The organism is Gracilibacillus phocaeensis (assembly GCF_900626275.1).
In the GTDB taxonomy this organism is placed as follows: domain Bacteria; phylum Bacillota; class Bacilli; order Bacillales; family Amphibacillaceae; genus Gracilibacillus; species Gracilibacillus timonensis.
Genome location: NZ_LR131143.1, coordinates 1 through 115,343 on the forward strand (window position 1 = coordinate 1; position 115,343 = coordinate 115,343).

Annotated in this window: 125 protein-coding genes, 11 tRNA genes, 1 rRNA gene, 1 pseudogene and 2 riboswitches (1 of these 140 running past the window's edge); of the genes and pseudogenes, 26 read left to right on the plus strand and 112 right to left on the minus strand. The window is 40.2% G+C overall.

Features of this window, described 5'->3' with window-relative positions; translation table 11 throughout:
- From E0E32_RS04420 to E0E32_RS04480, 13 genes are all read right to left on the minus strand, one after another.
- A 16S ribosomal RNA gene (locus E0E32_RS04420) occupies nt 1–92 on the minus strand; the annotation flags it as partial.
- A 97-nt stretch (nt 93–189) separates the two neighbouring features.
- Nucleotides 190–266: transfer RNA gene (locus E0E32_RS04425), tRNA-Ile, on the minus strand.
- A gap of 9 nt (nt 267–275) precedes the next feature.
- Nucleotides 276–349, minus strand: a tRNA-Gly gene (locus E0E32_RS04430).
- Nucleotides 350–374: 25 nt separating this feature from the next.
- Nucleotides 375–451 (minus strand) — tRNA-Pro (locus tag E0E32_RS04435).
- A gap of 3 nt (nt 452–454) precedes the next feature.
- Nucleotides 455–531: transfer RNA gene (locus E0E32_RS04440), tRNA-Arg, on the minus strand.
- Nucleotides 532–656: 125 nt separating this feature from the next.
- A tRNA-Leu gene (locus tag E0E32_RS04445) sits at nt 657–740 on the minus strand.
- 28 nt (nt 741–768) lie between these two features.
- Nucleotides 769–844: transfer RNA gene (locus tag E0E32_RS04450), tRNA-Lys, on the minus strand.
- Nucleotides 845–974: 130 nt separating this feature from the next.
- A tRNA-Gln gene (locus tag E0E32_RS04455) sits at nt 975–1,049 on the minus strand.
- Between the two features lie 4 nt (nt 1,050–1,053).
- Nucleotides 1,054–1,130 (minus strand) — tRNA-Asp (locus E0E32_RS04460).
- A gap of 17 nt (nt 1,131–1,147) precedes the next feature.
- Nucleotides 1,148–1,219 (minus strand) — tRNA-Glu (locus tag E0E32_RS04465).
- A 12-nt stretch (nt 1,220–1,231) separates the two neighbouring features.
- Nucleotides 1,232–1,322: transfer RNA gene (locus tag E0E32_RS04470), tRNA-Ser, on the minus strand.
- A gap of 3 nt (nt 1,323–1,325) precedes the next feature.
- Nucleotides 1,326–1,400, minus strand: a tRNA-Asn gene (locus E0E32_RS04475).
- A gap of 155 nt (nt 1,401–1,555) precedes the next feature.
- Nucleotides 1,556–2,026, minus strand: a complete 471-nt coding sequence (locus E0E32_RS04480; protein ID WP_066185562.1) for a SprT family protein — start codon at nt 2,024–2,026, stop codon at nt 1,556–1,558.
- A 67-nt stretch (nt 2,027–2,093) separates the two neighbouring features.
- Here E0E32_RS04480 and cmpA point away from each other — a divergent pair, with 67 nt between their 5' ends.
- Complete coding sequence (gene cmpA, locus E0E32_RS04485; RefSeq protein WP_130859106.1) at nt 2,094–2,210, plus strand: cortex morphogenetic protein CmpA; 117 nt, start codon at nt 2,094–2,096, stop codon at nt 2,208–2,210.
- Here the strand turns inward: cmpA and E0E32_RS04490 are convergent.
- The 15 genes from E0E32_RS04490 to acpS form a co-directional block, all read right to left on the minus strand.
- Complete coding sequence (locus tag E0E32_RS04490) at nt 2,207–4,375, minus strand: Tex family protein (protein ID WP_392388576.1); 2,169 nt, start codon at nt 4,373–4,375, stop codon at nt 2,207–2,209. The two genes, cmpA and E0E32_RS04490, sit on opposite strands and share 4 nt — an antisense overlap.
- A 989-nt stretch (nt 4,376–5,364) precedes the next feature.
- A complete protein-coding gene (locus tag E0E32_RS04495) occupies nt 5,365–5,994 on the minus strand; it encodes a SpoIIE family protein phosphatase (protein WP_130859107.1) in 630 nt (209 codons plus the stop codon).
- On the minus strand, nt 5,994–6,785 hold the full coding sequence (gene sigB / locus E0E32_RS04500; RefSeq protein ID WP_130859108.1) for an RNA polymerase sigma factor SigB: 792 nt from the start codon (nt 6,783–6,785) through the stop codon (nt 5,994–5,996). Before sigB ends, E0E32_RS04495 begins: the two co-directional genes overlap by 1 nt.
- The gene (rsbW, locus tag E0E32_RS04505; protein ID WP_066187426.1) at nt 6,757–7,230 is read right to left on the minus strand and encodes an anti-sigma B factor RsbW; all 474 of its coding nucleotides are present in this window, start codon (nt 7,228–7,230) and stop codon (nt 6,757–6,759) included. The genes sigB and rsbW overlap by 29 nt, the downstream gene beginning before the upstream one ends.
- Nucleotide 7,231: 1 nt before the next feature.
- Nucleotides 7,232–7,561 (minus strand): STAS domain-containing protein, encoded by a 330-nt coding sequence (locus tag E0E32_RS04510; protein ID WP_066187428.1) that lies wholly within the window; start codon nt 7,559–7,561, stop codon nt 7,232–7,234.
- A 73-nt stretch (nt 7,562–7,634) separates the two neighbouring features.
- Nucleotides 7,635–8,639 carry a PP2C family protein-serine/threonine phosphatase gene (locus E0E32_RS04515; RefSeq protein WP_066187437.1) on the minus strand — a complete coding sequence of 335 codons (1,005 nt, stop codon included), beginning with the start codon at nt 8,637–8,639 and terminating at the stop codon, nt 7,635–7,637.
- A 101-nt stretch (nt 8,640–8,740) separates the two neighbouring features.
- Entirely contained in the window at nt 8,741–9,145 is a 405-nt protein-coding gene (locus E0E32_RS04520; protein ID WP_066187442.1) for an anti-sigma regulatory factor, read from the minus strand.
- Nucleotides 9,145–9,501 (minus strand): STAS domain-containing protein, encoded by a 357-nt coding sequence (locus E0E32_RS04525; protein ID WP_066187446.1) that lies wholly within the window; start codon nt 9,499–9,501, stop codon nt 9,145–9,147. Before E0E32_RS04525 ends, E0E32_RS04520 begins: the two co-directional genes overlap by 1 nt.
- A 13-nt stretch (nt 9,502–9,514) precedes the next feature.
- Entirely contained in the window at nt 9,515–10,378 is an 864-nt protein-coding gene (locus tag E0E32_RS04530; RefSeq protein WP_066187449.1) for an RsbT co-antagonist protein RsbRA, read from the minus strand.
- A gap of 1,029 nt (nt 10,379–11,407) precedes the next feature.
- Nucleotides 11,408–11,758: a type II toxin-antitoxin system PemK/MazF family toxin gene (locus tag E0E32_RS04535; protein ID WP_066187451.1), complete on the minus strand. Its 351-nt coding sequence runs from the start codon at nt 11,756–11,758 to the stop codon at nt 11,408–11,410.
- A gap of 3 nt (nt 11,759–11,761) precedes the next feature.
- On the minus strand, nt 11,762–12,043 hold the full coding sequence (locus tag E0E32_RS04540) for a CopG family ribbon-helix-helix protein (protein WP_066187458.1): 282 nt from the start codon (nt 12,041–12,043) through the stop codon (nt 11,762–11,764).
- A 176-nt stretch (nt 12,044–12,219) separates the two neighbouring features.
- Nucleotides 12,220–13,392 carry an alanine racemase gene (gene alr / locus E0E32_RS04545; protein ID WP_130859109.1) on the minus strand — a complete coding sequence of 391 codons (1,173 nt, stop codon included), beginning with the start codon at nt 13,390–13,392 and terminating at the stop codon, nt 12,220–12,222.
- 161 nt (nt 13,393–13,553) lie between these two features.
- Entirely contained in the window at nt 13,554–14,573 is a 1,020-nt protein-coding gene (locus tag E0E32_RS04550; RefSeq protein ID WP_130859110.1) for a LolA family protein, read from the minus strand.
- Between the two features lie 53 nt (nt 14,574–14,626).
- Complete coding sequence (locus E0E32_RS04555; RefSeq protein WP_130859111.1) at nt 14,627–16,135, minus strand: NAD(P)H-hydrate dehydratase; 1,509 nt, start codon at nt 16,133–16,135, stop codon at nt 14,627–14,629.
- Nucleotides 16,136–16,179: 44 nt separating this feature from the next.
- A complete protein-coding gene (acpS, locus tag E0E32_RS04560; protein ID WP_066188955.1) occupies nt 16,180–16,548 on the minus strand; it encodes a holo-ACP synthase in 369 nt (122 codons plus the stop codon).
- 168 nt (nt 16,549–16,716) lie between these two features.
- Here acpS and E0E32_RS04565 point away from each other — a divergent pair, with 168 nt between their 5' ends.
- Nucleotides 16,717–17,475 (plus strand): rhomboid family intramembrane serine protease, encoded by a 759-nt coding sequence (locus E0E32_RS04565; protein WP_130859112.1) that lies wholly within the window; start codon nt 16,717–16,719, stop codon nt 17,473–17,475.
- 240 nt (nt 17,476–17,715) lie between these two features.
- On the opposite strand, the gene cshA is transcribed toward E0E32_RS04565, so the two are convergent.
- Nucleotides 17,716–19,170, minus strand: coding sequence for a degradosome RNA helicase CshA (gene cshA, locus E0E32_RS04570; protein ID WP_066187474.1), 1,455 nt, complete (start codon nt 19,168–19,170; stop codon nt 17,716–17,718).
- Between the two features lie 566 nt (nt 19,171–19,736).
- On the opposite strand from cshA, the gene E0E32_RS04575 reads away from it, so the two are divergent.
- Entirely contained in the window at nt 19,737–20,642 is a 906-nt protein-coding gene (locus E0E32_RS04575) for a DMT family transporter (protein ID WP_066187477.1), read from the plus strand.
- A gap of 72 nt (nt 20,643–20,714) precedes the next feature.
- Here the strand turns inward: E0E32_RS04575 and E0E32_RS04580 are convergent, their stop codons facing one another.
- The 16 genes from E0E32_RS04580 to E0E32_RS04655 all read right to left on the minus strand — a co-directional run bounded on the left by E0E32_RS04580 (nt 20,715) and on the right by E0E32_RS04655 (nt 32,505).
- The gene (locus tag E0E32_RS04580; RefSeq protein WP_130859113.1) at nt 20,715–21,428 is read right to left on the minus strand and encodes an alpha/beta hydrolase; all 714 of its coding nucleotides are present in this window, start codon (nt 21,426–21,428) and stop codon (nt 20,715–20,717) included.
- A 97-nt stretch (nt 21,429–21,525) separates the two neighbouring features.
- Nucleotides 21,526–21,867: a YppG family protein gene (locus tag E0E32_RS04585; protein WP_165444958.1), complete on the minus strand. Its 342-nt coding sequence runs from the start codon at nt 21,865–21,867 to the stop codon at nt 21,526–21,528.
- A 144-nt stretch (nt 21,868–22,011) separates the two neighbouring features.
- Complete coding sequence (locus tag E0E32_RS04590; RefSeq protein WP_130859115.1) at nt 22,012–22,251, minus strand: thioredoxin family protein; 240 nt, start codon at nt 22,249–22,251, stop codon at nt 22,012–22,014.
- A gap of 158 nt (nt 22,252–22,409) precedes the next feature.
- Nucleotides 22,410–22,880: a MarR family winged helix-turn-helix transcriptional regulator gene (locus tag E0E32_RS04595; protein WP_066187487.1), complete on the minus strand. Its 471-nt coding sequence runs from the start codon at nt 22,878–22,880 to the stop codon at nt 22,410–22,412.
- 204 nt (nt 22,881–23,084) lie between these two features.
- Nucleotides 23,085–23,273 carry a hypothetical protein gene (locus E0E32_RS04600; protein WP_066187490.1) on the minus strand — a complete coding sequence of 63 codons (189 nt, stop codon included), beginning with the start codon at nt 23,271–23,273 and terminating at the stop codon, nt 23,085–23,087.
- Nucleotide 23,274: 1 nt separating this feature from the next.
- Nucleotides 23,275–23,631: a hypothetical protein gene (locus E0E32_RS04605; RefSeq protein ID WP_066187493.1), complete on the minus strand. Its 357-nt coding sequence runs from the start codon at nt 23,629–23,631 to the stop codon at nt 23,275–23,277.
- Nucleotides 23,632–23,649: 18 nt separating this feature from the next.
- On the minus strand, nt 23,650–24,252 hold the full coding sequence (locus E0E32_RS04610; RefSeq protein ID WP_130859116.1) for a hypothetical protein: 603 nt from the start codon (nt 24,250–24,252) through the stop codon (nt 23,650–23,652).
- Nucleotides 24,249–24,932, minus strand: a complete 684-nt coding sequence (locus tag E0E32_RS04615; RefSeq protein ID WP_130859117.1) for an ABC transporter ATP-binding protein — start codon at nt 24,930–24,932, stop codon at nt 24,249–24,251. The genes E0E32_RS04610 and E0E32_RS04615 overlap by 4 nt, the downstream gene beginning before the upstream one ends.
- Nucleotides 24,933–25,074: 142 nt before the next feature.
- A complete protein-coding gene (locus E0E32_RS04620) occupies nt 25,075–25,320 on the minus strand; it encodes a hypothetical protein (protein ID WP_130859118.1) in 246 nt (81 codons plus the stop codon).
- 146 nt (nt 25,321–25,466) lie between these two features.
- Nucleotides 25,467–25,787 (minus strand): thioredoxin family protein, encoded by a 321-nt coding sequence (locus tag E0E32_RS04625; protein ID WP_066187501.1) that lies wholly within the window; start codon nt 25,785–25,787, stop codon nt 25,467–25,469.
- 73 nt (nt 25,788–25,860) lie between these two features.
- Nucleotides 25,861–26,673: a DUF368 domain-containing protein gene (locus E0E32_RS04630; protein WP_130859119.1), complete on the minus strand. Its 813-nt coding sequence runs from the start codon at nt 26,671–26,673 to the stop codon at nt 25,861–25,863.
- A 2-nt stretch (nt 26,674–26,675) separates the two neighbouring features.
- Nucleotides 26,676–27,830: a CapA family protein gene (locus E0E32_RS04635; protein ID WP_066187509.1), complete on the minus strand. Its 1,155-nt coding sequence runs from the start codon at nt 27,828–27,830 to the stop codon at nt 26,676–26,678.
- Nucleotides 27,831–27,978: 148 nt separating this feature from the next.
- Complete coding sequence (locus E0E32_RS04640; protein WP_316245309.1) at nt 27,979–28,248, minus strand: YkvA family protein; 270 nt, start codon at nt 28,246–28,248, stop codon at nt 27,979–27,981.
- A gap of 283 nt (nt 28,249–28,531) precedes the next feature.
- Nucleotides 28,532–30,358: a translational GTPase TypA gene (typA, locus tag E0E32_RS04645; protein ID WP_130859120.1), complete on the minus strand. Its 1,827-nt coding sequence runs from the start codon at nt 30,356–30,358 to the stop codon at nt 28,532–28,534.
- 102 nt (nt 30,359–30,460) lie between these two features.
- Complete coding sequence (locus tag E0E32_RS04650; RefSeq protein WP_130859121.1) at nt 30,461–31,819, minus strand: sensor histidine kinase; 1,359 nt, start codon at nt 31,817–31,819, stop codon at nt 30,461–30,463.
- The gene (locus E0E32_RS04655; RefSeq protein WP_130859122.1) at nt 31,816–32,505 is read right to left on the minus strand and encodes a response regulator transcription factor; all 690 of its coding nucleotides are present in this window, start codon (nt 32,503–32,505) and stop codon (nt 31,816–31,818) included. The genes E0E32_RS04650 and E0E32_RS04655 overlap by 4 nt, the downstream gene beginning before the upstream one ends.
- A gap of 219 nt (nt 32,506–32,724) precedes the next feature.
- Here E0E32_RS04655 and E0E32_RS04660 point away from each other — a divergent pair, with 219 nt between their 5' ends.
- On the plus strand, nt 32,725–33,948 hold the full coding sequence (locus E0E32_RS04660; RefSeq protein WP_066187522.1) for a S1C family serine protease: 1,224 nt from the start codon (nt 32,725–32,727) through the stop codon (nt 33,946–33,948).
- Between the two features lie 238 nt (nt 33,949–34,186).
- A complete protein-coding gene (locus E0E32_RS04665) occupies nt 34,187–35,068 on the plus strand; it encodes an NAD(P)-dependent oxidoreductase (protein WP_130859123.1) in 882 nt (293 codons plus the stop codon).
- Nucleotides 35,069–35,124: 56 nt separating this feature from the next.
- On the opposite strand, the gene E0E32_RS04670 is transcribed toward E0E32_RS04665, so the two are convergent.
- Both E0E32_RS04670 and trhO read right to left on the minus strand, forming a co-directional pair.
- Complete coding sequence (locus tag E0E32_RS04670; RefSeq protein ID WP_165444959.1) at nt 35,125–35,487, minus strand: hypothetical protein; 363 nt, start codon at nt 35,485–35,487, stop codon at nt 35,125–35,127.
- Nucleotides 35,488–35,529: 42 nt separating this feature from the next.
- Entirely contained in the window at nt 35,530–36,501 is a 972-nt protein-coding gene (trhO, locus tag E0E32_RS04675; RefSeq protein ID WP_130859125.1) for an oxygen-dependent tRNA uridine(34) hydroxylase TrhO, read from the minus strand.
- Nucleotides 36,502–36,696: 195 nt separating this feature from the next.
- Here trhO and E0E32_RS04680 point away from each other — a divergent pair, with 195 nt between their 5' ends.
- Nucleotides 36,697–37,170 carry a glutathione peroxidase gene (locus E0E32_RS04680; RefSeq protein ID WP_130859126.1) on the plus strand — a complete coding sequence of 158 codons (474 nt, stop codon included), beginning with the start codon at nt 36,697–36,699 and terminating at the stop codon, nt 37,168–37,170.
- Nucleotides 37,171–37,225: 55 nt separating this feature from the next.
- Here the strand turns inward: E0E32_RS04680 and ribH are convergent, their stop codons facing one another.
- From ribH to ribD, 4 genes are read right to left on the minus strand one after another with little or no spacing between them, the layout of a single operon-like run.
- Nucleotides 37,226–37,690 carry a 6,7-dimethyl-8-ribityllumazine synthase gene (gene ribH, locus E0E32_RS04685; RefSeq protein WP_066187537.1) on the minus strand — a complete coding sequence of 155 codons (465 nt, stop codon included), beginning with the start codon at nt 37,688–37,690 and terminating at the stop codon, nt 37,226–37,228.
- A 19-nt stretch (nt 37,691–37,709) separates the two neighbouring features.
- Nucleotides 37,710–38,903: a bifunctional 3,4-dihydroxy-2-butanone-4-phosphate synthase/GTP cyclohydrolase II gene (locus E0E32_RS04690; RefSeq protein WP_130859127.1), complete on the minus strand. Its 1,194-nt coding sequence runs from the start codon at nt 38,901–38,903 to the stop codon at nt 37,710–37,712.
- A gap of 11 nt (nt 38,904–38,914) precedes the next feature.
- Nucleotides 38,915–39,541: a riboflavin synthase gene (gene ribE / locus E0E32_RS04695; protein WP_130859128.1), complete on the minus strand. Its 627-nt coding sequence runs from the start codon at nt 39,539–39,541 to the stop codon at nt 38,915–38,917.
- Nucleotides 39,541–40,629 carry a bifunctional diaminohydroxyphosphoribosylaminopyrimidine deaminase/5-amino-6-(5-phosphoribosylamino)uracil reductase RibD gene (gene ribD, locus E0E32_RS04700; protein ID WP_130859129.1) on the minus strand — a complete coding sequence of 363 codons (1,089 nt, stop codon included), beginning with the start codon at nt 40,627–40,629 and terminating at the stop codon, nt 39,541–39,543. The genes ribE and ribD overlap by 1 nt, the downstream gene beginning before the upstream one ends.
- Nucleotides 40,630–40,859: 230 nt before the next feature.
- Nucleotides 40,860–41,013: riboswitch (FMN riboswitch) on the minus strand.
- Nucleotides 41,014–41,536: 523 nt separating this feature from the next.
- Here ribD and istA (E0E32_RS04705) point away from each other — a divergent pair.
- Genes istA (E0E32_RS04705) through E0E32_RS04720 form a run of 4 tightly spaced genes read left to right on the plus strand, consistent with a single transcriptional unit; the run spans nt 41,537 to nt 44,530 of the window.
- The gene (gene istA, locus E0E32_RS04705) at nt 41,537–43,087 is read left to right on the plus strand and encodes an IS21 family transposase (protein WP_130859130.1); all 1,551 of its coding nucleotides are present in this window, start codon (nt 41,537–41,539) and stop codon (nt 43,085–43,087) included.
- Nucleotides 43,084–43,866, plus strand: coding sequence for an IS21-like element helper ATPase IstB (gene istB / locus E0E32_RS04710; protein ID WP_130859131.1), 783 nt, complete (start codon nt 43,084–43,086; stop codon nt 43,864–43,866). Before istA (E0E32_RS04705) ends, istB (E0E32_RS04710) begins: the two co-directional genes overlap by 4 nt.
- Nucleotides 43,867–43,898: 32 nt before the next feature.
- Entirely contained in the window at nt 43,899–44,225 is a 327-nt protein-coding gene (locus tag E0E32_RS04715; RefSeq protein WP_130859132.1) for a MerR family transcriptional regulator, read from the plus strand.
- Entirely contained in the window at nt 44,225–44,530 is a 306-nt protein-coding gene (locus tag E0E32_RS04720; RefSeq protein ID WP_165444960.1) for a hypothetical protein, read from the plus strand. Before E0E32_RS04715 ends, E0E32_RS04720 begins: the two co-directional genes overlap by 1 nt.
- Nucleotides 44,531–44,536: 6 nt before the next feature.
- Here E0E32_RS04720 and tnpB read toward each other — a convergent pair.
- Nucleotides 44,537–44,617 (minus strand): annotated as a pseudogene (gene tnpB, locus E0E32_RS22795) (IS66 family insertion sequence element accessory protein TnpB); the annotation flags it as partial.
- Between the two features lie 165 nt (nt 44,618–44,782).
- Between tnpB and istA (E0E32_RS04730) the strand changes: the two are divergent.
- Together istA (E0E32_RS04730) and istB (E0E32_RS04735) are read left to right on the plus strand one after the other, a co-directional pair.
- Nucleotides 44,783–46,285, plus strand: a complete 1,503-nt coding sequence (gene istA / locus E0E32_RS04730; RefSeq protein ID WP_130859134.1) for an IS21 family transposase — start codon at nt 44,783–44,785, stop codon at nt 46,283–46,285.
- Complete coding sequence (istB, locus tag E0E32_RS04735; protein WP_130859135.1) at nt 46,282–47,001, plus strand: IS21-like element helper ATPase IstB; 720 nt, start codon at nt 46,282–46,284, stop codon at nt 46,999–47,001. The genes istA (E0E32_RS04730) and istB (E0E32_RS04735) overlap by 4 nt, the downstream gene beginning before the upstream one ends.
- A gap of 337 nt (nt 47,002–47,338) precedes the next feature.
- On the opposite strand, the gene E0E32_RS04740 is transcribed toward istB (E0E32_RS04735), so the two are convergent.
- The 9 genes from E0E32_RS04740 to E0E32_RS04780 all read right to left on the minus strand — a co-directional run bounded on the left by E0E32_RS04740 (nt 47,339) and on the right by E0E32_RS04780 (nt 55,829).
- Nucleotides 47,339–47,806: a hypothetical protein gene (locus tag E0E32_RS04740; RefSeq protein ID WP_130859136.1), complete on the minus strand. Its 468-nt coding sequence runs from the start codon at nt 47,804–47,806 to the stop codon at nt 47,339–47,341.
- 15 nt (nt 47,807–47,821) lie between these two features.
- Nucleotides 47,822–48,724 (minus strand): DUF1430 domain-containing protein, encoded by a 903-nt coding sequence (locus E0E32_RS04745; protein WP_130859137.1) that lies wholly within the window; start codon nt 48,722–48,724, stop codon nt 47,822–47,824.
- Nucleotides 48,725–48,860: 136 nt separating this feature from the next.
- Nucleotides 48,861–49,115 carry a hypothetical protein gene (locus tag E0E32_RS04750; RefSeq protein ID WP_130859138.1) on the minus strand — a complete coding sequence of 85 codons (255 nt, stop codon included), beginning with the start codon at nt 49,113–49,115 and terminating at the stop codon, nt 48,861–48,863.
- Between the two features lie 25 nt (nt 49,116–49,140).
- Complete coding sequence (gene istB / locus E0E32_RS04755; protein ID WP_130859139.1) at nt 49,141–49,896, minus strand: IS21-like element helper ATPase IstB; 756 nt, start codon at nt 49,894–49,896, stop codon at nt 49,141–49,143.
- Nucleotides 49,893–51,440, minus strand: a complete 1,548-nt coding sequence (gene istA, locus E0E32_RS04760) for an IS21 family transposase (RefSeq protein ID WP_130859140.1) — start codon at nt 51,438–51,440, stop codon at nt 49,893–49,895. Before istA (E0E32_RS04760) ends, istB (E0E32_RS04755) begins: the two co-directional genes overlap by 4 nt.
- A gap of 161 nt (nt 51,441–51,601) precedes the next feature.
- Nucleotides 51,602–52,900, minus strand: coding sequence for an FtsX-like permease family protein (locus tag E0E32_RS04765; protein WP_130859141.1), 1,299 nt, complete (start codon nt 52,898–52,900; stop codon nt 51,602–51,604).
- 537 nt (nt 52,901–53,437) lie between these two features.
- A complete protein-coding gene (locus E0E32_RS04770; RefSeq protein WP_130859142.1) occupies nt 53,438–54,724 on the minus strand; it encodes an IS110 family RNA-guided transposase in 1,287 nt (428 codons plus the stop codon).
- 135 nt (nt 54,725–54,859) lie between these two features.
- The gene (locus E0E32_RS04775; protein WP_130859143.1) at nt 54,860–55,483 is read right to left on the minus strand and encodes an ABC transporter ATP-binding protein; all 624 of its coding nucleotides are present in this window, start codon (nt 55,481–55,483) and stop codon (nt 54,860–54,862) included.
- Nucleotides 55,484–55,553: 70 nt separating this feature from the next.
- The gene (locus E0E32_RS04780; RefSeq protein ID WP_130859144.1) at nt 55,554–55,829 is read right to left on the minus strand and encodes a hypothetical protein; all 276 of its coding nucleotides are present in this window, start codon (nt 55,827–55,829) and stop codon (nt 55,554–55,556) included.
- Nucleotides 55,830–56,215: 386 nt separating this feature from the next.
- Between E0E32_RS04780 and E0E32_RS04785 the strand changes: the two genes are divergently transcribed.
- Nucleotides 56,216–57,094 (plus strand): hypothetical protein, encoded by an 879-nt coding sequence (locus tag E0E32_RS04785; protein ID WP_130859145.1) that lies wholly within the window; start codon nt 56,216–56,218, stop codon nt 57,092–57,094.
- A 30-nt stretch (nt 57,095–57,124) separates the two neighbouring features.
- Complete coding sequence (locus E0E32_RS04790; RefSeq protein ID WP_130859146.1) at nt 57,125–57,847, plus strand: hypothetical protein; 723 nt, start codon at nt 57,125–57,127, stop codon at nt 57,845–57,847.
- A gap of 752 nt (nt 57,848–58,599) precedes the next feature.
- Here the strand turns inward: E0E32_RS04790 and E0E32_RS04795 are convergent.
- The 25 genes from E0E32_RS04795 to E0E32_RS04900 form a co-directional block, all read right to left on the minus strand.
- Nucleotides 58,600–58,932 carry a hypothetical protein gene (locus E0E32_RS04795; protein WP_130859147.1) on the minus strand — a complete coding sequence of 111 codons (333 nt, stop codon included), beginning with the start codon at nt 58,930–58,932 and terminating at the stop codon, nt 58,600–58,602.
- Between the two features lie 268 nt (nt 58,933–59,200).
- Nucleotides 59,201–59,638 (minus strand): NUDIX hydrolase, encoded by a 438-nt coding sequence (locus tag E0E32_RS04800; protein WP_130859148.1) that lies wholly within the window; start codon nt 59,636–59,638, stop codon nt 59,201–59,203.
- Between the two features lie 160 nt (nt 59,639–59,798).
- Nucleotides 59,799–59,990, minus strand: coding sequence for an N-acetyltransferase (locus tag E0E32_RS22800; protein WP_130859493.1), 192 nt, complete (start codon nt 59,988–59,990; stop codon nt 59,799–59,801).
- A 164-nt stretch (nt 59,991–60,154) separates the two neighbouring features.
- Entirely contained in the window at nt 60,155–60,277 is a 123-nt protein-coding gene (locus E0E32_RS22580) for a hypothetical protein (RefSeq protein ID WP_286171730.1), read from the minus strand.
- Between the two features lie 40 nt (nt 60,278–60,317).
- Complete coding sequence (locus E0E32_RS04810) at nt 60,318–60,782, minus strand: GNAT family N-acetyltransferase (protein ID WP_066187561.1); 465 nt, start codon at nt 60,780–60,782, stop codon at nt 60,318–60,320.
- Between the two features lie 103 nt (nt 60,783–60,885).
- Nucleotides 60,886–61,722: a GNAT family N-acetyltransferase gene (locus E0E32_RS04815; protein ID WP_130859149.1), complete on the minus strand. Its 837-nt coding sequence runs from the start codon at nt 61,720–61,722 to the stop codon at nt 60,886–60,888.
- 51 nt (nt 61,723–61,773) lie between these two features.
- Entirely contained in the window at nt 61,774–61,971 is a 198-nt protein-coding gene (locus E0E32_RS04820; protein ID WP_130859150.1) for a hypothetical protein, read from the minus strand.
- Between the two features lie 155 nt (nt 61,972–62,126).
- Entirely contained in the window at nt 62,127–62,546 is a 420-nt protein-coding gene (fosM, locus tag E0E32_RS04825) for a FosM family fosfomycin resistance protein (RefSeq protein WP_434059203.1), read from the minus strand.
- A gap of 75 nt (nt 62,547–62,621) precedes the next feature.
- On the minus strand, nt 62,622–62,954 hold the full coding sequence (locus E0E32_RS04830) for a MazG nucleotide pyrophosphohydrolase domain-containing protein (RefSeq protein ID WP_130859152.1): 333 nt from the start codon (nt 62,952–62,954) through the stop codon (nt 62,622–62,624).
- Nucleotides 62,955–62,983: 29 nt separating this feature from the next.
- Entirely contained in the window at nt 62,984–63,718 is a 735-nt protein-coding gene (locus E0E32_RS04835; RefSeq protein WP_207302268.1) for an SDR family NAD(P)-dependent oxidoreductase, read from the minus strand.
- A gap of 19 nt (nt 63,719–63,737) precedes the next feature.
- Nucleotides 63,738–64,253, minus strand: coding sequence for a ClbS/DfsB family four-helix bundle protein (locus tag E0E32_RS04840; RefSeq protein WP_130859495.1), 516 nt, complete (start codon nt 64,251–64,253; stop codon nt 63,738–63,740).
- 88 nt (nt 64,254–64,341) lie between these two features.
- Nucleotides 64,342–64,485: a hypothetical protein gene (locus tag E0E32_RS22060; RefSeq protein ID WP_162840588.1), complete on the minus strand. Its 144-nt coding sequence runs from the start codon at nt 64,483–64,485 to the stop codon at nt 64,342–64,344.
- Nucleotides 64,486–64,660: 175 nt separating this feature from the next.
- Entirely contained in the window at nt 64,661–64,924 is a 264-nt protein-coding gene (locus E0E32_RS04845; protein ID WP_130859153.1) for a hypothetical protein, read from the minus strand.
- A 275-nt stretch (nt 64,925–65,199) separates the two neighbouring features.
- Nucleotides 65,200–65,733: a bifunctional transcriptional activator/DNA repair enzyme AdaA gene (locus tag E0E32_RS04850; RefSeq protein ID WP_130859496.1), complete on the minus strand. Its 534-nt coding sequence runs from the start codon at nt 65,731–65,733 to the stop codon at nt 65,200–65,202.
- Nucleotides 65,734–65,771: 38 nt separating this feature from the next.
- On the minus strand, nt 65,772–67,025 hold the full coding sequence (locus tag E0E32_RS04855; protein ID WP_130859154.1) for an APC family permease: 1,254 nt from the start codon (nt 67,023–67,025) through the stop codon (nt 65,772–65,774).
- 141 nt (nt 67,026–67,166) lie between these two features.
- Complete coding sequence (locus E0E32_RS04860; RefSeq protein WP_130859155.1) at nt 67,167–68,336, minus strand: MFS transporter; 1,170 nt, start codon at nt 68,334–68,336, stop codon at nt 67,167–67,169.
- Nucleotides 68,337–68,530: 194 nt separating this feature from the next.
- Complete coding sequence (locus E0E32_RS22065; RefSeq protein ID WP_165444961.1) at nt 68,531–68,683, minus strand: hypothetical protein; 153 nt, start codon at nt 68,681–68,683, stop codon at nt 68,531–68,533.
- Nucleotides 68,684–68,754: 71 nt separating this feature from the next.
- Nucleotides 68,755–69,402, minus strand: a complete 648-nt coding sequence (locus E0E32_RS04865) for a hypothetical protein (RefSeq protein WP_286171734.1) — start codon at nt 69,400–69,402, stop codon at nt 68,755–68,757.
- Between the two features lie 95 nt (nt 69,403–69,497).
- Complete coding sequence (locus E0E32_RS04870) at nt 69,498–69,974, minus strand: GNAT family N-acetyltransferase (RefSeq protein WP_130859497.1); 477 nt, start codon at nt 69,972–69,974, stop codon at nt 69,498–69,500.
- 199 nt (nt 69,975–70,173) lie between these two features.
- Nucleotides 70,174–71,085, minus strand: coding sequence for a UDP-N-acetylmuramate dehydrogenase (murB, locus tag E0E32_RS04875; RefSeq protein WP_130859157.1), 912 nt, complete (start codon nt 71,083–71,085; stop codon nt 70,174–70,176).
- Nucleotides 71,086–71,452: 367 nt separating this feature from the next.
- Nucleotides 71,453–72,355 carry an ornithine carbamoyltransferase gene (gene argF / locus E0E32_RS04880; protein ID WP_066188964.1) on the minus strand — a complete coding sequence of 301 codons (903 nt, stop codon included), beginning with the start codon at nt 72,353–72,355 and terminating at the stop codon, nt 71,453–71,455.
- Nucleotides 72,356–72,384: 29 nt separating this feature from the next.
- Nucleotides 72,385–75,618 (minus strand): carbamoyl-phosphate synthase (glutamine-hydrolyzing) large subunit, encoded by a 3,234-nt coding sequence (carB, locus tag E0E32_RS04885; RefSeq protein ID WP_130859158.1) that lies wholly within the window; start codon nt 75,616–75,618, stop codon nt 72,385–72,387.
- Nucleotides 75,611–76,696, minus strand: a complete 1,086-nt coding sequence (locus E0E32_RS04890) for a carbamoyl phosphate synthase small subunit (RefSeq protein ID WP_130859159.1) — start codon at nt 76,694–76,696, stop codon at nt 75,611–75,613. The genes carB and E0E32_RS04890 overlap by 8 nt, the downstream gene beginning before the upstream one ends.
- Before the next feature lie 371 nt (nt 76,697–77,067).
- On the minus strand, nt 77,068–78,501 hold the full coding sequence (gene argH / locus E0E32_RS04895; RefSeq protein WP_130859160.1) for an argininosuccinate lyase: 1,434 nt from the start codon (nt 78,499–78,501) through the stop codon (nt 77,068–77,070).
- Nucleotides 78,498–79,757, minus strand: coding sequence for an argininosuccinate synthase (locus E0E32_RS04900; RefSeq protein WP_130859161.1), 1,260 nt, complete (start codon nt 79,755–79,757; stop codon nt 78,498–78,500). Before E0E32_RS04900 ends, argH begins: the two co-directional genes overlap by 4 nt.
- A gap of 272 nt (nt 79,758–80,029) precedes the next feature.
- On the opposite strand from E0E32_RS04900, the gene E0E32_RS04905 reads away from it, so the two are divergent.
- Entirely contained in the window at nt 80,030–80,968 is a 939-nt protein-coding gene (locus E0E32_RS04905; protein ID WP_130859162.1) for a DUF4349 domain-containing protein, read from the plus strand.
- Between the two features lie 540 nt (nt 80,969–81,508).
- On the opposite strand, the gene E0E32_RS04910 is transcribed toward E0E32_RS04905, so the two are convergent.
- From E0E32_RS04910 to lepB, 10 genes are all read right to left on the minus strand, one after another.
- Nucleotides 81,509–81,874, minus strand: coding sequence for a hypothetical protein (locus E0E32_RS04910; RefSeq protein WP_130859163.1), 366 nt, complete (start codon nt 81,872–81,874; stop codon nt 81,509–81,511).
- 156 nt (nt 81,875–82,030) lie between these two features.
- Nucleotides 82,031–82,459 (minus strand): DUF4064 domain-containing protein, encoded by a 429-nt coding sequence (locus E0E32_RS04915; RefSeq protein ID WP_130859164.1) that lies wholly within the window; start codon nt 82,457–82,459, stop codon nt 82,031–82,033.
- Between the two features lie 162 nt (nt 82,460–82,621).
- Complete coding sequence (thiD, locus tag E0E32_RS04920; RefSeq protein ID WP_130859165.1) at nt 82,622–83,416, minus strand: bifunctional hydroxymethylpyrimidine kinase/phosphomethylpyrimidine kinase; 795 nt, start codon at nt 83,414–83,416, stop codon at nt 82,622–82,624.
- Nucleotides 83,417–83,498: 82 nt separating this feature from the next.
- Nucleotides 83,499–83,975 carry a DUF456 domain-containing protein gene (locus E0E32_RS04925; protein WP_130859166.1) on the minus strand — a complete coding sequence of 159 codons (477 nt, stop codon included), beginning with the start codon at nt 83,973–83,975 and terminating at the stop codon, nt 83,499–83,501.
- Between the two features lie 107 nt (nt 83,976–84,082).
- Entirely contained in the window at nt 84,083–84,607 is a 525-nt protein-coding gene (locus tag E0E32_RS04930) for a type 1 glutamine amidotransferase domain-containing protein (RefSeq protein WP_066187621.1), read from the minus strand.
- A gap of 56 nt (nt 84,608–84,663) precedes the next feature.
- Entirely contained in the window at nt 84,664–85,302 is a 639-nt protein-coding gene (thiE, locus tag E0E32_RS04935; RefSeq protein ID WP_066187624.1) for a thiamine phosphate synthase, read from the minus strand.
- Nucleotides 85,299–86,090 (minus strand): hydroxyethylthiazole kinase, encoded by a 792-nt coding sequence (thiM, locus tag E0E32_RS04940; RefSeq protein WP_130859167.1) that lies wholly within the window; start codon nt 86,088–86,090, stop codon nt 85,299–85,301. Before thiM ends, thiE begins: the two co-directional genes overlap by 4 nt.
- Complete coding sequence (thiD, locus tag E0E32_RS04945) at nt 86,087–86,911, minus strand: bifunctional hydroxymethylpyrimidine kinase/phosphomethylpyrimidine kinase (protein ID WP_130859168.1); 825 nt, start codon at nt 86,909–86,911, stop codon at nt 86,087–86,089. Before thiD (E0E32_RS04945) ends, thiM begins: the two co-directional genes overlap by 4 nt.
- Nucleotides 86,904–87,599, minus strand: coding sequence for a thiaminase II (tenA, locus tag E0E32_RS04950; protein ID WP_066187633.1), 696 nt, complete (start codon nt 87,597–87,599; stop codon nt 86,904–86,906). The genes thiD (E0E32_RS04945) and tenA overlap by 8 nt, the downstream gene beginning before the upstream one ends.
- Nucleotides 87,600–87,724: 125 nt before the next feature.
- Nucleotides 87,725–87,831, minus strand: a riboswitch (TPP riboswitch).
- A 49-nt stretch (nt 87,832–87,880) separates the two neighbouring features.
- Nucleotides 87,881–88,429 (minus strand): signal peptidase I, encoded by a 549-nt coding sequence (lepB, locus tag E0E32_RS04955; RefSeq protein ID WP_066187636.1) that lies wholly within the window; start codon nt 88,427–88,429, stop codon nt 87,881–87,883.
- A 200-nt stretch (nt 88,430–88,629) separates the two neighbouring features.
- Here lepB and E0E32_RS04960 point away from each other — a divergent pair, with 200 nt between their 5' ends.
- Together E0E32_RS04960 and E0E32_RS04965 are read left to right on the plus strand one after the other, a co-directional pair.
- The gene (locus E0E32_RS04960; RefSeq protein WP_130859169.1) at nt 88,630–89,829 is read left to right on the plus strand and encodes a CynX/NimT family MFS transporter; all 1,200 of its coding nucleotides are present in this window, start codon (nt 88,630–88,632) and stop codon (nt 89,827–89,829) included.
- Between the two features lie 88 nt (nt 89,830–89,917).
- Nucleotides 89,918–90,226: a hypothetical protein gene (locus tag E0E32_RS04965; protein WP_130859170.1), complete on the plus strand. Its 309-nt coding sequence runs from the start codon at nt 89,918–89,920 to the stop codon at nt 90,224–90,226.
- 502 nt (nt 90,227–90,728) lie between these two features.
- Here the strand turns inward: E0E32_RS04965 and E0E32_RS04970 are convergent.
- The 8 genes from E0E32_RS04970 to E0E32_RS05005 all read right to left on the minus strand — a co-directional run bounded on the left by E0E32_RS04970 (nt 90,729) and on the right by E0E32_RS05005 (nt 96,405).
- A complete protein-coding gene (locus E0E32_RS04970) occupies nt 90,729–91,151 on the minus strand; it encodes an organic hydroperoxide resistance protein (protein ID WP_066187642.1) in 423 nt (140 codons plus the stop codon).
- A 151-nt stretch (nt 91,152–91,302) separates the two neighbouring features.
- Nucleotides 91,303–91,464, minus strand: a complete 162-nt coding sequence (ytzI, locus tag E0E32_RS04975) for a YtzI protein (protein ID WP_130859171.1) — start codon at nt 91,462–91,464, stop codon at nt 91,303–91,305.
- A gap of 249 nt (nt 91,465–91,713) precedes the next feature.
- The gene (locus E0E32_RS04980; RefSeq protein WP_066187645.1) at nt 91,714–92,061 is read right to left on the minus strand and encodes a DUF1360 domain-containing protein; all 348 of its coding nucleotides are present in this window, start codon (nt 92,059–92,061) and stop codon (nt 91,714–91,716) included.
- Nucleotides 92,062–92,154: 93 nt separating this feature from the next.
- On the minus strand, nt 92,155–92,529 hold the full coding sequence (locus E0E32_RS04985; protein ID WP_066187646.1) for a DUF4870 domain-containing protein: 375 nt from the start codon (nt 92,527–92,529) through the stop codon (nt 92,155–92,157).
- A 145-nt stretch (nt 92,530–92,674) separates the two neighbouring features.
- Entirely contained in the window at nt 92,675–94,060 is a 1,386-nt protein-coding gene (locus tag E0E32_RS04990) for a DUF4179 domain-containing protein (RefSeq protein ID WP_165444962.1), read from the minus strand.
- On the minus strand, nt 94,038–94,577 hold the full coding sequence (locus E0E32_RS04995) for a sigma-70 family RNA polymerase sigma factor (protein WP_066187652.1): 540 nt from the start codon (nt 94,575–94,577) through the stop codon (nt 94,038–94,040). The genes E0E32_RS04990 and E0E32_RS04995 overlap by 23 nt, the downstream gene beginning before the upstream one ends.
- A 94-nt stretch (nt 94,578–94,671) precedes the next feature.
- Nucleotides 94,672–95,607 carry a bile acid:sodium symporter family protein gene (locus tag E0E32_RS05000; protein ID WP_130859173.1) on the minus strand — a complete coding sequence of 312 codons (936 nt, stop codon included), beginning with the start codon at nt 95,605–95,607 and terminating at the stop codon, nt 94,672–94,674.
- Between the two features lie 21 nt (nt 95,608–95,628).
- Entirely contained in the window at nt 95,629–96,405 is a 777-nt protein-coding gene (locus E0E32_RS05005) for an ABC transporter ATP-binding protein (protein ID WP_066187658.1), read from the minus strand.
- A 138-nt stretch (nt 96,406–96,543) separates the two neighbouring features.
- Between E0E32_RS05005 and E0E32_RS05010 the strand changes: the two genes are divergently transcribed.
- A complete protein-coding gene (locus tag E0E32_RS05010) occupies nt 96,544–96,885 on the plus strand; it encodes a hypothetical protein (protein ID WP_066187660.1) in 342 nt (113 codons plus the stop codon).
- Nucleotides 96,886–97,062: 177 nt separating this feature from the next.
- Complete coding sequence (locus tag E0E32_RS05015) at nt 97,063–97,503, plus strand: cell wall hydrolase (RefSeq protein ID WP_066187664.1); 441 nt, start codon at nt 97,063–97,065, stop codon at nt 97,501–97,503.
- 132 nt (nt 97,504–97,635) lie between these two features.
- Here the strand turns inward: E0E32_RS05015 and E0E32_RS05020 are convergent, their stop codons facing one another.
- From E0E32_RS05020 to E0E32_RS05045, 6 genes are all read right to left on the minus strand, one after another.
- Nucleotides 97,636–98,307, minus strand: coding sequence for a hypothetical protein (locus E0E32_RS05020; protein WP_066187669.1), 672 nt, complete (start codon nt 98,305–98,307; stop codon nt 97,636–97,638).
- 1,199 nt (nt 98,308–99,506) lie between these two features.
- Nucleotides 99,507–100,928 carry a glycoside hydrolase family 32 protein gene (locus E0E32_RS05025; protein ID WP_130859174.1) on the minus strand — a complete coding sequence of 474 codons (1,422 nt, stop codon included), beginning with the start codon at nt 100,926–100,928 and terminating at the stop codon, nt 99,507–99,509.
- A gap of 211 nt (nt 100,929–101,139) precedes the next feature.
- Complete coding sequence (locus E0E32_RS05030) at nt 101,140–102,120, minus strand: LacI family DNA-binding transcriptional regulator (RefSeq protein WP_066187674.1); 981 nt, start codon at nt 102,118–102,120, stop codon at nt 101,140–101,142.
- Nucleotides 102,121–102,336: 216 nt separating this feature from the next.
- The gene (locus tag E0E32_RS05035; protein ID WP_130859175.1) at nt 102,337–102,696 is read right to left on the minus strand and encodes a YxeA family protein; all 360 of its coding nucleotides are present in this window, start codon (nt 102,694–102,696) and stop codon (nt 102,337–102,339) included.
- A 1-nt stretch (nt 102,697) separates the two neighbouring features.
- A complete protein-coding gene (locus E0E32_RS05040) occupies nt 102,698–104,548 on the minus strand; it encodes an ABC transporter permease (protein ID WP_130859176.1) in 1,851 nt (616 codons plus the stop codon).
- Entirely contained in the window at nt 104,535–105,302 is a 768-nt protein-coding gene (locus E0E32_RS05045; RefSeq protein WP_066187682.1) for an ABC transporter ATP-binding protein, read from the minus strand. Before E0E32_RS05045 ends, E0E32_RS05040 begins: the two co-directional genes overlap by 14 nt.
- Before the next feature lie 437 nt (nt 105,303–105,739).
- Here E0E32_RS05045 and E0E32_RS05050 point away from each other — a divergent pair, with 437 nt between their 5' ends.
- The 7 genes from E0E32_RS05050 to E0E32_RS05080 all read left to right on the plus strand — a co-directional run bounded on the left by E0E32_RS05050 (nt 105,740) and on the right by E0E32_RS05080 (nt 113,322).
- Nucleotides 105,740–106,450, plus strand: a complete 711-nt coding sequence (locus E0E32_RS05050; protein ID WP_130859177.1) for a response regulator transcription factor — start codon at nt 105,740–105,742, stop codon at nt 106,448–106,450.
- A 19-nt stretch (nt 106,451–106,469) separates the two neighbouring features.
- A complete protein-coding gene (locus E0E32_RS05055; RefSeq protein WP_066187686.1) occupies nt 106,470–107,861 on the plus strand; it encodes a sensor histidine kinase in 1,392 nt (463 codons plus the stop codon).
- A gap of 425 nt (nt 107,862–108,286) precedes the next feature.
- On the plus strand, nt 108,287–109,756 hold the full coding sequence (locus E0E32_RS05060; protein WP_066187690.1) for a catalase: 1,470 nt from the start codon (nt 108,287–108,289) through the stop codon (nt 109,754–109,756).
- Between the two features lie 699 nt (nt 109,757–110,455).
- Nucleotides 110,456–110,962, plus strand: a complete 507-nt coding sequence (ectA, locus tag E0E32_RS05065; protein ID WP_078059965.1) for a diaminobutyrate acetyltransferase — start codon at nt 110,456–110,458, stop codon at nt 110,960–110,962.
- 123 nt (nt 110,963–111,085) lie between these two features.
- The gene (gene ectB / locus E0E32_RS05070) at nt 111,086–112,357 is read left to right on the plus strand and encodes a diaminobutyrate--2-oxoglutarate transaminase (RefSeq protein ID WP_066187692.1); all 1,272 of its coding nucleotides are present in this window, start codon (nt 111,086–111,088) and stop codon (nt 112,355–112,357) included.
- A gap of 51 nt (nt 112,358–112,408) precedes the next feature.
- Nucleotides 112,409–112,795, plus strand: a complete 387-nt coding sequence (locus E0E32_RS05075; protein ID WP_066187695.1) for an ectoine synthase — start codon at nt 112,409–112,411, stop codon at nt 112,793–112,795.
- An 89-nt stretch (nt 112,796–112,884) separates the two neighbouring features.
- Complete coding sequence (locus E0E32_RS05080; protein WP_066187697.1) at nt 112,885–113,322, plus strand: YueI family protein; 438 nt, start codon at nt 112,885–112,887, stop codon at nt 113,320–113,322.
- A 289-nt stretch (nt 113,323–113,611) separates the two neighbouring features.
- Here E0E32_RS05080 and tnpA read toward each other — a convergent pair whose 3' ends face one another.
- Both tnpA and E0E32_RS05090 read right to left on the minus strand, forming a co-directional pair.
- Nucleotides 113,612–114,082 carry an IS200/IS605 family transposase gene (gene tnpA, locus E0E32_RS05085; RefSeq protein ID WP_036573920.1) on the minus strand — a complete coding sequence of 157 codons (471 nt, stop codon included), beginning with the start codon at nt 114,080–114,082 and terminating at the stop codon, nt 113,612–113,614.
- Between the two features lie 180 nt (nt 114,083–114,262).
- A protein-coding gene (locus tag E0E32_RS05090; protein WP_130859178.1) for an aminotransferase-like domain-containing protein crosses the window boundary here: on the minus strand, nt 114,263–115,343 show its 3' portion. The gene runs 107 nt beyond the window's last position; the window shows 1,081 of its 1,188 coding nt (coding positions 108–1,188); its start codon lies beyond the right edge, outside the window; its stop codon occupies nt 114,263–114,265.

A 115,343-nucleotide genomic window follows, 5' to 3' on the forward strand; every position in this document is an offset into this window, starting at 1 on the left:
CCGAAGAGTTCCGCTGCCTTCCCGCGCTCGACTTGCATGTATTAGGCACGCCGCCAGCGTTCGTCCTGAGCCAAGATCAAACTCTCAATATAGTTTGTACTTGTGCTCGCTTTTGACAAGCTAGCTTATTGCTTTTCTTCTTACACATACTGGTTGTTTTGTTCAGTTTTCAATGATCAATGGTATAAATGGTGGGCCTGAGTGGACTCGAACCACCGACCTCACGCTTATCAGGCGTGCGCTCTAACCAGCTGAGCTACAGGCCCATTTATGAATGGAGCGGGTGAAGGGAATCGAACCCTCGACATCAGCTTGGAAGGCTGAGGTTTTACCACTAAACTACACCCGCAATATAATAAATTAAATCTATCGGCTGGTCGGGAAGACAGGATTCGAACCTACGACCCCTTGGTCCCAAACCAAGTGCTCTACCAAGCTGAGCTACTTCCCGAAATGGCGCGCCCGAGAGGAGTCGAACCCCTAACCTCTTGATCCGTAGTCAAACGCTCTATCCAATTGAGCTACGGGCGCTTATTAAAGCGACGTCTATTAATATAACATATTTTTATTATATAAGTCAATAACTTTCAATGAAAGAAATACATCAGTGACGCATACTCTATGCTGACAGATACTCAGATCTTTCAAACAATCAATGCGGTCGAGAGGACTTGAACCTCCACGGGTTATTCACCCACTAGGCCCTCAACCTAGCGCGTCTGCCATTCCGCCACGACCGCTTTATACTAATACTATATCAGCAAAAAATGGTGAGCCATGGAGGATTCGAACCTCCGACCCTCTGATTAAAAGTCAGATGCTCTACCAACTGAGCTAATGGCTCCCAATGGAAATGATCCTATATTCAAAAGCTTATACGAACCGTTTTGACCAACTGAATTTACGTTTGTGAAAAGTCGATCAAGTCAATCGAATAGTATATTCGTCCAAAGACGAATAAATGAAAAGAAAAATGGCTGGGCTAGCTGGATTCGAACCAGCGCATGACGGTACCAAAAACCGTTGCCTTACCGCTTGGCTATAGCCCAACAATGGCGGTCCGGACGGGACTCGAACCCGCGACCTCCTGCGTGACAGGCAGGCATTCTAACCAACTGAACTACCGGACCTATGTAATTGTCTGTTATGACCCGTACGGGATTCGAACCCGTGTTACCGCCGTGAAAGGGCGGTGTCTTAACCACTTGACCAACGGGCCAATAAAAAATAATGGCGGAGAAGGAGGGATTTGAACCCTCGCGCCGCTTACACGACCTACACCCTTAGCAGGGGCGCCTCTTCAGCCACTTGAGTACTTCTCCGTCTGGCTCCACAGGTAGGATTCGAACCTACGACCGATCGGTTAACAGCCGATTGCTCTACCACTGAGCTACTGTGGATTAATGTAATTGTTATCAGCGACGTTAAATATATTACAATATTCCGTCAAAGTTGTCAATAGTCTTTCTCAAAATCGATTGATATCACTTTAAACAGCTAATATTCGCAATTCAAAGTGACACCAATACAATTTATCACAACTTATGCTCGCTCGTCAATACTTCTGTTCATTTTTTATCATAATTAATCGGCCATTACATTTACCACAGCGATATCGCTTGGTATCAACCTTTTTCTGTCGTTTATAAACATGCTGGCAGCTTTCACACTGATATAAATGTTTATACCGATTTTTTATCGAAGGGAGCATCTGACAAAACCTAGGCGAACCTGTCTGTTTTAATAATTGCTTAAACGAAGCGTCACGATGCTGATAACCTTTTCCTTCTATATGAAGATGATAATGACATAATTCATGTTTAATCACACCAACCAATTCTTCATATCCCAACTCTACATAGTATTTCGGATTTAACTCAATCAAACGTTTGGCAGGAATATAACGCCCACCTGTTGTTCGTAATCGTGGATTGAAGGTCACTTGATCCAGAAATGGTTTCTCAAAAAAACGACAAGATATATCCTTGGTTAATTGTTCTAACTCCGTTTGCGTCATAGGACTCATCTATTCACACCCACCTTTTATTGTGCATAGACTAAGTTATCCATCATTCATATAAGGAGGAATATTTATGCCTTCTTGGTTAAAAAAACAGTTGAGGAAGGCCTTTTACACCAAAAATAAATATCAAATATGTTTACTCAATCAATGCTGGTATTTTTATCGTGATAAGGAAGAAGGGCATTAACCTTTTTCTATCATTGACAGGGCAATTCGCTGCTTGTCGATATCGACCTGATCCACCCATACCGTAATGACATCACCGACAGACACTAGGTCCATTGGGTGTTTGACATAACTGTTGGACATTTTAGAAATATGCACGAGTCCATCCTGTTTGACACCAATATCAACAAACACGCCGAAATCAACGACATTTCGAACCGTACCTTGTAACTCCATACCTTGCTGCAAATCTTCCATCGATAATACGTTTTTCTTTAATAAAGGTTTTGGTAAGTCGTCACGCGGATCACGGTTGGGACTGATTAATGCCTTTAAAATATCCTGCAAGGTAGGCACCCCTATAGCTAGTCGTTCAGCTATTTCCTTTGTATCCAGCTGACGAACGGCCTCTTTTAACTGATCGGTCCCTAAATCAGCAACGGAACAATGAATGGTTGTCAGGATATTCTTTACTGCCGAGTAAGACTCTGGGTGGATTGGCGTTCGATCTAACGGCTCCTCCCCATCTGGAACACGTAAGAAACCAATACTCTGTTCGTATGTCTTTGCTCCAAGTCTTGGAATATCTTTTAATTGCTTTCGATTAGTAAACTTACCTTGTTCATCCCGATACTTCACAATATTATTCGCTACCGTCTTATTAAGCCCAGATACATATTGCAATAAGGAAGAAGATGCTGTATTTACATTTACCCCAACCTGATTCACAGCGGTCTCCACCACAAAAGTCAGTGATTCGGTTAAACGTTTCTGGCTAACATCATGTTGGTATTGTCCTACTCCAATTGCTTTTGGTTCAATTTTTACTAATTCGGCCAATGGATCTTGAATACGTCGGGCAATGGATACGGCACTTCTTTCTTCCACTTGCAGGTCAGGAAATTCTTCCCGTGCTAATTTGGAGGCAGAATACACGCTTGCCCCGGCTTCATTCACAATGATATAGGATTGATCTAATTGATGTTCCTCCAGCAAATCGGCAATAAATTGTTCTGTCTCCCTAGAAGCTGTACCATTCCCAATCGCAATTAATTCAATTGGAAAAGTTTGGATATATTCCAACACTTGCTTGGTTGCCCCTTTTATATCTTTCCGGGGTGCTGTTGGATAAATCACATTAATGGCCTTGACTTTACCGGTGTCATCCACAACCGCCAGCTTACAGCCTGTACGAAAAGCCGGATCGACTCCTAATACATATTTTCCTTTCAGTGGTGGCTGCAGGAGCAAGCTCTTTAGATTCTTGGCAAAAATATCGATGGCTTGTTCTTCCGCTTTTTCGGTTAAATGGGTACGTATCTCTCGATCAACAGATGGCTGGATCAGACGTTTATAGCTGTCCTCGATCACTTGGATGAGCCATTCTTTCACTACAGCGTCAGCCATTTGTGTGATGATTTGTTTCTCCAGATAGGCCTGAATCTGTTCTACCGGTGGCTGAATCGTCACTCGTAATACATCTTCTTTTTCACCCCGGTTTAAGGCTAAAATCCGATGGGCCACAATCTTATTGACGGATTCGCTGTATTCATAATACATCTCAAAGACTTTTTTCTCGTCCAATTCTGCTTTCTTCAAGATAGAAACAATCAAACCTTTTTGCTGTGTTTGCTTACGTATTTGTTCACGATAGGCTGGCTCGTCGGCGATAAGCTCTGCGATAATATCCTGTGCTCCTTGCAAGACATCCTCCGTCGTATGCAATTCATGCTCTTCAGATAAGTAGGCTTGTGCCGCTTGTTCCATATCGATGGCTTGTTGCTCCCATATTTCCGTAGCTAAAGGCTCTAGGCCCTTTTCTTTGGCAATCGTTGCCCTTGTACGACGCTTTTGCTTATATGGACGATATAAATCTTCTACCTTCTGCAGTTGTGTCGCTTGTTCAATATCTTGTTTTAGTTCAGGGGTTAACTTCCCTTGTTCTTCTATGAGGCGAATGACCTCTTGTTTACGGTCGGCTAATGTGTTGACATAGCTCCACGCGTCTTGAATATCTTTTATTTGTACTTCATCTAATGAACCTGTCTGTTCTTTACGATACCTTGCAATAAAAGGCACGGTATTTCCTTCGTCTAATAAACCGATAACACTTTGTACGGTTTGCTGCTTAATTTGTGTTCTTTTTGTTACATGATTGATTAATTGTTGATATGCTTCTGTATTCACCAACCTAGTTCCTCCTTCAAGTGCGTGCTCCAATCGAACTTCTTTTATTCTATCAAAAACTGCCGCAAAGAACAAAAGCAGTGGATGGATTGGTTCATAGATGTGTCTTTTAATATTTAGAAAAAAGGATATCGTTTTATCTTTTTATTATTAATGAAAAGAAGATACGGAACTACCGATAAGATAGATTATGTTAAGTATCTAGTTCCATTATTCCATGTAGTAAAGTTGATTGTTTGTCAGTGCTAGGAAACGCTCCGGAAATAGGTTTCGCTTTCCGCGAGCTTGGCTCAGCCTCCTCGTCAGCCAAAACCGCTTCCTGCGGGGTCTTCACACTGCGCTTTTCTCGCAGGAGTCTCCACCTATTTCCTCCGCTGGGTAGTGGTACTACAATCGAATGACTGCTAGGATGAAGCGTTCCAGGCACTATATTTCTGCCAATAAGTAAACCGCATAACCTTTTTCTGAGAACGATTCGATCCTACGTTATGACTTTTATATTTATACCATGGAATCAGTTGACGATCTTCTTCTTTTGCTACAACATTGTCTAGGTACCTAGAATGCTTCCTCCTTGCAGTAACAACCATTGTTGTACTCCATCTAGCGGAGGGAATATGCGGAGACTCCTGTGGGACCAGGACGAGCTGAAGATCCACTTGTAAAAGTGCTCTTCTTTTGCAAGTTAGCTGAAGCCGGCCCCACGGTATAGGAAACACGGCGAGAGTGTTCTTTACTCGAGTCGCTTGTTGACTTATGCCCTGTGGGTAAAAGCGCAGCATATTCCCGGAGCGCTCGCTTAGCACAAAAAAACGGACAAAGTCAACTGCCACATAAGGAGTCTACTTAACATAATCTATCTTATCGGCACCCTTGTTCATTCAAGGTCAAAATCATTCCAAATCCTATTATGCCTAGGATTCTATGCTTTTCTAATCATACAAAAAAGAGGAGAGATCGTTCCTCTCCCCCTTTTCTTTATCATTCTTCTACTTTAAACGTTTGGCAGTGTTGTTTTTTACACTACCTGTATATTTCATTGCAATTAATGTGGTATCATCATCTAATTTGTGCTGATATAGGTTGTCGTATGTCTCTGTTATACGTTGCACCTCTTTATGTAAGAAATATGGAGTCGTTAACTCTTTAGCGGTAACACCATCCGAGAACATAATAAAAACCATATCCTCTTCCAGATCGTCTGTCATGACTTTAAAAGGTCGATGATAACCACTTAGATAACCTACTTGTGGGATATTCCGCTTTTTAATAGCATCAGCAGTCACCGTCATTAAACCGATATTCCCAATGGAGGAATAGGTATAACTCCCACTTACAAAATCAAGTTGCAACACTCCTAATACAGCACCTCGTTTTCCTAATAACTTTTGATTACTTTTCTTCATAATCTCATTTACGGAGGCATGTTCATTCGCCTCTATCACATCCATAACGATTTGTGAGGATTCCTGAGCATATTCTCCACTGCCCAAACCATCGGCCAAGGCACAAATAAAACGATCAGGAAATTCTTTATAATAGTAGCTATCGCCACAATAAAAGTTTCCTTGCTTCGGCTTCTGAAAGATAGAAACCTCGACATGCTGACCGTAATTCATTAACGAATGACCCCCATATTTTCAGACTGTAAGGCCTCTCGCAATTTCTTAAGTGACTGACGCTGGATACGAGACACATGCATTTGAGAGATACCAAGTAGTTCTCCTGTTTCCTTTTGGCTCTTATTCTCAAAGTAGGTGTAAGTCAAAATCTGTTGTTCTCTTTCACTTAAAATAGGCAGTATTTTTTCTAACAGCAGCTTACGATCGACAGAGTCATAACCAGCTTCGTCATTTCCTACTAAATCAAGGATAGACACTTCACTTCCATCCGAGTCGGCCTCGATTTTCCGATCTACGGACAGGGCATTATAGCTTTGACTCATTTCCATCGTTTCTAACATTTCTTCTTCCGAAACCTCTAAGTAATCCGCAATTTCCTTTACCGTTGGAGATTCTTGGTTGGCTGCGGTCAATTCTTCTGTCGCTTTCTTAATTCTTGGCCCTAACTCTTTGATTCTCCTAGGAACATGGACACTCCATGTCTTATCCCGGATAAATCGTTTAATTTCACCTATAATCGTGGGGATCGCAAACGATTCAAATGATTTACCTACTTCTGGATCATACCTTCTAATCGCTGCCAGCAACCCTAACATACCGACCTGTTCGAGATCTTCGTAAATGATTTCATTTTTAGCATATTTACGAGCGAGGGATCGAACCAACTTCTGGTAGGTTAAAACAATCTTCTCTTGAATCTCTTGATTATCAGGATTCTCCTGGAATTCTTGGATCCATTGGTAAATCTCATCCTCACGATTATTGTGTGGTCGAGATTTGGTCGTCATTAATATCCACCTCATTTTCATGGAGGTATTTAGTCATTAATACAATTACACCATAGTCATTTTTGATTTCTACTTTATCCATTAGTGCCTCAATTAAGAACAGACCGAAACCTCCTTCACGCAAATCTTCGATCGAAGGAACAGCTTGATGGGGGCCTACGTTTTTTTTCACTTCTTCCATATCAAAGCTTTCCCCCCGATCAGCTATCATAACCTCTAAACGATCTTTATATAAACCAAACCCTACCGTAATTTCTCCTTGTTCCTCTCCGTACGCATGCTCCGCAGCATTGGACATCGCTTCCGATATAGCAACCTTTAGATCCTCGATATCTTCATACCGAAAACCCATGCGATTAGCAATACCGGATGTGGTTAATCTCACTACACCTATATACTCTGCCTTTGCCGGAACTTTTAGTTCAATGAAGTCAAACGGTTCCATTTTATTCCCCACCTCGTACTGTTGAGTCAATAGTAATGATGCTGTCTAGCCCTGTAATATCAAATAAACGGCGAACTCGATCTTGCAAGGATACCAGGCGCAACTCACACTTATGCTCATTTGCTGATTTCAAGGCACTAATAAATACCCCTAATCCTGTACTATCCATATAATTCACTTGCGCTAAGTCTACTAACACCGTCATTCCTTCCTTATGCGTCAATGGTAAAATTGTTTCCTTTAAATCTGGAGCAGTATAAGCATCAATTTCACCAAATAATTTTAATTCTTGTATTTCACCTTTATCGTGCACTTCCATATTTAAATTCACAAGCAACCTCCTTTAGTAACACACCACGAACTAGGCTTCTTTCATCATTACCCTTGTACTCCAGTCAGTAAACTTACTTCTTCAAAAAAATCAGTGTAAAATCATCCCTTAATTGGAATTCTTGCAATCGCTCAAAATGACGAAATACACTATCCACCGCTTCTTGTGCCGGTAAGTGCATATATTGTCTGATCACCTCAAGCACTTCATTGGATTCAATAAAGTTATCACCCAAACGGCATTCCGTGACACCATCTGTTAATAACACCACCATGTCCCCGTCCGACATCTCCACTTCAAATTCTTCATAATTTGTTTGATCCAGGACACCTAACACAATTCCGTTTCCTTTGATCTCCATAAATTCATCTTTCGCTGCACAATAATAAAAACCTGGCTCATGGCCAGCTGACGAATAGGATAATACATTCGTTTCATAATTAAATAATCCATAAAACATCGTAATAAACATACTCGAATCGACATTCCGTTCTACCACTCGATTTAGATTCTCCAAGGTAATGCTCGGACTGCGCATCGTGTCAGGAAAACTGTCTAGTGAATATTTGATCATAGACATGGCCAATGCTGCCGGAATGCCTTTCCCAATTACATCGGCAATGGCAATTCCAATGTTTTTGGAACCATCTGTAACAAAATGAAAATAATCACCATTCATTCGATGAGCGGGTACACTGACGGCCCCGATTTCTAGCCCTTCCACATCTGGTACTGTCGTGGACAGCAGTGTTTGTTGCATATTCGCAGCAATCGATATCTCGGATTCCAATTCCACTTGTTTCTCACGCAAAGATTGGAATTCTTGATAGGCAAGTCCATAAGAAATCATCGTTTCCAATAGAAAGTTCATTGCCGTATGAATATCTCCAGGCATATCAGGATAAATTTCCTGTAATGCCTGGATGTGAATATTAACAATCTCTTCCGGAGAAATGTTGTGTTGCATGGATAACTTGCTAAATTGTTCCGCCTGATATAACGATGATTCATCTTCTGTTTCAATATATTTCTTCAATAAGCTGCGATAATTGCTAAAATTCATTTGATAAGGTTCCATTTATGACCTCCTAACTACTACTATCCTGAACCACTGCAAAGTATCTTCACTTTGCTAAACTAGGAGTAAAATGAAAAGACGGAATCTCTTTTTGCGTTATGCTAACGAACCCATTTTACAGTAATGATATTCGTCCCTCTCCCTGGAACAGAGTCGATATCAAAATAATCCATTAGCCGTTTTACACCAGGCAGTCCAGCTCCAAGTCCCCCCGAAGTGGAAAAGCCGTCTTCCATTATCTTGCTGACATCTTGTATTCCTGGTCCATCGTCTGTAGCAATTATTTTTAATCCTTTTTTGTTGATGTCTTCTATAATTTCGTAAATAATCTGACCTTTCTCAGCATAAAGGTATATATTACGCGCTAACTCTGACACTGCTGTAGCTATTCGTGCTTGATCGACCGTTCCGAATCCAACATCTTTGGCAAGTTCTCGTCCCATTTGTCTGGCACCAACAATATCCCACTCTTTTCTAATCTGAACATTCGACTTAGTTATCGTCATCACTCCTCAAGCTCCTGATGAAGTTTCATTAAGCCTTGTTCTAAGTCAAGAGCTGTAGGAACATTTTGTAAATGTATACCTAAATCGATCAGCGTTACTGCAACAGCAGGCTGTATACCGGTTAAAACAACTTTCGCTCCCATTAAATCTGACATAGACACAACATCGCCTAATACTTTTGCTATAAAGGAATCAATGATTTCTACAGATGTTAAATCAATTACCACTCCCGTTGCGCCACTTTTATGTATCCTATTGAGTAAATCTTCTTGAAAATCAATTGCCGTTTGATCGTCCAAGTCTATTTGAATGGATACCAATAGATAATTGTGTAACTTTAATATTGGTATTCTCATAGTAGCACCCCCCTTATTTCAATGAGTTTAGAATCTTCGTAACATCTTCATTCGAATCTTCTAAGTTAACAATTTCCCGATTCGTTTCCTTCAGTGCTGTCGCAAAACCTTTTCTTAACGTGCTTTTAGTTGGAAACTTGGTTAAATCTATCCCTAAATTAACAATGGTCTGGGCTATCTCCGGACGAATACCTACTAATATACATTTGGATCCAATCAATCGCACTGCCTCTGCTGCTTGAATAATATGATGAGCTACCATTGTATCTACTACAGGCACACCAGTAATATCAATTAATACCACCTCTGCATGATGTTTCATCACACCCTCCAGCAAGTTTTCCATAATCGATTTTGCCCTTTCCGTATCTATCGTTCCTACCAGTGGCATCACCGTAATGTTATCCATTACTGGAATTAAAGGCGCCGATAATTCTCTTAACGCTAATCTTTGTAAAGATACCGTATGTTCCCAACTGCCGGAATATTGGTTGACCAACTGATTGATTATCGGCTCCACCCAGTTCTCTACAATATTCAAAATACGAGAGAATTCTTCGGTATCCACCTGTTCCGACTGGCTCAGTATAAAATCAATCGTTACCCTGCGAAAGGTCTGTAAACCATCCGTGATATAGCTGAGTGGCCAGCCAAGGTTAATCAATCGCTCAGCAAAATCGTCCATGGCACCCGTATTCCCTTGGCGGTTGATACTAGAAAAAATCACATTAATAAACTCTTGATTCGTCGTGTGATACAAGCTATCTGAGATACTAGTTGTATAATCTGATTCTCGTTTTGCCTTTATCTCCTCCAGCCAATTTTTCGAGATGACGTCACTATTAGATATAACAATCTTTCGTAAAACTTCTGGCATTTCATAACCTCCATCATGATTCTATATCTCTAATTTTACAACAAAAAATGCATTTTGACGATTGATAGGATAGCAATCCTTCTAATTCCCTATATTTCGAGTGTTTTATTTTATTGTTTTCTTCCGTTATTCTACAAAATATGCCGTTTCATGATAGCATTTCGTTTACCCCCAGTGTTTTGTGACGGCATCCCTCCAAGCTTTTCCAAAAATGACACATCTTCCACCAGCTTAGGTCCCTTTCAGTAATCCTCATGAACCATAAAAATTTTGGGAGTATCTATCAGCTATAACAATCCTCCCTTTCTATTTTAGATTCACTGCTATCTATTGACCCCCAATAAAATCAAAAGCAGCAGTTGAACTACTTTCATTGTTATAGGCAAAATAAGAAACTAAAATTACGGCACGATATGGTTTCTTTAGATTGTTGCTTTCCTGGATGTTTGAATTAATTATCTCTTCTTCTTTTTGTTGCTATGCACATGCTGGACGTATCAACATACATCAAGCACTTGAACTTGTCCATAAGGATCATAAGATATGCTTTATATGAATTACACATGTTGGATAGTACCTAGTAAGGGGATCGGCAAAGCGGTTTCATAAATTCTTTCACTAATGAAACTTCGTTAGTAGAGAATGCCCTTTGCAGCCCCTAAAGAATGTTAGCTAGATTATTCGGTCATTATTAACTGTTAGGTTTATCACCTAACATGTTCAAAACTTTTCTATTGTTGAACTATTGATAAAGTTGCCTCGAGATAACGAAAAGCGCAAAGCGCCCTCTTAAAAACGTAGAGATTGGAGCGACGCAACTGAGATAAAGGAAACACGGCGACGTGAGGAGTCGATGTTGACTTATCGTAGGGCGTGTCGTGAAATCTCCTAGTTTTTGGCGCTTGGAGCTGGACACGGCTGTTCCTGAATAAGAATTTATTCATGCAAAATGATATACTTTCCTATCTGATAAAAAAAACACCCTTGCCTTTCATCATTTGAAAGCAAGGGCCTCTAGTTGTCGTTGGCTTAAAAATCAGTTAGGCCTAAGCTGATTTCTAAACCTTTATCAATTTTTTCCATCATGGTATTGTCTAATTGTGTAATTTTATCTGTTAATCGTTGTTTATCAATCGTTCTTATTTGTTCCAATAAGATTACGGAATTTCGCTCAAATCCGTATTTTTCTGCGTCAATTTCTACATGCGTCGGTAGTTTCGCTTTTTGTATTTGAGCCGTGATAGCCGCCACAATCACGGTAGGACTAAAACGGTTTCCAATATCGTTTTGCAAAACTAATACAGGACGTACACCGCCCTGTTCAGATCCCACCACGGGAGAGAGATCGGCGAAATACACGTCGCCTCTTTTAACCTTCAATAGCTACACCCCGCTCACTAAGCGCTCTAGGGTGTTTTCTGCCTCCTCTTCCGCTTGAAAAGCTTCCGAAGCAATATTCAAATTGATATGGGCCATCTCCATATAACCTTTTTGCATGGATTCTTGAATGTGACGCTTTTTTGTTTCCTGCAAGTAAGTTTTGGTTGCTTGGCAAATAAAATCACTTAAATTACTATTTTCACTCTTCATTAAGCCATCCACCTCATTCAGCAGGTTTTTTGGTAATCGTACCGCAACTTCTTTCAGATCTTCAGACAAAACCATCCACCTCCACCGACATAAACATACCTAATTCATTCAATAATTTTATGATACCATTGAAAAACAGGCATTGCAAAGGGGATTTTCAATTTTTTATTGATTTTTCTACAGATTCTTCAATTGCCAACTATTTATCGATTTATTTCGACACTTTTTTCGATTTTGATTGGGTGGTATCCTTAGCTAAGGCTGGAATTTACATCCTCGGAAGCAAGACTTTCATGGTTGCGAGCTTCAGAATAAATTCTTGGAATACGATAACTGATCATACAAGCAATTTCATAATTAATGGTTTCTAAGATATCCGCCCATTCATCCATTTCAACTATTTCTTTCCCTTGTGTACCAATTAAGGTTACTTGATCGCCCACCTGAGCAGGACGTGGCAGCCGAACCATAAATTGATCCATACAGATACGTCCCACGATCTCACAACGTTCTCCATTGACTAATACGTCTGCCCCTTGCAAGGCACGCTTGATTCCATCCGCATACCCTAGTGGTACCGTACCTATCCATTCTTTTTCCTCTGCTACATAAGTCGCTCCATAGCTAATGGCTGCCCCTGCTTCCACCGTTTTGACGTGAATTAGGCGGCTATGCAAGGATAGGGCAGGCTGCAGATCGATTGGTCTTTCTGCTTTAACCACAGGCGATGGGTATAAACCATACATGCTAATCCCAAAACGAACATAATCAAACATTTTTTCTGGAAAACGCATGCTTGCTGCGCTATTCCCGGTATGCACTAATACACTTGACCCCTTCCATTCCCTTTGAAAGACATCCCATAAAACTTGAAACTGCGTTCGTTGTGCTTCAAAGTGTTCCGTACTAACCTCATCCGCTGTCGCAAAGTGGGTAAAAACCCCCTCCAGCTCAATACCATCTTGTGCAAGGTATGGCAAAATCTCAACCAGTTCCTCTTCCTCGCGAATGCCAATACGGCCCATCCCAGTATCCCATTTCAAATGTACCTTTAGTGGAACAGGTAAGGCATACTGCTGTATTTCCTGCAACCATTCTTTTTGAAAACATGTAACCGTGATGTCATCGTTAGCAGCTATTATCGCATCCTCTGGACGAATCCAGCCCATGACAAGGATAGGTGCCGTGATTCCCGCTTCTCTTAAATGTAAGGCCTCATCCAGCAAAGCTACAGCCAGTCGATCTGCTCCTCCTGCCAAGGCAGCCCTCGCTACTTCCACATCTCCATGCCCATATCCATTCGCTTTAACAACGGCATAAATGTTTGTTTTGTCTGGTAATCGATTTTGAAGCTGCTGTATATTATATATAATATGATCCAAATTCACTTCTACCCAAGAATCTCGGTAAAATTTCTTATTCATTGTATGTCTCCTCTGTTTAAGTTAGCACGTCTTTCATTATAAACCGATTATCCAGCCAGCGCAAAGAAAGGGGAATGAATCATAGTGTTTATGAAAAAAATAGCTGTTGAGATTATTATTTCCCAACAGCTTCACGACAGATGTATGTTATCAAAGACATGTTATTTCATCGCTTCCTCAGTCGACATCGAGCGTGCAACCTCACGCATCTCTTCCTTCGTCAATTCTTCACTGGCCAGAAAATAATTGACACCTTGGTGATGCCATTCAATCGAGTTCTCTGAAAATGCTCCAACCGTAAATCCAAGGTCAACCGGATTGCCTGAAACGGTCTCTGGTACGACAGCACTGGTTGGGTAAACATCCAGTGTTTCTTGGATAATAGTAAAGTTTTTCTCTCCTTGATAGGACAACATCACTCGTTTTCCATTCTCCGTATCCATTTGATTTTCTTCTACTAACTCAGACCCGAAATGCTCAGATGGATACAGCACCTTTAACTGACTAGGTAATTCATCTTGCGCCATAACAGGTACACCAAAGATACTGCTTGTCATGTTTGTCTCCATGTCAAACGTATTATCAGGTAATTCTGGATCTATTTCAAAGCTGCTGAACTCCACTTTCACCAATGAATTTTTGTCTTGATCCATTACTTCAACCAACACTGGGGTGTACGTCTTCTTGTCGAAGTAAATCGTTTGAAATGGCAGGTTACTATTGTTCTCATAACTTGTCTTTGTTTCAAATACAAAATAGTTCTCCGTCGTTTTAAATTGGGCGTCGCTATCATTGATAATATCTTGTATCAACGATTGAAATAAATATGGCTGGCTATTATTGCTTGGCCACTCACTCTGAAACTTAAAGCTCTTATTTAAAGCAGGAGTTAACACAAATACCCCATCATTATTACGCAAAATAATCTGACTACCTTCTTCATCTTGTTCATTCTTTAGCAGAACTCGATATAAGTCATCTTTCTGGTGAGAGACTTCTACAAGATAAACTTGTTCCTCCTTACCTGTTTCCAAGGTCATCATCGCTTGTGACTGATAGCTCGTTAAATCCTCTGCTATCTCTTCCAGTTTTTCGACAACATTCTCTTGTGACTTCTCCCCACATGCGGCCAATACCAAACTTAAGATGATTGCCATCATCAGAACGATATATTTTTTCATCGCGCTACCTCTCCTTTGTCTCCTCTAAAGTGGACAAAGGGAACAATCACACGCTAAGATAATGTACGAAACACCTGCGACAAACCTTCAATGACATCGGAAGCTAGCAAATCAACCTCAGAGTGCTGCTGTTCGACCAATATTTCTGCTGAACGACCATGCAGATAACAGCCATTTGCCAAGGCAGTCATCACGTTCTCCTGCTGCATAAGCATGGTTAACAGAACGCCTGACAATACGTCACCTGTCCCTCCTTTGGCTAAGCTGGCATTGCCTTGACTGCTGACAATTTGCTGGCCATCGGGACTGGTAATAATCGTATGCTTGCCCTTCAATACGATATAGACTTGGTGCTCCTCCGCAAATTGTTTACTCAAGGTAAACGGTGCCTGTTTCACCATTTCCAGTCTTTGATCGGTCAACATAGCCATCTCCCCATAATGAGGGCTAATCACAACTGGGGCCGTTCGTTTCCACTTCGATGACAGCAATGTTTTTAAATGATACAACCCATCGGCGTCAATCAATAATGGCTTATCCGTATCATATAACAAACCGGGCAATAACTGAGAGTTATTCCTGCCCATTCCCATTCCAACAGCTATCGCGTCATGGCTAGCAAGAGCAGATAAAGCCTCTTCGGATAATGCTTCTGTCATATTAGCTAGGGGTTGATAGGTCGCTTCCGTGCAGTAATTGGCCACTACTGGAATATTCGCTACTACTGTAGCAGCTGTTATCAAACCCGCACCAGAACGAAGTGCCGCCCTCGCTGCTAAGGCAATTGAACCAGGCATTGTCTGCTGTCCACCAATCACCACACCTTTGCCATGCGAGCCCTTATGGGAAAAAACACCTCGTCTCGGCAAGGTAGCTAGTACATCCTGTTCTTGCCATACCCCTTTTTTTATCGGGACATAAGCCTGATTCGGAATAGCAATGGATAGTACCTGCCAACTGCCGTAGTAACCTTGAAGCGGCTCACAGAAAAGAGATACTTTGGGAGCGGCAATGATATAGGTATGATTTGCCTGAATCGCCATATCAACAGGTTCGCTATCTGTAGCTGGAAGTCCGCTTGGAATATCAATTGAAATCGTTGGTCGTGGCGTTTGGTTGATGCTGTCAATGATACCATGTATAGGCTGACGAATATCTCCTTGAACGCCAATTCCCAGGATGGCGTCCACGATGATATCAAACGTTAGCAACTGTTCTTTTAGTTGGCTAACTGCATCCACATGGACAAGTGTAACGCCGGATTGAAGCGACAATTGCTTATGATAGGCGGCATCCCCCTTGATTTTTTTATCCTCCACCACCTGAAAAAGCGTTACTTTCAAGCCACTTTCCTGCAAATAACGGCCAACAACAAAGCCATCTCCTCCATTATTACCACTTCCTACAACAATAGCTACCTGGTGACAATGTTGATAATCACGCAACAACGCACCTGCTACCTTGGATCCGGCATTTTCCATTAGGATCTTCCCAGCTATTCCCGTTTCTTCTATCGCATACCGATCTATTTCGTACATTTCTTTCGCGGTTACGATGTACATCTTGTTCCCTCCTACCCGCATTAAATAGTATGAGACAACCTCTCTTAATATGCAGATTCCCTTTCAATTATCACTTGGGCAATTGCATATTCTTTGCTGTGAGAGATAGATACAAAGCAAGAAGCACCCGCTAAAACAGCCGATGTTAAGATTGGTGCTCCTTGATAATCCGTCCCAATTTCTATGTCAGTAAAACTAATTTTTCCTATTCCGGTTCCCAGCGCCTTTGAAAAAGCTTCTTTTGCCGCAAACCTGCCTGCTATAAACTCAATTTTTCGTTGAGCAGAATGCATGCCAGCCAAGCGAGTTTGTTCTCTTTCTGTCAACAGTCTGCTCACGATTCGCGGCTGTCGCTCAAGGATAGCACGGATTCTATGTAATTCAATAATATCGATACCAATTCCCTCTATCATTCCATCATTCATTCCCATCTAGTTTTCCTATCGCTAGTATAGCTTATTATCAAAAAAATGAAAAATGATCACAATCAGCCTTCCCCTACAGTTTTAAGTGTTTAAAATAACAGCCAGTATGCTAAAATAAAGAGAGGTTTATCAATGAAAAAGTAAAAGGAGTATGCTATGTTTATTCGGACAGAAGGTTTTAAGGATTTTATACGTTTTTATCCTGTCGTTTCCATTATTGTTGCATTGCAAGTCGTTATATGGTTATTCACCTCGCTTGTACCGGGCTGGGGGGAATGGCTCTACTATACAGGCGTCGGGTTCAATTATGGCATCGAACAAGGGGAATATTGGCGGCTTGTCACCCCCATTTTTCTACATGGAGGGATCGCTCATCTGATTTTCAACTCTTTTTCGCTTATCTTATTCGCGCCTGCGTTAGAGCAAATGCTTGGTAAAGTTAAATTTCTGTTCGTTTATTTTGCAGCAGGAATCGCTGCCAATGTTCTTACTTTTTTTGTAGTGTCCGATCCATTTTATGCGCACGTCGGGGCTTCTGGAGCGATATTTGGACTATTTGGTTTATATATATTTATGATTTTCTTTGAAAAAAAGCTCATTGACCAACAAAGTGCACAATTGATTTTTATTATTTCTGCAGTGGGCCTTGTGATGACTTTCCTACGCCCCAATATCAATATCACCGGCCACTTATTTGGATTTATCGCCGGTTTCGCGCTCGGACCAATCGTGCTGCAAAATGTAAAAGCCTTTGTTCCACGCCCTCGAAGACCCAGAGTTCGACCAGGCGGTGTCGGATTTGACCCAAATCGTTGGAATAAAAAACGCTATCGCTGGCAGCCTTATATACGTAAAATCATTTTTTGGTTCTTTATCATACTCGTAGCCCTCGGTGTGATTGCCAGATTTTTCTGACGATTTTTCGATAAAATGGGTGGAAGTTAGGCAATTCTTATGGAGCCCGGAGTGGATTTAGCGCTTTCCAGTCCGTTCTTATGGACTGTAGAACAGGATTTGCTCTCTTCAGTCCGCGAGATCCATTCTTATGGACTGTGGAACCCGATTTACTCTCTTCAGTCCGCGAGATTCTTTCCTCCCATCAAAAAAAGGTAGAACTCATCCAAAGTGATGAGTTCTACCTTTTTAATATCCGACTTAACGATTATTATTACGTTTATTTTGGAACTTGCGATTGCGTCCGCCACCTGGCTTACCGCCTTTTCTTCCATACCCACGCTTGTCATTGCGGAATTTATTATTACCGCCCTTTTTGTTGTGGGACTTCTTCACACTAACTGGTTGTACTGAAGAAAGTGTTACCGGTGCTTGGCGTCTTTCTTTTGTTAACATTTTTAACGCAGCGGCAACCACTGTTACAGAATCATATTCTTCTAAAAATTCACTTGCAGACTCACGATAGTCCTGTAAATCTTTCTTTTCAATGGTTTTCATCAGCTTTTGAACGGTAAGCTGTTGTTGACCTCTCTTCGCTTCATCGAAACTAGGAGGAGTCATACGCTTCATTTTACTTTTGGTTACTTTTTCAATCAATTGTAAATGTGGCGTTTCGCGCGGTGTTATAAAGGAAATAGCTTCTCCTGTTTTCCCTGCGCGCCCCGTACGTCCAATACGATGGACATAACTTTCAGGATCTTGCGGAATATCAAAATTATATACGTGTGTAACCCCGGAAATATCCAAACCTCTTGCGGCAACATCTGTCGCCACGAGGATTTCAATTCTGCCAAACTTAAATTTATTCAAGACTGACGTACGTTTGCCTTGTGTTAAATCACCATGAATCCCCTCTGCACGAAATCCACGAGCCTGCAATCCTTCTGTCAATTCGTCAACACGCTTCTTCGTACGACCAAAAACAATGGCTAATTCCGGCACGTGAACATCTAATAAGTTGGTTAACGTATCAAATTTTTGCTTTTCATGAACTTCTACAAAAAACTGATCAATATTAGAAACGGTCATTTCTTTTGCTTTTACCTTTACTTCTTCCGGTTGTTTCATCAAGGTAGTGGCAATATTACGGATTTCCTTTGGCATCGTTGCTGAAAATAGTAAGGTTTGTCTTTCCTCAGGGATGGCCTTCAAGATATCACGAATATCGTCAATGAAACCCATGTTAAGCATTTCATCTGCTTCATCTAAAACCGCCGTATGCACTTCATCTACACGAATTGTACGACGACGCAAGTGATCCAATAAACGTCCAGGTGTTGCGACGACAATATGTGGACGATCTTTTAAGGCACGGATTTGACGTTCCATATGCTGTCCACCATATACCGGTAATGTACGTACTCCTTTAATTTTCCCTAACTTGTGAAGTTCTTCTGCTACCTGAATAGCAAGTTCTCTGGTCGGTGCTACGACAAGACCTTGAATCTTTCGTTGACTTTGGTCAATCTTCTCCAGCATCGGTATACCAAATGCCGCTGTCTTACCTGTACCAGTTTGTGCTTGTCCAATGACATCTTTCCCTGCCATTCCTAGTGGGATTGTTTGTGATTGGATTGGTGTTGCTTCCTCAAATCCCATGTTCTCCAATGCTTTCATAATGGGTGTTGAAATACCTAGTTGATTAAAATTTGTCACTATTCTATTCTACTCCTTTTTACTATCTATATCTCATCTTTATTATCATCATTTTCATCGCTATTTCTAATATATCCAAGTTAGAGAAATGACATAAGTGTACATTTTTGCCGTTTCGATTTCTGGCATATGTGCTACTTATCATTAGCCTCCGCTCGAACGAAAATACATACAATTATTTTAGGAACGACTTTGTGAAGAAAAGCCCAGATGACCAGCTACCCCTTGACTATTCGCTACGTAAGTTGTCCACTCCAAGAAACCCGCTTATGGCGGATCCTCTGCTAATATGGAACAAAAATATATTCCCTAACGTACAATGAAAAAAGCCTTCCTCCCACTTCGGAAGAGGCTCATAAATGACCATTCAATGGATTATTTTATCATAACACATTATCATAAATAATTCTATAGAATATTCAACAAATAATGTTATTATCCTAGAGATACTGTTATACTAAAAAATATCGATTGTAAAAGGAGTTCAAAAAATCTGATAAAATGACATAGCAATTTTTTGAACCCACACTTATAAAACAAAGAATCATTTAATGTAGGTGATATGAATGAATAAATCTTTTTTTCCATATATAGCAATTATTTTCGGCGTTCTTTCCGTTTCTACTGCTGCCGTATTTGTCAAAATGGCAGGGGATGTTCCAGCAGCAGTCACCGCTAATTATCGACTGTTATTCGCAAGCCTTATTCTGCTTCCTTACATAGGCTATCGTAAAAGGGAAGAATTACGTAAATTAGGAAAAAAAGAATGGCTGCTCACCCTGATGGCCGGAGCCAGTCTCGGTATTCATTTCATTGTCTGGTTCGAATCTTTTCAATATACCTCAGTAGCAAGCTCAACAGTAATTGTTACTTTACAGCCTATTTTCGCCTTTATTGGCACTTATATTTTTTTTAATGAGCGTTTCTCGGCTGGATCGGTTATCAGTATGATCATTGCCATTTTTGGGAGCTGCATCATTGCCTGGGGAGATTTTCAAGTAGCCGGAGAGGCGTTATACGGAGATCTACTTGCCTTACTTGGCGCCATCTTTATTACGATTTATTTCTTGTTCGGGCAAGGGGTGCGCACCCAAATTTCTGTGATGAGCTATACCTTTATTGCTTACACCAGTGGAGCAGTAATTATATTAATATACAACCTTATCGTCCAGAACCCCTTAACGGGTTTCCAGCCAAATGAATGGTTGATATTCCTTGCTTTAGCAATCATTCCAACTATTCTTGGGTTAAACCTTTTAAACTGGGCATTAAAATGGCTAAGTGCCTCCGTGATTTCTATGGCTATTTTATTCGAACCGATTGGTGCTTCCCTGTTAGCCTACTTGATCCTACATGAGCTGGTTAGCTGGTCACAATGGCTGGGGGGAACGGTAGTAATCTTTGGTCTGTTATTGTTTGTTGCCAGTACGCGGCGTAACCGAAAAATGAAGATTACGATTTCTCATGATTAGGATAAACATTTTTAGCATGTCCTAAAAAACCCCCAATGGATAAAAGCGGTACATATGCCGCTTTTCCTATCCCTAGGTTTTGTCCATTTCCTTCGTGAGGAAACGGAACACCGCCTGTATGACAACGTCTTTATCCTCCCCTAAACAGATCAAATGTTTCGAATCATGAAAATAGATGATCTCTGACTCCACCGGGATTTCCTTATCCAAATAATGGACAGTGGAGTAAGGTACCATACCATCCTGTAACCCTTGTCCAATCAGAATAGGATAATACAGTTTTTTTAAATAAGGGCGGGTGAATTTCATACAGCGCAAAAACTCTCGAATTGCATGCAACGGTACAGAACCATATTTTTTTCGATAGTGATTATATAGTTGATCCTCTTTCAGTTTTTTCCTTAATGCCTTTTGCGTAAAGCGAAAAAAATCAATGCCCATTTGAGGGACACTAATATATCTTCTGGAAGTTGATAAAAGCACTAAGCGCTCGCACGTATACTTGCCAGCTAAGTAAGCAGCGATCATACCTCCCATGGAAAAACCGATTAAGTAAATGTCTTCATGATTTTTGGTCAAGGTTAAGTAGGCCTGCTCGGCTTCGTTTATCCAATCTTGATAAGAAACGCCCAGTAGCTCTAAGTCCCGCCCTTCCTCACCTAATCCGTGACCAGGCAAACTTGGCACTTCAACCTGCCAGTCAGTATGCTCTCTAATATAATCTGCCAGTGGGCCTACCTCATAGGGGCCCCCGGTAAAACCATGAATGATCAGACATGCAGTCACCTCATATCAAACTCCTTTGAAAAATGTTCTTCACAGTTCTTTTCTCACGACAAGCAACAAAATCCTTGCCTGGTTTGACAAGGATATACTATGCCCGTTATTTTTGAAAGGCCTTGAGCCACGTCCCCATATTTTTTACTAATGGTGAGACTTGCTGATAAGTACTTGCTAATTGGTTAACGGTATGAAAAACCTTATCAAAATCCATCTCCCCATTCTTATCTTGAAAATATTGTAACATGGCATTCGACTGTTTACCTGAAGCTGCCATATTGGTTGACTGCCATCCTTGATAAGGGTTTGGTATAGTTGGCTTTTGATAATATTGAAAGGGTGTCATTGGTAATGGTGAAGTGTATGCTTGCGGCTGATGAACAGGCCACTCCGGCTGATTGGGCATATACGTCGGATACTCATTATTATATCGATAATAATCCATTCTATCCCTCCACCTTTTCCTCATTAGAAAAACTCGCATCTCTATGTTTTTTCGAGCGAGCGTACTAATTTTTCTAATAAGATTTTCATTGCAAAAGTGTAATTTATCTTATTGTAACCTATGCAAGACAGAGGGATTTTGACACTATTTCCTTAAAAAACGTCGTATCTTATCTGGCTGAAAACCAATCACTTGGTAATGATCATCAATAATAATAGCTGGTGTAAGATAAATGTTATTCTTTTGTAAATCGGTTAAATGTTGTTTGTTTTCCGTTGTGTTTTTTAATGTAAAAGAGATATCTGCTTCTTGTAAAAAGTCGACTAACCTTTCACATTCTGTATTATTATCGCTGATGTATACATCTATTCGCTGATCTTCCACTGGATGTACCCCCTCAGTAAGTGTTCATAGATAAATATACCCACTACTAAAAGGATTAAAACTATTTTTTTATATAAAAGCAAAACTTATTTAGATGAGATGTTTCAATGAACAGATAGTAAAATCGTTTTTAGCCCAGAGCTTGCTTCTATAACGACTTATTTATGCGTCAAACGATCTGCGTACATGCCCAACTTCTTTAATAATTCGATGGCCTGTATTTTTTCTTTCTCTGTTAAACCAGCTGTAATCGCCTCAATCTGTTCCCAATGCTGTGGGAAAATATCATTTAATAGCTGTTCGCCAGTACTGGTGATCGACGCATACGTAATCCGCCGATCATTAGGACAAGGGATTCTTCGCACTAATCCTTTTGTTTCCAATTTATCCACCACATAAGTAATACTTCCACTAGCCAACAATATTTTATCACCGATCTTCTGTAATGTTTGTTCTCCTTGATGATACAATAATTCCAATACGCCAAAATCGGTGGTGTTCAATTCATAACCTCTTATATCCTTCGCGACTTGATCAGACACAGCCCGATATGCCTTGGATAATACCACAAACAATTTCAGTGAAGGATCTTGTTTTTTTATCAAATATTCTTTTTTCTCCTGGTCCATACCTTTCACCTTCCTTGATAGCTCATCATTATTTATATAAGATGTGACTTTTTGATTCTTAACTTCTAATACCCTATTATGATAAGACTTAACCCTATCATCATAGGATAAATAAAAACAACAGCCACATGAATGCCTGATCATGACATCTATAAAAGCTGGCTGATACCATTTGTTATTTAGTAAATATACTTTGATTTGCAACTAATCAAACAGCAGATATAACATTGCGATCAGAAAGTAGAAACCTTGGCCAACGATCCACATACTCCATGGATTACTGATCACAACGGCACCAATTAATAACAAGACAACGACCAGAGCAGGACCTATCATCATCTGCCAACAAGATCGTAATAATGCTGGGATATTCCACGGAATACTTTGCAGCAATTTATCCTGAAGAAGAAATAGGGAAGAAACTGGATGTCATCTTCACAAATAATAAGATGACAATCATCGCCACCATTCCTTGCATCATTGGTGGTAAAAAGATGATAGTAGTAATAATAATGAATAAACACAGAATAAATGAAACCAGATGACTCAGTTCTTGCTCAAAAGCTTTTCGCCAAAATTTGCGTAATACCTTGCATTGATCTTGATAATCAAAGAGTAATCTCGAATTTTTGGAATTCATCAGTCCTTTTAGCATATGAGGTTTTCTTTGCACCTGTCCACTCATCTTTTGCACAAAGAACATATTCCACACCTTATCCTCATTTTTTTCGATTACCGTTTTCCAGTTCACATGGGTTAACTTCTGCAGTCATATCCACAGATTGGCGAAGGCCAGTATGGTTATCCATCCCCAGGTAATATCCATTTCGTAAAAAAACCATAGCATTCTCGTCCCAGCCATAGCAGTCACTCCACCGATAGCAAGCAATAATTTCTTCCATACACCTAGTTGAAAAAAATACCACTGTGGCAAGACCGTCAGTACCAGAATAGCTAACAATTTACCATACCAAATCCAATGAGGAGTCCGTGCAAATGATGCGATCCCAATAGCTACAAGAGAAAAGAGAAATACTCTTAAACCAATCCTTCTCCAAAAAAGGTGTAGCCAAATATTATTCACCGTGAAAGGCAACACTGGTGCAACAAAAGAGAAGGTTATCATTAAAACGATCCATGCCATTAACATCAGATATAGCACATCATGGATAACGGCTTGGTAGGTTGCTAGTATCGGGATAGATTCTTGCACAACGTCATAAGCAGCCCATAGACCAATGCCAACAAAAATCGCTAAATAGATCATGATCACCCAATCAAAGGCAACACCTGCTGCTTTTTTATACAGCAATTTCTTTTTCTGCATACGATGTTTCCGTAAAAACTGTAATATTTGTCTTGTTTCTTTCATTCCGTCGTTATCTTTAGAAATAACTGGAAACCGGCTATCCATTCTTCTTCTATTTTTCCATGTGTAAGCATCATATAGCGATCAGCGAGGTCCTTTACCAATGCTAATTGGTAGGAGGTTAACAAAATGCTGGTTCCTTTTGCCGCTTTTTCTTGTAATAGCTTTAATAAATCATTGGTTGCATAAATGTCCAACCCCATAAACGGCTCATCGATCAACAACAAGGAAACATCTGGTAAAAGCGCGCAGATCGTCTGGACTTTTTGACGCATCCCTTTTGATAAGGCTTCTGGGTACTCGTTTAATTTGTCGTTGATCTCAAAGGTTTCGGTTAACATTCGCACCCGATTTTCGAATGTATCCTCATCCATCTGATAGCTTTGCCCATAGAGTTGAACATGCTGCATTGTGGTTAGTTCTGGCAGTAAAAAAGGTTCTTCAGGTATGTATGCTAATTGTCTTTTAAATGGGATAAAGTGCTGATCTTGATCCATGTGATTTAGGTGAATTTGACCTTTTTTCTTTTCCTGCCACCCCATAATTGTCTTCATAATCGTTGACTTACCAGCACCATTATGCCCGATCAATGCCGTTATCGATCCTTGGGGCAGGGTAAATGTAATATCTGTCAAGGTCGGTTGATGTTGAATGGCTACTTGCAGCCCTTTGACATCTAGCAAATGCGTCAACTCCTTTCTCGTTTGATTTGTTTTTATTTACGAAATCACAACACAAAAGGTTTCCTTAAGATTCATTTTTGCGGGCTCAGGAGTGGTGGGTAGTTCTTTACTCTTATGGACTGTGGAATGGAATTTGCTCTTTTCAGTCCGCAAGATTGTTACGGACAAAACTTTGCAGGTTGGCCGGCTTTTGTCCGTTAGATTCATTCTTACGGACAAAACTTTGCGGGTTGGCCGGCTTTTGTCCGTTAGATTCATTCTTACGGACAAAACTTTGCGGGTTGGCCGGCTTTTGTCCGTTAGATTCATTCTTACGGACAAAACTTTGCCAGTTGACCGTTTTTTGTCCGTTAGATTCGTTCTTACGGACAAAACTTTGCCAGTTCATCGTTTTTTGTCCGCGAGATTCATTCTTACAGACAAAATTTCACGATTCAATGATTTTTTGTCCATAAGACTTGCTCGCAACCTCCACTCCCAGCCTCATAAAAAAGAGCTTCTACCGGCCAAAACCGATAAAAGCTCATGGTTGATTTAGGCTAATTCCTCTTGTAAAAAGGTCAGCACATCATCAGGTGTCTTGGTATAAGCACTGTGGCGATGGGCAATCTTCTCACCATTTTGGAAAATGAGCAAGCTCGGAATCCCCATAACTTCGTATTTTTCTGCTAATCCTGCCACTTCATCGCTATTTACCTGGTACCATTCATACTGATTATACTGCTCTAAAATATCACCAATAAACATGTCCATACGCTTACAATCCGGACACCAATCGGCAAAAAATTTAATAATTACTGGTTTATCGGAAGCAATAACTTCATTAAATTGATCTACTGTTTGTATGGATTCCATATGTCAATCTCCTTTTATCATCTATCATAATCAAAAACTAGCATGTTTCTACTCGAAGTGCAACTTTTCTGATTTAACGGTACTCTATCTTTCCTAACAAAAATGCAGCTAATAGCCCCACGAAAAACATCACGCCACACATCACGTTCCCAAGCATGTTGGAGGTCCACCCCGGAAAAATAACGAAGATTGAGCCAATCACCATTCCAATCACAAAGGCATAGGTCATAATAGGAAAGTTGTTCAGAAAGTAATTAATAATCTTACTCATAAAAATCAATCCGAGCAAAATGCCAGTCCCCGTCACCAATATAATTGGTAAATCCAGATCAGATACAGCACCCATAATCGTACTATAGGATCCCATAATCAGCAGCAGAAAAGATCCGCTAATACCTGGTAAAATCATGGCCGTACTGGCTAGAAAACCGGATCCGAACAGCCATAAATAAGTGGACATCGTCAAATCAGTGACAGCATCTCCCTCACTCGTGCGAAAAAACAACATCAGGCTGACAAGTCCTGCACCAATTAATAACAACACAACATGTTGCAACTTAAATGTTTTGTTTGCCTGTGATTTATGAAATAGAAACGGCAATACCCCAATAATTAACCCTAAAAAGGCGAATTGTGTCTGCTGTGGGTAGTGTTCAAACAGCCATTCAATCAGATTGGCTAATGCAAAAGCAGCCAGCACCATCCCGATCCCCAATGGTATTAAAAAGGAAAGATGCTTCTTATAATCTCTGCTGAATATCCCATTAATCGCTGCAATTAAGCGTTCATAGATACCTAATACAACGGCAATCGTTCCACCACTCACCCCTGGGATGACATCACTTGCCCCCATCAATAACCCACGAAAAATATTACGCCATTCCATCCTTATTCTGCTCCTTTACGAATAAATTCTAACGACGGCATGTATTGCGACATATGTGCCTCGATATCCGTCAACGTTTGTTCTGGATCTTCTTCCATTTGCTCCACTGCCACTGCCTCCAGCGGAACAACACGCAGATCTCTTAATATATCCCCGTCTTCCTCAAATTCCACAAACGTTGATAAAAATCGGGGAGCCTCTATCCTTGTCTGGTTATCCTCTTTGACGACATCAAATTGCAGAACCCCTCCAATCCGATTATAGAACTGATATTGGCCAGATAGAAAATTACCTAATGAATAGGCCGCCAAGGTTGGTTGTCCATCTTTACCCTCCAGCCACTCAACTGGCTGCAGCACATGGGGATGATGACCGATCACAACCTCAACGCCAAGATCCGCTGCATACTGAGCCCAATCTCGCTGCTCTTGATTCGGCGTACGCTGCTCCTCTTGTCCAGCATGAATACTGACGATCGTGATATCCGCCAAATCCTCTGCCCTTTCTACTTCATCTGCCATTTGCTCGCGATCAAGAAAATTAACTAAATAATCCTTCCCTGTTGGAACAGGGATCCCATTGGTTCCATATGTATAGCTGAGAAAGGCGATCGAAATACCTTGCTCAGTATCTAACACCCTAATATTATCCTGATCCGCCTCACTCTTAAAGGCACCTGTATAAGGCATTCCAATTTGTTCATACTGGCTGATTGCGTTCTGTATCGCCTCTTCACCAGCATCCAAGGTATGATTATTAGCCATGGTCACCATATCCACGCCGGCGTCTTGTAAATCGGCACCAATCTCATACGGACTGTTAAACTGTGGGTAACCGGATAAACCTAACTCCTCACCACCCATGATGGTTTCTTGATTAGCCATCGTAATCGACGGTTCGGATAAAAAAGGTTTCACCTCTTCCAACATTGGTTGAAAATCATACCGCTCTCCGTTCCAGGCGCCGTCATAGACCCTGTCATGAATCAAAACATCCCCAACCGCTGCCACCGTAATACTTGGTGTCAACCATTCTGAAGCTTTTTCTTCTACGGAAGAATGATAGTCAGACTGCTGACCTGCTTCTTGTCCATCATTTTCTGCACAGGCTGTCAGCAGCAGGAAAACAAACAGACTGAAAAAACAAAACTTTCTCATCTTATAAACTCCTTGCTGCAGATTTCTTACATTCTAACATGGTTTGGCATGGATTTCTCACTTTTTCACTAAATTTTTCACCGTTTAGCTGACTGTAACCATCCAATCGCCTCAACTAACATTCAGTGAAATCCTCACTAAATGAAGGTCATTTTACCCCTAAGTCATATTTTTCTTTTAGGCTGTCAGGTGCCATCTTTACCATCTGTTGCAAAATAAGTGTAGCAATAAAAACATCATCAAACAAACCTAATACGAGCAGATAATCTGGGATGATATCAAAAGGGAAAACAAGATAAACTGCAATAAAAAGGGTCGAGATGATTTTTGCCAGACGATTTACTTCTTTCGAAAGAAAAAATTCTTTAAAAAATGGGATCGATTGGTGAAATCGAAAAAGGAATTTCATTCGCCGCATGAACCGCATCCTTCCACCTCACTTCTAGCTTATGTTAGCGGGTCATCGTTATAGAACGATCCCCTCCTTACTTTTCATGGTTTCATCATACTTGTTTGATCAGCTAACTTCCATACATAGCCTCTTTCATGAGGAAATCCTCAGCTGCATGGTTGCTAACTGAGGATTCATTTATCACAGCGGTAAGCGTCCGTAAGCTCCCCTGCTGTAAAAAGTATTCATACGAATAGAAGCTGAGAAACATCGGACTCTATTCATCCTAAATAAGTCTCGCTTTATCACCTTAGGCCTTTTTTTTGGCTGCTTTTTCTCGTTCATTTTTGTTTAAGATTTTCTTGCGTAAACGGATCGATTCAGGAGTGACCTCGCAATACTCATCATCATCCAAATATTGAATCGCTTCTTCTAAAGACAAGGTACGTGTCTTACGAATCGTTGCTGTCTGATCCTTTGTTGCAGAACGCACGTTGGTTAAATGTTTCTCCTTCGTGATATTAACCGTTAAGTCGTTCTCACGATTATGCTCGCCAACGATCATGCCAGCATATACCTCTGTGGTCGGCTCGACAAAGATTATCCCACGGTCCTCCAAGTTCATAATACCATAGGTAGAAGCCTTCCCATTCTCTAAGGAAACCAAGACACCCTCACGACGACCACCAACCTGACCTTTCGCAAATGGGGCATACTCTTCAAAGGTATGGTTCATAATACCATAACCACGTGTTTGCGTCATAAATTCTGTTGCATAACCAATCAACCCACGAGATGGTACTTTAAATTCCATCCTGACTTGTCCTGTACCATGATTAGCCATATCAAGCATTTCACCCTTACGAGAACCTAAAGACTCCATTACTGGTCCAGTATAATCCTCTGGCACATCAATCTGCACTCGTTCCACCGGTTCACATTTGACACCATCGATTTCTTTAATAATAACCTCTGGCTTTGATAACTGAAGCTCATAGCCTTCCCGGCGCATATTTTCTACTAAAATAGACAGGTGTAACTCCCCGCGTCCGGAAACAACCCATGCATCAGGAGAATCAGTTGGATCCACCCGTAAACTTACATCCGTTTCTAATTGAGACAACAACCGCTCCTCGATTTGGCGAGAAGTGATATACTTGCCTTCTCTTCCGGCAAATGGACTATTGTTAACGACAAAAGTCATTTGCAAGGTTGGCTCATCAATTCGTAAGATCGGTAATGCTTCCTGATGTTCCGTCGGGCAAACCGTCTCTCCTACGTTGATATCCTCCATACCTGTAACCGCAATGATGTCACCGGCCGTTGCTTCCTTGATTTCAATTCGCTTCAGGCCAATAAAACCAAACAGCTTGGTTACACGGAAGTTTTTGATCGAGCCATCGGTTTTCATTAGGGATACCTGTTGTCCTACCTTGATCGAACCTCTGAATACACGACCAACTCCAATACGACCTAAATAGTCATTGTAATCCAACATCGTTATCTGAAACTGCAATGGTTCCTCTGCATTATCGATTGGTGCTGGAATCTTCTCCAAAATCGTTTCAAAGATCGGTTCCATGGTTTCCTGTTGTTCTTCGTCAGGATAGCTGGACGTTCCATTTAATGCGGAAGCATAAACAACCGGGAATTCCAATTGCTCATCATCGGCGCCAAGCTCAATAAACAGGTCCAGCACCTCATCAATTACCTCGTCAGGGCGGGCATTCGGACGATCAATTTTGTTCAAGACAACGACAGGCTGCAGTTTTTGCTCTAATGCCTTTTTCAACACAAAACGAGTTTGCGGCATACAGCCTTCATATGCGTCCACCACTAGCAATACACCATCTACCATCTTCATGATACGTTCTACTTCACCGCCAAAATCGGCATGTCCAGGTGTATCCAAGATATTAATGCGTGTATCCTGATAATTAATCGCTGTGTTCTTCGCCAAAATCGTAATCCCGCGTTCCTTTTCGATATCGTTAGAGTCCATAGCACGTTCTGCTACCTGCTCATGTTCATGGAAAGTACCAGAATAGCGGAGTAACTGATCCACTAATGTCGTTTTGCCATGGTCAACATGGGCAATAATTGCAATATTACGAAGATTTTCTCTTAATTGCGTCATTTTTTTCTCTCCTTATTATTAAAAAACGTACCGTGTTTTAACTTTTGATCATTCTATATGTTCCACAACTAACCTAGTATACCACAATTAAGAGAGTTTGTATCATTTTTTAGGATTTTTTTCGAATTTTGCAAAGGAAATGGTGAATTGTGCCCCGCCTTCTGGTCGATTAGCTGCCTTGATCGTTCCATTTGATTGTTCGACAATCGCCCTGGCAATCGCTAAACCTAATCCCGTTTCTCCACTATCGCCTTTGATAAATCGGTGGAAGATTTTCTTAATAATTTCTTCTTCAATCCCGGTGCCATCATCTTGCACCTTCATTTTTAACTTATCCTCTTCCATAACAGCCGTCACTTCAACCTTTGTTTCTGCATGTCTGATCGCATTGGCTACCAGATTCATCACAGCCTGAAGCAACTTCTCTTCATCTGCATATAGTTGCACGGATTCACTATGTTCCAGCGTGATATCAATTCCTCGCTCATTGGCAATAGGTAATGCCCTCTCCATCACCTTCTCCATGAAGTCAGAGACATCTATCGGTTCCGCATGGTAAATATCTGCCTCACTATCCAGCTTGGCCAACAAAATAATCTCATTAATGATTTTCTTTAAGCGATTAATCTCCACTACCATGACATTTAAGCCGCGATCCTTTTCCTCGCCTTCAAATATACCGTCTCGAATCCCTTCCGCATATCCTTGAATCGTCATCAGCGGTGTCTTCAATTCATGACTGGCATTTTGGAAAAAATGGCGTTGTGATTGAATAAAGCTGTTTAATTCATCCGCCATTTCTCGCACACTTTCCTCTACCTCTTTGATTTCTCCCGTTGCCTTGATCGTTTCCATATCATCAAACTGCCGCTTCTCAATTTTCTTCATTTGATGGCGTAATTGGGTCAATGGTGTGACCAACTTGGTAGTTAAATAATGACTAAGCAAAACCGTTATCGCTATACCAATTAAGAAAATAACGACTAAACGATTGATCAGGCTTTGCTGTACCCCCTGCAAATCATCAAGTGGTGTCAAAAGCACCAGCTGCTGGGTAGACACAGGTGAGAGAAAGGGAATGATCGATACCACATAACGATCCTCCTGCCCTTGCCATAAAGGCTGTGATCTGCTATTCAGGTCATACTGCGCTAACCAACTTTCCAAAATCGTTATATTGCCAATTGAAGAAAAAATAATCTGATCACTATCCTGATCATAGGCAAAAACCTCTAAATTATATTCGCCCAGCAGCTGTAATAATCGCTGTTCATTCGTGGTATCATTTAAATCCTGCGACATGATAAAATCGACAACCAGTTCCCCTTTATCCGCTAATTGACGCTGTTCATCCTTAATCAGCATTTGCAGCATTTGCGAGTAAATGGTAATCCCTGCCACTGTCATGATCACAACTAATAGAGTGGTAAAAGCAATGGTTAACTGATACTGCAGTTTCATCGTTCATCCTCATATTCTAGACGATAGCCATATCCCCAGACCGTTTCGATCGGAAAGTGTTCCAGCTTCTTTCGCAAGCGTTTGATTAAATCATCCACGGCACGGTCACTACCAAAGTAATCATCACCCCAAACCCTTAATAAGAGCTCTTCCCGGGAAAAAGCTCGATTGGGATGCTGCGTTAGAATAACAAGCATATCGAATTCCTTCGATGTCACATCGACTTCATCACCATGCCAATGAACCAAACGACCGGCTTTATCAATCTCTAACCCTCCGAGCCGAAGCGTCTGCTCATCGGGATTATCGGAGAGCGGTCGCGTTTCTGTTCGTTTGAACAAGCGTTTAATGCGTGCAACTAGCTCCCTTGGGCTGAATGGCTTGGTCAAATAATCATCACTGCCCAACTCCAGACCTAGAATCTTATCTACTTCCTCGTCTTTCGCCGAGATAATAATAATAGGCACCTCGCTTACCTGACGGATCTTCTTACATAACTCATACCCATCCATACCTGGCAGCATAATATCTAGGATCCACATATCTGGCTGACCATCCTGCGCTTTCTCCCAAGCCTCTTCTGCATCTTGTAATAAATGAACATGATAGCCCTCTTTAACTAAATAGGCCTTCACTATATCTCGAATATTCCGATCATCTTCTACTATATATATCATTTGATTCATCCCATTAAACCTCCCTGATTTGACTCGCGGGTTTCACACATAGGTATCTATCTTATCTTACACATATTTTCGCATATTTCCGAAAAAAAATTAAGCACGGATGCATAAATAGTTACATTTACACATATTTTCTACAATTATCACATGTTTGTACCTCAAAAAAAGGGTATGATTATAGTAAGAAATCAAACAACAAATCGACGAAAGGTTGTGAAATAAATGGAACAAAATCAAACAAACCCTCAACCCAAAAAAGAAAAAAACACATTACCCATGTTATTGAGCGGGGTCGCTGGGGGTGTCATAGCCGCCTTATTCACCGGTGGAATATTTCTAAATATCATTCAGGATGACAATAGTGAGGCGACAGCTGGAGAAGAACAGACACCTACAGAGGAAACGGAAGGAGCGCAGGAAGATGGCGCCGCCGCAACAACGACTACCTTAAACAATGAAGCAAGTGCCAATGTAGTAAGTAACGCGGTCAGTCAAGTTTCTGACGCCGTTGTAGGCATTTCCAACATTCAGCAGTCCAACCTATGGGAAGAAGCCGACGCGGCCGGCACTGGATCAGGTGTCGTTTATAAAAAAGATGGTGAATATGCTTATGTGGTGACCAACAACCACGTGGTAGAAGGAGCCCAAGAAGTAGAAGTCACCTTAACCAATGGAGAACATGTACAGGCAGACGTGCTTGGCTCTGATCAATTATCTGACTTAGCCGTGTTACGTATTGCAAGTGACCAGATCTCCACGGTAGCCGAAATGGGATCTTCCGAAGACATTACAGTGGGCGAAACAGCCATTGCGATCGGTAATCCATTAGGTCAAGAATTTGCTGGTTCCGTTACACAAGGGATTATCAGCGGATTAGATCGTTCAGTGGATATCGACCTTAACCAAGATGGCCAGCCAGACTGGACAACCAGCGTTATTCAAACCGATGCGGCAATTAACCCTGGTAATAGTGGTGGTGCGCTGATCAACACAGACGGCAAATTAATTGGTATTAATTCGATGAAAATTGCCCAATCCCAAGTAGAAGGAATTGGTTTCGCGATTCCGATTGACGATGCCAAACCGATTATTGACCAACTAGAACAAGGTGAACAAGTACAACGTCCATTCCTAGGTCTAAGTGCTGTTGACTTATCTACCGTTCCTGAGCGCAATTTACAAGAAACATTGAATTTAGATGAAAGTGTAGAAAATGGGGTCGTCATCGCCCAAATTGAACCAAATGCACCAGCAGAACAAGCCGGGCTTCAACGATATGACGTCATTACCAAAATTAATGATAAAGACATTGAATCGATGTTAGAACTGAAAAAATATCTCTATAGTGAAACTAGTGTAGGTGAAGAAGTGGACATTACTTTCTATCGTGATGGAAACTTGCAAACTACCACTTTAGAGTTGGCAGAACAACAAAACGCTCAATAAAGCAAGATGGCTTTATTGGAAATAAGGCACTCCGCAGCAAAAAAAGAAAACAAGCTCGCAATGAACAAGCTTGTTTTCTTTTTATTTCCTCTCCTAATCTGATACATTATTAATAAAGGAAGAGGAACCGGGCATTGGCATTTGTTAACTCTTTTTTCGCCTCACTTGTATACGCTTTAAGGCTTAGAGTTACGGGCCATTTACACCGAAATAAATAACAAAGAAGGGATGACTCTCTATGCAGAAAATAGGTTTTATCGGGACGGGCGTCATGGGAAAAAGTATGGCAGAACAGCTTATGGATGCTGGACACACCGTCCACGTATACACACGCACCAAGGATAAGGCAGCTAACCTCTTGCAATCAGGTGCTATTTGGGAACAAACTGTTGCTGAGGTAGCAGAAAAAGCAGATATCGTAATCACAATGGTTGGTTATCCAACCGACGTAGAAGAGATCTATTTCGGGAACGATGGCATCATGGCCCACGCCCATCCTGGGTCTTTTCTCATCGATATGACCACTTCTGATCCCGGCTTAGCGGAAAAAATTTATCAAGAAGCAAAAGAAAAAGGATTGCATAGCTTAGACGCTCCCGTATCCGGTGGAGACATTGGTGCTCAAAATGCCGAACTTACGATTATGGTTGGCGGAACACAGGAAGATTATGCGGAAGTACTACCTATTTTAGAATTAATGGGAGAAAATATCGTCTTACAAGGACCACCCGGAGCCGGACAGCATACTAAGTTGGCCAATCAAGTAGCAATTGCCTCTAATATGATCGGAGTAGCCGAGGCAATTATGTATGCCAAACAAGCTGGTCTTGATCCGGTACGTGTCTTGAAGAGTATTGCCACCGGTGCGGCCGGAAGCTGGTCCCTCTCTAATCTGGGACCCCGTATGATCAAAAACGATACAGATCCCGGCTTTTATATCAAACATTTTATTAAGGATATGAAAATCGCCCTGCAAAATGCGAAAAAATTAGGTTTGGATACTCCTGGTCTTGCGCTTTCCTTAGAGCTTTATGAAGAGTTGGCGGCAAGAGGCATGGAAGATCGCGGTACACAGGCCTTGATCAAGTGGTATACAAGGAACTGGGAAGAAACAGAATAATGAAACAAGGCTTACCGTTACGAATGACGGTTGTGGTGGGAACCGTGGAATCGACTTTATCTTACGGACAAAACTTTGCGGGTCGGCCAGTTTTTGTCCGTTAGATTCATTCTTACGGACAAAACTTTGCTGATTGGCCAGTTTTTGTCCGTTAGATCCATTCTTACGGACAAAACTTTGCTGATTGGCCAGTTTTTGTCCGTTAGATCCATTCTTACGGACAAAACTTTGCGGGTCGGTCGGTTTCTGTCCGTTAGATCCATTCTTACGGACAAAACTTTGCTGGTTGGCCGGTTTTTGTCCGTTAGATTCATTCTTACGGACTGTAGAACGGAATTTGCTTTCTTCAGTCCGCGAGATTCACACGTTTTCTTACGGACAGAATTAAAAAATTGATCATCCCATTGCATTTCTAACAAAAACACAAAGGAACCATTCTCCTTTGTGTTTGCTGTTTCCTATTAAGCTTCTTGCGTCACACCATCTTCTTTGGCAATCCGATCTAGCCGTGCTTGGATATCTTCCTCGGACAAGTTGTGTTCCTGCACATATAAATTACGCGGATGAACACGGCACTCATGAGTGCAGCCGCGCATATATTTATGCTCATTTTCCTCAGAGCAGAGGATTTGGCGATTGCAATCTGGATTGGCACAGTTGGCATAACGTTCACAAGGCTTCCCGTCAAAATAATCGCGCCCGACAACGTTATGCTCCTTGCGATTAACGGGTACGGAGATACGTTCGTCAAAGACATAAAGCTGACCGTCCCAAAGTTCCCCTTGTATCTCTGGATCTTTACCGTAAGTGACCACACCACCATGCAGTTGGCCGATATCATCAAAGCCTTTCTGTTTCATCCAGCCCGAAAATTTCTCACAGCGAATCCCGCCTGTACAATACATCAATACCTTTTTATCCTCTAGCTCTTCCCGGTGCTCTTCAATCCATTCCGGTAAATCACGGAACGTCTCGATATCTGGATTAATCGCACCACGGAAATGACCTAATTCATATTCATAATCATTACGCGTATCCAAAATCACCGTATCTTCCTCTTGCATCGCCTCATAGAAGGCTTGTGGATCTAACAATTCCGCATTATCATCGCGAGGGTCAACATATTCTTCACCTAAACGCAAGCTGACCAATTCAGCACGTGGTCGGCAATGCATTTTCTTAAAGGCATGCTGTTCTGCTTCGTCCACCTTGAACATCATATCGGCAAATTTCGGATCGGCGTGCATCGCTTCCATGTACTTATTGGTCTGCTCCACCGTTCCCGACACGGTACCATTAATTCCTTCTTCCGCAACGAGGATACGACCTTTCAAACCAAGCTCCTTACAAAAACGTAAGTGCTCTTGCGCAAAGGTCTCCGGATCTTCCATCGTTACAAATTTGTAATACAATAATACTTGATACTTTTCCATTCGTTTTTTACCACCTATCAATTCATATTTGCAAGATATAAATCTTTTTAGGTTGGTTGATCTTTTATAATCTTGCAAGGAATTATTTTATCATGTTTTTATACTGGTTTCCAGTCCCTTACGTTATTTCCAGACACGGTTTTTTTGAAAACGTATTCTAACATGTGCTATCCTTAGGAGCAAGGAGGCGATCTTATGTCTATTTATGATATTCCTATTACAACTATCCAGGGAGAGGAAAAGAAGCTAGCCGATTATCAAAGTAAAGCGATGATTGTGGTCAATACGGCGAGTAAATGCGGCTTCACCCCTCAATTTGATGGTTTGCAGGAATTATATAAAAAATATAAAGATCAAGGCTTAGAAATACTAGGTTTTCCCAGTAATCAATTTATGAATCAAGAACCAGGTACTAGTCAAGAGGCCGAGGAATATTGCCGACAACATTATGGTGTCAGCTTTCCGATGTTTGCCAAGGTTGACGTACGTGGCAAAAACGCACACCCACTGTTTCAGCATTTAACCAAAGAAGCACCTGGGATTATTTCTGATCAAGTCAAATGGAATTTCACCAAATTTTTAATCGATGAAGAGGGCCAGGTCATCAAACGATATGCGCCCAAAACGGAACCTAAGGATATGGAAAAGGATATTCAAACCTTGTTGTAAACAGGAAGCAGACCACCCTGCTCAAAAGGTGGTCTGCGATCAGGTATGTGATTGGTTACATTTCGCGCAGCAGATTTGCCATTTCAATCGCCGCTACGGCAGCTTCTGCTCCTTTATTACCAGCCTTCGTACCGGCACGCTCAATTGCCTGTTCAATCGTATCGGTTGTAAGTACACCGAAGATGACAGGAAGACCGGCGTCCATGGAGACACTGGCCACCCCTTTGGATACCTCATTGCTGACATAATCAAAATGCGGTGTTGAACCACGAATGACCGTTCCCAAAGTAATCACCGCATCATACTTGCCAGAATCCGCCAGCTTCTTCGCCGCCAAGGGAATCTCAAAAGCCCCCGGCACCCAGGCAATATCGACATCTACTTCTGCCACACCATGCCGGCGCAAGGCATCCTCTGCACCATTTAGCAATTTTCCAGTAATAAATTCATTAAACCTTCCCACGACAATGCCTACCTTCAGATCTGTTCCGACTAGATTTCCTTCTAATATTCTTCCCATGTTACATTCCTCCACTCATTTATAGTTGCAAAAGATGGTTCAATTTTTCTGCTTTAGTAGCTAAATATTTTTGATTATTTTTATTAGGGGGCATTTCAATCGCTTTTCTCCCAACTAACTCCAAACCATAGGACTCGATACTGGAAAGCTTACGCGGATTATTGGTTAGTAAATGCAGCTTACCCACACCTAAATCTCGCAATATCTGTGCGCTGATGGCATAATCCCTTAAATCATCCGGAAAGCCCAACTGATGATTAGCCTCCACCGTATCAAAACCCTGCTCCTGTAAGTGATAAGCCTTCATTTTATTCACCAAGCCGATCCCCCTGCCTTCCTGGCGCATATAAACAAGGACTCCGGTTCCAGCGGCTTGGATCTCCTCCAAGGCCTTGACCAATTGCGGGCCGCAGTCACAACGCTCCGAGCTAAAGGCATCCCCGGTTAGACATTCCGAATGCACGCGGACAAGCGTCGGCTTTTCTGCCATAATCTCTCCAGTATATAAGGCGACATGTTCTTGACCAGTATACTTCTCCGTATAGGCCGCTAAGCGAAAATCGCCAAAGGCAGTAGGCAAATGAATATCTGCCTCCTTGATAATCAGTTGATCATAACGTTTGCGGTATTGAATCAACTCTTGAATCGTGATCAGCGGCATATCATATTGTTCGGCGATCTCTTCCAAATCTGGTTGACGAGCCATTGTACCGTCTTCCTTCATTACCTCACAAATCACACTTACTGGACTGGCCCCAGCTAATCGCGCCAAATCAACAGCCGCTTCCGTGTGCCCCGTACGTTCCAATACCCCTGCCTCTTTGGCGATCAAAGGAAAAATATGACCCGGGCGGTTAAAGTCGGCCGCCTGAGCGGTTGGATCGACCAATTTTTGTACAGTTAAGGCCCGTTCCTGCGCGCTAATACCGGTATGTGTCTGTTTATAATCAATACTTACGGTGAAATTGGTGCCATAGTCATCGGTGTTATGGCTGACCATCTGTTTCAGCTGGAAATGATCGGCATATTGCTTAGCCATTGGCACACAGATTAACCCGCGCCCTTCCCTCGCCATAAAATTGATAACCTCGGGAGTCGTGTGATCTGCTAAGGCAACAAAATCTCCTTCATTTTCCCGATCCTGTGCGTCCACCACAATAATGACTTTCCCTTGTTGTAACGCCGTAATGGCAGTTTCTACAGAATGTTTCATTGGTGCACCTCCTAAAATCCATATTGCTCAAGCTTATCTTCCGTTAATCCCTCGGCAGGTTGCTGCAGTAGTCGCTCCATATATTTGGCCAGCATATCAAATTCGACATTGACGGTATCTCCGATTTTTTTCTCTCCCAATACGGTCGCTTGCTGCGTTTCAGGGATTAACGAAATCGTAAAATGGTGATCCGTCACGCCAAAGACCGTCAATGACGTGCCATCGACCGCCACCGAGCCTTTATTAGAAATATAGCGGGAATCTGGCACGGCTATTTGATAATATTTCGCGTTATCCTCCTGCCAAACCCGAGTGATTTTCCCTGTTGCATCGACATGACCCGAGACAAAATGACCACCAAAACGGCCATTTGCGGCCATTGCCCTTTCTAAATTAACCGGTGATTGCCGAGAGAGCTGTGCCAATGAGGAACCACGAAAGGTTTCAGGAATCACATCTACTTGAAAACTGGTAGCCGTAAAATCGGTGACCGTTAAGCAGACACCATTAACCGAGATACTGTCCCCCACCTTCAAATCAGTGGTGATCTTACTTGCCTGAATGACTAGTTGCAGGGATTGATTATCCTGTTTGATGGCTTGCAGACGCCCTTTTTCTTCAATAATGCCAGTAAACATCAGACATCCTCCTTTGGTGTTGCGATAATTTTCAGATCAGGGCCGATCTGTTCGATTTGGGAAAAGGTAAAGTCGCTTGCTTCTTGCATCCATTGTGGCGATATTCCGCCGATTACCGCTTGTGCGTCTTGGCCACCTAGCAGTTTCGGGGCAATGTACCAATGACATTCGTCGACTAATTGCTCTTCCAAAAAACTGCGATGGACGGTGGCTCCACCTTCGACATAGAGAGATTGAATACCTTCTTCTGCTAATATTTCCAGCAGATCCGTCATATCGATCCGAGCGCTTGACAGCTGAATCACTTTCACCTCAGGGTGTTGCTGACAAAAAGCTTCCTTGTCTGCTTGATTGCCGCAAACCAACCACGTATCTGCCTGCTCATCAAAGATAGCAAGATCCCCTTGCAGCGATAGTTTGGTATCCAGAATCACCCGGATCGGATCTTTCCCACCACCGGCTAAACGGGTAGTCAGGCTGGGATTATCCTCGATGACAGTGTTGCGCCCAACCAAAATCGCATCATGACGATGGCGTTGCCGATGCACATCGATACGAGCCGACGCTGAGGTAATCCACTTGCTGTCCCCTGTGCTGGTCGCTGTTTTTCCATCTAATGTCATCGCCGCCTTCAAGGTAACAAAAGGGCGACGCTTATGCTGGTAATGGAAGAAATGTTGGTTGATCGTTAGGGCACGCTGTTCCAGCAATCCCACTTCAACCTCCACACCGGCATGTTCGAGTATTTCCACACCTTTTCCCGCTACTTTAGGGTTAGGATCAAGGCAAGCGATATAGACCTTTTTCAATTGATGATGTACAATCAGCTCTGCACAGGGCGGTGTTTGACCATAATGGGCACAGGGTTCTAAGGTGACATACAGCTCTGCCCCTTTGGTCTTTGAACCAGCTTGTTCGATGGCGTGCACCTCGGCATGAGCTTCTCCCGCCTTCAGATGTGTGCCTACGCCTAGCAATTCACCGTTTTTGACCATCACTGCCCCCACTGATGGATTGGGGCTAGTCTGGCCAATCGTTGCCTCGGCCAGGTTCAATGCCAGATTCATCCATTCCTGTTTTGTTTTCATAGGTCGCTCTCCTTTTTTCATACACAAAAAACCCCAGGCGACTCGACCTGGGGTTTTATAGATTCAGATATTGTAAAAAAAGTTGGCTGGATAGTGGGCCCTCATGGTGGATTTTTTCCATCATTAAGAAAACAGCTTCTTTCTCTGATAGGCATCTTCATTTTTTCCATTACCCTAATAGTTGGCTAACAGAAATAAACCTTTCCTATCTGAAAAGAACACTATTCCGCCAATTCCTTTTCCCATCCAGACTATCACTGTCGGCTTTGGATTTTCACCAAATCCACCTTCACACTCTTGCAAGTGCTCCGGGTCACGGACTGAAAAGCGGTTCTCCGCTTTATCACCGTCGGTCGGGAATTACACCCTGCCCCAAAGGAATCTCATCGCTTGTATTCAATTTTTTGATTTCCTCTTGTTACTTTACACACTCTGAAGTGGCATTCTATCAGGATTTGCAAGCTTTTGAACAAATTATCCGCATTCGACAATATCCTAATGTATCAGCTAAAACCCTGCCAACATGATTGCCACATATACTAATATGTTCCCCTTTATAATAGCAGTATAAAAATCTAAATGCAAGGGATTAGATCCATGTTTAAGCGTTATAATTATTTGGTAGATTAGATTAGAAAATAAGCTTATCTGTATGTATTTTCACGTGTTTTTGTCAGTATTTCCTACTTTATACTTTTTTCGTTTAACGACTCTTTCGAACTCATACACGTTTCTCCCTTTTCTTTAATGAATATTGCATTCAGAATGTACCAGCCTTGCAATCTTTTTTACCACCAAATGCGGAGAGTTTTACCACCTTTTGCGGAAGGCTTTACCAGTTCAACGCCTCCTGTATACTTAATATGCATGCCAAGCAGCATGACATTAGGAATACAGGAGGTTTTTTATGTTCCCCTATCGACAGATGCTGAAATTATATGATGAGGAAAGGAGTTTACGAAATATCGCAGCGATGACGCGGCATTCACGTCAAAAAGTAACAGAAGTCATACGGCTAGCGGAAAAAAGAGGATTGAAGTGTCCGTTAGATGAAGAAATGACGGATGCTTGGATTGAAGATTTTCTCTATCCTGAGAAAAAACTAGAAGCTTCCGGCAGATATATGATTGATTTTGATTACCTGCATCAAGAGTTGGCCAAACCACATGTTACCTTAACATTACTTCATGAAGAGTATGTGAGGAAATCTCAAGAACAAGGGAAGATTCCCTATGCCTACCGGACATTCACAGAGCACTATCATAACTTTGCCCAAAAACACAAAGCTACTCTGCGAATTAAACGGAAACCAGGGGAATTGTTAGAAGTAGATTGGGCTGGTTCTACTTTATTTATCGTGGATCCGGATACAGGAGAAAAAGTAAAAGTATATGTATTTGTGGCAACTTTACCGTGTTCGCAGCTTTCCTATGTCGAAGGTTCATTATCCATGGATTTAGCGGCTTGGATAAAGCTTCATCAACACACATTTGAATACATGGGAGGAATTACTCAAATTATTGTTCCTGATAATTTAAAAGTTGGGATAACCAAACATACCTCCAAAGAATTGGTGTTAAACAAGACATACGAAGAAATGGTTCGTCATTATCACTCGGTCGTCATGCCAGCACGTGTGCGTGCACCAAAAGACAAATCGAGCGTAGAAAGTTCTGTAAATACCGTGTCGACCTGGATTATTGCCGCATTAAGGAATACGCAATGTTTTACGTTAGAAGAAATAAATCAGGAGATTCGAAAAAAACTGGAGGAATTTAATCATCGCCCTTTCACAAAAAAAGAAGGCTCCCGTTGGTCAGCGTTTATGGAAGAGGAGAAGTTTGCCCTTACTCCTCTTCCCACTGAACCTTACCAGATGTCAGAGTGGCGAACAGCCAAAGTACAGCCTAATTATCACATCTCGGTAAAAAGTATGTTTTATTCTGTTCCCTATGAGTATATCGGAAAACAAGTCGATGTAAAAGTCTCCGGTAAGGTGATCGAAGTTTTTTATAATTACATGAGGATTGCATCCCATCTGACGCTTCATGGGAAATACGGGCAATATTCTACGGTACATGATCATATGCCAGATAACCACAAACTTTACGTGGAACAAACACCACAGGATGCGTTGGATTGGGCAGAAAATATTGGAGAGCATACGCTGGCGGTGGTGAGATTTCTAATGGATAGTTATGAAGTAGAAAAACAAGCGATGAAATCTGTCTTTGCCTTGAAGAAACTGGAGCGCACCTACACTGTTTACGAAATCGAACGTGCTTGTAAAATGGTCCATCAAATCACGAATCGTCCAACGGTGAAAAGTATTCAAACACTAATTAAAAATAATAAAAAAGCAGACGCAGAGAATGCTTTCACACAAAAGCAGACACATGAGCAAAATAAGCATGGTTTTACTCGTGGGGCTTCTTATTTTGGAGGGAAAAATAAATGAATCAACAGAATATAGATAAACTAAAAGCATTAAAACTATCAGGAATGGCAGAAGCCTATGAAACCATTTTCTTCAATGAAAAAAATAAGGAAATGAATTTCGATACATTACTCAGCATCTTGATTGATCAAGAAGAGTCCCGACGAAACAGCAATAAAATCAACCGACTTCTTAAACAGGCAACCTTTCCTGAATCTGCTTCCGTGGAAGACATTCTTTATTACGAAGACCGAAAACTGGATAAAGAGTTACTTTTACGTTTAGCTAGTGGCAGCTACATTTTGGATGGACGAAATATTATCTTTAAAGGAGTCTCTGGAGCCGGAAAGTCATGGATGGCTATTGCATTTGGCGTACAAGCATGCCGTCAGCATTTTAAAGTTCAATATACACGGCTTCCTGATTTATTAGAAGCATTCAAAATAGCAAAATATCAACAAGATGACAGCTATATCAAACTAATGAGGAAGCTTCTGAAAGTGGACCTCCTTATTCTTGATGAATGGCTACTTTATACCTTAACAGATGAAGAGACAGCCCTTCTTCTGGAAGTAATTAATACAAGACGTCAGGCAAAGCAATCCAATATATTCTGTTCCCAATTTGACCTTGATGGATGGTATGAAAAATTAGGAAGTGGAACCCTGGCAGAGGCTATTCTGGACCGGATTGTCCATGATTCTTATGATATTTTTATTGACGGAAAAGTATCTATGCGCGAGCGTTTTGGCGTGCAGCATCAAAAAGAGAATGATGAAGAAAATAAGCCGCTTATATAAGGTTTTAAAATAAGAAAAGAGAGGGTTTTTAAATGGATGAGTATATGACGATAGCAGAGACGGTTGATCTCTTACACAATTATGAGGTGGATTGCGATGAAAAAGATGTGTATCGATGGATAGCTAAGGGTGAAATGGAAGCAACAGAACATGAAGGAAACTATTATATACTTGAATTAGATATGTTAGATTTCTTAATAGATTTAAGTAATGTTGGAACAGCTTATGAAAAAGGAATTAATAATGAAACCAAAATAGTAAGACTTGAAAAGAGGATACAAGAGTTAGAAAAAAAGATTGACAGCCTGCGTTGTGAGAAAGTGCAACTTGAACTTCGATTAGGAATTCTTCCGTTTTAATGGATAAAGAAATCCCCTCGATTTTGGTAGTCGGGGGGATTCTTTATATGAATGGTAAAGTGCTCCGCAAAGAGTGGTACATTCCCCCGCAAAAGGTGGTAAAAAAGACCGCACAAGTGGTAAAAATCATCCGCCGTACTCATTTAATACGTATAGAACACCAGATACGTCTCCTAAAAGCGATCAACATATTAATAAAAAACGTGGGAAGAAGTGATTGGAATAGGGCGGATCAATGGAAAAGCCACAAAGTAACCAGTCTACTTGTTGAGAGGTTACTTCCCGTGCTTCTTTCACTGTTCTAAACCAAATCATTTATATAAATATAAAAGCCAGAAACCTTTCCCATCCCAGTGTAGAATTTTAAAACGATCCTGTTTGATTCCACAAAAGAAAAAGAGTACTTCCTAGAAATGTTTATGGCAAACTAATTATGTAGGGATTGGCATTTAATTTATGCAGGGCCCTGCATAAATTAAATGGCCACTTGCCAACCTCTCCAAATAACTTTAAACTCCTCGTTGGACCAACAACGTTTAACAGGAGGATATTAGGAGATGTTAGCAGTGGCACAAGTTGATTATATCAGACATGAAGTAAATCAAAAAGGTGAAACATACGCCAGTGTGGGGAGACGGATGGGAATTGACCCCCGCACAGTAACTAAGTATGCCAATCAAGAGGAATTCACGAAGAAAGAAAAGCAACAACGTAAATCACCAGTCATGGATCCCGTGAAGCCAATTTTGGATAAATGGATCAAGGAAGATTTAAAAAAGAAAAGGAAGTATCATAGAACAGCAAAAAGAATGTTTCAGGAACTAGAGAAATTCCATAGTTTCAAAGGATCCTACCGTACTGTTCGCAACTATGTTTCAGAACGTAAACGAGAATTAAAAGAGAATATGGAGAGCGCAGCATTGCCTCTTGAGTCAATTCCGGGTACGGCACAAGTTGACTTTGGGACAGCACCATTTAAGTACCATACCGAAGTGATTGATCTTCCTTATCTGGTAATATCCTTTCCAAACAGTAATACTTTTTACTTTCAGGTTTTTCCTTCGGAAAATACAGAGTGTTTACTGGAAGGGTTACAACGCATGTTCCAGCATATGGGAGGGGTTCCCAAAACGATTCGATTTGATAATTTATCACCAGCAGTAAAGAAAGTTCGGGCAAAAGGAGAGCGTGAGTTAACGGAGACCTTTGATAGATTTGTTCTGCATTATGGTTTTACATACGAGTTTTGTAATCCTGGTAAAGGTAATGAAAAAGGTCATGTTGAAGCAATGGTTAAATATGTGAGAAATAACTTTTTATTACCAGAGAATACAATTTTAGAACTGGATCCATTCAATGAAACACTCTGGGAAATGGCAGAGCAGGACCGCGATCGTTTGCATTATGAGAAAGGTATCCTTCAATCAGAACTATTTAAGGAGGATCAAGAAAATTGGCTTCTCTTACCTGAGAAAAGATTTGAATGCGCACGATATGAGGAGATAAAATCAGACAAATACGGATTCATTTCAATAGACAAGAAGCAATACTCTACTTCTCCTCGATTCGCCAAACAGAACGTGCGTGTATGCATCACATATAACGATATAACCATCTTGGAGGAGAATAATGAGGTTATCGTAAAACATCCAAGATTATATGGCATAAAGAGAAAATCAATGGTGTGGCAGCCTTATTTGAATCTACTATCGAAACGCCCTAGGGCAATTAAGTATTCAGGGATTTATGAGCAGTTCCCGCCAATTTGGACAGAATACCTACTTGATTGTACGGAGGAAGAACAAAAGAGTGCCTTGCGGTTATTGGGAGGGCTTTTAAAGAATGATGACTTTTCATTGTTGAATGAGGCTTTACAATTGGCCTCTACACATGGCCACCCAGATACTGATCAAATTAAGCATTGTTTCTATTCATTACTTAACCAAAACGATGCCCATACCGCCATTACACCAAAGGTGTCTATACCTAATGTGCCAAATGCGACAAGAGGGTTATCCCATTATGATTCCTTCTTCCAGAAGGGAGGGATCAGTCAATGAATGATCAAATAGAAGCTTACGCCAAACGTTTAAAGCTGAGTTGGATTAGAGAGAACTACAGCAATGTAGAGGCTGATAGTGATCAGGAATACCTCCTGAAGTTATTTGAGAATGAAGTACAGAACCGTGAGGAAAGGAAAATAAACTTACTACTAAAGCAAGCTGGACTACCCAAGACAGGTAGCAACCCTTACCAGTGGGAGCATATTCAAATTCCACAGGGCATTGACCGAGCGGGAGTTTTGAACGGAGACTTCATTAGTGAAAAGGAAAACCTTATTTTGTATGGCGGGGTTGGGACTGGGAAAACCTATTTGGCATCGTTAATCAGCTTAAATGCCATACATAGGTTTGGCAGTCGGGTCAGATTTTACACTGTGGCATCCTTGGTGAATAAATTAATCGACGCTAATCAGCAGGGAAACCTTACGAAACTAATGAAACAGATTGAGAAGCTGGATTTATTAGTATTGGATGAACTTGGCTATATTCCCCTCAATAAGGAGGGGGCAGAGCTTTTATTTCAAGTCATCTCTATGTGTTACGAAAATAAAAGTATTATCATCACAACTAACCTGCAGTTTGGCCAATGGAATCATGTTTTTGGCGACCCAATACTGACAGAGGCGGTTATCGACCGATTGATTCATCACTCGCATTTATTGCTTTTTACCGGAGACAGTTTCCGTTACAAAGAATCTTTATTACATGAGTAATTAGAGGTGGCAAGTGGCATACAAATTTAAATGCCATTTCATACATTTTTTACTTGCCAAATACATAGAAAGGATCTAAATCAAACTACGACTGAACTAGCGAACCTATTCCATACCGCGTATCTGTTTTTTCCACATACAATATAAAATCCTTTCGCTTCTTCTAAGTTGACAATCAAATCAAAAAAACTCCTGTTTCTTTGTCTTGAGACAAGTATACAAAAGGTTTGGCTGTTTATACAGATATTCCATCATCCAAAAAAATCTCTACAGATACGAGAATCAAATCTGTAGAGTGAAGATTTAATATATATCACTACGTAAATAATTTTTAATATTAAGTGTTATCATGTAGGTGTTCTTCAATTTCTTTAATAGCTTCTTCGTAGTTATTTCCGGCTATTTCCTTTATTTGTTTTTTATTTTCTTCTGATAAAGTATAGTTTTCAATGACAATTAATTTATCGTGTGTAATTATATTTCCAGCATCATCAAAAGAAAGACTAACATGAAAACCATCCGTTTTTGAAAAATCAGGATTAAGAGTTTCTGGTATAAAAGATGTTCCATCTCCACCTTCTTCTATATAAACTGTATAATATTTAATTTCTGTTATCGGATCTTCTATCTGATCATTAGATGAAAACGGAGTATTTAAATCAAGTTCATTAACGTTATTATCATGACTATTCTGTATATTATTATTTTGTGTAGTATAATTATGGGTCCAGAAATAATATATGGTGGTAGAAATGAGTAATATTCCCACAACAGCAATGATTAATCCTATTTTTTTACGTTTCATTAGCTCCACTCCTTGCTATTTATCTTTAATTATATCCTTAGTTACTTGGAGTTCTTTCAATAAAATGAAAAAACTAATCAAAATAAAATCAAGTATAGCAAAAAGCAGCACTATTGGTAGTATTATGGAAATATTGTAGCTAACAAAGAAAGAAATAACAAAAATGATATTCCAAAATACTAATAAAAATAGATAAACTAAATAGTGTTTCTCGAAAAAACTATATCCAAAGATCCATTGAAGTGCTAAAATCTGCTTGTTAGCTTCTAAATAATAAATGGCTGAAAAAAATAACAAAGTAATAACTAATACAAAGTAAATGCTACAGTAAATGGATATTATGCTGAGCTGTTCTTTGTTTCTTGTAACTTTATCCTCTACTTGAGCATAAGCAACAGACACCGGTTCCCAAGTATCAGTGAATGAATATTTATCAATTAAGTTCTGGGTGTTTTGAAGGGGAAATTCATTATTCCCGTTTTTTGTATAAAAACCAACCCCCATAGAAATGGAATTTGTTAAAATTAATGGATCAAACTTGTAATTGATTACTACTGCTATCGGATCTTCTATCTGATAATTATTTTGTACAGCTACTTGTGGAGAAAAAGAAAAGTAATTCTGATTATTTCTCACAAAGATTGGTTTAACTTGAACAGGCTCATCTTTATTTATATTATAAGAACCTTGGTAATCATTTTCAAGTTGCTGGATAATTTCTTCCTGATAAGGCTGAAATTTTTCAGGTATCAATACACTTATTTCATTTTCTTTGGGTTTTGAAATCTCTATTGGTCTATTCTGTAAATCATAAATAGGGTTCACGGCTAGATAGTTTCTGTTTATTTCTACTTTTTCTCCATCCATCCCCTGAGTATTGCGGACAGATTGAGCCAGTAGTGCGGAGTTTTGAGCCACTGTTTGCGGACAATTGAGCCAGTCATTGCGGAAAGGAGAGCCACTGTCTTATGAAAGCCGGTTTTCTTCCTATACTAGCTTTCTATTTCTAAAAAAGCCCTAAAGCTTATTGATATAGCTCTAGGGCTGTCTTATTCTATAAATCTTCCATATCAAAATATAATTCAATATATTTCTGATACCTTATTATAGTTGGATAATCAAAGAAATTTTCGTAAATATCGCTATGGAGTTCAAAATAAGGAAGATTTTCACCTTCCGGTGTTAATGCATTCACTTCTGATCTTAGTTGAATTATCATTCTTTCTAGCTTTTTTGAATAGCTTATTAGATTAATAATTAAATCCAGGTTATCCATTTCTTCATTGCTCATTTCTTTAAGTTTTCGCAATTTCTAAACTCCTTTCGTTGTCCTATCAAGATTTCCTGTCTATTCCATGGCGTTCTCTCATCGAAATTGTTCCATCTAAAAGGATTTTATAAGAATCATGGACAATACGATCAAGAATCGCATCTGCTATCTGTGCTTGGCCTAATTTCGAATGCCATCCTTCTGGTGAAAATTGCGAACAGAATATAGTAGAAGTTCTCTTTAATCTTGCTTCAATAATTTCTAATACATGAAGCACGTTTTCCTCAGAAAGTTCGGTTAATAACCACTCATCAAGAATCAATAAATCTATTTTTTTATATTTTTGAATTAATTTACGAAAGCTGCCATCAGCTTCATACTTCGCAATAGCTAATTCATCAAGTAGTTCAGGCAATCTAATATATTTTACTTTGTAAAATTGGCGACATGCATGAACTCCAAAGGCATTCGATATCCACGTCTTTCCGTTCCCTGAAGCTCCCATTAAAATAATGTTATGATGATTTTGAATATAATTCCCTGTTGCTAACTCTAGAATAAGCTTTTTATCCAGATTGCGGTCAGAATGATACTCTATATCTTCAATGGCCGCCGTTGGGTCATTGAATGTCGCCTGTTTAATTAATCGTTCCAGTTTATTTGATTTGCGACGATCATATTCATAGTCTATCAAGAGGTTTAATCGGTCATCGAAATCCATATTATGATAATCTTTGTTTTGACACTGTAACTTGTACAGTTCTGCCATTGCGCCCATTTTCATTTCAGTTAATTTTCGTAGTGTTTCTTCGTTCATCATTTATTAACCCTCCCAAAATATTCAGCTCCACGTACAAATCCGTAATTATCATTGTTGGTCTGATGATTATCTATATCTATCTTTCTATTTTGTGTTTTCTTCTTTTTTCTCTTTAGTATGCCTTTTAAAACAGAAACCGTTGGATTCGTTGCTATTTCAAGTAATGTTTGTGTTGCTTTTTCCAGTTCTTTCTGTGTATACTTTGTCGATAGATTCCTTAATGAGCTAAGAATAGTTAGTGCTTTCTTTTCCACGTTCATTTCCAAAATATAAGAAACAAATTGCGTCATGTAAGGCCCAACCTCTTCTGCCCACTTTCGGTTATTATCTGGGTTATGTTCCAGATATAATCGATGATTATCAGGCATATGATCTGTATTTGTAGAAAATTGACCCATTTCACCTTTTAACCGTTTATGGGATGCAATTCTTGCCTCATTGAAGTAAACTTCAATTAGATCCGTGGTTAACCGAACATCGACAGACTCACGGACGTAGTCATATGGAACGGAATAATACATCAGTTCAACTTGAATGTGGTAGTTTAATTGAACTTTTGCCGTTTTCCATTCTGTAAGTTTGTATCGCGTTTGAGGAAGCTGTTGAAGGTAGGATTTCTCTTCTTCCTCAAACACCTTTTTACGTGAGCCAGGACGTTTTTGAAAATCAATCGTATTAATTTCTTCCAATTTTTTAAAAATCTGCCGATTTAAATCTTCGATATGAAAACATTGATAGTTTCTTAGTGAAGCAATAATCTGTCGAGAAATATATCCAACGGTTCCTTCTACACTAGGCTTATCTTTTGGTTTTCGTACACGAGTCGGAACAATAACTGTATGGTAGAAATCTGCTAGTTCTCGATAGGCTTCATTAAGAAGAAGTTCATCTCGAAGAGTCTTTGTAACCCCTGTTTTTAAGTTATCAGGAACTAAGGTCTCTGAAACACCTCCAAAGTACTCGAATGCATTTATATGGGCGGTAAGCCAATTAGCTGATTTCATATCCAGAAAAGCTTCCACATAACTGAATTGACTGTATGGCAGGGTTGCAGTAAAGATATATGCTGGGAGTATTTCACCGCTTGAACGATCTATAATTTCCAATGTAGAACCAGCCCAATCTACTTCTATAATTTCACCTGGTTTTCTGCGAATAGGCATGGTCAATTTATACTTTTTGGCATATTTTCCGTATTTTTCGGCAAATGTTCGATAAGCATAGGGAATCTTTCCTGTCTCACGTGCTTCCGCTGCATATTCATGATGCAGTAAAGTCAAGGTCACATTCTTTTTTTGTAATTCCTTATGCACCTTTTCCCAATCAACCGGGAAGTAACCTTTCTCAATAGCTTGTTTCTCGGGAAAGAGAAGCTCTTCCAACCATTGATTGGTCATCGTGTCGTTCAAATTTTCAAGATGAAGCTTCTTAGAACGTTGGACAACCTCAGAGACCGTATTTCTTGAATGACCAGTGCTGGAACTTATAGTTCTTTGGCTAACTCCTTCAAAATATAATTCCAGAATCTTACGACAATTAACCATAAAAAAACCTCCTGTATATAAGTATCATGCTTATATTGCATGTAACTTATATTATACAAGAGGTTGTTCTATAGTGGCTCTCTCTTCCGCAAAAGGTGGCTCCTTTTTCCGCAATGACTGGCTCAAAACTCCGCACTACTGGCTCAATCTGTCCGCAATACTCACATCCCCCAACGATTAACTCCAGTTAATGGTTTCTGCTTATAATCCATGTAGTAATATGAAGGTAAAATTAAAAAAGCTCCTTCTTCTTCTAATTCTTTATAAAACTGATTAAAACGATTATTTTTCTCATCTTCCTTACCAAAGTCGAAGGAGCCTCCCGATGATATGACACCTAAATAAGAGTATTCTTTTAATATAGACCATTTTTCTTGATAGTCTGCCGTAGATTTTAACTCTTTATATACGCCGATTCCTTGTTCTAGGGTTAACACCAAAATAAGCGCTAATACAAGACGAGTCAAAATGGTTAAATTCAGGGTCAATTTAATTGGTTTTTTATTTTTAATCATATTGGGAATACTAATTTTCCACGTAGCTAGCCAAGTGAAAAGTAATAAGATAATTATCAAAACAAATAAACTCTCCATATTTTTCAACCAATAAACTAAAAAATCACCTAATTGCTGGTAGCCATTATATATGAATAAGAAGAGCATTAATCCGATATAAACTAGTAATAAGGAACTTACTATGGTAATCCAATATCTTTTGAGAATATAACCACCTATCTCAGGGAAATTATATCCTAATAAGTATCTTACTGCTACCTCTTTATAATTATTTGAGATATCATAAAACATAGCTAGCATAATTAACAGGCATAAAATGATAGTTGTTTGGTACAATATCTCATTATAGGGATATTGAGAAAACATTACTTGAGAAGTATTCCTAGAAACCTCGATGGAAAAACCATTGCTTAATCCTAAGTGTTCAAATTGCTTAGGGTCTCCTCCACTGGTTATAGTGTAACTTCCTTTAATATCACGTGTGTTTTGTGCTGCTATCATGGGTCTTATTTCAATAGGATCAAAGCTGTGGAATAATTCTATTTTCCCAATTTGATTTTTATCATTAGTTGCTATAGTAGAAATATATTCGTTTTCGTTACTTTCATTATCGATATAGTTTCCTGATGCTAACTTTATATCAGCATAGTAAGTATCAGTATCGGATAATGAGACATAATAAACAAGTTTATCTTCTCCCTTATCATTGCTCTCATAAGATTCTCTCTGCAAATTAATTTTTGCTTCATTTGTCATATCTGTTAGCAAAGTGAAATTATCAGCTTTGTTTAAATCTTTATTCCCGCTTTCTATAACAACATCCCATATTTCGTTTGTTGGATGATAATTGAAATTTTGAAATTGTAAAAATTCAAATTGCTTTATTGATAAGAAACTTATAAGTATAAAGGTGGTAGCGAAGAGTACAAAGATAAGCTTTTTCATATGAACCTCCGCTCCCTCAATTTATTTTGATTTCCTTAAAATATCGCTGTTTTTCTATCTTTTTCTACCACATTTGGTGAAGCTATCTGGTTAAGGTGAAGGAAAGTATACGCCCGGGGGGTTAAGTATGGAAATAATAAGTAGCCCCTCACGAACTTAGCATCCATATTTATGAAAACTAAGTAAAATATACCGTATGATTGCACCTTTGGATCTCCACATTCAACATGGCGGTGGATCCTCCCATGTTTCTCGGCGTCGTGCGCGTAGATTCCTTTGTTCAACCTTACCATGTGTGGATGCCGGATATGCTTTCTAAGTGGGTCTATGCCCTAACGGAGTAGATACCGACCGGCTAATCCGTGCTTCCGATGTCATCGAATTTAAACAAATAGACAGCGTATTTTCTGTTGTATCACGCCACATTCCTGTATATCATGCATTATTTGGTTTTGGTGGAGGCATAGCCTGTTATACAAGCTATCCTACATTCGCCTGTATCAAGCATTCACGCGTTTCTGTCTGCAATCTGTCTCATCAAGCTACTTTCTGCAGGGATCTCAATGAAGGGATATCCCTCATCATGCGTTCTCCATCGAATGCACAGTTGCGCGTACCCATGACATAAAAGATCTTGATAAGCTTTCGGCCAAGTGCTACGAACGATTCTTTGCCTGTCAGTGGATGGTCCGGGCGATTTCTATAATAATGATGCAGCTGTTTGAAACCTTCGTTATTAGCTGATAAAGGGCGTGCGGCAAGGTACAGTATAGATCTTAATCGACGGCGACCACGTTTCGTAATCGTTGTTTGACCCTTGAATTTGCCCGATTGGTTCAGCTGCAGATTAAGTCCCGCTAATTTAATGATTTGGCGTGGATCTTGATAATTGGATAAATCTCCTACTTCAGCGAAAAACCCGGCAACGGTCATGACACCAACCCCTTTTATCGCGATCATTTGACGGGCACCGGGCACCTGGAGAACAAGTTCTTCCAATCGTGCTTCATGAGCCTCGATACGTCCCTTTATAGCTACATATTGATCGATTAAATAGCTGATTTCCTCTCGTGCCATGGTCAGTCCAACGGTCATACCTACACTCGTTTCAGCCGCATGTTTCAGGGATCGAGCTTGCTTGATTCCAACGCCACGCTTCGCCGCTTCTTTGATTTCCGCCAGTAAAGCCTCTTCCGAACAGGAGGCGATATCAACGGGAAGATAACCTTTTTTCAAGAAATGGATCGGTGTTTTCTTCGTCCAGTCTTTAAAAACAGTTGTAAACTCCGGGAAATAGCGATCTAGCGCATTCTGTACCTGCGCTTTTATAGATGTCAAATCTTTCTCCATTATGTCATGGAGTTTCATCCCTTCCCGCAATTCAGCATAAAGACCTTCCAGTAAAATCGGTTCATGAAAGCGTCCTGCCCGCACTACCTGTGCTATTACTTTCGCATCTTTTGTATCGTTTTTCGTTGGCGAGTCATCATCCAACTCTTTGGTGCGTTTGACTTTCGTTGGGTTAACAACCACAGCGTGCAACCCTTGTGCCTTTAAATGATAAGCCAGGTTGAGCCAGTAATGTCCTGTTGGTTCCATCCCAAACATAAAATGGGGGCGCTGTTGTTGCTCAGCAAGATGCTCTGCCCAATCCAACAATGATTGAAAACCTGTTAGACTATTTTCAAACACCAATCGTTTAGCCAGGTCGCGTCCACGATCATCTATGGCACGCGCGACATGTTTGTCCTTGGCCACGTCTATTCCGACAATAAGTGTCTTGTCTGTGATTTGCTCTAAGCGATTATTTTGTGTAGAATCCATGGTAGGAGTCCTCCTTGGTATCTAATTTCGAGGTCATCGCGATGACACTCTCTATCGTACCAAGAGGGCTCTATTTTTGTACAATCGATTCTAGCCCCACTTACCTTCATATTTTTTTATATACAGGAATGCTTTCTATAACTGTATTGTTCTAGTAAAGTAATTAATTAGTTCTTTATCATGGGTCACCATTAAAATGGTTTTCCCTTGATTATGTAAATCTTTAAAAAGCGAAAATATCAAATCTCTATTCTCAGTATCTAGTGATCCGGTCGGCTCATCTGCTAAAATTAATTTAGGATCTTTTAATAACAATCTAGCAATTGCTATACGCTGCTGCTCTCCACCACTTAATCTGAATATTTTTTCTTTATGGTAATGTTCCATCTTCACTTTTTGTAAAGCAGTGGAAATCATTTGTTTTTGTTTTGCATTTCCCATTTTTTTATGTTTAAGGGCAATTTCTAAATTCTCATATACGGAAGCATTATCAATCAAAGCATAATTTTGAAAAATGAAACCCATATGATTTCTAAGCATATAAATTTTGTCACGTCTACGCTTGACTTCTCTTCCTAATATTTCTATTTTTCCTGAATCGGGATCTTCTAATGTACCAACAATATTTAATAAAGTTGATTTTCCAGATCCGCTTTTCCCTATAATCCCAACAAATTCTCCGGGTTCCACTTGTAAATGAAAGTCATCAAAGACAACTTTTTTTCCAAACGATTTTTGTAAATTAGTGATGTTAATCATTTTCTTCTCCTTAAAACTAACGGGAATTATTAATAATTCCCGTTAGTTTTATAAATTGTATTTGTGATATTTAACTAAGAAAGGGCCTGTATAGGCAAGAATAATCCTTGACCAGTAACCGCCCTGAGCAACGGGTCCCATTTGATAAAATTTCTTTTTGTAATGCATTTTTATCAACTGATTCAACTAAATCAAAATATAATACAAGATCAGTATGATTGACATTAATAGCTTGAGTTTCATATTTTTCACGTACATAATCAGCTATATCTATCAAAATATCTTCCTCATCCTTTTTCTCTTCTTCAAATTTAACTGAAGATGAAATGAAAGCATAAACTATCATAATTAATCATACAGAGACCAAAATAATGATAGTTGATTTTTTCGTAATTAGCCCCTTTGAGTATACATCTATTATATTAACGTACACAACAAAATAACCATAAATTTATTTTCCATATTTTCAATTATAAGTATTATATAGTATAACACTCACAAATAACAAGAAGAGATTTTATGAAACCTAAATTTTTCTATTCTCATTCGTTTTCGTATTAGTAGGATTCTTGGTAATGTCTCCCGAAAAAAGGTTTACGCAGAAGAGGCTTCAACAGAGTTACCTCCAATTATGATGTTAGTCGAATCATTGGACATATCAAATGGGGATTTTTTATACTACATTTGAATGACTATAAACAATACATGTTTAAAAAAGGATGGGAATGTTACATGAGAAATATATTCTCAGGCTCTTTCGGTCAAGTAGAAGACACAGTTAGTAAAAGTTATGTAAAAAATATAGTTAATGGAATGAAGGAGTTTTCTTTTGGAAGAATTATTATTCTACTCATTTTTTTAACGGGTGTCTTCTATGCTGTATATGGATTTAGTATATACTTTGGAAACAATATGGATGGGACGTCCGTGTCACTAGACTTGAATAACGAGTACATTCCATTCTTAACAAATATTTGGTATCCAATCGTACAAGGGATAGTAATTTTAATTACCGTGGTTAACATTCTATATTTTAGAAGGAAAAATAGTGTAAAAGCATTTTTTATTTCCAATACTTTGCTTGCAATTTTTTTACTTCTATTTCTATTCTTGGTTTTTAAAATAACACAATTAGCTGTATATTCTTTTCCATTGCGTATGGTGTACACTCTTTTATTTATCTACTGTCTCGTTTATGTTTCTATTCGAAGTTATCAAAATGCAAAAGAAATGGTATTTGGAGAGAAAAAGAAAAGAAGTGCCATCGTAGAAGGCTTCAGTAGAAATAGGAAAACTATTCTAAGTGTGTTGGCAGGTATTGGTGGCCTGTATTATCTTGGCAAGGTTATTTTTCCTGCAGCAGGAGACTTGGAAACTCGCTTAATGGGAGGGTTGATCGATTTCTTGCCGTTATCTGCTTGTCTAGGTATCTTAGTATTTCTGTATTTAAATAGTGTCGTGATCCGAAGCTATTACCTTAATAAATACGCCGAAGAGTTCAGAATAAAATTCGGAGTAGACAAAAGTGAATGGTACGGGGAAAAACATAAAGATAAGGATCATACCAATGTAAAAAATCAAGACGGAATGAGAGATACGAATAATACATAGATACGTTTTACGGAGGAAAGGAAAGGTTATATGAAAAACATATTCTCAGGCTCTTTCTCACAGGTGGAAGACACAGTTAGTGAGAACTTTGCAAAAAATTCTATTGATACGATAGAGAGGTTTTCTTTTGGAAAATCTATTATATTTATCCTATTTTTTATGGGTGGGTTCTCAGCTTTTTATGGAGTTAGTATATGGATGGGAGGCAATTTGGATACCGGCACAATTGTGCTTGATACGAATAATGAGTACGTCCCATTTTTATCAAACATTTGGTACCTAATCTTACAAAGTATATTAATGGTAATTACTTTATTTGGAGGCTTATATTATAGGAAAAAAAACAATGTAAAAGGGTATATTATTTATAATACTTCTTTTACAGTTTTTGTACTCCTGTTTATGTTCTTATATTTTAAGTTTACACAATTAATCGTTTATTCTTTTCCATTGCGTATGGTGTACACTGTTTTATTTATCTTTTGTCTCGTTTATGTTTCTATTCGGAGTTACCAGAATGCTAAAGAAATGGTATTTGGAGAGAAAAAGAAAAGAAGTGCTATCGTGGAAGGCTTTAGCAGAAATAGGAAAAGTATTCTAAGTGTATTGGCAGGTGCTGGTGGTCTGTATTATCTTGGCAAGGTTATTTTTCCTTCAGCAGGAGACTTGGAAACCCGTTTAATGGGGGGGGCTGATCGATTTTGTTCCGTTATCTGCCTGTCTAGCTATCCTAGGATTTCTGTATTTAAATAGTGTCATGCTCCGAAGCTACTACCTTAATAAATACTCTGAAGAGTTTAGAATAAAATTTGGAGTCGACAAGAGCGAATGGTACGGGGAAAAGCATAAAGACAAGGATCATACCAATGTAAAAAAACAAAAGATGTAGTTTTTATGAAAGCTGGACGGAATGAGCGATACGGATAATACATAGATATGGTTTACTAAGGAAGGGAAATATATGATTATTTCGAGTGGTTTTGGACCACCCGCTAATTTGAAACTTCCTTACCTTTCATCCAATATATTTAATTAATACTTCCACCACCCTTGACCTTGTTTGTATCCATGGTAGTGTTTTTTTTTACTGGCGGAAGAAGAAAAAACAAACTTTAGGAGCTCCATCCGCACAAATAGCGTACCATGAGCAAGCAGGTTAGCACTTTGGTTAAAATGGTGGTTACAAATCAGTGACCCTTTTAAAATACAAAAAGATGCTTCATCACACAAAAATAATCATATTCCATTACGTATGGTGTATACTGTTTTATTTATTTTGTGCCTCGTTTATGTTTCTATTCAGAGTTACCAACATGCTAAAAAATGATGTTTGGGGAAAAGAAAAGAGGTGCCATCAAAGGTCTTTTATTTTTGAAGCGTATCTATTTGGGTATTTCATTAAATCGAAATCGTGGCAGTTGATAAAAACGTGTTGAATGATCACACTATGAACGACGCTTGTAACAAAGAAAGAGCAGATTTTCCCCTGCCCTTCCTTAAAAAGATTAAACTGGTTTTCTTCGCAATGTTCTAATGGCGACTTCGTGTTCGCCTACAATCTCGAAAAAAGATTTTTGGTCGTCCTTTATTTCATTTACAGTCGTTTTTAATTCTTCGATGTTTTCCACATTTTGAACAACGGTTTTCCTAATCACTTCTCTCTCCTGCTTTGCGGTAGCAAGTTCCTCTTTCATTTCTGATATGTCGCTTTTCATATTCGTTATGTCGCCATTCATTCTGGACATGTCGCTTTTCATATCTGTTATATCACTTTGCATTTCTTTCTGACGCTGGTTCATATCGTCTAAAAGCTTGACCATTTTTTGAAAATCATCCAATCGTATCAGCTCCTATATCTTCTATGCTAAGTAAAGATAGCTATCATCAGAGGGGATTCTCTTCGTTTCTCACAGTGGCTAGCACTGTGACAAAAGAATACATAATAATAAATAATCGGATATCATGTAAAAGAACAAATACAGATTAACAGGAAAAATACCTGTATTCATCTTTCCTTAATGACCTCATTTACCACAACACATATATTTTATTGTTGATTAACTAACGAGCTATTAGCACAATAAGAATTTCCGTTCCGAAAACTGACTATTCTACAACAAGGAAATTATCATCAGATAGTATATTATCTTTGACCATATTAACTTGTTCAATCATATGACCAATATTTCCTTCACCAGCATATAAAGACATATCAAAAAAGTCCTTGTTCAAATCAGACCAGTATAAAACATTTTCATCTCCTGTAACACTCACATCACGCTTTAATCTACCAGCATAAACTTCAACGTAACAATTTTGTAGATAGTATGTAAAATCCATTAAATGATGAAGAATAACATCTTTTTTGGAAATACCAGTTTCCTCCAACAGTTCCCTGTAAGCGGATTCAATACTTAATTCTCCATTCTCTATTTTCCCTCCTACTAAATTACTTAATCCTTTATATGGATTCTTTAATCGTTCACACATTAACAATTGATTCATATCGTTGTTGTAAATCATTAAGACATTATATCCTTGCACTAAATTTGCCCCCTTTATTAAATTTAACTGACCATTAGTTCAAGAAGAACAGATGAATACTTTCTATTATATCATCTATTTAAACTTTTCAAAATGATTCATCACCCACTTTTTTGCAATGTAATGTTTCGCAAGGATCAGTCGTTCTACCAGTTCTTTTTTATATTATGATGGACATTTTAACAGTTTTAAAAGTATGATTAAATAAAAACTCGTTAAATGATTCTACATAGACAAATCCATGTTTCCGATAAAAAAATTCTGCTTGATGATTACCCTTTTCAAGGTAAACGACCAACTCATCACCCGTTTGTAATTCCTGAAAGAGATTGTTTAAAAGAGCACTTCCTATCCCTTTTGATTGAAATTAGGGATGCACATAAATAGCCGAAAGATCAAACTCCTTCGCACTGCAATATAGATTAGCAAATGAAACGACCTTCCCTTCCCATTCCCCTACAAAAAAGGATGTTGTTTCTAATCTATCTTTAAGTTGTTCCATTGCATAAGCTGATTCTATATATTTTTTTGAACCGAACTAGGGATAAGCTCATTATATGCCTGTGCCCATGATAATGAAGCGATGCTTTGGACAATCGTTAAATCATCTTCGGTTGCGCGTCTTACGTGTGGACTCATCATTAATCACCTTATATTCTCATTCCCCTAAGTTTACCTGCTAAAGCTCTTTCTTCATGGAAACCACATGGAGTTTTATTCCATTTGGCTTATGTACCACTTCTTCATCAAAAATAGTGTAACCTAAGGAGCTATATAACACTACATTCTTCTGAACATCCATGCGAACCTTGCATTGAATTTCGTTTATATTCTTTTTTAAAGCAGTTTCTTCCAAGGATTTCAGTAGTTTTTTTGCAACTCCTTTGCCTTGTTTTTCTGGTACAACAGACAAGCGGTAAAAATATAATGCATTTTTTTCTTGTTTAAAGCGAACCATACCAACAGGCTCTTTCTCATCATAGGCAATGAATACATTTTCTCCATTTTGTATGGATTCTGATACAGATTGCACCGTTTCTTCTAAAGCGCTCGATGGAGGTATTTTATCTTGGTACTCTGAAAAGGCACTTCTCATTATCTGATGAACAATCGAAGCATCGGCCTCCTTCGCTAAACTTATCATTCGTTTTTTGCACCTCCTATAGATATTTTTTCATTTACATGAAACGAAGTGTTCACCACTATATGATGTTAGCGGTCCATTGTCAAATTTAGCGACTGTACTATCAAGTTGATTCAAGCGAAAAATCATACCCCACATAATTCCATACATTTCTTAACCCTATATGTTCAGCAACAGCAACAGAGGCTTTATTCATTTCCATGCAATCCCAATATGAAAGTTTATTATTTTCTAAACACTCTTCTACAAAACAATGAGCAAGTACTTGAGCGAGCTTCTTTCCTTGATGTGCCTCTAATGTTTCAATATCTATGCAATGTATATTACCAGCGACAAAACGAGAGAAGCACACACTAACTAGCTCACGTTGATAAACCATACCATATCCCATTCCATTACGTAAAAAACCTTCCGTCGACGACCAGAATTCTGTTATCTTTGCTTGCAAAAACTCGATGTTTGTTACAGCATTATCCGTATTTTTCAATAGTTTTTCTGTGATAGATACCATTTGATATCCTTGCTCTATGGTAGGCTTATTGCTCGTTATATCACTGTCTTGAGGCAAGGAGTAAACTCTTTGATTCCAACTCCCCAGCTTGCGATGTGCAAAAATTCTTTCGATTGTTTCATTCCATTTTTGATGATTTCCAATGGCCTCAAACTCTTTTAATCCAACCTTTTTTGCTTCTGGTATGATTACATGATCAATAAACTGGTTTAATGGATGGTTAAATCCTTCATTTTGTTCGCTTCCGAAAAATATAAACCCATCATTATTCCCCAGCCAAATAACTCCAGATACAGGATGATCAACATCATCGACAAAAATACGACCGGGATTTATTTTCTCCACAACGGCCATTGCTTCTAAGTGAGATTGTTCATGGAGCAGCTTCCTGCATTTATGAAAATCGGCTTTATTCCATTCTGTTATCATTAGGGCCATCTCCTTTAGATACTACGATATCCTTATTTTTAGCAAGATTGGCTATTCAACATTTGACTTTGAAGACTTTGATTTTTTCCAAACAAACATTACCAGAAGAAAAATAGCAATGATATATAAGATCGCCTCCGTTATTTTTCCAGTATTTGAAAAATCAAAAAAAGTTATCTCAGCGAATCGAATAATACCAATCATGATTAAATCAATGATAAAAGCCCGTTTATAGAATGTAGCACTCATGTCAAACTCTCCTTAAAAGATTACACTTCATCTTATTTACATGAAATGAAAACAAGATCCAATAGAAAATGGACCAGAGTATTTTTTTATATGATTGCTTATGCTGAACAAAAATAGTATGTGGAGATCCATTAGATAGTATTCCGACATACTGTTTATATGTAAAAATCCATATATGGCTTCTCCTGTTTATAATAATTCAATCGATCTTGCAATGTGCCGGTATGAAATTCAAACTTATGACCATCAGGATCGGTAAAATAAATGGACTTTTTATCCTTTTCATCTCTGGGACGACCCGTTAAGATGTTAACACCTAATTTCTCTAATTGATCATGGATACGATCAAACGCAACTTCTTCTATGGAAAAGGCAATATGCGTATAGGACTGAGTTATTTCATTCCGAGGGATATCTTTTTCCACATTAAGCGCCAGCCAGAGACCATTCAAATCAAAATATGCCGTATTTTTCCCTTTGACCAATAATTTCGCTTCAAATACCTCTTGATAAAATTGGATTGATTTCTCCAAATCAGAAACAGAAAATAGAAAATGGTTTATTCCTTTTATCAACAATGCGTCACCTCTTTATCTAATATGTTGTCTAAAAAACTCTAATAGATTATGCTGCTTTATTCACTTCATTACTTAACGCCCTTCATTTTTTACTGTTAAAAACGCTTCTAAATTTGGCGATTGATTATATTTCACTGCTGCTTGTTTATCCTTTGTTATCATAGCTTCCGTTAAATCGATATTATTTATACTAGCAATAGCTACTGCATAATGTATAACGTCTACTAATTCTTTTTCTAGTGATTCGTTCCCAGTATTCTCTTTTCTTCCCTCTAATTGATTAAGTACCTCTGCTACCTCACCAACCTCTTCCACTAGTTTCATAAATAATGCAGTCGACGTTCGGCCGTCTTTATACTTTAATGATAGATAGTTCTGTAGCTCATGAAATGTTAATTGTTTCATACGAATCCTACCTTTAGCATGATATTATATTATTCACCAGCCGTTCGCCCTCCGTCAACCACCAATGAATGTCCAGTTACATAAGACGCTTTATCCGAGCTAAGCCAGATGATGGCTTCTGCTATCTCTTCCGTTGTACCTAGCCTGCCTAATGGATGCTTGTTATTCATTTTTTTGGTTACCCGGCCAACCCAAGAAGTATGTATCGTACCCGGACAAATGGCATTCACTCGGATACCATATTCACCATATTCTATGGCTGCAGTCTTAGTCAAGCCAATAATCCCATGTTTACTAGCGACGTATGCTGCATGTTGATTTAATCCAATTTGTCCCGCTATTGACGATGTATTTACAATGGAACCAAATTGCTGTTTTTTCATCGATTGAATTTCGTGCTTCATACACAGCCAAGTCCCCTTTAAATTAACCTGGATGACTTTATCCCAATCCGCTTCGTGATAATCAGCTAACTTGGAACCGATTAAAATACAGGCATTATTTATAGCAATGTCCATTTTATTATACAGTTGATGGCACAGGGAAATAGAGTCGATAACATCTTGTTCATTGGTAATATCTGTTCGTTGAAATTGGCTTTTTCCTCCATTATCCTTTATGATGGAGACTGTTTCTTGTCCACCTTCCTCATCAATATCTGCAATAAGAACACTTGCCCCTCGATTTGCCAATTCGATAGCGACTGTTCGTCCTATTCCCGAACTTGCACCAGTAACAAACGCACTTTTTCCTTCCATATCCATCTATACCACTCCCAATAATTTATACCCCTCTGACCTTTTTCCATTTCCTAATTTTCGTCCTAAACGATTGGAATGGTGCAACGGTATTGATATGTATCCACTTCCAGATCGGCCAGCTAGACGGCGTGGTTGTAGCCCATTGTCTGCCGCCTTGTTCAAATAATTCAGTATCCTTATAGCTATCTACCAAGTCTATCATTTTCTTCACATCACGTTGAAACATAGCTGTTAATTTTTCTAGTGAATAATCAGCATATTGATCATAAAAGTGCTGATAAAGGCCGCCAAGCTTGTTCCATTTATAGTCTTTTGTCGGCGTGATAACCTCTTTCCCGTTTTTGTTATCATCTTCCCAAGACAGAATCAGGTTCATCCACCCCAATTGGTAGGCAATCATTTGTGCTGGTGTTCTGTCCACTTCATTTACAAGCGTATCTTTATCATGATCATCAATAGAATCAAATTCATCTATAAATAGGGTTGCTCTTTTCGTCATTTCATCGATTAAAGCCTGTTTATTCTCATATCCTTGCAACATTCTTCACCCTTTTCTATTGAGTAGTCGTTTCCCTTATACGAAACGCCAAGGGAAGATGACCTGATGTTCTTCTAATCCTTGGCGTTTAGTATGGCGTGAATGTACCTTTTAATTTATGTTTGTACCGTTCTAATCTTTTTATTTTCTTGAACGTAAGTAAGGATAAGATGGTGATAACGATAAGTGTCCATTCATGATCTTCTCCTCTGTTGTCGATTATTCTGATCATAACCATCCTCCCGTTTATTTTTACCATTATTTTAGCATACAAGAGCGTGCTTTTTCATGCATGAGAAGTTTTTTATCAAATGTTAAAGTAGACGTTGTTAGAACTAACCCTTCTTTTCACTGCTCAGCGATTGTAAAAAGGGTTCTACACAACATTACTTAAGTGCTCCATCATGTTAGTGATAAGTTCTAAGTGGATATTTATTATCTTCTTTACCCTTCTTTTTTATCCAACTTAATAGGAAACGAATCATTACGACAAGGATCGTGATGCCAATAGAATATTGTAATAGCATATAGAAATAACTGGAGTAAGACATCGTTGATAGGGAAGATAACCCATTCGTATCAATTGTAAGTGTTTCTCGATCTAACCAAACGGACAAAAGGATAAGGGAAATAAAGAATGATGACATGGATAGGTTAATGAATTTTTTCATATTAGTTGCTTACCTCCTTATTTATGATCACTCAACCCTTACTTTTAGTTGATGGCAAGATGGCTAAAACAACCAATTATATGCCACCTAAAACAAACCCAACTGACAAACCTTGGACAGTTGGGCATGAAAACATTTATTTGATTAATGGTTTATGCTACAGCCTTATTAACCTTTATGCAAAAAGGGTTATTCCGCTTCTTTATTTTCCTTCGCTTTACCCTTTAATACAATACTATTCACCATACTTAATCCGCCAGCAACGGCAAACCATTTCACTTATCTATTTGCTTTCTATATTGTTGCGGTGCATACTGTGTCTGTTTTTGAAACGCATGATAAAAACTGGAGTAACTTTGAAATCCTACTTCATAACAAATATCACTAAGGGATAAATTTGTGTTTTTCAACAGATGAACCGCCTTATTCACACGAATATTCTCTAGGTAGACACGTAGCGTTCTGGCTGTCTGTTTTTTGAAGATCCGTCCTAGATGATAGGGGCTTATGCCGATGTTTTGCGCTATTTGTTTCCAAGTAAGATTTTCTGTGTAGTGTCCTAGAATATATCTCTCTGCGTCATGAACGATATCCATCATGGGATTAAAATGTATCTTATCCGGCTGACATCTTTTGCAAGGACGGAAACCTGCTTTTTTTGCCTCCTCCACCGTTTGAAAAAAGGTGATATTTTCTGTTTTAGGACTTCTGGATTTACAAGACGGACGACAAAAGATTCCTGTTGTTTTCACTGCGTAGAAAAATAGACCATCATAGGCATCGTCACAGTTATTAGCGATTTTGACCATCTCGTTAAAAGAAAATGTGGTAGGGAACACCAACTTGTTCACCTCCTGTCTCTGTTTTTCTTATAAAACATATAAGCGATATAGATGAACATTACGATGAAAGGAACCATGATATAGGATTGAAAGAACGGAAAAACCAGCATACATAAAACAAAGGCAGTTAGTGAACACCACCATGGCCATGTTCCTTTTTTAAACAGTTTAACACCCGCAGCCATTGATAGAATATACACGATTATTCCTAAAGATGTAGGAATAAATAAGACATCGTTAAACGAAAGTGAAAGAGCACTTGTCATCAAAACTCCAGCACCAGCAAACATCACAACAAAGCAAACCATGGGTCTAGATAGATGGATAGTTGGATGCCGTTTAGAAAAATAAGCAGGAAAGGCACCGTCTCTGCTTAGGGAATAACCAAGCTGGGTCAGGCTTGCAACAAATGCATTCGCTGTTCCTGTGCAAATGATGAAAGCAAGAATACCAGTAAGCAATTGGGCGTTTAACCCCAGTGCGTCATTTATCATTATCGCGATTGGAGATAGATCACTCTCCTCCTCACCATACGTTCCCGTTCCAATAGTAATAAAGCTAAGAGCAAGAAAAAGGACACCGATGATGATGACACTATACATCGTACTTCTTACGATATTTTGTTTCGGTTGTTTAAAATGATTGGCAAGATTACAAATGGCCTCCCAACCAAAAAATGCCCAAAAAATAACAGTTATACTAGCCCCTACTGAACCAATTCCATGAGGCAAAAAAGGACTGAATGACTGCCAGCTGATATGGGGGAGAGCCAATACAATCGCTGTTATTAACAAAAGAAATAAACATCCACTTAACCATAATGCTAGTTTGCCACTTACTTGAATACCAAAATAATTAGTGCTGCCGGCAATAACCAGTATCAACACCGCAGATAAAGTTATTTGTAGCGAAGAAAAATTCAGAGCATTGCCCAAATAATAGGCACCGGTTAAGGCAACGATCGTTTGTCCAACTGCTGCCGTAACAAAATAAAACCAGCCTACCATATTTCCTGCATGCTTCCCAAATGCATAGCGTACAAACGTGGCAGCTCCTCCAGCGTCTGGATGCTCTCTCGCTAAGCAAGCAAAGGAATACGCAAGCGGAAAGCTGATAAGGATCACCATAAGCCAAGCGACAATGGAGGCTGGTCCAGCTATGGAAGCCGTAACTCCTGATAAGAAAAGCACACCTGATCCTAAAACCGTCGCCATATATAAAGCAATACCTTGAAACACCCCAATGGATGGTTGATGCATGTAATCACCTCTTTTCTACATGCATCATACTAATCCAGAATGGAATGCACATTCGGATTTTTGCTCTGTTATTTCGTATACGATTTTTTTAGCAACCATGGCGGTTTTCTGGAAGTCGGTTTTTTCGGTATTAAAACTTGATCACCCAACACGCAGTTCCTTTCTCTTGTAGACAAATAAGGACAACAAGATAATGAACATTGCACAACCTATAAGCAGGGTAAATGCCACTCTCAGCGACAAAGTATCGCCTAAAATACCGATTGTTAAAGGGGCAAGCAGGAAAGCCAGATAACCAAAAATAGTAACAATCGATACAGCTTCACTTCGTCTTTGATTAGATATTTTGGAAGCTATGGAAAAGGCTATTGGAGTAATGGGCGCCAAGGCAAATCCGATTAAAAAAAGCCCAACGGTTGTTAAAAGCGGTGTCGGTAGCACAATGAGGGCGAGTAAACCAATCAACACAATGATACCACAGCAGAGTAATACTTTATTCTGCTTCCATTTCATGATAACCAAGGCACTGACCAATAAACCAACTAATGAAGCTACATGAAAAACGCCAATAGCCGTCCCTCCCATAACAGAGGAAAAGTCCAAGGCTTCTCTTAAATATAGGGATAAAAAACCTTCAAGCGCATTTTCAATAAAAAAGGTGAACCATATTAATAAGCTTGGTATCAAAATACTCAGCGAAATGAAAAATTTTTTGTTGATCTTTACCTGTTCTTCCACTATCTCATCAGGAGTTTTACGTTCTTTTTTCACAAATATAGCAGCTATCCCCATCAGGAAGAGCAGCAAAGCTACTATCATGTATATATTTGTATAGTCGACACCGCTACTGATTAATATTCCTGTGGAAAAGGAGCCAATGGCAGCACCGACACTAAAACATGCGTGCAAAGGCGTTAATATCGGCTGATTGTGATCGCTTTCATAATCACCACCGAGTGTATTTGCAATTAGATCGTAGAAACTAACGAAAATACCACCTACCGCAAAAATAAGCAGTAACAGATAGAAACTATCAATAAAGGTTAACGCGATATAAAATACTGCCGCTCCAAAAAATGCAAACAGCAAGACCACTTTTCTGCTAACTTTATCAGCTATCTTTCCACCGATATAAGCACTCAACAGACCTATCAAAGAGTGTATCATCAAGCCTATACCGATTTGACTTTCGCTGATTTGTATTGCTGCCACTAAGTCTGCTAACAAAACTGCCCATACACCCGTCTGTGTTCCTAACAATAAAAATGTGAATAATAAAAATATAAGATAGCGGTTAAGTCTTTTAAACATGTATGCTCCTTTTCATTAAATTGGGGCAATATTTTTCTAAACGATGTTAAAAAATGACCCACCCTGGTTCGCATTGTTAAGAGGCGTGGTGCGTTCTATTCTTTATAAATTATAGGATAACTGGATAATTGTCAACGATATAGCAGTGGATTTTTCCAACCATTTCGTGCTCTACTTCCTTTATGATAACCTTATCATTTTCCAGTCTTATTTTCCTCGCATTCTCTCTCCTGTAGGTGTTTTTCATAGTCTCTTTCGGATTTAGCCAAGACTTCCCAGTCGATCTTATCAGGAGTAACTTGCGGCTGTTTCTCTCCATCTTTTATCATGCGGAAATAATCGCTCATTTGATCGCTCCTCTTTTATTTTCTAGGCAGATTAGTCACGAATTGGTACCAATAATAGGTTAAAAAAATATTTATCTGCCTCTTATCCTCTTTGCCTTCAACGTTCTTATTTTATAAAGCAACCATGTTTTTAGGAGTGATTCATCATCTTGGTGCGTTGCAACCTTATGAATGTAATAAAAATCCTCCGCACTGATTTCCAAATGATTGATCGGCTTCACCAAATCATGACATATCCATTCATCAAATGGAATCTTTCTATTATCTGCAACAGTAAATTTGTTTTTCGGCAATATGTATAGCTTACCTGATGTCCAAGGACGATTTTCCATCGTTGATTGATTCAACGAATAATAATGATATTTTTTATTTTTGTATACGAAACATCCATTTCTAAAACTACCGACTAATTTCTTTCGGTCAAATACTGCATAAAACATCGACCAAATCGGATCTGACGAGGCAAAAACTGCCTTTGTTACCTTCCCGTTAGATAACGTTTGTGGACGAGGTTCAAATACATCTATCGCTACATGATTCGATCCGTGGAAAACAAAATCCCCTTTGCTAGCTAAATACTGCAAAAAGCGATGTTTTGGGAAAGTTAGTGTCTCTGCAGTAATCGGACTTTCATAGATAGTCGAAATCAATTGGTCGTATACCACCATTTCTTCTGGACGAAAGCGCATCTTTGGTGGAACATATAGTAACATCTTCATTAAAATAGAAATCATTTATTAGGATACAGTCCTCCTTCGATTAGTTAAGCTTTCATCACCAAAGACAAACGCCAACTTGGATCATTATGCTACCACTACGTAACAAGCTCTTTTACAAACAACACCCTATCTTGACCAGCGCCATCATAATTCGCATGCACCGGTATACCGTCTACGATTTTATTCCCTTGTTCAATAGCAAAACCCATTTTTGTATGATAGGCAATCGATGTTTTATTGACGGGAGAAGTGACGCATCGTATTTTGGTTCTGTTTTCAGTTTGCACTTTGGAGAAAAAGCGGTGATAAAGTTCCTTACCGATCCCTCGTTTGCGCTGCTCCGGATGAATACCCACAAAATGGATATACGCTTCCTTTGCATACGTTTGTGATAAGAAACCAATCAGAAAACCGATAATTTCCCCATCCTCCTCAACGATAAAGCTTGTATCAGTAAAGTGGTCAAAAAATAATTTCGGTAGTTTTTCTGACATTTGCCGTCCACCCCACCATTGATTGATTAATGGGGATAATCTATCATAATCCAATCGTTTCACCTTTCTAATATCCATCATCAACCCTCCAATCATTCGTCCTTTTGTTGCCGCAGATTATCCTCGACCCATTTCCAACCTCTGATAACAAGCAGCACTATCAAACGGTGAAAAACGTTTTCCCAAAAGTTAAAGGTATCGTATCAAAAAAAGTCGTACAAAGAAAGCCAGGTTAATTAAAGGGTTACTTCTCGTTTCATCTTCTACCTAATAAAACTTAGTCCTCCCCCAGAATCCGAACTTCCCGCTCTAGTTCAACGCCAAATTTGTTTTTTACTTCACGTTGAACCATTTCGATCACGGCAATATACTCGGTTGCCGTGGCATTATGTTTATTCACAATAAATCCCGCGTGTTTCATCGATACCTCGGCGCCACCTATCCCTTTTCCCTGTAATTCACTATCTTGAATCAACTTTCCGGCAAAATAACCCGGCGGCCGCTTAAAGACACTACCGCAAGAAGGATATTCTAGCGGTTGTTTCGACTCTCTTTTATAAGTTAGATCGTCCATCACTGCCTTGATTTCATCATAATTGGCTTGCTTTAAACAAAAGGTGGCCTCTAATACGATGTAGTTTTTCGTTGGAATGTTACTTGTGCGATAGGACAGATCAAAGGATTCCGCTGGCAAACGATAAAGATCACCTGCTGCATCAACGATCAGTGCACTCTCTAAACAATCTTTGATTTCTCCACCATAAGCGCCTGCATTCATATACAAAGCGCCGCCAACGGTACCTGGAATACCACAGGCAAACTCCAAACCACTCAGGCTCTGGTCCAAGGCAAAACGGGAGGCGTCAATAATACGCGCACCGCTTCCTGCTATTACTTTATTACCTTCGCTGTATATATCTTTGAATTGCTTCAGACTCATCACAATGCCACGGATACCACCATCTCGCACGATGACATTGGAGCCGTTTCCGAGCAATGTGAAGGGTACCGCTGATTGATTAGCATAACGAATCACCGCCTGCACCTCTTCCACTGTTGTTGGCATCACAAAAAAATCGGCTTCCCCGCCTAACATGGTATAGGTATGATTCTTTAAGGGTTCATTGATCAAGATGTGCCCTTCCCGTACTATTTTTTCTAATTCTTTTATAATTAACTGTTTATTCATGGTAATCCATCCTTTAGTTTTCTCTAGCAAAAAAACACATATATAAGTGGACACAGCGAGGATATACGCCTCCCCTTGCGTCTTCTTTGCATATTGATTTATTATATGACCTATGCTTGATCATCATGCTTGGTCTTTGTCACAATTAATCTATATTATAGCAAGAAGCGATTGTGAACTGCAAATTTCATTTCATCCTTGTTAAAGATTTAAAAAACAGACCTCCACATACCAAAAAGCAATCGATTGAAATGCTTCGTCAGCGTGCTAAAAATTATGACGGCTTTGCTTCACTTGCTGCTAGCTTATCGAATTATGTTAAAAAGATGACACATCTGACATAAAAAAACTAGACCTCCTAAGAGATCTAGCTCATTAATGCCACCATTAACGCCTTTTGCGCATGAAGTCTATTTTCCGCTTCCTGGAAGACCACGGATTGCGGACCATCAATAATCGATGCCGTTACTTCTTCCCCGCGATGTGCTGGTAAGCAATGCATAAAGATGGCGTCTGCTTTTGCCTGGGCAAATAATGCATCATTGACCTGATAGTTAGCAAAAGACTTTTCTCGTTCCTTTTGCTCGGCTTCCTGCCCCATACTGGCCCAAACATCCGAATAAATCACATCGGCATCCTTTACTGCTTCTGTTGCATCTTCGGTTACTATTACCTCACTGCCGTTAGCGAAAGAAGAAGCCAGCTCGATGATCTCAGACTTTGGCTGATAGTCTTTCGGTGCAGCAATGGCAACATCCAGACCCATTTTGGCACAGCCGATCATCAGTGAGTGGGCCATATTGTTGCCATCCCCTATATAAGCAAGCTTACGACCTTCTAAAGAACCCTTCTCTTCTTGAATCGTCTGTAAATCCGCTAATACTTGGCATGGATGATAATCATCAGTCAGACCATTAATGACTGGAACCGTGGCGTTTTCGGCTAGATCTTCGACATCCTGCTGAGAAAAGGTACGGATCATGATTCCGTCAAGATAACCGGATAATATCTTGGCCGTGTCGGAGATAGTCTCCCCCCTGCCAAGCTGAATATCATTGGAGCTCAGGAATAAACCCATTCCTCCAAGTTGATAGATCCCTGTCTCAAACGATACCCGCGTTCGAGTCGAGGACTTTTCAAAGATCATTCCCAATGTTTTTCCGTTTAGTGGCTGATAAGGTATTCCGTTTTTATGTTTTTTCTTTATTTGAGCTGCTAGTTCCAACAAATAAGCAATCTCTGCCTTGGAGTAGTCGGCCAATGTCAGCATATCTTTTCCTTTTAATTGTTCTTTAAAACTCACGACTTTATCCGCTCCTTTTTATTCAAATCTGGTTTGTTGCTCCGATACGTTTGCATGGAATTTGGCGTCTCCCACGTTTTCTTTGTTGCTGTAAGATATGCCGTTAACGTATCATTGGCGGTGAAATGCAGGGTATCTGATCGTAAAGCCGCTTCACGTAATAACATATGCTCATCCCTTTCCCCGTTACGATGGGTATCGGCAATCAAGGCATAGCTTTCGTCGAGGCAATGCTGTTCTGCGTTGGCCAACGAAATGACCTGATGCTGGATGCCCTTTTCAGCTAATAAAACAGAGGTAGCTTGATCCGTTTCCAATACCGCTTCGATCGATTGTAACTGAACAGCTAGGCTCTCATCCAGTTGCTGCAATGATAAGAAAATGACATCCTCACTAGTGACTTGCTTCAAACTGCCTTCTTTCCAACCAAATGCCTTGGACATTGCCTGATCTACTGTAGAGCCTAAACCAATGGCTTCACCTGTTGATTTCATTTCTGGTCCAAGGATGGGATCCAAGCCTGGTAGTTTATTCGAGGAGAATACCGGCATTTTCACGGCATAGAAAGGAACTTCTTCATGTAAGCCAAGCTTCCATTCCTGCTCGTTTAAGGCTTCGCCCATTTGTACCCGAGTAGCGAGATCGACCATCGGCACGCCTGTCACCTTACTGGCGATGGGCACCGTACGCGAAGCACGTGGATTGACTTCCAACACATACATCGTTTCCCGATCGGCACTCAAAACGAATTGAATATTCATAATCCCTTTGACAGCCAATTCTTTAGAAATAGCCTGCGTATACTGCTCAATTTGTTTCTTATGGCTGACCGTCAAGTTTGGTGCTGGAAAAATAGCGACACTGTCACCGGAGTGGATGCCGGCTTTTTCTACATGTTCAAAGATACCGGGTATGATAACATCTTCCCCATCACAAATGGCATCGATTTCCACCTCATATCCTTCCACATAACGGTCAATCAATAATGGAAAAATCCGCTGCCCTTGGGCATTAGATTGTAATTCTTCCAAGTAGGCGCTTAGCTGTTCCTCATGATATAGGATCACCATTCCTTGTCCGCCAATAACGTAGGAAGGGCGCATTAACACAGGGTAACCGATTTGCCGTGCAACGGCCTTGGCTTCAGATACTGCTGTAACCGTATCTCCGGGAATATGTGGTATATTTAATTGTTGCAATAATTGATAGAATAGGTCACGATCTTCTACCGCTTCAATCGCCGATAATGCAGTACCGGCAATCGGTACACCGGCCTTCTGCAGTCCATCTGCCAGATTGATAGCAGTTTGTCCACCAAACTGAACCAGTACTCCTTCTGCTTGTTCTTTTTCCACCACATGTAAGACATCTTCTGTCGTCAAAGGTTCAAAATACAGGTGATCTGCCGTATTAAAATCGGTACTAACCGTCTCGGGGTTGTTATTAATCACGACGGCATCTACGCCTTGACCTTGTAAGGATTTTGCTGCGTGTACCGAACAATAATCAAATTCCACCCCTTGGCCAATCCGAATCGGACCCGAACCGAGCACTACCATTCGCTTTTCTCCGCTAAGCGGCTCTACTTCATCATACTCATTCCATGTGCTGTAGAAATAAGGGGTTTCTGCTGAAAACTCAGCCGCACAAGTATCCACCATTTTATAGGAAGGGGCTAGCTGCTCTTCCTTGATCTTCTGCTGGATCTGCTGCACATTTACTTGAAGCAGATCTGCCAGTGTCTGGTCAGAAATACCAAAAGACTTGGCTTCTTTGATATCTGTTGCCGTCATATGCTGCCATTGTTTTTCCTTGATGGCCTGTTCTTTCTCGATCATGGCGGCCAGTTCATATAAAAAGTAGTTATTAATCAGCGTAATCGTATGGATCTGTTCCACGCTCATTCCTCTTCGTAATGCCTCTGCTACCATAAACAGACGCTGATCGGTTGCTTGGTCTAATGCCCGTTCTAATGCTTGATCGGACAGCTTTTCTATGCCTGGTAAATGCAAGGAATCCAGGCCAATCTCTAAGGAGCGGATCGCCTTATTGATTGCCATGGGGAAGTTACGGGCCAAGGCCATAACCTCACCGGTTGCTTTCATTTGCGTTCCTAAGAGACGATCGGCCTGCGTGAATTTATCGAAAGGCCAGCGCGGAATCTTGGCTGCAATATAATCAATCGATGGCTCGAAGCTTGCATAAGTGTCACCCGTAATCGGATTAAGTACTTCATCCAAGCGATAGCCTAGTGCCACTTTGGCCGCAATACGGGCAATTGGATACCCCGTTGCTTTCGACGCTAGGGCACTCGAACGGCTCACTCGCGGGTTTACCTCGATAATAATATAGTCATCATTCTCTGGATTAAGGGCAAATTGAATGTTGCATCCGCCTATCACACCAAGTTCTTGAATAACTTTTACGGATGAGGTTCGTAACATTTGATACTGGCGATCCGTCAATGTCTGCGATGGTGCCACAACAATACTGTCACCGGTGTGTACACCGACTGGATCAAAGTTTTCCATATTACAAACGATAATGCAAGTATCATTGTCATCACGCATGACTTCATATTCGATTTCCTTCCATCCCTTCACACTCTGTTCAATCAGGACTTGATCAATCGGGCTGTAATGCAAACCATTTTTTACAATCGTGCGTAATTCAGATTCATCATTGGCGATGCCTCCCCCTGCCCCACCAAGTGTATAAGCAGGACGAACGATAATGGGATAGCCGATTTGCTCAGCAAAGCTGACAGCTTCCTCCATCGATGACGTAGATAAGCTTTCGGCGATAGGTTCGTTAATCTCTTTCATCATCGATTTAAAAATTTCTCTGTCTTCCCCTTTCTGGATCGTTTCCAGCGGGGTCCCTAATAAGGTGACGCCATACTTCTCTAATACTCCGGCGTCGCCTAATGAGATCGCCATATTTAAACCTGTCTGGCCTCCTAATGTCGGCAAGATGCCATCCGGTCGTTCTTTTTCAATAATATTGGTGATCGACTCACAAGTAAGCGGTTCTAAGTATACCTTGTCGGCAATATTCTCATCCGTCATAATCGTTGCCGGATTGTTGTTGACTAGGACAACTTCTACCCCTTCTTCTTTTAAGGCTAAACATGCCTGTGTGCCGGCATAATCAAATTCGGCGGCCTGCCCGATGATAATTGGACCGGAGCCGATTACAAGTACTTTTCTCATATCTTCTTTCTTAGGCATGCTGTTTCTCTCCCTTGGTAATGTACTGCTGGATAAAGTCGACGAATAAATGGTGGGCGTCAATCGGACCTGGATGTGCCTCCGGGTGAAATTGAACACTCATCAAGGGTTTGGTTTTATGTTTTAATCCTTCCACGGATTGATCATTCACATTAATATGGGATACGTCCCATTGTTCGATATTCACGGTTGTATCATCGACGACATAGCCATGATTCTGTGAGGTCATCATCACCTTGCCTGTCTGCAAATCCTTGACCGGATGATTACTTCCTCGATGACCATATGGTAAACGCTTGGTCGTCGCACCATGTGCTAGGGCAATCAATTGATGACCCAGGCAGATCCCCATGGTCGGGAAGTTTTCCGATATCTGTTTAATGTTCGACGACAGATGAACAAGTGCCTGTGGATCACCAGGTCCATTGGATAATAGCACCCCATCCGGATCGATCGATTGAATCTCAATAAATGACGTGTGGTATGGCACAACCGTTACGTCGCAGCCTAGTTTTACTAATGACTTGGCGATCGAATGCTTATAGCCAAAATCGATAACGACCACATGTGGTGCCTCTGGTAATCCCGTGTGATACGTTACCTTTTCTGCAATCGATACGGTGGAAACAAGATTGGATTCAACTTCCGTTACGGCCGGCTGATCGTTTACATAAGAGGTGATCTTACCATACACCTCGCCATGCTCCCGAATAATACGTGTTAACGCCCGGGTGTCAATCTCTGCTAAGGCTGGAATCTGATATTCTTCCAGCATATTTATTAATGTATGGGTTGATTCATAATGTTCTGGATTCTGACTGATTGTTGATACAAGGAACCCCTTTAAAGATGGCTTGATACTTTCATAATCCATATCATTCCAGCCATAGTTCCCGATCAATGGATAGGTCATCGTAACGATTTGACCTGCGTAAGAAGGGTCTGTCATGACTTCCTGGTATCCTGTCATCGCTGTATTAAACACCAATTCACCCTCGGTGTGTATTGGTGATCCGATCCACTTACCTTCTAATACATCCCCTGTATTTAACACAAGATAACCTTTTGTTGTTTGCATGATCTATTTCCTCCCCTAACTAGCAAAATAACATCCCTTTTTTTCTATATTTATAATTATACTATATAATTTATATTTATGCATTTATTTCAGCAAATTTTTTTGAGAAATTTTGCTTTGCACATAACTTTAGCTTCATTTTACTGAACTGTGGAGTCTGTCAAAGTAGAAACTTCCTTTATGCTTCACTTCATTTCTTTGATCTTCTGGAATCTGAAAGAGGAGAGTTTATGGATGGTCAACACAATGATAAGAATCATTATTATCGTACAGAAAATCACATCTTTTACAGATAGGAATTTTATTTGATGAAAAAAGACAGCTCCGCTAATCTGGAACTGTCTTTTTTGTCTAGTAATTATCGTTTTTCCCTAAGAAGAAGCTTTTTTCAGCACGTTCACTTTTTCCTCATAGGTCTTGACCCACGACTGGGTATCGCTTATCCGCTGCTCGGCATTGCTGATCTGATCTTCTACTCGATTCTTGGCGGTCCCGCCCACGATATCACGAGCGTTCACCACGGTTTCTGGCGCTAATACGTGGTAGATATCTTCTTCAATATAGTCAGAAAATCCTTTAAAATCGGCTAGACTTAAATCTAATAGATACTTATTTTCCTGAATACAATGCAAGACGACTTGTCCAACCACCGCATGGGCCTCACGGAATGGCAGGTCCTTGTTGACCAAATAATCTGCCAAATCGGTAGCATTGGAGAAATCTTCTGCGACGGCGGCATACATATTGTCTTTCTTTACTTCCATCGTTTCCACCATCGGAGCGAACAACGCCAACGCTCCTTTTACTGTTTCAAAGGTATCGAACATGCCTTCTTTGTCTTCCTGCATATCTTTATTATAGGCAATCGGCAAGCCTTTTAGTGTTGTCAGCATACCGATAAGATTGCCATAGACACGGCCTGATTTGCCTCTTACCAGTTCAGCCACATCCGGATTCTTTTTCTGCGGCATCATACTGCTTCCCGTACAGAAGGCATCATCTAGTTCAATAAACTTGAACTCGGCACTGGACCACTGAACAAACTCTTCACTAAGACGAGATAAGTGCATAATGACTAAGGAAGCATTGGATAAGAATTCCACGACAAAGTCACGATCACTTACTGCGTCCAGGCTGTTCTCAACGACTCCATCAAAATGGAGCTTGTCAGCCACATAATGACGGTCGATCGGGAAGGTAGTCCCCGCTAGTGCCCCCGCACCAAGGGGAGAGCGATTCACTCGCTTAAAACTATCTCGCAAACGTTCGATATCACGTTCAAACATCGATACATAGGCCATCATATGGTGGGCGAACAAGACAGGCTGTGCCCGCTGCAGGTGTGTGTACCCCGGCAGAATCGTATCGAGATTGGCATTTGCTTGTTTTAACAGCGCCTGCTGTAAGGCAGCCAATAGATCAACCAGTGTTACTAAAGAATCCCGCAAGTATAAACGCATATCTAAGGCCACTTGGTCATTCCGGCTTCTGCCAGTGTGTAATTTACCACCAACAGCACCGACTTCATCGGTCAACAGCTTCTCGACATTCATATGAATATCTTCGTTGATCTCGCTTAATTCCGCCTCACCTGCTTCGATTTTCTTAGCGACTTTCTCCAGCCCCTGCTTAATCGTTTCGGCGTCTGCTTGTGAGATAATCTCGCATTTTGCCAGCATTTCTACATGCGCCAAACTGCCTTGAATATCATACTGCGCCAACTTTTGATCAAAGCCGATCGAAGCCGTGTATTCATCTACTAATTCATTGGTTGGTTTGGTAAAACGTCCGCCCCATAATTTCATTGCTTCACAGATTCCTTCATATCAATTTTTGTTTTTTCCATAATCTTTGCCTTATCGGCGTGTACATTGTTAATCGTGGAATGCATTTTCGTTGGTAAGCCCCATAGTTTGATAAATCCTAAGGCCGCTTCATGGTCAAATTGATCACCATGGCTGTATGTTGCCAGTTCTAGATCATATAAGGAATTATCTGATTTACGTCCTGTCACAAAAGCCTGCCCTTTATATAACTGTACCTTGGCTACACCATTGACATATGTCTGTGTTTCTTCAATAAATGCTTTTAAAGCGTCTGTTAATTGCGTAAACCATAGACCGTCATAAATCGCTTGTTCTAATTGCTGCTCTACGACTGGCTTGAATTTCGTTACCTCTCTTGGCAAGGTGATCGATTCAATCTCCTGATGTGCCTTAATTAAGGTGATCGCAGCAGGGGCCTCATAAATTTCACGTGATTTAATACCAACCAAACGATTTTCAACATGGTCAATTCGGCCAACACCGTGCTTACCAGCAATATCATTTAACTTCAAGATTAACTCATGTAATGGATAAGTTTGACCATTTAGTGCAACTGGTTTACCTTGTTGAAACTCAATTTCAATCGTTTCTGGCTCGTCAGGTGCCTCAAGAGGAGATACCGTCAATTCAAAAGCATCCTCTGGTGCCTCTGCCCATGGATCTTCTAGTATGCCACATTCATTAGCACGTCCCCAAAGGTTCTGGTCCACACTATACGGGCTGTCCAAATCAATCGGGATCGGAATGCCATGCTCTTTGGCATAGTTGATCTCTTCATCTCTTGTCATCTTCCATTCACGCACTGGTGCCACAATCATTAATTCTGGATTTAAAGAATGGAAGGCCACATCAAAACGCACCTGGTCATTACCTTTTCCAGTACAACCATGCGCAACGGCTACGGCACCTTCTTTCTCTGCAATATCCACTAATACCTTGGCAATCAACGGACGGGATAAGGCTGATACTAACGGATATTTATTTTCATACATTACATTCGCTTTTAAAGCAGGCAGAACAAAATCTTCGGCGAAAAGCTGTTTCGCATCTACCGAATAGGATTTTATCGCTCCGACATCAATCGCTTTGTTTTTGACAAACTCCAAATCTTTACCTTCACCAACGTCCAGGCCAACTGCAATGACATCATAATTATATTTATCTTGTAAATATTTTATCGCTACGGATGTATCCAGTCCCCCAGAATACGCCAATACTATTTTTTCTTTTGCCATGAAATAATCTCTCCTTCATATCCATCGATAAGTCGTTTTAGTAATTATGTATTATTATGCACTATTAAGTATAATAATTCAAGTGTTAAACTTAAATTCATTAAAAAAATTCTATATCTTGTTTAAATATTACGACTTTTTGAACGTCCTTTCCAGTGATAGCTGTTTTATACAGAATGGTGAATAAAAATAAATTCAGCAATATTGTAACCTTTTTGTAAAGAGAACGTCTATTATATAACTAACGATCCTATAAGGGAGGTTTCTATGATATGAAAAAAGGTATAATTATTTTATTGTTTATTGGGTTATTAGCTGCTTGTTCTAGTCAAGATCAAGAAGACACTAGCGAGCAAGAAGCGATTAGTGAAAATAACGAAATAGCCTTGGACAACGCTGCTGATCGAGCAGAAGAATTATCACCAAGTGACGCTAATGAAGAAGCCACGGATACGGAAGAGATGGAGGAACAACCAACGGAAGGACCCATTGAAGAAATGACTGAGCGTAAAATTATTTATCACGCCAATTTGAGTCTGGAAACAAATCAATTCGATGAGGCCATTCGTTTTGTCGAGGAAGAGACTGAATCGTATCAGGGATATGTAGTGCATTCCAGCCTGTCGAATCAATCCGGCGAGGAAAACCGTGTGGCAACGATGACTTTGCGTATCCCAGCAGCGGACTTTGAAACATTTATGGAAACAATAGAAGAAGGAAGCGTTCATATACTGGATAAATCAGTAAACGGTGAGGATGTAACGGAAAGCTATGTTGACCTAGAAGCACGTCTATCTTCCAAAGAGGTAGTCGAAGAACGCTTATTATCTTTTATGGAAGAGGCAGAAAAAACCGAGGATTTATTGCAGATATCCAATGATTTAGCTGCCGTTCAAGAAGAAATCGAGCAGCTTAAGGGACAAATGAATTACCTGGAAAACCAATCCGACTATGCCACGATTGATCTTCATTTAACAGAACGCAATGTTTCGTTACCGTCTGTGCAAGAAGAATCGGCTAGCACTTGGGATAAAACGAAAGAACAATTTATGAATAGTGTAGGAGCACTGTTATCTTTTGCTTCTGGTGTATTTATCTTTGTTATCGGCAATCTACCCGTGATTGGTTTACTTGTGATTGTTTTAGGCATGCTATATTTCTTGATTCGCAAGTTTAGAAAAAAAGCAGTAGGAACGGACGAGAGTAAATGATGGTTATGCTAAGCAGGATGGTGTTAAAGATTATGGGGATGTGGGATGGATTTATTGTTTCGTGAATAAGATGGTGCGATTCTTATGGACTCGGGAGCGGGATTTGCGCTCTCCAGTCCGCGAGATCCATTCTTACGGACAACATTTCGCCATTGCACTAATTTTTGTCTGTTAGATCCATTCTTACGGACAACATCTCGCTATTGCACTAATTTTTGTCCGTTAGATCCATTCTTACGGACAACATTTCGCTATTGCACTAATTTTTGTCCGTTAGATTCATTCTTACGGACAATATTTCGCTATTGCACTAATTTTTGTCCGTTAGATCCATTCTTACGGACAACATTTCGCTATTGCACTAATTTTTGTCCGTTAGATTCATTCTTACGGACAACATTTCGCTATTGCACTGATTTTTGTCCGTTAGATTCATTCTTACGGACAACATTTCGCTATTGCACTAATTTTTGTCCGTTAGATTCATTCTTACGGACAACATTTCGCCATTGCACTTAATTTTGTCTGTTAGATTCATTCTTACGGACAACATTTCGCCATTGCATCATTTTTTATCCGTAAGAAATCACTACGGGGCTGTGTTATTTCTGCTTTCCGTTTTATTCCCATAAATCCAGCTATCAAATAGAAGATACCTCCAAAAATAGCTGTGCCATATGTGAGCATGGTGGAGATAATGGCAAAGAGAATGAGCAGGATACTGGAAGCGATTGGCTTTTTGTTTTTTCGAAACATCAAGCTGGAGATGATAGCAACCAGCACACTACCAATCGTTACACCGATTACAATAAATAAAATCTCGATACCACGTGATAACTCATTATTTTTCTGTGGGTAGCCTGCTTCCATTCCTTCGTGCAGCACCAGCGTGAAATAAAATACCAATTAGACAATCATTCCAACCATGATAGCGACAACTTCAATAGCGGCAACTTCCCATTTTCTACTTATTTTAATTCCACCTATCCCCCTACCAACTCCGTCTTACTCTTATTATAAAAAAATGCAGATTGCCTTTATCGCATCTGCATTTTCACTTCCTTAATACTGTTCTATATTCACTTCAGGTTTCGGCTTACGGACTAAGCCCATGATACCGGCGATTACATAGAAAATACCAGCAAAGATGCCCAAACCAAATGTAATTAATGTAGAAATGACACCAATAACAAGCACAATAATACTTGCAATCTTTGGTTTGTTATCTCCTTTGTATAAGATACAAGCGATAATACCCGCAATAATGGCAATGATCGAGACAACAATCAAGAAAGTACCAAGTGAACCAAGTAGCTCAAACGCGGCATTAACCTCTTCTTGAGTCCCCTCCAATTGTGGATCTTGGCGCATCGCCTCGTCCATAAACTCCGGATTACTATCCATCATCCGAAATAATCCTCCAAAGAGTGCACCAAATGCATAAACAACGGCACCAATTACTGTTAACACTACCTCTACCGTTCGTTTCATCCTTTCAACTCCCTTACTGTTTTTTTATAATGTATGTAGAATTGCCATACTTCTATGATAAGAAACCTATATGACAATATACCATATTGAAAAGATATTGTCTTTATCAAGCTCTTATTCCTATTAATATACGAATCTCTGCATTTATACGTTTCATTTTTATCAAAATTCTTTTTGTCGGAGTGCTCCATGTCGCACAGAACCCACACCCTCACCAAAAGATACAGCATGCTTAATCGCGGCATAGACAAATTGTTTACTGATTTCAATAGCCTGAAGCACCGGAGTGCCCTTAGCTAATTCTGCCGTTAGACATGCAGCGTAAGTACAACCTGCCCCACTCGTATGTTTCGTATCAATAGCAGGGGTCTGAAACAACTCAATGGACTGGCCATCATAATACAAATCGATCGCCTCCCCATCCATGATACCGGCCTTTAATAAAACAGACTGTGGTTGAAAATTGTATAGGTCGATAACAGCTTGCTTCAACTCTGGCAAGGAGTTAGAAATAGGTCGTCCTAGCAGTTTCTCTGCCTCTAAACGATTGGGCGTAATAATAGTAGCTTGCGGAAAAATCGTCTCTTTAATCACTTCAATCGCGTCATCTGCCAAAAGCTGAGAACCCATCTTACCAATCATCACTGGGTCAACAACAAGATAAGGAACCTTTATATCCCGCAATAAACGACTTACCTGTTCGATCACCTCTGTCGAAAAAAGCATACCCAACTTAACAGCATCAACTCCAACCTTCTCTGTTGCCACGTAAAACTGGGCAGCGATTGCCTCTTTATCTTGAATAAATATACCCTTTTCTGTGTGGGGATTATTGGCTACGATTGCTGTGATGGCTGCCATACCGTACACATCGCATTCTTGAAAAGTTTTTAAATCGGCTTGAATCCCCGCGCTTCCATGTGCTGCTGCACCGGCAATCGATAATACTCGCTTCATTTCTTGCACCTCTATCCTAAATGTAAAACTTCATAGGGTGGAGAGGTCTCCCCACTCTATACTTGATGTGGATCATTGCCCATTACACTACGATAAAAAACCAGATCACCATCATAAGCTGAATCACTATTTTCGCTAAGTTACCACTCAAAAAGCCGATAAAGGAACCAAAGGCTGCCTTGCTTGCTTCTGGCAGGCTCTTCTTTTGCAGAAGTTCGGTAATGATAACTAACGCAAATGGCACGATAATAATACCAAAAGGAGGCACGATGAACGACCCAACAATAACCCCGACGGCTGCTATTCTTTCTCCCGCCTTACTGCCGCCATACTTTTTGACAAAATAACTATTGGCAATAATATCCGAGGCAATTAGAATAACGGTTAAAATCGCCATCGCAATCCAAAAAATGGTTCCGATATTCTCGGAAGTCAGCGTGAATTGGTAAACAAGAAAACCGACCCACATCACCAAAACAGACGGAATAATCGGAAAGATAATCCCGGCAAATGCCAAGACAAAACAAATAATGATAATCAGCCACCATAGTATTTCCACTGTGATTCTCCATTCTTCATTTTAATCTCTTTCATTATACTTGAAAAAGTGTAAAAGGAAAAACAGGACCTTGCAGAAACTGACTGCAAGATCCTTCACTGGTTTGCTTATTCTCCGGCTAATACGTCGGCATATGCCTTAGCATATGGTGGCAAATCAGGTGGACGACGGCTGGAAATAATATGACCATCAACAACTACTGCTTCATCTTTCCAAAAAGCACCTGCATTGGTCATATCGTCCTTAATCCCTGGTGTACTGGTGACCTTGACGCCACGCAAAATTCCTGCTGATATCAGTACCCAGCCAGCATGACAAATCTGACCAATTGGTTTCTTCGTCTCATGCATATGACGCACCATTTGCAACACTTCAGGATAGCGCCTTAATTTATCCGGTGCCCAGCCACCCGGTACAAGAATACCATCATAGGATTCAGCATCCACCTCGGTAAAGGCTAAGTCGGATTGTGCCGGCACACCATATTTACCCATATAGGTTTTGCCAGCTTCTTTCCCTACTAAATCAACAGCCGCTCCTTCTTCACGAAGCCGCATAACAGGATACCATAGTTCTAAATCCTCGAATTCCTCATCTACTAACGCTATCACTTTTTTATCCTTTAATCGCATCTGTTTACCTCCTCTTTCCCATAGTGTATCAGAAACAGACAAGCTCGATCGAATGATTACTCTTTTGTAAAAGAGGCGCGAAAGGCAGCGGCTGCTTGTTTGGGATCAGTCGCTTGACTAATCGCTGTAATGATCGAAACACCGTCAACACCAGCCTCGATCAAGGAAGATGTGTGTCTCTGTTGGATACCGCCAATCGCCACCAGCGGAAGCGCGCCAATTTGTTCCCGGATCGCACGCACACCATGTTCACCAATGGGCTGTTTGGCATCTTCTTTCGTACTCGTCGCATAGATAGGACCCACCCCGATATAGTCAGCCCCATCTTGTTTGGCCTGTACTGCCTCTGCTGCATTCGTTGCGGAAACCCCAATCAGCCAATCGCCTGGCACTCGGGCTCGTACCTCTTGAATCGGCATATCATCCTGCCCGACATGCACCCCATCTGCGCCAATTTCCAAAGCAAGATCAATTTCATCATTCACGATAAAAGGAACCTGATAACGATAGCACAAGGCCTTCATTTCCCTAGCCAGCTGCTGCTTTACTGCACCTGTTTGTGCCTCTTGCCCTTTTTCACGAAATTGAAACATAGTAATGCCACCCTGCAGCGCCTGTTCTAACACATGAAGTGGGTCTTCTGTGGTATTGTTGCTGCCCATAATAAAATAAACCTGTAATAATTCTTGCCTCATCCACTTGTACCTCGCTCTATTCGTTGATTATTCACGATATCCTCTACACTCAAACGATTTAACTCATTTAAGAAAGATACTTGAAAACTGCCAGGATGGTTACTTCGTTCAGCCGCTTTTTCAGCTGCTATTCCGTAATAGCTCACCGCCGCTGCTGCCGCTTCTAATAAATCATCCTCCACCGTAATAAAAGCGGCTACTACAGCCGTCAGTAAACATCCCGCACCGGTAATCTTGGTTAATAAGGGGTGCCCATTACTAATGACGATTAGCTGCTCTCGATTAATCAATACATCTTGCGCACCGGTAATCACTAATGGAACCTGCAAACGGTCAAAACCTTGTTGCGCAATCTCTTTCATTGGTAAATCTTGCGCACCCTCTACTCCCTTCACTTCTGTCTTTACTCCAGCCAAGCTTGCTATCTCACCAGCATTTCCGCGAATACAGGCAAGATCCACTTCTTGTAAAATTCGTTCAGCAGATGCCATGCGAAATGCGGTTGCCCCTACACCAACAGGATCAAATACAACGGGAACTCCTGCTTTATTGGCCGCCTTCCCCGCCAAAATCATCGCATCCACTTGTTCTTGTGTCAGGGTACCAATATTTAAGACAAGAGCGCTTGCCTGCTGGGCCATCTCTTCTACTTCTTCCTTGGCATGCGCCATTACCGGTGCAGCGCCAACAGCATACAAACCATTTGCTGTAAAATTCATCACGACTTGGTTAGTTATATTATGAATAAGAGGCTGTTCCTGACGAACTTGTTCCATTAAGTGTTTCATGATAACTCCTCTCTTTGATAAGGTAATCCTTGCAACCGGTGTCCCCAATGATTGGTTGGACCATTCCCCTTACCAAGCTCTAATGGATATTGAATAGCATCCGTAATAAATGCTTTGGCTAGCTGTACTGCTTCTTTAATCGATTTTCCTTTTGCCAATTCGGCCGTAATTACTGCCGAAAACGTGCATCCTGTTCCATGTGTGTGCTTCGTATTCACTCGCTTGGCCTTGAGATACTCGAAAGACACGCCATCATAAAGGATATCCGTTGGTTCATCGGCTAAGTGACCGCCCTTAATAACAGTCGCTGCTGCACCCAGCTCTTTCACGATCAACTTAGCTGCCTTTTCTGCCATTTGACTATTCGTTATTTTGAAATCTACCAACGTCTCTGCCTCCGGAATATTCGGCGTGACAACAGACGCGAGTGGTACAAGCTGGTCACGAATCACTTGTTTGGAAGCCTCATCCATTAAAGAATCTCCACTGGTGGCTACCATGACAGGATCTATAACATAAGGCTTATCAGCAGTCTCTATCTTTTGAGCAATTCGCTCCATCATCGCTACCGTTGCAATCATACCTGTTTTTATCGCTTGCGGTGAAATATCGTTTAATACCATGTCTAGCTGCTTTTCAATAAAATCCACATCTAAATGCCGTACTTCTTGAACACCTAGCGTATTTTGGGCTACTACAGAAGTAATCACACTCATGCCATATACTTCCCGTTCTTGAAAGCTCTTTAGATCCGCCTGGATACCAGCACCCCCGGTTGGATCGGTACCCGCTATGGTTAATGCAGAAGCTACTTTACTCATTCGTTGGTCTCCCTTCTAAAGCAAACGGCCACTCCTCTACTTGATAGGCCATTTCCCAAAACAGATATTCTAACTGACAACTTTTAATAAAGGCTTGTTTCGCTTTTTCCTTCTCCTGTTCCCTTACCCCTTCCGCCCACTCATCTAAACGTTGACATAGTTCGGTGGTAATGGAACCTGTTTCCGGATTGGCATAAAATTGAATCCAGTCATAGAATGGGTGATCTTCTGTTGGCTGATACACCTCATTTAAATGCTGCCCGATCTCCAAATAAGTCCATGGACAAGGAAGCAATGCGGCGATTAGTTCTCCCATACTTCCTTGCTGCGCCACACTTTTCATATGCGTAACATAATGATGAGCAGATGGTGGTAAAGGGTATCCTTGTAAGTCATCATAATGAACTCCCGCCACCTGACAAAGGTTGTGATGCGGATGAATCTCACTATGAAGGATAAAGCTGATCTTCTCATGGAAATAGGCCATTTCCTTTCTTGTATCACCCTTAGCGATCGCGATCCCATAGATATTGATAAAGGCATTAAGATATTCATAATCCGCCTTGACATAGTGGATAATCGCTTCCTTATGCAAATCCCCTTTTCCAATACCCACTACAAAAGGATGTTGGAAAATCCCTTGATAAATATCGTCTGCTGCTGCTCGTAATTCTTCACTAAATGTCATCTCGTTTCCCTCCTGTTTTTTAAATGATAACCTCATATTGACATGCAAAAAAACCGCCCCACTAATAAAAGCGGAGCGGTTTTCGTATCATTGATTCATCAAATACAAGGTATATTTATCCCATATACCATCCTGCTCCACTTCCCTACGCTGGTATTAACCAGTTCAGGTTCTAAGGGATCAAGAAAACATTCTTATCTCAGCTGTTGTCACAGCACCCCTAGCGGAATATCAATTATGAAGTTACTTTTACTTAATCATGGATAAGACTTGATGTCAAGTTAAGGAATAATACCAAATGATTCAATCGGCCAAATCCTCATTTTAACATCGCCAATAATGGCATCTTCATCAATGAAGCCAAATTCACGACTATCCTTACTTACACGGCGATTATCTCCCAACACGAACACCTTTCCCTCAGGAACTGTTTTTTCCCCGGTCAAGTCTTCTAGAGTGAAATTACCGGTTAAGTGTACCTCATCTGGTAAATCTGCTTTTGTTTCTGCTAAATAAGGCTCTTCGTGTAGTTCACCATTAATATAGAGTTGATCATTTTCCATGGAAATCGTATCCCCTTCAAAACCGATCACTCGCTTCACATAATTATCCTTTGAATCAGGAGCCTTAAAAGCTACCTCATCAAAACGATTAATCGTGCTTACTTTGCTTAAAATAATACGATCCCCGTCTTCCAAGTTGGGCATCATCGACTCTCCCTTGACGATCGACGGAGTGATCAAGAAGTAGCGACAGACCAGCACAATCAATAGTGCTACCAAAATCGCTCGTATCCATGAAAAGATCTCCTGCCATACTTTGCTCTCCATAATTGACCTTCTTTCTTCCGATTGAGACTTCCTCTAACCATTATTATATGTTATTCTATTGTAATGCAAATCCATCTAAAATACTACCAAATAGTTTAACATATTCTGTATGTCCTAGGTAAATATCATGATCTAACTTGTTGGAAATCGAGATGATTGGCTCTGACAGAAATAAATACAAAGAAAATCAGGTGAAAAAAATGGAAACCTCTTCACAAACCAATAAACGCTACCTATCTATTTTGATGGTTGCTGGTATTATTTTATTAGCATTTAACCTTCGTCCAGCCATTACTGGGGTAGGGCCTATTATCGGGATTATCCGAGAAGATCTTGCCATCAGCAACGGGTTAGCTGGTTTTCTGACCAGTCTGCCTTTGTTAGCCTTTGCCTTTATGTCCCCGTTGGCACCTAGAATTGCAAATAAAGCAAGTAATGAAAAGGCCTTATTATATGGTTTGCTAATATTACTTGTTGGGATTTGGATACGATCGACTTCCCTTATTGCGCTGTTATTTATTGGAACAGCCTTGATCGGGGTAGGTATTGCGATTATTAATGTGCTGTTACCTAGTCTAATTAAGAGTAGTTTCCCAGCAAAAGTTGGATTGATGACTGGCGTATATACGACCTCGATGTCCATGTTTGCAGCTACAGCATCTGGTGTAAGTGTACCATTGACGGTGTCCTTAGACTTAGGATGGCAGTGGTCATTAACTAGCTGGAGTATACTCACTGTCGCAGGGATCATTGTCTGGTCTATCGTCATCAAGCTCCGTTCCAAAACACAGGAACAGCAATTAATGGAACCAAAGCGCGGAAAATTGATGCGTTCACCAATCGCTTGGCAGGTTACCGTATTTATGGGGTTACAATCATTTGTATTTTACGTCACCATTTCTTGGCTGGCGGAAATCCTCATTTCCCATGGCTATAGTGCCTCTACTGCAGGTTGGTATGTCGCTTATATGCAGTTTATTGGTTTACCGGCAACGTTTTTTACACCGGTGATTGCAGGTAGGATTCCTAACCAACAGCCATTGGTCGTCATCTTTGGCCTTTGCGGCGCAATTGGATATGCGCTTCTCTATTTTGACCCAGGTATGATTGGCACCTCGATTGCAGTTACCTTAATTGGACTTATGCTTGGCTCCAGCATCAGCTTAGCGCTGGCTCTGCTTGGACTCCGGACCACAACGGCTAAACAGGCTGCCGAGTTATCAGGCATGGCCCAGTCCTTCGGATATTTATTAGCGGCCGTTGGTCCCATTGCCATCGGTTTTCTGTTTGATATCACCCATTCCTGGAAGCCATCGATTGTGACGATTACAATCCTGACCCTCGTCATGATAAGCTTTGGTTTGGGAGCGAGCAGGAATAAAAACGTCTTGGAAGAGTGAGCTTGCAAGCAAACCACTTTATCCTGCACAAAAAAGGGCGTATAATCATAGACATAATTAGGAATATATGAAGGAGAGAGATAAACGGATGAAACATTGGATGATTGCCATTGGCTTATTGTTTATTATTTCTCCCTATTTGACAGCTGATCATCATGAAGGAACGGCTTTGGTTTCTGCAGAGCTAACCGATAGCACAGATTACTATTATCAACAAATAGATGATAGTGATCCTGCCATGGATGCCAGCTTATTATCGAATACAGCAGTTAGCTATGACACATTATTCTTGATATTGTTGGTATGTATCGTTCCTTCTTTACTACTAGGCAATGGTCATTTGCTGGCAGTCTTTTATCAATCTAATTATCTGATCACATGCAGACATTCCTCATAAGCATGCCAAAAAAAGAAGGAGGAATAACTCATGATGTGGTTTCGGATTTTTATGATTGGATTGTTTTCCACTGCTGCTTTGAGTGTATGGTTGTATCAAGGGATTGAAATTTTCCATGCATTCAGTGATTATTTTAAACATCGTTAAGCCTTTTAATGGTTTATGGAAAAAACTAGCATTCGCTCAGATTTTGAGTGAATGCTAGTTTTTTATAAAAGGGCAATAAAAAAACGTCCGGGTTAGTAACCGCAGTCCCAAGAGGTTACAATCTTAGCCTGCGAACCTCTATGGAGTCTACACCTATTTTCTTCGCTGGGAAATAGTGCTACAATCAATTGGACTGTGAGGATGAAGAACTCAGGGCACTAACATTCTGCAAATCAGCAAGCCATGACTACTTTGAGTGATCGATAAAGGACCGGGCAGCGTTTGCCCGATTTTCCTTATGAATACTCAGTGAAAAGGCGTGAGCAAATGCCCACGCCTTTTGTTATTTATATCCTTAACCGGTTGTTACGTTTAATTCTACATCGATATTTCCTCTAGTTGCCTTTGAGTAAGGGCAGAATTCATGCGCTTGGTTAGCGAGATCTTCTGCTTCTGCTTGGGAAACACCTTTAATCTCCACGTTCAAGACAACCCCTATCTTAAAACCATCGTCTGCTTCATCTTGCATCAGGCTCACTTCTGCGGATGTCGTAGAATCGATGTCTTTCTTGGCATTGGAGGCCATCAGATTCAAGGCACCATCATAACATGCCGAATAACCTGCCGCAAATAGTTGTTCTGGATTAGAGCCTTTCTCCTTACTTTCACCACCAGCAGGGTTGACTAGATTCACATCAATGATACCATCATCCGATTTAGCGAAACCGTCACGACCGCCTTTTGCTGTTGCTTTTGAAGTAAAAAATACTTTACTCACTCTATCCACTCCTTTTTATTAATTTGAACATCATATTTGTTCTATACTATTTACCCTATCCGTACTATTCCTTTTCTTCTACAAATTTAAACATAGAAAATCAAAAGAGTGGACAAACTTATTCGAATCGAAAAAACAAAGAAAGTGACCTTTATTCTTCTCGGTCACTTTCTTTTTCCTCATCCTTCTGCTTTTCTTCTTCTGGTAAGGGGTCCACTGTATGCTTATATCCATAGCCTTTATTCAAGGTTAAGAGGGATAAGACCAGCACCAGAATAACAAAAGCTGCAGATACTAAGATAACTACCCACATGCGTATACCTTCCTTTATTCCAAATAAGTGGGTTCCATTATATCATATTTACCCACTCTTAGATACTGCCCGCACTTCTTCGTTATCCCGTTCATAAGATAAGCTGTGAAGGCTTCTCATTTAAGATAAAGGAGTGGAAGGTATGAATCAAACATCTGTAACCAAGCGCAAAAAGGCAAGACCAAAGAAATCATGTGGATGCGGTAGTTCCAACATAAAAAAAGATAAATCGAAAAAACGATACGGACGTTAAATAAAATAGGATATAACTACCTCCACGATAGCAGCGGCCCCTGCTACCGCGAGAATAAGCATGATCGGGGTAAAAATAGAGGGCGCGGCGTAAAAACCAAGACATAAAAAAGAACTTGTCCAAATCCCTGTACACCAATGACAGCGTAGTAACTCGCCAATCCAACGCTTTAACCCTCTCCCTTTAAAGGTTACTGTCTCTTCTACCGTTCCATCGTCGAGCCATTTTTCCTCCACCTCAAAGAATGGCGCCCGAATAAATCCAGTAATCTTATCATATACAATCAAGCGTGTTAATCGAAACGCTGCTAAGGATAAAATCAATAAGGATAACCATGTAATCACTGCTGCACCCTCTTTACTTTTCTTCTTTATCCTATATTATGTGAGCAGTGGTTGATTCATGAATGAAAAAAACACACGAAAGGGTGTGTTTTTTTATTTCATATTATCCACTTGTTTCTCTGCCATATCACCAATCCACGGCAGTTTGAAATATTTCCCCTGATACGCCTGTACCATCAATACGATCCACAAGACAAGGGTTAACGGTCCGATAAATAATAATAATAACCAACCAAGTATCGGAATAAGTCCAAGTACAAACGACACAATAAAGAGACCGACAGTAACAAATATCGACTGCATCGCATGAAAACGAACGAAGCGATTTTCTTTTTCAATAATTAAAAAAATGATTCCCGTAATCGCACCTGCTAAATAAGTTAACAAACCTGCTACGTTCTGGTCTAAGCCTCCCGATGTTTTGCCTGTTTCATTATTTTTTTCTTCTGGTAACTGTCCATTAGTCATTTCTTTCACTCTCCTTTTATTTTTATTAATTTCTTATTAAATATCTTGTCATTAGTAGTGTACTGATTCTGATGTAAAAACGCAATTATTTTCTTAATTATCGATCAAATAAGAGCCATAAGAATCATCTTATAGCTCTTATCTGTTATTCAGGAAGCTCGATACGAATTGGGTCTAGATGTTGCTGTTCCGCATTTGACTGCAATGTACCAAATGGAATGGTTATTAGATAATCTTGATAGGCCTCATCTGGCAAAGTGAAAGTCGATCGATAATGCAGTGTGTTCTTCTCTATTAAGCGCGTCTCTTCACTTAGAATCGTATGGCCCAATGTTTCCTGTTTATCTATCTCACCATTCTCTCCGGTTACCATATGATCTTGATGAATTAATTGAATAAATCGTGCAAAATTATCGGTGAAGTCTCTTTTCACATTCGTTGCCTGCTCCAATTCATAATCCATCGTTAACGTATTTTCTTTTTGTTGAATATCCTTTATCATTATCCCATAATCAAACCGGTTGCTTTCTGCAGTAAATGGCAACGCTTGATCCAGAGAAACAACAGTGTCTACTTCATCTTGCACAATAACAGGATGAATCTCTAAATAAGCGGCCTCTTCGCTAATCGCACTGCGGAATAATTCTCGTGTTTCCTGCCTGATCGACTCCCCTTCTACCTCAGTCGCTAGCGGTTCGACGAGGGCTTTCATGAATCGTTCCCCTTTGTCATCAAAGACCGTCAATCGCACCTCATCCATTTCATTTGGGACCATACTCGTATAATAAAAGGTAGATGTTACCTTACCATTGGCAATCATCTCCATGTCTAAGCGATAGCCTTCAGCCAGTTCATAGGATGAGTCAATCGTCAGCTCTTCTGACGGATAATAAGTCAGCGGCACATCAAAATGCCACTCCCCCTTAACTCCCGTTATATCGGTAAAGGTTAAGGGTATGCTCGACCACGCTGAGCTTTCGGCAGGTGGCATCCACTCAATTGCCCCCGTATAGCCATCTGTTGTTTCCTGCAAAGGCGTCAAAGTGGCAGACCACTCACTCTGGTCTGACTCATCAAAAATATGGTAGCTGTAATCTGTTTCTGCTTCACTTCCCCCTAGTTTAACGCGATCACCTTCTGCTCGAAAGGTTAACCCGACGATATTCTCATCATAATAGGCACTAGTTATCGTCATATCGATACCATTGCTACTAGCAGATTGATTCAACTCCGTGACAAGATCACTTTCTAACAATTGATAACCAATTTGCAACCCCAATTTGTCATACACCATCCCCAGCAACGGAACATGAGACAAGGCATAAGATATGGGAGCAAAAACAAAACCAGCTAACAAAAAAATAATGATTACCGCTACAGAAAGACTACCAGCGATTTTCAACCTCCACTTTGATTGAGATCGTTTGACCTCTTCTCGTCCCCGTACTAATCCTTGTCGAATTGCTTGGTATACCTCTTTTTCAGGGACATCCATGGGATCGATTTCTTTATAAAAATGATCTTTTTGCATCATATCCATCTCCTTCCATTCGTTTTTTCAACTCGATCCTTGCCCGCCGCAAGTAGGTTTTGATCGTATTCTCCGGACATTCCAGTATGCTAGCGATCTGCTCAATCGGTAAATCGTGATAATAAAATAAAATGATAACGGACTGATATTCTTTGTTTAAGCTGGCAATAGCCGTCTGTATATCCAACTTAGCTTCCCATTCTTCTTGATAATCAACCGACAAATTCTCCAAATGACCGCTTTCATAAATCAACTTTTTCTGCTGGTCTATGACATCATATGCCGTATGAATCAAAATCCTAGTTAGCCAAGTAGAGAAATAGGCAGGTTGCTTTAATTGTCCGATGGAAATAAGCGCCTTATAAGTCGTTTCTTGTAGGATATCCAATGCATCCTGCTGATTATGTACGTAGAGAAAGGCCGTCTTGTATAATTTGTCACTTTCTTGCCGCAGCAACCGTTCCAGTGCTTTCTGGTTTCCTTTGATTGCTTTCTTTACGAGTTTGATATCCTTCAATTCACTACCTCCTTTCTAATGATTAGAGCCATCAACCAGCCAAAAAGTTTCAAAAAAATAATAAACCACACTAAAAAGGGCTAAGAATCCGCTCCTAGCCCGTCGTCTTGCTTAATAATTTACTATATAAAGAAGCTAATACCTGCTGAAACAACATCCCTACCACTACAGGGACTGCCACCGGTCCAGGGAAATATTGTACGGCAATAACCGCTCCTGCACTGATATTTCGCATTCCACTGCTAAGCGTTAAGGAAATCACATCCGCCTGTGTCCGTTTCAACCATTTTGCCATCAACCATGCCAGGAAATAACCACTAGCTGCAACGAAAAACATGATGATCGCTATTTTGATTAAATGAAAATCAACATTTATTAAATAATCCGCTACTACTGAGCTGTTAATCATGATGACTACAGCCAATGTCAATTTTGAAAATGGCGCCAGTCTCGGACTCCATTTCTCATGTATTTTTCCATGAGAGATTTCATGCAGAATCATCGCCACAAGGGATGGAATCACAATCATCATCACCAGTCCGGACATCATCGCCCATACATCTAATTCCACCGTTGCCCCAGCGAAAATGGTTAATAAGAATGGAACAACAAATGGGGAGATAATCGTGTCAATCAAGATCGTCGACAAGGTTAAGGCGACATTCCCTTTATTGATCGACACCCAAATAAAACTCGTGATACCAGTAGGGATTACCATCGCCAGGACAATACCGATCACGGTCATTGTTTCTCCAGGGAAGGCAATCGTTCCTATCAAAAAGGCCCAAAGCGGCATGACAATATGCAAAATCACTAAGGCAATGATCACCGATAATGGATGAGTAATCACACGATACAGAGCAATAAAATTCAAGCTGAGACTACCTGCAAATGTCATAAAGGCAAACAGCCACACAACCAAACCTTCGAATGTGTTAAAAAAATCTGCGAAAATCACCCCTATCACGACGCTCGTCGGGGCAATAAATGGCATGATTTTTTGTAGTATTTGATTAAATCTATTAAGCATCTTCCATTTACTCCTGTTAGCTTATTTCTTCTTCAATCTTGGCCGTTCTTCCGACCAATCCACTTCTACCGGTATTTCAAAAAAGGCAGACAGCACCTCTGATTGAATCATTTTATTGGTTGCTCCTTGTTGAAACACCTCACCATCTTTTAATAACAATGTTTTGTTAAAGGTAGGCAAGATCTCCTCGACATGGTGCGTAACATAAATAATCGAAGGAGCTGATTCGCCAGAACTAATCTGCTCAATCGATGTCAGCAATTGCTCGCGGGCAATAAAATCCAAGCCATTTGTCGGTTCATCTAAGATCAACAGCTTAGGATCATTCATCAAGGCTCGTCCGATTAAAACACGTTGCTGCTCCCCCTGGGATAGTGTGCGATAAGCCCGATTTGCATAAGAAAAACAGTCGAGATCCTTGAGAATCTGCTGTGCCTTTTCACGCATGGCATCGGTCGGTGTTTCATATAAGCCGATTGAGGCAAAGGCGCCGCTAAGCACCACCTGATAGGCACTGTCGGTTCCATACATTCTCTGTTTTAAGGAAGAAGAGACGATTCCTATTTGTTGGCGTAACTGCTCACCTAAGATATCGCGGCCAAATTTTCGGTCGACTACTTCCACCTCTCCTGTTGTCGGAAAATAATAGGAACAAAGCATATGTAACATGGCCGTCTTTCCGGCACCATTTAGGCCTAACAGGGTCCAGTTCTCTCCCTTATTTATATCCCAATCGATATTTTTTAATATCCAATTTCCATCTTTTTTTAAACTAACTCCTGCTAAATGTAAAATCATTGCTAATCCTCCCTACTTCATTTAGTATACATCTAAGTATTGCTTTTTTGTTGTGATTTGCTTTCTGTTTTGCCTGATAAAAGCCATCTTGTCTGAGATTATTATCGATGGGATCAGCTGGAAGAGGAGGAAGATAAGATGGGTGAAAAAATCGAAAAACGTTACTCATGGGTAAGCTATACCTTTCTTAGCATTAGTTCCATTTCGTTAGTGATGATACTGTTAATGCCTAGTGTTGTCTCTACCTTAGATGGTTCTTTATTAGAATTTTTCCTGGAGTTAACAGTGGCACTTCCATTTGTGGGTTTGTTTTTTGCTGGTTGGGCATTGTTTCGGAAACAAGAAGCAAAAGGCTGGACCATATTCGGGCTGTGCTTAGCAGCGGGAAACTTTTTGATTTTGGGAATGTTTTATTACATAATAGCTACCCTTCAGGATATTGGTAACTTTCTAGACGACATGCGTGCCTTTTTTCAATAAAGATCACTGTTTTTGAATGAGACACGCACGTTTTCTCTCTTCAGTATATAAGACCACAAAGCTCTTACGGACAGAATTCCGCAATTCGGCGTTTTTTTGTCCGTTAGATTCTTTTGGGCTGACAAAAAGACATGATTACAGACTTCCATTCATATTTATAGTTGGGAGGTGAAAAAAATGGGCAGAGTAGCTTATCGAAATGCAGACGTTGATTTAATGGCAAGAATGATGAGAGCTGAAGCAGTGGGTGAAGGCAAACAAGGAATGCTGTATGTGGGAAATGTGATTGTGAACCGAGCGGTAGCGGATTGTCTGGACTTTAATGACGTAAGAACCATTGAACAAGTCATTTTTCAAGTACAAGGTGGGAATTATTCATTTGAAGCGGTTCAAAAAGGAAATACCTTTTATCAAAGGGCCAGAGAATCCGAGCGAAGATTAGCAAGGCAAAATTTGGAACATTGGAGAGACCATCCCGCACAATATGCCCTTTGGTACTTTAATCCATATGGTCCGTGTCCTCCAACGTGGTATGACCAACCCTTTTCGGGTCAGTTTAAACAACATTGTTTTTATGAACCAGCCGCTGGGCTATGTGAAAGTGTTTATAGGGGATAATAACGTTGTTGTTATTAAGGGAGACGTGTTAACTGACCCACTTAGCATCTCTAAAGAGAGCACCATGGACCTATTTCTATTAATATGAAAAACCGGGCTGTTCCATTGCCCGGTTTTTCTTTCATCCTTTTATTAGTCATCGAATTGATGAATAAGTTCATATCTTGTTTCATCTAGTAACTCTGAGACATGTACGCGGTCACCATGACCAAAGATAACTTCATTATCCGTTGAGGCCACAATCATAGCGCGCATATTTTTATGAATATCTAAATAAATATCCCCAACAACTGGAGTGGATGTCGACTGATCATCACTTTCTGCCAAATACGAGATCGACTCATCGCGTAATTGTTGTTCTTCCGGTACAAGGCTTTTATCGAAATAGGCAATTTCTTGACTTGCTTCTGCCTTGCCTGGCACCATCACTACGTATTCACTGTGTTTCACACCATTATCTCTGGTGGTAATCACATTCCCGTTTTCTTCTTCTTCTACTTTTTCAATGGCATTTAAAGAATAATGATCTAAATAATCAGGGGTAGGTTTGACAATCAAAATATAATCCCCTGGTTTGGGCTTGGCATATTGATCAATCGTATACCGTTTCCCATAAAAGATGAAGGTATCATTATGTTTGGGACGGTAAAACGTGATTTCCTTTGCAGTGGTTAGCACTTGTTGCATGTCCTTCATACGATACATATGGACCGATTTTTTAAACATTGGTTTGACAGAGTACACTTTATGCAACTCATTTTCAAAAAAAACAAATTGTCCTTTTCTTACTTGAAAAAGATTCATCTAATCCCTCCTCGATAAATTAATCCCCAAATCCAAGGTAACTTCTACATTCTATTCCCTTATTTTTGCTGAAACTAAACATGCTTCAAGCTGCCCTTCTGTAAAATTCCAACAAGGGAATGCTTATCAGAAAATGCTGTTTAGAAGAGCTTTTTTTGAAGCAGTTAAGTCGACAGAAAACTTCTAGACTAGACTTTCATTAACCTTATCTAGCGATTTTTAAAGTAAGTATAACATGTGCTATCTATGAATGCTATCCCCATTTTTCGTTTTATTCATTTCGTTTTTTTCGTGCTTTCTTTACCTGTTTTCTGATAGTTATACTACAACCCTTATATAATTGTTTAAAAAGGCTAAGCAGGACAGCAATAGACGCTCACATACCTCATATATGCATAGCACCCTCTTTTTATTATACCCTATTTCTGTTATTTTATGTATGCGTTCCATCGTGCAGATCTTTTATCTGATAAGAAAAATAGGAAAAAGCCAGCCCGGTCCTTTATCGACCACTCAAAGTAGTTAATGAACTGCCGATAAGATAGATTATGTTAAGTAGACTCCTTATGTGGCAGTTGACTTTGTCCGTTTTTTTGTGCTAAGCGAGCGCTCCGGGAATATGCTGCGCTTTCCGTGGGGCCGGCTTCAGCTAACTTGCAAAAGAAGAGCACTTTTACAAGTGGATCTTCAGCTCGTCCTGGTCCCACAGGAGTCTCCGCATATTCCCTCCGCTAGATATACGTACAACAATGGTTGTTACTGCAAGGATGAAGCGTTCTAAGCACCTAAATAATTTTGTAGCAAAAAGAGAAAATCATCAACTGATTTTTCGACTGCGTATGGATCACGCTACAAAATGGTTCTTTCATTTATAAAAACCACAATGTATGATCGCATCATTCTCTCAATAAGTTTATCTAGCATGATGATGGTGCCTAGAATCCTACATTTTAGCAGTCATTCGATTGTAGTACTACTACCTAGCGGAACCTATTTCCAGAGCGTTTCCTAGCACTGACAAACAATCAACTTTACTACATGGAATAATGGAACTAGATACTTAACATAATCTATCTTATCGGTACTCTCGTTCATTCAAGGTCAAAATCATTCCAAGTCCTATTATACCAAGGATTGTATATTTTCTTGCTTATAAAAAAGAAGAGGTGCATACACACGCTCTCCTTTTGTCCAGAAGCTTATTTCCAAATCGATGGGAACTCATTGATAGTCAGTTGGCTAACAACTAATTCTGTTTTTACGCTATATAACTCGATCGCATGGATCTTCCCATATGGAAACATCAAATTCGTAGATACTACGACACCGTCATTAGCAAAAAATTCTAACGAGCAATTATCCCATATAGCTGATATTTGTTCCAGCTTCAATCCGTGTAAGGCGCCGGTAATTTCGCTGGCAAAATCTTGCGAGAAATCACTTTGTCCCTCCGTACGATAGAAGGTGTAGCTATCATCATCCTGATTGATTTCCAGACGGAATACTTCGTTTTGATCACTGACCAGCTGGAATCCCCATTGCTCACTTGGGTGTTCCAGACAAAATTCCGCACTGCCATACGGTGTCACATCATATGACTGCGACTCACCTGCCGATATTGTCAGCGCTGAGGTTTTTTCTGCACGGACAGGACCTACCGATATCACAGGTTCCTGTTTTAATAAATAGTTATCTTGGTGTCTTTGTAAGGTGATTTTTCGTACTAAACTCATCGCACTGCGCCACGGAGAAACTGGTGCTGTTTTGGCATAATTCCAATTATTCATCCAGCCAATCCAATATGTATCTTCCGTATTATCCCAGGTAATCGACGCATAGAAGTCTCTGCCCTCGTCTGCCCACTTCAAGGCATTGCTGGCTGCTTCGTTCGGATGAAATATTTGTCCATCAAAAGTACCCGTGAAATAGTATACCGCAGATCCGCCGTTAGGGCCGCCTGGATTGATGCTGACAATTAATACCCATTCCTTTTCATTGGTTCCTTCTACCGGTAGTTTGATTAAATCAGGACATTCCCAAACACCATCATCTGATGGATACTCCCTTCCAAACGAGGATAGATGCTTCCAATCGATCAGATTTAGTGAACCAAAAAATTGAACGTGGTCACCGCAAGCCAAGACCATGACCCATTGCTCGCTTTCCTCATGCCAAGCTACTTTGGGATCACGAAAGTCTTGTAACTCTGTGTTTGGAATCACGGGGTTTCCTTCATATTTTGTCCATGTTCTCCCTTTATCTTCACTATAGGCAATACTTTGCTGCTGATGCCCTTCTTGATCATGTGTAAAAATAGCGACTAATCCACCAGAGGCTTGTTGAAACAAACCGCTCGTATTATGAGTGTCTGCTACCGCTGATCCAGAGAAAATCGTACCGAGATGATCTGGTGCCAAAGCGATATCCAACTCTTCCCAGTGATACAAGTCCGTGCTTACCGCATGTCCCCAATGCATATCGGCATGGTTATTACCGTTTGGGTTATGCTGATAAAATAAGTGGTATTCTCCATCGAAATAAACCAGTCCATTCGGATCATTCATCCAATTCTCTTGAGGTGTGAAATGAATCTGCGGACGGCGAGCTTCTTGATAATGCATATTGTTATCTTCCCTTCTTATTATTCATTGCCTGTTGTTTAGAAATACCGACGTTTTCACAACTAAAATCCTTGCACCCTTCCATTGATATTATCCATTAATAACTGCACCATGTCAATCGGTTGACATGTTATTTCCTAAAAAGGGTCATTCTAGTGGCAGTCGGCAAATGAAACCGAGCAAAATAGAATAAACCTCTCGTATACATGACTTAACGGATGCTGTCTCCTTTCCAAAGTGAAACCGGCAGAACCTCTGCAGTTAGCGGCTGATCTTTATTGGTAATCTGCAAGTCTAATAGTTCTACTGATTTCTCGGCAATCTGGGCAATCGGCTGCATAATCGTGGCGAGTTCCGGATGAAGCGTACGAATCAATTCTGTACCATCATAACCAATGATTTTCAAGTCTTCCGGTACACGATATCCATGCTGCCTAGCATATTGCAGCACTAATAAACCGAGCATATCATCACTGGCAAAAATCCCATCTACTTCCGGATGTTCTTGAAACAACTGCTTGATTGTGTCCATGTTATCTGCCAAAAAGGCGACATCCGGGACTTCATAATTGATTGGTGTCCGACCGTTTTCCCTCATGACTTGCTGATAAGCAGAACGACGATCATTGGCTGGTGTTTCAAGTGTGGAAACACCGTTAATATGGATGATATGCTGACAACCTTTATCTACTAAAGCCTGTGTTGCTAACTGCCCTCCCTGGAAGTTATCCGAACTAACCACTTGAATGTGTTTTGACAAATAATGATCAATCGCGATAGCAGGAAGTTGTTGTCTTAAATCAATCAATCCCCTATTGTAGCTAACCACGATGACACCATCTACTTGATTACGCAGCAGCATTTCCCAATACTTTTTTTCCTTCTCTGCTTCATGCAAACTATTACATAGAAGTACCTTGTAACCTTTCTCATTACAATAATTCTCGATATGAGAAACTAGCTCGCCAAAAAACGGATTGCTCGTGGAAGGAACAATTACACCAACTAAATGCGTGCGTTTATTATACAATGAACGTGCAAGGTCATTCGGAATATAATTAATTTGCTTCATAGCTTGGTAGACTTTTTCCCTTGTTTCCTGGCTGATGTAACCGCGATCATTTAACACGCGTGATACCGTGGTTGGTGAAACTCCGGCTGCCTTAGCTACATCTTGTAATTTTGGCTTCATTCCTCTATGCCTCCTTTGGTGAGACGAAAGCAGGCACGTTGTAAGATGTTCCTTTTTTGTACCTTGCCCTTATTAGTAGAGACTATTTCAGCGTTTCTAGGCAACGCTGAAATGATGCTTCATCTCCCATTTTTTTATTTATTCCCCACAAAAATTGTAGCATAGTTTGAGCTATTTAGCTTACAAAAAAAGAAATAGAGGGTGAGAAATTACCCTCTATCGTGCCTCTTCTAATTCGGTCTGTGCATCTGCAGTGATTTCCTCCCATTCCACTTCATCATAAGAGGTTACCTCATTTTCGTTCTTGACATATAACATCAGATAGGCTCCTCGCCGTAACTCTTTCCCAGCTGTGAATTCCACTTCCACCGCTTCCCCTTGCTCATCAAAAGCCGTTTGCTGATACCTGTATCGTTCCATGATCTCGCCATTATCTAACCTGTCCTCTTCCACCTCAGTTGGTTCAGCCACTTCGACATACACATTATCTTTACCAAAGCGATTAAAGTCCACCGTCATCAGCACAACAACCGCTGCAACTACTAACAAAATAATCACCGCACCTATTTTTTTCATTTTAAATCTCTCCTTCGATAGTACGTTTAAATCCTCTAACAGTAATAAAGTAATACAACACATACACTAGCGTGTAAGCCAACATCCACCACAGGATTGGTACCCATAGATTCATTTGTAATAAATTGGAGAATGCCAGCAAGGCAACCGCCCCATGCAATAACCCAAGCAGTAATGGTGCCATAAAGACTAATCCCATTTGATAACGAATCGTTCGCTTCATTTCTTTTTTCGATACGCCAATTTTCCGTAAGATTCCGTATTTATCCTTATCCTCTTCTGCTTCGGTCATCATCTTAAAAAAGATAATGCTTCCGGTTGCCAGTAAGAAGACCAATCCTAAGAAAGCACCCACAAATAATTGTGCTCCGGAAGCCTTCAAGGCGTTTTGATAATTAGTCACCTTACTCGAAAAATGATTCCGTTCGTCCTCCCCAGCCAATTGATCTGATAAGGCGTCATATTGTTTATAATCATCCACCTGCACGGCCTGATAGCTTACAGCATCACCCGCCAACGCTTGGTATTGTCCGTCATTTAATACAAGCACAGCGCCAGGAAGGGTTTCTACATTAAATATTGACTGGTGATATTGTTTGGTAATCAAAAAGGTTGTATCATTTACATCGACTTCCTCTACCTGCTCGGACCAGCGCTCGTCATAAAAAGGATCGATGTACAAGGCTTGGTTATCTTGAATACGAGGTGCCTGCTCCCAGTCCAATAATTGGGTTAGCTCATCAAAGGTTGCTTGATCAATAACATGATAGGACATGTCAGTTTCCTCGTTTGTCACACGTACCTCTTTTGTTTCGATATCAATCGAAGCCTCTATTGCCTCTGATTCAACCTCATATTGTGGCCCTTGCCACATAAACGCAAAAGGCATATACTCTTCCACGTTTTTATCGGTATTATAATAGAGACCAAAAACTGCCCCGCCAGCGGTGATCGTTGTGGCGCTTAGGGTAGCAATAATCGTTAAGGTCTTGGCATTGCCGCGAATACGATATAACAGCTGGGAGGCTGTCATCAGATTGAGCCCTTTCCACGCCCATTTTTCCCTTTTCTTCAACTTGTTTAATACATAAACAAGGACACTATTGAATAATAAATAAGAGCCAGCAATCGTTAAACCAATAATAACAAGCGGCATGGCAATTCCGAAAAATGCCCAAGCCTTTGAAGTTGTTAAATCTTGCAACGCCAACCAATAAGCCATCACCAGTGTCAGCACTCCGATGACCGCCGAAATAAGGCGCGCCTTTGGTTGTTTCTCCCCTTTCTTAGCTGCATAAAACAAATCAATAAGCTTAAACTGATAAATCACCCGATAGCCTAATAAGGAAGTCACGAGAAACAAGATAAAGAATACAACAATGGTTTCGACAACGGCACTGCCGGAAAAAGCGAAGGCAAAGGTTTGTTCAAGTCCCATTAACTTCATTAGAATGGCCAAGAATAATTGGGAGAGAAAGAAACCTAACCCAACGCCAATCAACAATGAAATAAAACCAATCATCATGTTCTCAAAGAAAAGCATGAGACCAATCGTGCGCTTTCTTACTCCTAACAAGGAGTACAAGGCCACTTCCTTTTTACGCCTTTTCATAAAGAAGGTATTGGAATACAAAATAAAAATCGCAACAAACACCATTAGCACAAAAGCAGAAGCACTCATAATGCTTTGTACCTGCCTCGACGTTTCCGCTAGTGCACTAATATCATCACTATGCTTTAAAGTGGAAAAGGTAAAGTATATGATGATCGAAAACACGGTAGCACCAATATACAACCCATAATTCCGAAAATTACGCCTGATATTTTTTAAGGCCAAATCAAATAATGTCATGGCCATCACCGCCTATTTGTGCCATTTCATCCAGAATTAATTGAAAAAACTGCTTGCGCGATTGATTACCACGGATCATTTCCTTGGACAAACAACCGTCTTGGATAAACAAGATACGTCGACAAAAGCTTGCAGCATAAGCGTCATGGGTCACCATCATAATCGTTGCCTCATGCTCGGTATTTAATGAGCTTAAGCTTTCTAATAAATCCGTTGCCGATTTCGAGTCTAAAGCCCCGGTCGGCTCATCTGCGAATATTAACTTCGGCTGCGAAATGAGCGCCCGGCAAGAAGCTGTCCGTTGCTTTTGCCCCCCGGATATTTGATAAGGATACTTCTCTAATAAATCTTCAATACCAAATGTTTGTGCCACCGCATGAACCTTTTCTTGAATTTCTTTTGCCGGTTGTTTTGCAATAGCAAGTGGTAATAAAATATTTTCTCTCACAGTCAAAGAATCCAGTAGGTTATAATCTTGAAAAATAAACCCTAAGTGATCACGGCGAAAGTCTGCCAGCTGTTCATCCTTCATCTTGGCGATATTGTCCTGTTCAATAAAAATATCACCACTCGTAGGAGAATCAATTGTTGCCAATACGTGTAACAAGGTAGATTTCCCTGCACCGGACGGCCCCATTATTCCAACAAATTCACCTGCTTCAATCGTAAATGATATATTCTCAAGCGCCTGATAGGAATTGGCGCCTTTTCCATAAATTTTGTCTACCTTGTCAACTTTTAATACGTGTTCCATGTCAATGCACTCCTTTCATCTACCTCTACTATAGCTTCCCAACCTTACATCACCATCACGGGTATCTTACAAAATCCTTAAATACCTGCGAATTACTGCAAATCCTGTTATGATAAGATAAAGCGAGACTTCGTTCAGCGGGGCTGATCTTCGCCCCTGAACGATAGCGAGACTTATCAGGAGGTTTAGGGACCGTTGTTTTCCTTACTCACCATGGATTAACTCTTTTACAACAGGAAAACTTACGGACACTTAACGCTGTGATAAAGCGAGACTTCGTTCAGCGGGGCCGATCTTCACCCCTGAACGATAGCGAGACTTATCAGGAGGTTTAGGGACCTTTGTTTTCCTTACTCACCATGGATTAACTCTTTTACAGCAGGAAAACTTACGGACACTTAACATGACGATCAGGTAAAAAAGAAAGGATGAGGACGATGGAAACACCTCGTATTCTCATTGTTGATGACGAGAAAGATCTGTGCCAACTAATGAGCACCTCCTTACAAAAGGAAGGTTTCTCCGAAATAGAAACAGCCGGCTCCATACGTGAGGGATGGGAGAAATTTGAACAATATCAACCAAGTATAATTGTCTTGGATATTATGCTCCCAGACGGCGAAGGTTACGACTTGTGCAGAAAAATCAGGGAAGTCTCACAAATTCCGATTTTGTTTCTATCCGCGAAGTCTGATGAAGTTGATAAGATACTGGGCTTAGCCATCGGCGGAGATGATTATATCACTAAACCATTCAGCCCCAAAGAAATGGCCTACCGCGTAAAGGCGCAGCTTCGACGGGCCGGTGTGTATAGCTTGGAAGCGCAGACCCAGAAGACCAATCAAGGAGAAAAAACGATTGGACTGTTTACTATCAATGCCGAGGAAACAGAAGTAGACAAACAAGGAGAACATTTGGAGTTAACCGCCAAAGAGGTTGGGTTAATGACCTGTTTCCTGCATCATCCCAATCAAATTCTTAGTAAAGAGACACTCTTTCGCACGGTATGGGGTGAAGATTTCTATGGCGCCGACAATACATTAATGGTTCATATACGTCGCCTGCGTGAAAAAGTCGAGGACCATCCATCCCAACCCCGACATATTGTAACCGTAAAAGGGTTAGGCTATCGATTTTTTCCTGAATAAGAGAGTTAGGTGATAAAAAGTGAAATGGAAAATAACCCTTCGATATTTAATATCCATTCTTAGCATTGTGTTTATCGTATTGATTGTCAATACTTGTATCTTGCTAGGTATTATGCTGTACCAAAGCATGCAAGAAGGTGCCAACTTTGGCAGTAATTCCGGAGAAGACTTTACTCGCTCTTTTCAAAGGTATATGGAGATAGAAGATGATATACCTACGGTGTCAGAGACCGGTCAAGAGGCCTTGACACAATTTGGTGCCTGGCTGCAAATCCTTGATAATAATGGTGAAGTAATCGATTCTTATCAGGCACCTGAAGAGGCAGCAGACCACTATCGCCCGATTGAATTGGTGCATAAGTATAAATACATGGATGATGACTTGAACACGTATTTTATTGGTGAATATGAAGGCTACAGTTATCTTGTTGTCGTTCCTGAATCTAAAGAACAACGGTTAGTCATGATGTTCGACGGAGAACAATGGATACATTATTTCATGCAATTTCTCGGTATTATTGCGATTGTTGATTTGCTGATTGCTGCCCTTGTCGGCTTTTTGTTCAGTACCATTTTCACTAAACCGATCAATCGCATGGTGGAGCGTATTCATGCCTTAAAGGAACGCATCTTTACAACAGAAAAACCAAAGCGGCCCGGCATTTACAAGCATGTATTTGCCAATCTAAATGACGTAGCCAATGCGTTGCAGGCAAATGAACAAGAACGACACAAACTGGAACAAATGCGCAATGAGTGGATCAGTAATGTCTCCCATGATATTAAGACACCACTCTCTTCCATTCAAGGTTACGCCGAATTACTGCGAGATCAAGATGTAACAGACGGGGAGCGCTTGGAATATGCAGAGGTAATCGAGCGGCAGTCTTTATACATGCAGGAGCTGCTGGAAGACTTTCAGCTAACGACACGCTTACGCAATCAGGAACTCTCGCTTCAGTTACAGTCCACTAATATGGAACCGTTTGTGCGAGAGCTGATTATTGATCTATTAAACGACCCGAAATTCCGGAGTAAACAAATTCAGTTTGATAGTACAGCATCCCTTTATTGGAAGATTGATCAACATTTAATGAAACGGGCATTGCTTAATTTTATCTATAATGCCTTACTTCATAACGAAGAATTAGTCGAGGTGAAAGTGAGTATTTCTGATAAAAGTATTATAATTCAGGATAACGGCAAAGGAATCGATAAGGAGGAGCAAACGAAAATATTTGATCGATATTATCGCGGCACCAATACAAGTCATACACACGGCACTGGGTTAGGAATGGCCATTTCACGCGATATTATTCAAGCACATGGTGGTACCGTTCAGTTAACCAGTGAAAAAGGAAACGGCACAACGATCGAAATCATCTTACCACCTTTAGATGATAAGGAATAAGCCACTTCCAATGATAACAAAAAACGTTTAAATTCCCCTTTTGACGGTTATATAATCTATATAACCGTTTTTTTATAAGTAAAGAAAGTAAATAATCCTTGGTATAATAGGACTTGGAATGAGTTTTCCCTTGAATGAATCGCTTGTTGATTTATGCCCTGTGGGCGAAAGCGCAACCTATTTCCGCAGCATTTCTAACGATGAAAAACAGTCAACTTTACTATATGGAATAGATGGACCGTCAACTTCACATAATCCGTCTTATAGGTGGGTAGTATCTATCTTCGATTCGTGATAAAGGGAAGGACAGATTTTGTCTGACTTTTTCATCCTCTTAATTAAAATAATTATAAATAAATATTGATTTTTATAAGATTTGTATTATAATAAAAGATGTAATATTTATAACAAAGGAGAGGTGTTTTATGAGTCAAGAGAAAAAATATCTAACCACCGCCTCTGGTGCACCCGTTGGTGACAATCAACACTCCATCACCGCTGGACAAAGAGGACCAACTTTAATCCAGGACGTACATTTATTAGAAAAACTTGCTCATTTCAACCGCGAACGAATCCCAGAACGAATTGTACACGCCAAAGGTGCCGGAGCACATGGCTATTTTGAAGTGACGAATGACCTTTCTAAATATACAAAAGCAGATTTCTTATCAGAAGTAGGTAAAAAAACACCGATGTTTATTCGCTTTTCCACCGTTGCAGGAGAGCTAGGTTCAGCCGATACGGTACGAGACCCACGCGGTTTCGCAGTTAAATTTTATACAGACGAAGGAAATTATGATTTGGTGGGGAACAACACGCCTATCTTCTTTATCAGAGACGCGATCAAATTCCCTGACTTTATTCATACACAAAAACGACATCCACAAACACACTTAAAAGATCCGAACATGGTATGGGATTTCTGGTCACTATCACCTGAATCACTACACCAAATCACGTACTTGCACTCCGATCGTGGTATTCCAGCAACTTTCCGTCATATGAATGGTTACGGAAGCCATACCTTTAAATGGGTGAACAAAGATGGAGAAGCTGTTTACGTGAAATATCACTTCATCAGTGATCAGGGGGTAAAAGGCTTAGATCCAAAGGTTGCCGATGAGTTAGCTGGGACAAACCCTGATTACCATACCGAGGATCTCTTTAACGCGATTGATAAAGAAGACTATCCTTCTTGGACATTAAAGGTACAAATCATGCCGATCGAAGAAGCAGAAAGCTATCGTTATGATCCTTTTGATGTAACGAAGGTTTGGCCGCACAGTGATTATCCATTAATTGAGTTAGGTAAAATGGTGCTTGACCGTAATCCAGAAAACTATTTTGCTGAGGTAGAGCAAGCTGCCTTTTCACCTGGACATTTCGTACCCGGTATTGAGGCTTCACCAGATAAAATGTTGCAAGGTCGCCTCTTCTCTTATTCAGACGCTCACCGTTATCGTCTAGGTGTTAATCACGAAACAATTCCGGTTAATCAGGCAAAGGCTCCTGTCCATAATTACCAGCGCGATGGCTTTATGAGTCATAACGGTAATGGTGGCAGTGCGCCGAACTATGAACCTAATAGTTATGGTAACGCACCAAAAGAAACACCGGAAAGCAAAATCAAACCATTTGAGGTATCTGGCTTTGCTGATAGTGTCAATTACGACAGTGAGGATCATTTCTCACAACCAGGTTCGCTATTCCGCGATGTACTGGATGAAGGCGGACGTCAACGCCTGATCGAAAATTTTGCTGATCATTTAAGTGGTGTGACCAAAGAGGGAGTTGTCGAACGTCAATTAGAACTCTTCTATAAGGTCGATCCACGACTTGCAGAAGGTGTTGCTTCGATATTAAACGTAGAAGTTCCAGCACAGGTGAAAGAATAATAAAGCAAGATTGTTTGTTCACTTTTATAGCAGGAAAATTTACTAGCGTTTAACACTGGATAAATATTTTTCAATCTGGTTCCCATACTAATTGGGAACCAGATTTTTTTGTAACAAGGAATAAATAACTTATCCATTCATTTTCGTGACTGAAAATTCTATGATGAAGTGGGTTTCAACTACGCATGTGGAAGGTGAAGTGCTTGGCTGGAGTGTTTTTACACAACCATGTTTTCTAATCTGGGTGCCATTCATTTATTCCTTGGTTATCTCCTCATATTTCGTAAATGGATTAAGAGCATCTATCCGATCCATGAGAAATGATTTCATTCAACTTATATAGCCTGTTTTTACAATAAAGAATCGCGCCGTTTTTCTTATCAAAAGTTTGGATCACTTTTTAAGTGTATAAAAAAATCACAAAGAAAAAACTTAAGAAGAAAGGCAAATTTGGTTTATATGTAAGAATATTTGACCATATGCAAGGATTTATGAAGCAATTTTGATCAAATGTCTCTCAGTCATTCAGATACAGTTTAACCATGCCTCAGTCGATTATAAGCGGTTTGAGGATTCATTGAAATGACGTTATCATTTATTAGGTAAGCTTTTGAACGACTTAGTTTACAGTTTTAAAAAAATGGGTATTAAAATTATAAACAATTCCCTTATTCAAGAAAGGAGAAAATTGTGACTCAAATGAATGTTCAACAACCTCCGTCTGATCAAGTAACTTTTTCCAATCCGACAGCAACGGATGGAGCGGGAATGTGGGAATTAGTAACAAAATCAACACTAGATTCCAATTCGCCATATAAATATATGTTAATGAACGAATATTTCGGTGATACTTGTGTTGTGGCAAAGCAGAAAAACCAAATAGTTGGTTTTATTACCGCATTTATCTCCCCAAAGAAACAAGATGCAGTGTTTGTTTGGCAAATTGGCGTTGACAGTTCTCAGAGAGGAAAAGGAATTGCTTCCAAAATGTTGCATTACCTTTTAGACTCTGAAGCCTGTAAAAACGTCCGATTTGTTGAATCAACGATTACACCTGATAATAAGGCATCACAATCATTATTCCAGAGATTAGCTCGTGATTACCATACAGATATTACTTCTAGTGAATGTTTCACGAAGGAGATGTTTCCTGGTGATGATCATGAAGAAGAACTAAAATATGTCGTAGGACCGATTAAAAAATAAACAACAAAGGTTTTGCAACCGTTCTTGCAAATGGACAAGAGAGCCATTACTTTCTGATGAGATCTTTTTTGCAAAGGTGTAACCTTTGCATGTTACAAAAATTATGTAGGAGGAGTTTAAAAGATGAGTGAAAATCTTGATATTATTAACCATTATGAGTCGGTAGTGCGTAGTTATATTCGTAACTTCCCAACTGTTTTTACCAAGGCGAAGGGGCACAACATATGGGACGAGCAAGGAAATGAATATTTAGATTTCTTTTCTGGCGCAGGTGCGCTTAACTACGGACACAATAATGATCATATGAAAAATAAGTTGTTAGACTATATCAGCAGTGACGGAATCACCCATTCATTGGATATGGCATCTACCGCCAAGGCTGAGTTTTTACAAAAATTTGATGATGTGATTTTCAAACCACGTGACCTCGATTATAAAGTGATGTTCCCTGGACCAACTGGAACAAACACCGTGGAAAGTGCTTTGAAATTAGCTCGAAAAGTTACAGGTCGTACCGATATTATTAGCTTTACAGGCGGTTTTCATGGGATGACGATCGGTTCCCTTTCCGTTACTGGTAACTCAATGAAACGACAAGGAGCCGGTATTCCATTACAAAACTCGGTAACAATGGCTTATGATAACTATGTTGACCACGATACCTTGGTTTATCTTGAGCGTTTCTTAGAAGATAAAGGTAGTGGTGTCGCCATTCCAGCTGCTATGATTGTAGAAACTGTACAAGGTGAAGGCGGGATCAACGCTGCTCGCTTTGACTGGTTGAAACAAATTGAAGAAATCTGCCGCCGCTGGGGTATCTTGCTTATCATTGATGATGTGCAGGCAGGTATTGGTCGTACAGGTACCTTCTTTAGTTTCGAAGCTGCAGGCATCAAGCCTGATATCATTTGTCTATCTAAATCATTAAGCGGTTATGGCTTGCCATTAGCTGTTACCCTTATTAAACCAGAATATGATATATGGCAGCCAGGAGAGCACAATGGTACATTCCGTGGTAATAACCATGCGTTCGTCACTGCCAGTGCAGCGCTTGATTTTTGGAAAGATGATTCATTTGAGAAGGAAATCCACCAAAAATCAGAGATCATTTATAGCTTCTTAGAAGGACTTGTCGAGAAGTATCCAGAAATGAAAGGTGAGGTTCGCGGTCGAGGATTTATGGTCGGAATTGCCTCAGAAGTAGAAGGTTTTTCCGAAAAGGTCACTGCTCGTTGCTTTGAGCTTGGCTTAATTATGGAAACAGCTGGACCAAACGATGAGGTATTTAAACTATTTCCACCATTAAATATTCCAACTGAGGCCTTGCAAAAAGGACTGGATATTATCGAAGAGAGTGTAAAAGGATTAGTGAAAAACCCTGTCACTAACGGCTAAAGTTAGTGTAGGGTTCACCATATAAATAGAAAACAGGAGGATATATCAGTTATGAAAGTAGTAAAACTAGAAGACATCTTAGGAACAGATCAAGACGTGGACGGAGGAAACTGGGTCAGCCGTCGCTTAATCACAAAGAAAGATGGCATGGGCTACTCTGTAAATGATACGATCATTAAAGCAGGGACAGAAACGCACATTTGGTATAAAAACCACTTAGAAGCCGTTTACTGCATCGAAGGAGAAGGTGAAGTCGTAACCTTAAGTGACAACAAGGTATGGCCAATCAAAAAAGATACACTTTATGCCTTAGATAAAAACGACGAACACCTACTTCGCGGCACAACAGATATGCGTATGGTTTGTGTCTTCAACCCACCATTAACTGGGAATGAAGTACATGATGAAGATGGCGTATATGCAGTAGACGAAGATTAAACAAATATAGAAATCGTCAAAAAAACTTCCCATTTTTCTTGGGAAGTTTTTTAAATTTTGTATATAATGTTAGTAAGGAGGGATTTTCGTTGGGAAAGAAAGAAATGGATGATTATTTACAAGAGGGTATATACGGCGCCAAAGAACTCCACCCTGATCAGAAGAAAAAATACCTCGGAACCTATCGGGAAAGAGTGATTCTTGCGTTAACAAAGACTCAAGTACGAGGCAAAAAAGGCTTAACGACCTTTGAAGAAGAATTACAAAAACATACCCAAGCCACATTATTAGTGAATGGTCATATGAATATTAGCTTTAGCAAACCCTATCGTGAACTAGCTGAAAAACATCGTATTTCTCACAGCTATATTACCAATGAAAACACAGATAGTACTTATGGTCTTGTCTTAACGGCAGATCATGCCATTGATAAGGAAGATATTCATCTGCCCGAAGAAACACCGACAGACACAGCAATAGATAAAACCGATAAAAAACCTTGGTGGAGAAGATTGCTTGGCATCTAATGCGTGGCAATTCTTCTCCATCACGCAATCTGTAATTATCAGACTTTCGTGACTATACTCTCCCCCATTTCGGTTATGCTTATATGGTGATCGTTTTTTCTTTACATCGAAACAACCGAACCGCGTTTATTGAACATAGAATAAAAGCTGACTTCTATATCAAAACCACCAGTGTGAACTGGTGGTTTGCTCTGCGGCTGAAAGCCTATGTTACCGGCCTCGGCCTAAAAGGCCCACTGAATGGTTTCCCTTTTGCACCACACTCACTCACTGATTCTAAAAGAATCTCTTATTTCTTCTTATTTTTCTCTCCAGTGAACGGATCAAATTCTTCAAATAATGTTAACTGATCACTCATGTAATCCTCTTTAAGCTGATTTCTAATATATTCTTGAATTTGATTTTTATTTCTGCCCACTGTATCTACAAAGTAGCCTCGACACCAAAATTTACGATTACCATATCTGTACTTTAAATTAGCGTGTCGATCGAATATCATTAAACTACTTTTGCCCTTTAGGTAGCCCATGAATTGAGATACACTTAGTTTTGGTGGAATACTTACTAACATATGAATGTGATCTTTACATGCATTTGCCTCGTGTATCTCAACCCCTTTCCTTTCACAAAGCTCTCTTACTATTTCTCCGATGCTTTTTTTATATTTCCCATAAATAATTTGTCTTCTATATTTTGGAGCAAAAACGATATGGAACTTACATCTCCACTGCGTATGTGCTAAACTATTCTTGTCCTGCATTGGACATGCCTCCTTCTTTGATGAGATTTGGTGGTCGGGAAACCAACCTTATCTTATCATGAAGAGAGGCTTTTTTGCCCCCACGCTTGAAGCTCTATGGAACCCCCGGCATAGCCAGGGGTTTTCAAAGACCATAACAAATAAACAACGAGCACGTAAGCACTCGTTGTTTCTCTCTTTCTAAGAATGAACGTTGATTTCATCCAGAACTTTTACCAAGCGCTTCATTCCTTCTTCAATTAACGCCGGTTCTGCATTCGTAAAGTTCAGCCGAAATGTATTCTGTTCCGCATTGGACACATAGAACGAATCACCGGGAACATAGGCCACACCCTCAGCCACCGCTTTATTTAATAATTTGGTGGTATTCACATAAGCGGGGAGTTTTACCCAGAAAAACATACCGCCTTTAGGGACCGTGTATTCCAATCCTTCAATCGAAACTTCATCCAACAGTCGCTTCATCACCAGCATTCTTTCATAATATGTTTGTCGAATCGTCTGAATATGTTGGTCAATATCAAAATCCTGCAATAAATGAACAAGGGCATGCTGACTAATCGAGTTGGTATGCAAATCGGTCGCCTGCTTTGCCTGAGCCATAATGCGTATGATCTGATGAGGCCCAACGATCCAGCCAATTCGTAAGGCCGGTACAACAGTTTTAGAAAAAGTACTCGTGTACAGTACCAGGTCATTCTCATCCAATGATGCAATGGATGGCGGCGCCTCTGCCTCATCAAATTGCAATTCCCCATACGGATCATCCTCAAAGATAACCACATGATATTGATTGGCAAGTTCTAGTAATTTTAACCGTCGTTCCAGTGACCATACTTTTCCAGTTGGATTGGAATAGGTTGGTACGACATAAATACATTTTGGTTTATGTCGTACAATTTTTTCTTCTAAATCTGTCAATACCATACCATCATCGTCTGAATTGACAGCTATCACATTAGTTTCATAGGACTCAAATACTTGCAAGGCCGCCAAATAAGTTGGGTTCTCTGTTAATATGACATCCCCTTTGTTAAACATTACGCGAGAGAAGAGATCGATGGCCTGCTGGCTGCCGGAGGTGATCAGAATATTTCCCGGATCACGGACCAGCCCTTTTTTCCTCATACGTAAGGCAAGTAATTCCCTTAATGCCGACACCCCTTCTGTTTCACCGTATTGTAACGTCTTAGGGTCACCGGTTACTGCCTTATGAAAGGCTCGATCTACAGCCTCTACTGGAAAAAGATTTTCTTCCGGT

What these genes read in the sequence shown, in the direction of transcription:
- E0E32_RS04480 (WP_066185562.1), bottom strand. Translation starts at nt 2,026, where the DNA reads ATGAGTCCTATGACGCAAACGGAGTTAGAACAATTAACCAAGGATATA.
- cmpA (WP_130859106.1), top strand. Translation starts at nt 2,094, where the DNA reads ATGCCTTCTTGGTTAAAAAAACAGTTGAGGAAGGCCTTTTACACCAAA.
- E0E32_RS04495 (WP_130859107.1), bottom strand. Translation starts at nt 5,994, where the DNA reads ATGAATTACGGTCAGCATGTCGAGGTTTCTATCTTTCAGAAGCCGAAG.
- sigB (WP_130859108.1), bottom strand. Translation starts at nt 6,785, where the DNA reads ATGACGACCAAATCTCGACCACACAATAATCGTGAGGATGAGATTTAC.
- rsbW (WP_066187426.1), bottom strand. Translation starts at nt 7,230, where the DNA reads ATGGAACCGTTTGACTTCATTGAACTAAAAGTTCCGGCAAAGGCAGAG.
- E0E32_RS04515 (WP_066187437.1), bottom strand. Translation starts at nt 8,639, where the DNA reads ATGGAACCTTATCAAATGAATTTTAGCAATTATCGCAGCTTATTGAAG.
- E0E32_RS04520 (WP_066187442.1), bottom strand. Translation starts at nt 9,145, where the DNA reads ATGACGATAACTAAGTCGAATGTTCAGATTAGAAAAGAGTGGGATATT.
- E0E32_RS04525 (WP_066187446.1), bottom strand. Translation starts at nt 9,501, where the DNA reads ATGAGAATACCAATATTAAAGTTACACAATTATCTATTGGTATCCATT.
- E0E32_RS04530 (WP_066187449.1), bottom strand. Translation starts at nt 10,378, where the DNA reads ATGCCAGAAGTTTTACGAAAGATTGTTATATCTAATAGTGACGTCATC.
- E0E32_RS04540 (WP_066187458.1), bottom strand. Translation starts at nt 12,043, where the DNA reads ATGGTTTTGTCTGAAGATCTGAAAGAAGTTGCGGTACGATTACCAAAA.
- alr (WP_130859109.1), bottom strand. Translation starts at nt 13,392, where the DNA reads ATGAATAAGAAATTTTACCGAGATTCTTGGGTAGAAGTGAATTTGGAT.
- E0E32_RS04550 (WP_130859110.1), bottom strand. Translation starts at nt 14,573, where the DNA reads ATGAAAAAATATATCGTTCTGATGATGGCAATCATCTTAAGTTTGGTA.
- E0E32_RS04555 (WP_130859111.1), bottom strand. Translation starts at nt 16,135, where the DNA reads ATGTACATCGTAACCGCGAAAGAAATGTACGAAATAGATCGGTATGCG.
- acpS (WP_066188955.1), bottom strand. Translation starts at nt 16,548, where the DNA reads ATGATAGAGGGAATTGGTATCGATATTATTGAATTACATAGAATCCGT.
- E0E32_RS04565 (WP_130859112.1), top strand. Translation starts at nt 16,717, where the DNA reads ATGTTTATTCGGACAGAAGGTTTTAAGGATTTTATACGTTTTTATCCT.
- E0E32_RS04575 (WP_066187477.1), top strand. Translation starts at nt 19,737, where the DNA reads ATGAATAAATCTTTTTTTCCATATATAGCAATTATTTTCGGCGTTCTT.
- E0E32_RS04585 (WP_165444958.1), bottom strand. Translation starts at nt 21,867, where the DNA reads ATGGATTATTATCGATATAATAATGAGTATCCGACGTATATGCCCAAT.
- E0E32_RS04595 (WP_066187487.1), bottom strand. Translation starts at nt 22,880, where the DNA reads ATGGACCAGGAGAAAAAAGAATATTTGATAAAAAAACAAGATCCTTCA.
- E0E32_RS04610 (WP_130859116.1), bottom strand. Translation starts at nt 24,252, where the DNA reads ATGAAAGAAACAAGACAAATATTACAGTTTTTACGGAAACATCGTATG.
- E0E32_RS04620 (WP_130859118.1), bottom strand. Translation starts at nt 25,320, where the DNA reads ATGAACTGGCAAAGTTTTGTCCGTAAGAACGAATCTAACGGACAAAAA.
- E0E32_RS04625 (WP_066187501.1), bottom strand. Translation starts at nt 25,787, where the DNA reads ATGGAATCCATACAAACAGTAGATCAATTTAATGAAGTTATTGCTTCC.
- E0E32_RS04630 (WP_130859119.1), bottom strand. Translation starts at nt 26,673, where the DNA reads ATGGAATGGCGTAATATTTTTCGTGGGTTATTGATGGGGGCAAGTGAT.
- E0E32_RS04635 (WP_066187509.1), bottom strand. Translation starts at nt 27,830, where the DNA reads ATGAGAAAGTTTTGTTTTTTCAGTCTGTTTGTTTTCCTGCTGCTGACA.
- E0E32_RS04640 (WP_316245309.1), bottom strand. Translation starts at nt 28,248, where the DNA reads ATGCGGCGAATGAAATTCCTTTTTCGATTTCACCAATCGATCCCATTT.
- typA (WP_130859120.1), bottom strand. Translation starts at nt 30,358, where the DNA reads ATGACGCAATTAAGAGAAAATCTTCGTAATATTGCAATTATTGCCCAT.
- E0E32_RS04650 (WP_130859121.1), bottom strand. Translation starts at nt 31,819, where the DNA reads ATGAAACTGCAGTATCAGTTAACCATTGCTTTTACCACTCTATTAGTT.
- E0E32_RS04655 (WP_130859122.1), bottom strand. Translation starts at nt 32,505, where the DNA reads ATGAATCAAATGATATATATAGTAGAAGATGATCGGAATATTCGAGAT.
- E0E32_RS04660 (WP_066187522.1), top strand. Translation starts at nt 32,725, where the DNA reads ATGGAACAAAATCAAACAAACCCTCAACCCAAAAAAGAAAAAAACACA.
- E0E32_RS04665 (WP_130859123.1), top strand. Translation starts at nt 34,187, where the DNA reads ATGCAGAAAATAGGTTTTATCGGGACGGGCGTCATGGGAAAAAGTATG.
- trhO (WP_130859125.1), bottom strand. Translation starts at nt 36,501, where the DNA reads ATGGAAAAGTATCAAGTATTATTGTATTACAAATTTGTAACGATGGAA.
- E0E32_RS04680 (WP_130859126.1), top strand. Translation starts at nt 36,697, where the DNA reads ATGTCTATTTATGATATTCCTATTACAACTATCCAGGGAGAGGAAAAG.
- ribH (WP_066187537.1), bottom strand. Translation starts at nt 37,690, where the DNA reads ATGGGAAGAATATTAGAAGGAAATCTAGTCGGAACAGATCTGAAGGTA.
- E0E32_RS04690 (WP_130859127.1), bottom strand. Translation starts at nt 38,903, where the DNA reads ATGAAACATTCTGTAGAAACTGCCATTACGGCGTTACAACAAGGGAAA.
- ribE (WP_130859128.1), bottom strand. Translation starts at nt 39,541, where the DNA reads ATGTTTACTGGCATTATTGAAGAAAAAGGGCGTCTGCAAGCCATCAAA.
- ribD (WP_130859129.1), bottom strand. Translation starts at nt 40,629, where the DNA reads ATGAAAACAAAACAGGAATGGATGAATCTGGCATTGAACCTGGCCGAG.
- istA (WP_130859130.1), top strand. Translation starts at nt 41,537, where the DNA reads ATGTTCCCCTATCGACAGATGCTGAAATTATATGATGAGGAAAGGAGT.
- istB (WP_130859131.1), top strand. Translation starts at nt 43,084, where the DNA reads ATGAATCAACAGAATATAGATAAACTAAAAGCATTAAAACTATCAGGA.
- E0E32_RS04715 (WP_130859132.1), top strand. Translation starts at nt 43,899, where the DNA reads ATGGATGAGTATATGACGATAGCAGAGACGGTTGATCTCTTACACAAT.
- E0E32_RS04720 (WP_165444960.1), top strand. Translation starts at nt 44,225, where the DNA reads ATGGATAAAGAAATCCCCTCGATTTTGGTAGTCGGGGGGATTCTTTAT.
- istA (WP_130859134.1), top strand. Translation starts at nt 44,783, where the DNA reads ATGTTAGCAGTGGCACAAGTTGATTATATCAGACATGAAGTAAATCAA.
- istB (WP_130859135.1), top strand. Translation starts at nt 46,282, where the DNA reads ATGAATGATCAAATAGAAGCTTACGCCAAACGTTTAAAGCTGAGTTGG.
- E0E32_RS04740 (WP_130859136.1), bottom strand. Translation starts at nt 47,806, where the DNA reads ATGAAACGTAAAAAAATAGGATTAATCATTGCTGTTGTGGGAATATTA.
- istB (WP_130859139.1), bottom strand. Translation starts at nt 49,896, where the DNA reads ATGATGAACGAAGAAACACTACGAAAATTAACTGAAATGAAAATGGGC.
- istA (WP_130859140.1), bottom strand. Translation starts at nt 51,440, where the DNA reads ATGGTTAATTGTCGTAAGATTCTGGAATTATATTTTGAAGGAGTTAGC.
- E0E32_RS04765 (WP_130859141.1), bottom strand. Translation starts at nt 52,900, where the DNA reads ATGAAAAAGCTTATCTTTGTACTCTTCGCTACCACCTTTATACTTATA.
- E0E32_RS04770 (WP_130859142.1), bottom strand. Translation starts at nt 54,724, where the DNA reads ATGGATTCTACACAAAATAATCGCTTAGAGCAAATCACAGACAAGACA.
- E0E32_RS04775 (WP_130859143.1), bottom strand. Translation starts at nt 55,483, where the DNA reads ATGATTAACATCACTAATTTACAAAAATCGTTTGGAAAAAAAGTTGTC.
- E0E32_RS04780 (WP_130859144.1), bottom strand. Translation starts at nt 55,829, where the DNA reads ATGATAGTTTATGCTTTCATTTCATCTTCAGTTAAATTTGAAGAAGAG.
- E0E32_RS04785 (WP_130859145.1), top strand. Translation starts at nt 56,216, where the DNA reads ATGAGAAATATATTCTCAGGCTCTTTCGGTCAAGTAGAAGACACAGTT.
- E0E32_RS04790 (WP_130859146.1), top strand. Translation starts at nt 57,125, where the DNA reads ATGAAAAACATATTCTCAGGCTCTTTCTCACAGGTGGAAGACACAGTT.
- E0E32_RS22580 (WP_286171730.1), bottom strand. Translation starts at nt 60,277, where the DNA reads ATGAGTCCACACGTAAGACGCGCAACCGAAGATGATTTAACGATTGTC.
- E0E32_RS04810 (WP_066187561.1), bottom strand. Translation starts at nt 60,782, where the DNA reads ATGATAAGTTTAGCGAAGGAGGCCGATGCTTCGATTGTTCATCAGATA.
- E0E32_RS04815 (WP_130859149.1), bottom strand. Translation starts at nt 61,722, where the DNA reads ATGATAACAGAATGGAATAAAGCCGATTTTCATAAATGCAGGAAGCTG.
- E0E32_RS04820 (WP_130859150.1), bottom strand. Translation starts at nt 61,971, where the DNA reads ATGAGTGCTACATTCTATAAACGGGCTTTTATCATTGATTTAATCATG.
- E0E32_RS04830 (WP_130859152.1), bottom strand. Translation starts at nt 62,954, where the DNA reads ATGAAACAATTAACATTTCATGAGCTACAGAACTATCTATCATTAAAG.
- E0E32_RS04835 (WP_207302268.1), bottom strand. Translation starts at nt 63,718, where the DNA reads ATGGATATGGAAGGAAAAAGTGCGTTTGTTACTGGTGCAAGTTCGGGA.
- E0E32_RS22060 (WP_162840588.1), bottom strand. Translation starts at nt 64,485, where the DNA reads ATGATCAGAATAATCGACAACAGAGGAGAAGATCATGAATGGACACTT.
- E0E32_RS04845 (WP_130859153.1), bottom strand. Translation starts at nt 64,924, where the DNA reads ATGAAAAAATTCATTAACCTATCCATGTCATCATTCTTTATTTCCCTT.
- E0E32_RS04850 (WP_130859496.1), bottom strand. Translation starts at nt 65,733, where the DNA reads ATGGTCAAAATCGCTAATAACTGTGACGATGCCTATGATGGTCTATTT.
- E0E32_RS04855 (WP_130859154.1), bottom strand. Translation starts at nt 67,025, where the DNA reads ATGCATCAACCATCCATTGGGGTGTTTCAAGGTATTGCTTTATATATG.
- E0E32_RS04860 (WP_130859155.1), bottom strand. Translation starts at nt 68,336, where the DNA reads ATGTTTAAAAGACTTAACCGCTATCTTATATTTTTATTATTCACATTT.
- E0E32_RS22065 (WP_165444961.1), bottom strand. Translation starts at nt 68,683, where the DNA reads ATGAGCGATTATTTCCGCATGATAAAAGATGGAGAGAAACAGCCGCAA.
- E0E32_RS04865 (WP_286171734.1), bottom strand. Translation starts at nt 69,402, where the DNA reads ATGAAGATGTTACTATATGTTCCACCAAAGATGCGCTTTCGTCCAGAA.
- E0E32_RS04870 (WP_130859497.1), bottom strand. Translation starts at nt 69,974, where the DNA reads ATGGATATTAGAAAGGTGAAACGATTGGATTATGATAGATTATCCCCA.
- murB (WP_130859157.1), bottom strand. Translation starts at nt 71,085, where the DNA reads ATGAATAAACAGTTAATTATAAAAGAATTAGAAAAAATAGTACGGGAA.
- argF (WP_066188964.1), bottom strand. Translation starts at nt 72,355, where the DNA reads ATGCTGACATTGGCCGACTACTCCAAGGCAGAGATTGCTTATTTGTTG.
- carB (WP_130859158.1), bottom strand. Translation starts at nt 75,618, where the DNA reads ATGCCTAAGAAAGAAGATATGAGAAAAGTACTTGTAATCGGCTCCGGT.
- E0E32_RS04890 (WP_130859159.1), bottom strand. Translation starts at nt 76,696, where the DNA reads ATGCAAACAACAAAAGGTTATCTTGTGTTAAATACAGGGGATGTATTA.
- argH (WP_130859160.1), bottom strand. Translation starts at nt 78,501, where the DNA reads ATGAAATTATGGGGCGGACGTTTTACCAAACCAACCAATGAATTAGTA.
- E0E32_RS04900 (WP_130859161.1), bottom strand. Translation starts at nt 79,757, where the DNA reads ATGGCAAAAGAAAAAATAGTATTGGCGTATTCTGGGGGACTGGATACA.
- E0E32_RS04905 (WP_130859162.1), top strand. Translation starts at nt 80,030, where the DNA reads ATGAAAAAAGGTATAATTATTTTATTGTTTATTGGGTTATTAGCTGCT.
- E0E32_RS04915 (WP_130859164.1), bottom strand. Translation starts at nt 82,459, where the DNA reads ATGAAACGAACGGTAGAGGTAGTGTTAACAGTAATTGGTGCCGTTGTT.
- thiD (WP_130859165.1), bottom strand. Translation starts at nt 83,416, where the DNA reads ATGAAGCGAGTATTATCGATTGCCGGTGCAGCAGCACATGGAAGCGCG.
- E0E32_RS04930 (WP_066187621.1), bottom strand. Translation starts at nt 84,607, where the DNA reads ATGCGATTAAAGGATAAAAAAGTGATAGCGTTAGTAGATGAGGAATTC.
- thiE (WP_066187624.1), bottom strand. Translation starts at nt 85,302, where the DNA reads ATGAGGCAAGAATTATTACAGGTTTATTTTATTATGGGCAGCAACAAT.
- thiM (WP_130859167.1), bottom strand. Translation starts at nt 86,090, where the DNA reads ATGAAACACTTAATGGAACAAGTTCGTCAGGAACAGCCTCTTATTCAT.
- thiD (WP_130859168.1), bottom strand. Translation starts at nt 86,911, where the DNA reads ATGAGTAAAGTAGCTTCTGCATTAACCATAGCGGGTACCGATCCAACC.
- tenA (WP_066187633.1), bottom strand. Translation starts at nt 87,599, where the DNA reads ATGACATTTAGTGAAGAATTACGAGCAGCAGCAGACGATATTTATCAA.
- lepB (WP_066187636.1), bottom strand. Translation starts at nt 88,429, where the DNA reads ATGGAGAGCAAAGTATGGCAGGAGATCTTTTCATGGATACGAGCGATT.
- E0E32_RS04960 (WP_130859169.1), top strand. Translation starts at nt 88,630, where the DNA reads ATGGAAACCTCTTCACAAACCAATAAACGCTACCTATCTATTTTGATG.
- E0E32_RS04965 (WP_130859170.1), top strand. Translation starts at nt 89,918, where the DNA reads ATGAAACATTGGATGATTGCCATTGGCTTATTGTTTATTATTTCTCCC.
- ytzI (WP_130859171.1), bottom strand. Translation starts at nt 91,464, where the DNA reads ATGTGGGTAGTTATCTTAGTATCTGCAGCTTTTGTTATTCTGGTGCTG.
- E0E32_RS04985 (WP_066187646.1), bottom strand. Translation starts at nt 92,529, where the DNA reads ATGACTAATGGACAGTTACCAGAAGAAAAAAATAATGAAACAGGCAAA.
- E0E32_RS04990 (WP_165444962.1), bottom strand. Translation starts at nt 94,060, where the DNA reads ATGCAAAAAGATCATTTTTATAAAGAAATCGATCCCATGGATGTCCCT.
- E0E32_RS05000 (WP_130859173.1), bottom strand. Translation starts at nt 95,607, where the DNA reads ATGCTTAATAGATTTAATCAAATACTACAAAAAATCATGCCATTTATT.
- E0E32_RS05005 (WP_066187658.1), bottom strand. Translation starts at nt 96,405, where the DNA reads ATGATTTTACATTTAGCAGGAGTTAGTTTAAAAAAAGATGGAAATTGG.
- E0E32_RS05010 (WP_066187660.1), top strand. Translation starts at nt 96,544, where the DNA reads ATGGGTGAAAAAATCGAAAAACGTTACTCATGGGTAAGCTATACCTTT.
- E0E32_RS05015 (WP_066187664.1), top strand. Translation starts at nt 97,063, where the DNA reads ATGGGCAGAGTAGCTTATCGAAATGCAGACGTTGATTTAATGGCAAGA.
- E0E32_RS05020 (WP_066187669.1), bottom strand. Translation starts at nt 98,307, where the DNA reads ATGAATCTTTTTCAAGTAAGAAAAGGACAATTTGTTTTTTTTGAAAAT.
- E0E32_RS05025 (WP_130859174.1), bottom strand. Translation starts at nt 100,928, where the DNA reads ATGCATTATCAAGAAGCTCGCCGTCCGCAGATTCATTTCACACCTCAA.
- E0E32_RS05030 (WP_066187674.1), bottom strand. Translation starts at nt 102,120, where the DNA reads ATGAAGCCAAAATTACAAGATGTAGCTAAGGCAGCCGGAGTTTCACCA.
- E0E32_RS05035 (WP_130859175.1), bottom strand. Translation starts at nt 102,696, where the DNA reads ATGAAAAAAATAGGTGCGGTGATTATTTTGTTAGTAGTTGCAGCGGTT.
- E0E32_RS05040 (WP_130859176.1), bottom strand. Translation starts at nt 104,548, where the DNA reads ATGACATTATTTGATTTGGCCTTAAAAAATATCAGGCGTAATTTTCGG.
- E0E32_RS05045 (WP_066187682.1), bottom strand. Translation starts at nt 105,302, where the DNA reads ATGGAACACGTATTAAAAGTTGACAAGGTAGACAAAATTTATGGAAAA.
- E0E32_RS05050 (WP_130859177.1), top strand. Translation starts at nt 105,740, where the DNA reads ATGGAAACACCTCGTATTCTCATTGTTGATGACGAGAAAGATCTGTGC.
- E0E32_RS05060 (WP_066187690.1), top strand. Translation starts at nt 108,287, where the DNA reads ATGAGTCAAGAGAAAAAATATCTAACCACCGCCTCTGGTGCACCCGTT.
- ectA (WP_078059965.1), top strand. Translation starts at nt 110,456, where the DNA reads ATGAATGTTCAACAACCTCCGTCTGATCAAGTAACTTTTTCCAATCCG.
- ectB (WP_066187692.1), top strand. Translation starts at nt 111,086, where the DNA reads ATGAGTGAAAATCTTGATATTATTAACCATTATGAGTCGGTAGTGCGT.
- E0E32_RS05075 (WP_066187695.1), top strand. Translation starts at nt 112,409, where the DNA reads ATGAAAGTAGTAAAACTAGAAGACATCTTAGGAACAGATCAAGACGTG.
- tnpA (WP_036573920.1), bottom strand. Translation starts at nt 114,082, where the DNA reads ATGCAGGACAAGAATAGTTTAGCACATACGCAGTGGAGATGTAAGTTC.